General features: G+C 27.6%; 105 protein-coding genes, 2 riboswitches and 1 other annotated feature (1 of these 108 only partly in view). Of the genes, 91 read left to right on the forward strand and 14 right to left on the reverse strand.

Annotated features, from left to right (window positions below; genetic code table 11):
* The 15 genes from INR60_RS09530 to INR60_RS09600 form a co-directional block, all read left to right on the forward strand.
* Positions 1 to 142 carry the final stretch of a bifunctional adenosylcobinamide kinase/adenosylcobinamide-phosphate guanylyltransferase gene (locus INR60_RS09530; RefSeq protein ID WP_194191288.1) on the forward strand. The gene continues 245 nt to the left of window position 1, outside the view, so only the last 142 of its 387 coding nucleotides appear in the window; its start codon lies off the left edge, out of view; its stop codon occupies positions 140 to 142.
* Positions 139 to 732, forward strand: a complete 594-nt coding sequence (locus tag INR60_RS09535; RefSeq protein ID WP_194191289.1) for a histidine phosphatase family protein — start codon at positions 139 to 141, stop codon at positions 730 to 732. The genes INR60_RS09530 and INR60_RS09535 overlap by 4 nt, the downstream gene beginning before the upstream one ends.
* A 2-nt stretch (positions 733 to 734) precedes the next feature.
* On the forward strand, positions 735 to 1682 hold the full coding sequence (gene cbiB / locus INR60_RS09540) for an adenosylcobinamide-phosphate synthase CbiB (RefSeq protein WP_194191290.1): 948 nt from the start codon (positions 735 to 737) through the stop codon (positions 1680 to 1682).
* 12 nt (positions 1683 to 1694) lie between these two features.
* Positions 1695 to 2753 (forward strand): threonine-phosphate decarboxylase CobD, encoded by a 1059-nt coding sequence (gene cobD, locus INR60_RS09545; RefSeq protein WP_194191291.1) that lies wholly within the window; start codon positions 1695 to 1697, stop codon positions 2751 to 2753.
* A 53-nt stretch (positions 2754 to 2806) separates the two neighbouring features.
* A riboswitch (cobalamin riboswitch) is annotated at positions 2807 to 2983 on the forward strand.
* 125 nt (positions 2984 to 3108) lie between these two features.
* Positions 3109 to 4026 carry an ABC transporter substrate-binding protein gene (locus tag INR60_RS09550; RefSeq protein WP_194191292.1) on the forward strand — a complete coding sequence of 306 codons (918 nt, stop codon included), beginning with the start codon at positions 3109 to 3111 and terminating at the stop codon, positions 4024 to 4026.
* Positions 4013 to 5044: a FecCD family ABC transporter permease gene (locus INR60_RS09555; RefSeq protein ID WP_194191293.1), complete on the forward strand. Its 1032-nt coding sequence runs from the start codon at positions 4013 to 4015 to the stop codon at positions 5042 to 5044. The genes INR60_RS09550 and INR60_RS09555 overlap by 14 nt, the downstream gene beginning before the upstream one ends.
* A 2-nt stretch (positions 5045 to 5046) precedes the next feature.
* Positions 5047 to 5814 carry an ABC transporter ATP-binding protein gene (locus INR60_RS09560; RefSeq protein WP_194191294.1) on the forward strand — a complete coding sequence of 256 codons (768 nt, stop codon included), beginning with the start codon at positions 5047 to 5049 and terminating at the stop codon, positions 5812 to 5814.
* On the forward strand, positions 5811 to 6458 hold the full coding sequence (locus tag INR60_RS09565) for a Dph6-related ATP pyrophosphatase (RefSeq protein WP_194191295.1): 648 nt from the start codon (positions 5811 to 5813) through the stop codon (positions 6456 to 6458). Before INR60_RS09560 ends, INR60_RS09565 begins: the two co-directional genes overlap by 4 nt.
* A gap of 9 nt (positions 6459 to 6467) precedes the next feature.
* Positions 6468 to 7922: a cobyric acid synthase gene (locus tag INR60_RS09570; RefSeq protein ID WP_194191296.1), complete on the forward strand. Its 1455-nt coding sequence runs from the start codon at positions 6468 to 6470 to the stop codon at positions 7920 to 7922.
* A gap of 75 nt (positions 7923 to 7997) precedes the next feature.
* Positions 7998 to 8921 carry an exonuclease domain-containing protein gene (locus INR60_RS09575; RefSeq protein ID WP_194191297.1) on the forward strand — a complete coding sequence of 308 codons (924 nt, stop codon included), beginning with the start codon at positions 7998 to 8000 and terminating at the stop codon, positions 8919 to 8921.
* Positions 8922 to 8980: 59 nt separating this feature from the next.
* Positions 8981 to 11224: an EAL domain-containing protein gene (locus INR60_RS09580; protein WP_194191298.1), complete on the forward strand. Its 2244-nt coding sequence runs from the start codon at positions 8981 to 8983 to the stop codon at positions 11222 to 11224.
* A gap of 165 nt (positions 11225 to 11389) precedes the next feature.
* On the forward strand, positions 11390 to 13177 hold the full coding sequence (locus INR60_RS09585; protein WP_194191299.1) for a tetratricopeptide repeat-containing diguanylate cyclase: 1788 nt from the start codon (positions 11390 to 11392) through the stop codon (positions 13175 to 13177).
* Positions 13178 to 13220: 43 nt separating this feature from the next.
* Positions 13221 to 14030 carry a sirohydrochlorin cobaltochelatase gene (locus INR60_RS09590; RefSeq protein WP_194191300.1) on the forward strand — a complete coding sequence of 270 codons (810 nt, stop codon included), beginning with the start codon at positions 13221 to 13223 and terminating at the stop codon, positions 14028 to 14030.
* Between the two features lie 171 nt (positions 14031 to 14201).
* Positions 14202 to 14357: a zinc-ribbon domain-containing protein gene (locus INR60_RS09595; RefSeq protein ID WP_194191301.1), complete on the forward strand. Its 156-nt coding sequence runs from the start codon at positions 14202 to 14204 to the stop codon at positions 14355 to 14357.
* Between the two features lie 227 nt (positions 14358 to 14584).
* Positions 14585 to 14740 (forward strand): zinc-ribbon domain-containing protein, encoded by a 156-nt coding sequence (locus tag INR60_RS09600; protein ID WP_194191302.1) that lies wholly within the window; start codon positions 14585 to 14587, stop codon positions 14738 to 14740.
* A gap of 83 nt (positions 14741 to 14823) precedes the next feature.
* Here INR60_RS09600 and INR60_RS09605 read toward each other — a convergent pair whose 3' ends face one another.
* Both INR60_RS09605 and INR60_RS09610 read right to left on the reverse strand, forming a co-directional pair.
* Positions 14824 to 16281 (reverse strand): cation:proton antiporter, encoded by a 1458-nt coding sequence (locus INR60_RS09605; protein WP_194191303.1) that lies wholly within the window; start codon positions 16279 to 16281, stop codon positions 14824 to 14826.
* A gap of 114 nt (positions 16282 to 16395) precedes the next feature.
* A complete protein-coding gene (locus tag INR60_RS09610) occupies positions 16396 to 17007 on the reverse strand; it encodes a class I SAM-dependent methyltransferase (RefSeq protein ID WP_194191391.1) in 612 nt (203 codons plus the stop codon).
* 169 nt (positions 17008 to 17176) lie between these two features.
* Between INR60_RS09610 and INR60_RS09615 the strand changes: the two genes are divergently transcribed.
* The 12 genes from INR60_RS09615 to INR60_RS09670 all read left to right on the forward strand — a co-directional run bounded on the left by INR60_RS09615 (position 17177) and on the right by INR60_RS09670 (position 27940).
* Complete coding sequence (locus tag INR60_RS09615; protein WP_194191304.1) at positions 17177 to 17653, forward strand: PepSY domain-containing protein; 477 nt, start codon at positions 17177 to 17179, stop codon at positions 17651 to 17653.
* A 92-nt stretch (positions 17654 to 17745) separates the two neighbouring features.
* Positions 17746 to 18360, forward strand: coding sequence for a response regulator transcription factor (locus INR60_RS09620; protein WP_420797486.1), 615 nt, complete (start codon positions 17746 to 17748; stop codon positions 18358 to 18360).
* Between the two features lies 1 nt (position 18361).
* Complete coding sequence (locus INR60_RS09625) at positions 18362 to 19708, forward strand: sensor histidine kinase (RefSeq protein ID WP_194191306.1); 1347 nt, start codon at positions 18362 to 18364, stop codon at positions 19706 to 19708.
* A gap of 59 nt (positions 19709 to 19767) precedes the next feature.
* Positions 19768 to 20238, forward strand: coding sequence for a cupin domain-containing protein (locus INR60_RS09630; RefSeq protein WP_194191307.1), 471 nt, complete (start codon positions 19768 to 19770; stop codon positions 20236 to 20238).
* 173 nt (positions 20239 to 20411) lie between these two features.
* Positions 20412 to 21521 carry a sensor histidine kinase gene (locus tag INR60_RS09635; RefSeq protein WP_194191308.1) on the forward strand — a complete coding sequence of 370 codons (1110 nt, stop codon included), beginning with the start codon at positions 20412 to 20414 and terminating at the stop codon, positions 21519 to 21521.
* Between the two features lies 1 nt (position 21522).
* A complete protein-coding gene (locus INR60_RS09640; protein ID WP_194191309.1) occupies positions 21523 to 22152 on the forward strand; it encodes a response regulator transcription factor in 630 nt (209 codons plus the stop codon).
* Positions 22153 to 22240: 88 nt separating this feature from the next.
* The gene (locus INR60_RS09645) at positions 22241 to 23176 is read left to right on the forward strand and encodes an ABC transporter ATP-binding protein (protein ID WP_194191310.1); all 936 of its coding nucleotides are present in this window, start codon (positions 22241 to 22243) and stop codon (positions 23174 to 23176) included.
* A 4-nt stretch (positions 23177 to 23180) separates the two neighbouring features.
* Positions 23181 to 24302, forward strand: coding sequence for an ABC transporter permease (locus tag INR60_RS09650; RefSeq protein WP_194191311.1), 1122 nt, complete (start codon positions 23181 to 23183; stop codon positions 24300 to 24302).
* Positions 24299 to 25435 carry an ABC transporter permease gene (locus INR60_RS09655; RefSeq protein WP_194191312.1) on the forward strand — a complete coding sequence of 379 codons (1137 nt, stop codon included), beginning with the start codon at positions 24299 to 24301 and terminating at the stop codon, positions 25433 to 25435. Before INR60_RS09650 ends, INR60_RS09655 begins: the two co-directional genes overlap by 4 nt.
* 74 nt (positions 25436 to 25509) lie before the next feature.
* Complete coding sequence (locus INR60_RS09660; protein ID WP_194191313.1) at positions 25510 to 25710, forward strand: hypothetical protein; 201 nt, start codon at positions 25510 to 25512, stop codon at positions 25708 to 25710.
* Positions 25711 to 25845: 135 nt separating this feature from the next.
* The gene (locus tag INR60_RS09665) at positions 25846 to 27141 is read left to right on the forward strand and encodes a hypothetical protein (protein WP_194191314.1); all 1296 of its coding nucleotides are present in this window, start codon (positions 25846 to 25848) and stop codon (positions 27139 to 27141) included.
* 1 nt (position 27142) lies between these two features.
* Positions 27143 to 27940: an ABC transporter ATP-binding protein gene (locus INR60_RS09670; protein WP_194191315.1), complete on the forward strand. Its 798-nt coding sequence runs from the start codon at positions 27143 to 27145 to the stop codon at positions 27938 to 27940.
* A 43-nt stretch (positions 27941 to 27983) separates the two neighbouring features.
* Here the strand turns inward: INR60_RS09670 and fba are convergent, their stop codons facing one another.
* Positions 27984 to 28847, reverse strand: a complete 864-nt coding sequence (fba, locus tag INR60_RS09675) for a class II fructose-1,6-bisphosphate aldolase (RefSeq protein WP_194191316.1) — start codon at positions 28845 to 28847, stop codon at positions 27984 to 27986.
* Between the two features lie 595 nt (positions 28848 to 29442).
* On the opposite strand from fba, the gene INR60_RS09680 reads away from it, so the two are divergent.
* Positions 29443 to 30468 carry a polysaccharide deacetylase family protein gene (locus tag INR60_RS09680; protein ID WP_194191317.1) on the forward strand — a complete coding sequence of 342 codons (1026 nt, stop codon included), beginning with the start codon at positions 29443 to 29445 and terminating at the stop codon, positions 30466 to 30468.
* A gap of 166 nt (positions 30469 to 30634) precedes the next feature.
* Positions 30635 to 31825, forward strand: coding sequence for a zinc dependent phospholipase C family protein (locus INR60_RS09685; protein WP_194191318.1), 1191 nt, complete (start codon positions 30635 to 30637; stop codon positions 31823 to 31825).
* 45 nt (positions 31826 to 31870) lie between these two features.
* Here the strand turns inward: INR60_RS09685 and INR60_RS09690 are convergent, their stop codons facing one another.
* Positions 31871 to 32512: a PspA/IM30 family protein gene (locus INR60_RS09690; protein WP_194191319.1), complete on the reverse strand. Its 642-nt coding sequence runs from the start codon at positions 32510 to 32512 to the stop codon at positions 31871 to 31873.
* Positions 32513 to 32633: 121 nt separating this feature from the next.
* A complete protein-coding gene (locus INR60_RS09695; RefSeq protein WP_194191320.1) occupies positions 32634 to 33158 on the reverse strand; it encodes a hypothetical protein in 525 nt (174 codons plus the stop codon).
* Between the two features lie 158 nt (positions 33159 to 33316).
* Between INR60_RS09695 and INR60_RS09700 the strand changes: the two genes are divergently transcribed.
* Entirely contained in the window at positions 33317 to 34006 is a 690-nt protein-coding gene (locus tag INR60_RS09700; protein ID WP_194191321.1) for a ZZ-type zinc finger protein, read from the forward strand.
* Positions 34007 to 34055: 49 nt separating this feature from the next.
* Here INR60_RS09700 and INR60_RS09705 read toward each other — a convergent pair whose 3' ends face one another.
* The gene (locus INR60_RS09705) at positions 34056 to 35402 is read right to left on the reverse strand and encodes a tetratricopeptide repeat protein (RefSeq protein ID WP_194191322.1); all 1347 of its coding nucleotides are present in this window, start codon (positions 35400 to 35402) and stop codon (positions 34056 to 34058) included.
* Between the two features lie 459 nt (positions 35403 to 35861).
* Here INR60_RS09705 and INR60_RS09710 point away from each other — a divergent pair, with 459 nt between their 5' ends.
* The 12 genes from INR60_RS09710 to INR60_RS09765 all read left to right on the forward strand — a co-directional run bounded on the left by INR60_RS09710 (position 35862) and on the right by INR60_RS09765 (position 47660).
* Positions 35862 to 36272: a DUF2712 domain-containing protein gene (locus INR60_RS09710; protein WP_194191323.1), complete on the forward strand. Its 411-nt coding sequence runs from the start codon at positions 35862 to 35864 to the stop codon at positions 36270 to 36272.
* A 66-nt stretch (positions 36273 to 36338) separates the two neighbouring features.
* Positions 36339 to 37118 (forward strand): hypothetical protein, encoded by a 780-nt coding sequence (locus INR60_RS09715; RefSeq protein WP_194191324.1) that lies wholly within the window; start codon positions 36339 to 36341, stop codon positions 37116 to 37118.
* Positions 37111 to 37815 (forward strand): WxPxxD family membrane protein, encoded by a 705-nt coding sequence (locus INR60_RS09720; protein WP_194191325.1) that lies wholly within the window; start codon positions 37111 to 37113, stop codon positions 37813 to 37815. The genes INR60_RS09715 and INR60_RS09720 overlap by 8 nt, the downstream gene beginning before the upstream one ends.
* Positions 37812 to 38525, forward strand: coding sequence for a DUF2705 family protein (locus tag INR60_RS09725; RefSeq protein WP_194191326.1), 714 nt, complete (start codon positions 37812 to 37814; stop codon positions 38523 to 38525). Before INR60_RS09720 ends, INR60_RS09725 begins: the two co-directional genes overlap by 4 nt.
* The gene (locus INR60_RS09730) at positions 38522 to 39160 is read left to right on the forward strand and encodes an ATP-binding cassette domain-containing protein (protein ID WP_194191327.1); all 639 of its coding nucleotides are present in this window, start codon (positions 38522 to 38524) and stop codon (positions 39158 to 39160) included. Before INR60_RS09725 ends, INR60_RS09730 begins: the two co-directional genes overlap by 4 nt.
* Before the next feature lie 100 nt (positions 39161 to 39260).
* On the forward strand, positions 39261 to 39818 hold the full coding sequence (locus tag INR60_RS09735) for a hypothetical protein (RefSeq protein ID WP_194191328.1): 558 nt from the start codon (positions 39261 to 39263) through the stop codon (positions 39816 to 39818).
* 110 nt (positions 39819 to 39928) lie between these two features.
* Positions 39929 to 40819 carry a D-alanine--D-alanine ligase gene (locus INR60_RS09740; protein WP_194191329.1) on the forward strand — a complete coding sequence of 297 codons (891 nt, stop codon included), beginning with the start codon at positions 39929 to 39931 and terminating at the stop codon, positions 40817 to 40819.
* Positions 40820 to 40833: 14 nt separating this feature from the next.
* The gene (gene pdxR / locus INR60_RS09745) at positions 40834 to 42282 is read left to right on the forward strand and encodes a MocR-like pyridoxine biosynthesis transcription factor PdxR (protein ID WP_194191330.1); all 1449 of its coding nucleotides are present in this window, start codon (positions 40834 to 40836) and stop codon (positions 42280 to 42282) included.
* Positions 42283 to 42344: 62 nt separating this feature from the next.
* The gene (locus INR60_RS09750; RefSeq protein ID WP_194191331.1) at positions 42345 to 43340 is read left to right on the forward strand and encodes a LacI family DNA-binding transcriptional regulator; all 996 of its coding nucleotides are present in this window, start codon (positions 42345 to 42347) and stop codon (positions 43338 to 43340) included.
* 187 nt (positions 43341 to 43527) lie between these two features.
* Positions 43528 to 45189 (forward strand): glycoside hydrolase family 13 protein, encoded by a 1662-nt coding sequence (locus tag INR60_RS09755; protein ID WP_194191332.1) that lies wholly within the window; start codon positions 43528 to 43530, stop codon positions 45187 to 45189.
* 36 nt (positions 45190 to 45225) lie between these two features.
* Entirely contained in the window at positions 45226 to 46866 is a 1641-nt protein-coding gene (locus tag INR60_RS09760) for a PTS transporter subunit IIBC (RefSeq protein ID WP_194191333.1), read from the forward strand.
* A 2-nt stretch (positions 46867 to 46868) separates the two neighbouring features.
* Positions 46869 to 47660: an endonuclease/exonuclease/phosphatase family protein gene (locus tag INR60_RS09765; RefSeq protein ID WP_194191334.1), complete on the forward strand. Its 792-nt coding sequence runs from the start codon at positions 46869 to 46871 to the stop codon at positions 47658 to 47660.
* Positions 47661 to 47706: 46 nt separating this feature from the next.
* Here the strand turns inward: INR60_RS09765 and INR60_RS09770 are convergent, their stop codons facing one another.
* On the reverse strand, positions 47707 to 48150 hold the full coding sequence (locus INR60_RS09770) for a hypothetical protein (protein ID WP_194191335.1): 444 nt from the start codon (positions 48148 to 48150) through the stop codon (positions 47707 to 47709).
* A gap of 140 nt (positions 48151 to 48290) precedes the next feature.
* Here INR60_RS09770 and INR60_RS09775 point away from each other — a divergent pair, with 140 nt between their 5' ends.
* The 9 genes from INR60_RS09775 to hcp all read left to right on the forward strand — a co-directional run bounded on the left by INR60_RS09775 (position 48291) and on the right by hcp (position 57112).
* Positions 48291 to 48458 carry a hypothetical protein gene (locus INR60_RS09775; protein WP_194191336.1) on the forward strand — a complete coding sequence of 56 codons (168 nt, stop codon included), beginning with the start codon at positions 48291 to 48293 and terminating at the stop codon, positions 48456 to 48458.
* Positions 48459 to 48696: 238 nt separating this feature from the next.
* Entirely contained in the window at positions 48697 to 50031 is a 1335-nt protein-coding gene (locus INR60_RS09780; RefSeq protein ID WP_194191337.1) for an FAD-dependent oxidoreductase, read from the forward strand.
* A 119-nt stretch (positions 50032 to 50150) separates the two neighbouring features.
* Positions 50151 to 50429, forward strand: coding sequence for a hypothetical protein (locus INR60_RS09785; protein ID WP_194191338.1), 279 nt, complete (start codon positions 50151 to 50153; stop codon positions 50427 to 50429).
* A gap of 116 nt (positions 50430 to 50545) precedes the next feature.
* The gene (gene scfA, locus INR60_RS09790; RefSeq protein ID WP_035279055.1) at positions 50546 to 50683 is read left to right on the forward strand and encodes a six-cysteine ranthipeptide SCIFF; all 138 of its coding nucleotides are present in this window, start codon (positions 50546 to 50548) and stop codon (positions 50681 to 50683) included.
* Between the two features lie 111 nt (positions 50684 to 50794).
* Positions 50795 to 52150 carry a thioether cross-link-forming SCIFF peptide maturase gene (gene scfB / locus INR60_RS09795; RefSeq protein ID WP_194191339.1) on the forward strand — a complete coding sequence of 452 codons (1356 nt, stop codon included), beginning with the start codon at positions 50795 to 50797 and terminating at the stop codon, positions 52148 to 52150.
* 20 nt (positions 52151 to 52170) lie between these two features.
* Positions 52171 to 53385, forward strand: coding sequence for a M16 family metallopeptidase (locus tag INR60_RS09800; protein WP_194191340.1), 1215 nt, complete (start codon positions 52171 to 52173; stop codon positions 53383 to 53385).
* Between the two features lie 81 nt (positions 53386 to 53466).
* A complete protein-coding gene (locus INR60_RS09805; protein WP_194191341.1) occupies positions 53467 to 54882 on the forward strand; it encodes an aminotransferase class I/II-fold pyridoxal phosphate-dependent enzyme in 1416 nt (471 codons plus the stop codon).
* Between the two features lie 85 nt (positions 54883 to 54967).
* Entirely contained in the window at positions 54968 to 55348 is a 381-nt protein-coding gene (locus tag INR60_RS09810) for a hypothetical protein (RefSeq protein ID WP_194191342.1), read from the forward strand.
* A gap of 117 nt (positions 55349 to 55465) precedes the next feature.
* Positions 55466 to 57112: a hydroxylamine reductase gene (hcp, locus tag INR60_RS09815; protein WP_194191343.1), complete on the forward strand. Its 1647-nt coding sequence runs from the start codon at positions 55466 to 55468 to the stop codon at positions 57110 to 57112.
* Positions 57113 to 57138: 26 nt separating this feature from the next.
* On the opposite strand, the gene INR60_RS09820 is transcribed toward hcp, so the two are convergent.
* Positions 57139 to 57915, reverse strand: coding sequence for a histidinol-phosphatase (locus INR60_RS09820; protein WP_194191344.1), 777 nt, complete (start codon positions 57913 to 57915; stop codon positions 57139 to 57141).
* A gap of 129 nt (positions 57916 to 58044) precedes the next feature.
* Positions 58045 to 58293, forward strand: a binding site (T-box leader).
* A 47-nt stretch (positions 58294 to 58340) separates the two neighbouring features.
* Between INR60_RS09820 and INR60_RS09825 the strand changes: the two genes are divergently transcribed.
* The 17 genes from INR60_RS09825 (at position 58341) to INR60_RS09905 (ending at position 76591) form a co-directional block, all read left to right on the forward strand.
* The gene (locus INR60_RS09825) at positions 58341 to 58823 is read left to right on the forward strand and encodes an Lrp/AsnC family transcriptional regulator (RefSeq protein ID WP_194191345.1); all 483 of its coding nucleotides are present in this window, start codon (positions 58341 to 58343) and stop codon (positions 58821 to 58823) included.
* Positions 58820 to 59989, forward strand: coding sequence for an aminotransferase class I/II-fold pyridoxal phosphate-dependent enzyme (locus INR60_RS09830; protein WP_194191346.1), 1170 nt, complete (start codon positions 58820 to 58822; stop codon positions 59987 to 59989). Before INR60_RS09825 ends, INR60_RS09830 begins: the two co-directional genes overlap by 4 nt.
* An 87-nt stretch (positions 59990 to 60076) precedes the next feature.
* Entirely contained in the window at positions 60077 to 61462 is a 1386-nt protein-coding gene (locus INR60_RS09835; protein WP_194191347.1) for an MATE family efflux transporter, read from the forward strand.
* Positions 61463 to 61905: 443 nt separating this feature from the next.
* The gene (locus INR60_RS09840) at positions 61906 to 62616 is read left to right on the forward strand and encodes a phosphatase (protein WP_194191348.1); all 711 of its coding nucleotides are present in this window, start codon (positions 61906 to 61908) and stop codon (positions 62614 to 62616) included.
* A 23-nt stretch (positions 62617 to 62639) separates the two neighbouring features.
* Positions 62640 to 63356 (forward strand): hypothetical protein, encoded by a 717-nt coding sequence (locus INR60_RS09845; protein ID WP_194191349.1) that lies wholly within the window; start codon positions 62640 to 62642, stop codon positions 63354 to 63356.
* Between the two features lie 213 nt (positions 63357 to 63569).
* Positions 63570 to 64637 (forward strand): AEC family transporter, encoded by a 1068-nt coding sequence (locus INR60_RS09850; RefSeq protein WP_207729552.1) that lies wholly within the window; start codon positions 63570 to 63572, stop codon positions 64635 to 64637.
* A 74-nt stretch (positions 64638 to 64711) separates the two neighbouring features.
* Positions 64712 to 65710, forward strand: a complete 999-nt coding sequence (locus INR60_RS09855; RefSeq protein ID WP_194191350.1) for a 2-hydroxyacid dehydrogenase — start codon at positions 64712 to 64714, stop codon at positions 65708 to 65710.
* A gap of 322 nt (positions 65711 to 66032) precedes the next feature.
* Positions 66033 to 67568, forward strand: coding sequence for an ATP-binding protein (locus INR60_RS09860; RefSeq protein ID WP_194191351.1), 1536 nt, complete (start codon positions 66033 to 66035; stop codon positions 67566 to 67568).
* A gap of 13 nt (positions 67569 to 67581) precedes the next feature.
* Entirely contained in the window at positions 67582 to 68256 is a 675-nt protein-coding gene (locus INR60_RS09865) for a response regulator (protein ID WP_194191352.1), read from the forward strand.
* 102 nt (positions 68257 to 68358) lie between these two features.
* Complete coding sequence (locus tag INR60_RS09870) at positions 68359 to 69858, forward strand: DUF1846 domain-containing protein (protein WP_194191353.1); 1500 nt, start codon at positions 68359 to 68361, stop codon at positions 69856 to 69858.
* 200 nt (positions 69859 to 70058) lie between these two features.
* A complete protein-coding gene (locus tag INR60_RS09875) occupies positions 70059 to 71012 on the forward strand; it encodes an ABC transporter permease (RefSeq protein ID WP_194191354.1) in 954 nt (317 codons plus the stop codon).
* Positions 71002 to 71970, forward strand: a complete 969-nt coding sequence (locus INR60_RS09880) for an iron chelate uptake ABC transporter family permease subunit (protein WP_194191355.1) — start codon at positions 71002 to 71004, stop codon at positions 71968 to 71970. The genes INR60_RS09875 and INR60_RS09880 overlap by 11 nt, the downstream gene beginning before the upstream one ends.
* The gene (locus tag INR60_RS09885; protein WP_194191356.1) at positions 71970 to 72725 is read left to right on the forward strand and encodes an iron ABC transporter ATP-binding protein; all 756 of its coding nucleotides are present in this window, start codon (positions 71970 to 71972) and stop codon (positions 72723 to 72725) included. The genes INR60_RS09880 and INR60_RS09885 overlap by 1 nt, the downstream gene beginning before the upstream one ends.
* Positions 72726 to 72747: 22 nt before the next feature.
* Positions 72748 to 73686 (forward strand): siderophore ABC transporter substrate-binding protein, encoded by a 939-nt coding sequence (locus tag INR60_RS09890; RefSeq protein WP_194191357.1) that lies wholly within the window; start codon positions 72748 to 72750, stop codon positions 73684 to 73686.
* Between the two features lie 233 nt (positions 73687 to 73919).
* Entirely contained in the window at positions 73920 to 74546 is a 627-nt protein-coding gene (locus INR60_RS09895) for a DUF47 domain-containing protein (protein WP_194191358.1), read from the forward strand.
* Positions 74539 to 75537: an inorganic phosphate transporter gene (locus INR60_RS09900; protein ID WP_194191359.1), complete on the forward strand. Its 999-nt coding sequence runs from the start codon at positions 74539 to 74541 to the stop codon at positions 75535 to 75537. The genes INR60_RS09895 and INR60_RS09900 overlap by 8 nt, the downstream gene beginning before the upstream one ends.
* A gap of 163 nt (positions 75538 to 75700) precedes the next feature.
* Positions 75701 to 76591: a DUF368 domain-containing protein gene (locus INR60_RS09905; RefSeq protein WP_194191360.1), complete on the forward strand. Its 891-nt coding sequence runs from the start codon at positions 75701 to 75703 to the stop codon at positions 76589 to 76591.
* 44 nt (positions 76592 to 76635) lie between these two features.
* Here INR60_RS09905 and INR60_RS09910 read toward each other — a convergent pair whose 3' ends face one another.
* Complete coding sequence (locus INR60_RS09910) at positions 76636 to 78636, reverse strand: methyl-accepting chemotaxis protein (protein WP_194191361.1); 2001 nt, start codon at positions 78634 to 78636, stop codon at positions 76636 to 76638.
* Positions 78637 to 78951: 315 nt separating this feature from the next.
* Between INR60_RS09910 and fsa the strand changes: the two genes are divergently transcribed.
* The 6 genes from fsa (at position 78952) to INR60_RS09940 (ending at position 86494) form a co-directional block, all read left to right on the forward strand.
* Positions 78952 to 79587 (forward strand): fructose-6-phosphate aldolase, encoded by a 636-nt coding sequence (gene fsa, locus INR60_RS09915; RefSeq protein WP_194191362.1) that lies wholly within the window; start codon positions 78952 to 78954, stop codon positions 79585 to 79587.
* Between the two features lie 424 nt (positions 79588 to 80011).
* Positions 80012 to 81667, forward strand: coding sequence for a potassium-transporting ATPase subunit KdpA (gene kdpA, locus INR60_RS09920; RefSeq protein ID WP_194191363.1), 1656 nt, complete (start codon positions 80012 to 80014; stop codon positions 81665 to 81667).
* A gap of 13 nt (positions 81668 to 81680) precedes the next feature.
* Entirely contained in the window at positions 81681 to 83708 is a 2028-nt protein-coding gene (gene kdpB / locus INR60_RS09925; protein ID WP_207729553.1) for a potassium-transporting ATPase subunit KdpB, read from the forward strand.
* A gap of 14 nt (positions 83709 to 83722) precedes the next feature.
* Positions 83723 to 84316: a potassium-transporting ATPase subunit KdpC gene (gene kdpC / locus INR60_RS09930; protein WP_207729554.1), complete on the forward strand. Its 594-nt coding sequence runs from the start codon at positions 83723 to 83725 to the stop codon at positions 84314 to 84316.
* A 97-nt stretch (positions 84317 to 84413) separates the two neighbouring features.
* Entirely contained in the window at positions 84414 to 85685 is a 1272-nt protein-coding gene (locus INR60_RS09935; protein ID WP_194191364.1) for a hypothetical protein, read from the forward strand.
* Between the two features lie 2 nt (positions 85686 to 85687).
* Positions 85688 to 86494, forward strand: a complete 807-nt coding sequence (locus INR60_RS09940) for an ABC transporter ATP-binding protein (protein WP_194191365.1) — start codon at positions 85688 to 85690, stop codon at positions 86492 to 86494.
* 39 nt (positions 86495 to 86533) lie between these two features.
* On the opposite strand, the gene INR60_RS09945 is transcribed toward INR60_RS09940, so the two are convergent.
* From INR60_RS09945 to INR60_RS09955, 3 genes are all read right to left on the reverse strand, one after another.
* Complete coding sequence (locus INR60_RS09945; protein WP_194191397.1) at positions 86534 to 86695, reverse strand: hypothetical protein; 162 nt, start codon at positions 86693 to 86695, stop codon at positions 86534 to 86536.
* Between the two features lie 102 nt (positions 86696 to 86797).
* Complete coding sequence (locus INR60_RS09950) at positions 86798 to 87928, reverse strand: sensor protein KdpD (protein WP_194191366.1); 1131 nt, start codon at positions 87926 to 87928, stop codon at positions 86798 to 86800.
* A gap of 12 nt (positions 87929 to 87940) precedes the next feature.
* The gene (locus INR60_RS09955; protein ID WP_194191367.1) at positions 87941 to 88477 is read right to left on the reverse strand and encodes a response regulator; all 537 of its coding nucleotides are present in this window, start codon (positions 88475 to 88477) and stop codon (positions 87941 to 87943) included.
* Between the two features lie 230 nt (positions 88478 to 88707).
* On the opposite strand from INR60_RS09955, the gene INR60_RS09960 reads away from it, so the two are divergent.
* The 12 genes from INR60_RS09960 (at position 88708) to INR60_RS10015 (ending at position 103210) form a co-directional block, all read left to right on the forward strand.
* Positions 88708 to 90531, forward strand: a complete 1824-nt coding sequence (locus INR60_RS09960) for a HAMP domain-containing sensor histidine kinase (RefSeq protein ID WP_194191368.1) — start codon at positions 88708 to 88710, stop codon at positions 90529 to 90531.
* A 70-nt stretch (positions 90532 to 90601) separates the two neighbouring features.
* Positions 90602 to 91114 carry a hypothetical protein gene (locus INR60_RS09965; protein ID WP_194191369.1) on the forward strand — a complete coding sequence of 171 codons (513 nt, stop codon included), beginning with the start codon at positions 90602 to 90604 and terminating at the stop codon, positions 91112 to 91114.
* Positions 91115 to 91321: 207 nt separating this feature from the next.
* Positions 91322 to 91570 (forward strand): TM1266 family iron-only hydrogenase system putative regulator, encoded by a 249-nt coding sequence (locus INR60_RS09970; RefSeq protein ID WP_194191370.1) that lies wholly within the window; start codon positions 91322 to 91324, stop codon positions 91568 to 91570.
* A 13-nt stretch (positions 91571 to 91583) separates the two neighbouring features.
* Complete coding sequence (gene hydE / locus INR60_RS09975; RefSeq protein ID WP_194191371.1) at positions 91584 to 92708, forward strand: [FeFe] hydrogenase H-cluster radical SAM maturase HydE; 1125 nt, start codon at positions 91584 to 91586, stop codon at positions 92706 to 92708.
* Positions 92709 to 92721: 13 nt separating this feature from the next.
* Positions 92722 to 94101: a [FeFe] hydrogenase H-cluster radical SAM maturase HydG gene (hydG, locus tag INR60_RS09980; protein WP_194191372.1), complete on the forward strand. Its 1380-nt coding sequence runs from the start codon at positions 92722 to 92724 to the stop codon at positions 94099 to 94101.
* Positions 94102 to 94115: 14 nt separating this feature from the next.
* A complete protein-coding gene (gene hydF, locus INR60_RS09985) occupies positions 94116 to 95303 on the forward strand; it encodes a [FeFe] hydrogenase H-cluster maturation GTPase HydF (protein ID WP_194191373.1) in 1188 nt (395 codons plus the stop codon).
* A 46-nt stretch (positions 95304 to 95349) separates the two neighbouring features.
* A riboswitch (TPP riboswitch) is annotated at positions 95350 to 95457 on the forward strand.
* 115 nt (positions 95458 to 95572) lie between these two features.
* Positions 95573 to 96235, forward strand: coding sequence for a thiaminase II (gene tenA / locus INR60_RS09990; RefSeq protein WP_194191374.1), 663 nt, complete (start codon positions 95573 to 95575; stop codon positions 96233 to 96235).
* Positions 96236 to 96244: 9 nt separating this feature from the next.
* Positions 96245 to 96841 (forward strand): energy-coupled thiamine transporter ThiT, encoded by a 597-nt coding sequence (gene thiT, locus INR60_RS09995; RefSeq protein WP_194191375.1) that lies wholly within the window; start codon positions 96245 to 96247, stop codon positions 96839 to 96841.
* A gap of 64 nt (positions 96842 to 96905) precedes the next feature.
* Positions 96906 to 98339 carry a DEAD/DEAH box helicase gene (locus INR60_RS10000; RefSeq protein ID WP_194191376.1) on the forward strand — a complete coding sequence of 478 codons (1434 nt, stop codon included), beginning with the start codon at positions 96906 to 96908 and terminating at the stop codon, positions 98337 to 98339.
* 334 nt (positions 98340 to 98673) lie between these two features.
* A complete protein-coding gene (locus INR60_RS10005; protein WP_194191377.1) occupies positions 98674 to 99708 on the forward strand; it encodes a DMT family transporter in 1035 nt (344 codons plus the stop codon).
* Between the two features lie 82 nt (positions 99709 to 99790).
* Positions 99791 to 102379: an FAD-dependent oxidoreductase gene (locus INR60_RS10010; RefSeq protein WP_194191378.1), complete on the forward strand. Its 2589-nt coding sequence runs from the start codon at positions 99791 to 99793 to the stop codon at positions 102377 to 102379.
* A 102-nt stretch (positions 102380 to 102481) separates the two neighbouring features.
* Positions 102482 to 103210: a flavodoxin family protein gene (locus tag INR60_RS10015; RefSeq protein ID WP_194191379.1), complete on the forward strand. Its 729-nt coding sequence runs from the start codon at positions 102482 to 102484 to the stop codon at positions 103208 to 103210.
* Positions 103211 to 103224: 14 nt separating this feature from the next.
* On the opposite strand, the gene INR60_RS10020 is transcribed toward INR60_RS10015, so the two are convergent.
* The gene (locus INR60_RS10020) at positions 103225 to 104580 is read right to left on the reverse strand and encodes a sigma-54 interaction domain-containing protein (RefSeq protein ID WP_238480425.1); all 1356 of its coding nucleotides are present in this window, start codon (positions 104578 to 104580) and stop codon (positions 103225 to 103227) included.
* 131 nt (positions 104581 to 104711) lie between these two features.
* Here INR60_RS10020 and INR60_RS10025 point away from each other — a divergent pair, with 131 nt between their 5' ends.
* Both INR60_RS10025 and INR60_RS10030 read left to right on the forward strand, forming a co-directional pair.
* Positions 104712 to 105824: an iron-containing alcohol dehydrogenase family protein gene (locus tag INR60_RS10025; protein WP_194191380.1), complete on the forward strand. Its 1113-nt coding sequence runs from the start codon at positions 104712 to 104714 to the stop codon at positions 105822 to 105824.
* Positions 105825 to 105870: 46 nt separating this feature from the next.
* Complete coding sequence (locus tag INR60_RS10030; protein ID WP_194191381.1) at positions 105871 to 106287, forward strand: DUF3785 family protein; 417 nt, start codon at positions 105871 to 105873, stop codon at positions 106285 to 106287.
* Positions 106288 to 106322: 35 nt separating this feature from the next.
* Here the strand turns inward: INR60_RS10030 and INR60_RS10035 are convergent, their stop codons facing one another.
* Positions 106323 to 106940, reverse strand: coding sequence for a manganese efflux pump (locus tag INR60_RS10035; RefSeq protein ID WP_194191382.1), 618 nt, complete (start codon positions 106938 to 106940; stop codon positions 106323 to 106325).
* 199 nt (positions 106941 to 107139) lie between these two features.
* Between INR60_RS10035 and INR60_RS10040 the strand changes: the two genes are divergently transcribed.
* The 3 genes from INR60_RS10040 (at position 107140) to yidA (ending at position 111183) form a co-directional block, all read left to right on the forward strand.
* The gene (locus INR60_RS10040; RefSeq protein WP_194191383.1) at positions 107140 to 109761 is read left to right on the forward strand and encodes an EAL domain-containing protein; all 2622 of its coding nucleotides are present in this window, start codon (positions 107140 to 107142) and stop codon (positions 109759 to 109761) included.
* A gap of 80 nt (positions 109762 to 109841) precedes the next feature.
* Entirely contained in the window at positions 109842 to 110330 is a 489-nt protein-coding gene (locus tag INR60_RS10045; RefSeq protein WP_194191396.1) for a VTT domain-containing protein, read from the forward strand.
* Between the two features lie 43 nt (positions 110331 to 110373).
* A complete protein-coding gene (gene yidA, locus INR60_RS10050; protein ID WP_194191384.1) occupies positions 110374 to 111183 on the forward strand; it encodes a sugar-phosphatase in 810 nt (269 codons plus the stop codon).
* Positions 111184 to 111319 lie beyond the last annotated feature (136 nt).

Genomic DNA, 111319 nt, shown 5'->3' on the forward strand with positions numbered 1-111319 from the left:
TGGAATAGTTCCAATTGAAAATTTAGAGAGAAGATTAAGAGAAGATTTAGGAGAAATTTTAAATATTTTTTCAAAAGAAAGCAAAGAAGTTTATAGGGTGTTTTTTGGAATAGAAAGTAAATTAAAAGGTGATATAAAATGATACTTTATCTTATAAGGCACGGAAAAACTTTTTGCAATGAAAAAAAACTTTATTGCGGGAAATCTGATATAGAACTAAGCGATAAAGGAAGAGAAGAAATAAAAGAAAAGATTAAAGAATTTAACTTTCCAGATTGCAAAAACAACTACACAACTGGGCTTAAAAGAACTAATGAAACTTTTAAACTTATCTATAAAAATAAAGATTTTGAAGTTTTGGAAGGCTTTAGAGAATACGACTTTGGAGATTTTGAATTAAAATCCTATGAAGAATTAAAAGAAAATAAAGAATACTTAAATTGGATTTTAGATGAGAGCTTAGAATTTAGAGTTCCAAAGGGAGAATCGAGAAAAGAATTTAAAACTAGAATAGAAAAATCTTTAATTTCTTTAATAGATTCTTTAGAAAAAAATAATGAAAAAGAAGCCTTAGTTCTTTGTCATGGGGGAACTATAGCAAGTCTTTTAGAAAGTTTTAATGAAGAAAATAAAAGTTTTTATGATTATCATCCAAACTGTATAGAAGGCTACACTCTTAAAGTTTTAAGAGAAAAAGGAAAACTAAAATTAAATATATTAGAAAGGTTTTAAAAATGATAGAGATTATAATAGGATATATTTTAGATTTAATAATAGGAGATCCAAATAACCCTTATCATCCTATAAGATTTATTGGAAACCTCTCTAAATCTTTAGAAGGATTTTTTAGAAAGAGAATTTCTAAAAATCTTAAATTAAGTGGTATTTTAACTAATCTGTCTGTAATACTTATAACATTTTTTGTAGTACTATTTATAACTAAAGGTACAAGTTATATTAATATTTATCTAGGGATAATAGTATCTGGAATATTAATATATTTTACTATTTCAGCTAAATGTTTAAAGGTTGAAGGACTAAAGGTTATAAAGGAATTAGAAAAGGGAGATATAGTTGAAGCTAGAAAAAAATTATCATATATAGTTGGAAGAGACACAGATAAATTAAACGAAAGTGAAATTTATAGGGCAGTAATTGAGACGATTGCAGAAAATATGTCAGATGGAATAATAGCACCTTTATTTTATGCAGGAATCGGGGGAGCGCCATTAGCTTTTTTATATAAGGCTGTTAATACTTGCGATTCTATGTTTGGCTACAAGAATGAAAAATACATAGATTTTGGATTTTCTTCAGCTAAGGTTGATGACATATTTAATTATATTCCAGCTAGAATAACAAGTTATTTAATTATTATAGCTTCTTTTTTATTAAGATATAAATATAAAGAAAGTTATAAAATATATAAAAGAGATAGATATAATCACTCAAGTCCAAATAGTGCACACCCAGAAGCGGCAGTTAGTGGAGCGCTTTCTATAATGCTTGGTGGAAGTAACTATTACTTTGGTAAATTAGTTAAAAAAGATACTATAGGGGATAAATTAAAAGAAATAGAAAAAAATGATGTTATAAAGACAAATAAAATTTTAGATTTAGTTACTTTTTTAGGGGTAGTTTTAGCTATAATTATTTCCTTTGTAATACATAGTTTTTTATAGAGGTAAATTCATATGAAAAATAGTCATGGTGGAAATATTGATGAAATAAAGAGAAATTACAAAATTAAAGATTTAGTAGACTTTTCAGCAAATATAAACCCTTTAGGGCTTTCAAAAACTGTTAAGGAAGCTATGATAAATGCTATAGATGACGTTATTCATTACCCAGATATCACTTATTTAGATTTAATAAATAGCATAAGTGAATTCCTAAATATAGAAAAGAATAACATATTTTTAGGGAATGGTGCAGCGGAAGTTATATTTAATATAGTAAGAGGCTTAAAGCCTAAAAAGGCTCTACTTTACGGGCCAAGCTTTTCAGAATATAGCGAAGCTTTAAACTCAGTAGATTGCAAGATAGATTATTATGTTTTAAAAGATAAGTATAATTTGGATTTAGGGATTTTAGATATGATTAATAAAGATACAGATATAATATTTATTTGTAACCCTAATAATCCGACAGGTGCTTTATGCAAAAGACAAATGATAGAAGAAATATTAAAGGCTTCAAAGGAAGAGGATATTACAGTTGTAATAGATGAATCTTTTTTAGAGTTTGTTAGGAATTCTAAGGAAATTACTTTAATTAATAGTTTAAAAGATTATGACAACTTAATTATAGTTAAGTCTTTAACTAAGATTTTTGCCTTTCCTGGAATAAGGCTTGGGTACGGATTAACTAAAAATAAAGAATACTTAGAAAAGATAAATAAAAACACTATATCTTGGAGCGTAAACACTATAGCAAATAAAGCTGGAATTGCAGCTTTAAAAGAAAGTTTATATATTAAAAATACTATTGAATTTGTAGAAGAAGAAAATAAGTTTTTATTTAATAATTTAAGCTTATTTAAAGATTTAAAGGTATTTAAAGGATATGCAAACTTTATATTTTTTAAGACCTTTAAAAATATAGATTTAAAAGAAGAACTTTTAAAATATGGAATTTTAATAAGGAGCTGCGAAAACTATATAGGACTAGATAAGAGTTATTATAGAGTTGCAGTTAGAACTAGAGAAGAAAATATTAAATTAATAAAATCTCTTCAAGAAATTGTAAATTAATAATCTCAAATGATAAAAAATTGACAATTAGATAATTAAATAATATAATCATTCTGATAAAAATAATAATTGGTGTATATTACTTAAAAGGGAATAGAGTGTAAATCTCTAACTACCCCAGTAACCGTGATGTGGACGAGGCCTAAATTATAGTCACTATATTAATTTATGGGAAGGCTAGGCTAAGGGTGAAGCTAAGTCGGGATACCTGCCAAATTATTTATACGACTTACTATAACCTTCTGAGGGTGGGGTTATAGTGCTAATAGGATTTTTTTATATAAGCATACCTTCACACGGTGTGTTTTTTTAATCCCAAAAATTAACGCCTCAAAATTATAATGGAGGAAAAGTGATGAGAAATTTTAAAAAGTTATTGTCAGTAGTAGTTTTAACGATATTTTCGTTAGCTATCTTTACAGGCTGCGCAGGTAAAACTGTTACTATGAAAGATATGGAAGGTACAGAGTTTAAAGTACCTAAAAAGATTGAAAGAATAGTATCTACAGCACCGTCTAATACTGAAATTTTAGTAGGTCTTGGGTTAGGTGATAAAATTGTAGGAGTAGATAAATATTCAGCTGATATAAAAGGGTTAAAAAGTGATGTAACTAAAATAGACTTTAGAAACCCAGATGCTGAAGCTATAATTGCCCTTAAACCAGATGTTATTATTGCATCAGGTCATAATAGAGAAGGAAAAGAAGATCCATTTAAGGCTTTAAAAGATGCTGGTATACCAGTTGTATACTTGCCTACAGCAGAAAGCATAAATGGAATCTATGATGATATAAATTTCTTAGGGAAGCTTACTGGAACTGAAGAAAAAGGAAATGAAATGGTAAATAACTTAAAAGGCGAAGTTGATAAAATCAAAGCTATAGGTGAAAAGATTAAAGATAAGAAAACTGTATACTTTGAAATAGGTTCAGGTGAAAAACTTTATAGTTTCGGTAGTGATACATTCTTAAATGAATTATTAACTACAATAGGAGCCCAAAATATATTTAAAGATCAAAAAGGTTGGATCTCACCTAGTGAAGAATCAGTAATAAAGAAAAATCCAGATGTAATCTTAACAAACGAAGATTACATAAAAGATGCTACAAAACAAATAGAAAAACGCCCAGGATTTAATACTATAAACGCAGTTAAAAATAAAGAGGTATTCTTAGTAGATAAAAATGCAACTTCACGTCCAAGTCAAAACGTAATAAGTGCATTAAAACAAATTGCAAAGGATATTTATCCAAAAGAATATGCAAATATCTAAAAAAATAAAAATCAAGATAAGCTTAGGAGTAATCCTAAGCTTACTGATTATCTGTATTGGAACTTCTCTTGGAAGTTCCAATATTGATTTATTAGATACAGTTTCAATAATAGCGCATAAGCTATTTAATATACCTCTTAGGGCGGGGATTGAATCTAAAGATATTGCGATAATTTGGCTTTTAAGGCTGCCTAGGGTACTTTTAGCTTTCGGGGTAGGCGCATCACTTGCAGTATCTGGTGCGGTAATACAATCTATCTTAAAAAACCCTTTAGCATCACCTTATACTTTAGGAGTATCATCAGGTGCATCTTTAGGTGTTGGAATATATATAGTTTTAGGAATAACTATACCTTTTGTAGGGAATTTAGCGCTTCCTTTTATAGGATTTTTATTTGGAGTTTTAACCGTGTTTTTAGTTATAATATTTTCAAGTAAAGTAGATAGAGGATTATCTAATAATACGGTAATACTTTCAGGAATGGTTTTATCTCTTTTTGCAAGTGCAGTCTTAACTACAGTTACAGCACTTTGTAGTGAGGATATTAAAGCTATTACTATGTGGCAGATGGGATCATTTTCTATGAAGAGTTGGTCTTATGTTTTTGCAGGACTTCCATTTTTTATAATAGGAGTAATCCTTGTAATAAGATATACTAGAGAGATGGATATATTAAGCTTTGGTGAAAATCATGCTATGACAGTTGGAGTGGAAACTAAAAAGGTTAAAAAGACATTACTTGTAGCGGTAGCTATTTTAACTGGAAGTGCTGTAGCTTTAAGTGGAGTGATTGGATTTATAGATTTAATTACGCCTCATATAGTAAGAAAGATATTTGGTTCAAATCACAAAATAGTTATACCTATGTCAATAGTGTTTGGTGGTTCTCTTATGGTTTTAACAGATTTAGTTGCTAGAACTATAATAACACCATCAGAATTACCAGTAGGTGCTATAACTGCAATTGTTGGTGCACCATTTTTTGCATATTTATACTTTGGAAAAAAGAGGGGATAAACATGATAGAAGTAAAAAACTTATATACAGGATATGACGGAATAGAAGTTATCCATGATGTTTCCTTTAAGGCTTCTAAAGGTCAAAATATATCTATCATAGGGCCAAACGGTTGTGGTAAAAGCACTATTTTAAAAGCTATGGCAAACCTTATTGAATTTAAAGGTGATATAACTATAGACGGAGATTCAATTAAAAAGATGAAAAGAAAAAACCTTGCTAAAAAGGTTGCACTTATGAGTCAAAATACTGATATTTATTTTTCATATACAGTATATCAAACTGTTTCTCTTGGAAGATATGCACATATAGATGGGGCTTTTTCAAATCTTTCTAAGAGAGACGAAGAAATAGTTTTAAATTCATTAAAAATGGTAGGATTATTAGAATATAAAGATAAGCTTATAAGCGAATTATCAGGAGGTCAGCTTCAAAGAGTATATTTAGCTAGAGCATTTTCACAAGAACCTGATATATTACTTTTAGATGAGCCTACAAATCATTTAGATTTAAAATGCCAAATTGAAATATTAGAGTACATAAATAAATGGGTAAAAGAAAATAACAAAATAGTTATAGGTGTTTTACATGATTTGAATTTAGTTTTAAAATTTTCAGAGAAAGTTATTTTAATAAAGAATGGAAAAATAGTATCTACTGGAGATTCAAGTGCAGTATTAAATAGTGATAAATTAAAAGAAGTTTATGATATTGATATAAGAAAGTTTATGTTAGAAGCTTTAGAAAGGTGGAGAGGTGAAAACTTATGAAAAAGAAATTTATAATGTCTTATAGCTGCGGAAAAGATAGCACTTTAGCCTTATATAGAATGATAAAATCAGGGCATACCCCTTTAGCTCTATTAGTTACTGTGGATAGTAAAAGAAATAGAAGCTGGTTTCACGGGATTCCAGAAAATTTATTAAATGAAGTTTCAAAATCATTAGATATACCATTACTTATAGTAAAAAGTGAAGGGGATAATTACGAAGAAACTTTTGAAATAGCACTAAAAGAGGCAAAAGAACTTGGAGCTGATTCTTGTGTATTTGGTGATATTGATTTAGAGCCTCATAGAACTTGGTGCGAAGATAGATGTAAAAATACAAATTTACAATCTATTTTTCCTCTTTGGCAAGAAGGAAGAGAAGATTTAACTTATGAATTTATAGATTCAGGATTTAAAACTATAGTTAAAAATGTAAGATTAAATGTTTTAGGTGAAGAGTTTTTAGGAGAAATTTTAACAAGAGACTTAGTTAAAAGGATTAAAGATAAAGGTTCAGACCCTTGCGGAGAAAATGGAGAATACCATACATTTGTTTATGAAGGACCTATATTTAATAGTAAAATTGAATTTAAAGAAAATGGAAACTTATTAACAAAAGACTATGGATTTTTAGATATTAAGTAGGTGAATTAAATGAAATATAAAGGAATTATGCTGCTTGGAACTGCGTCTTCTGTAGGAAAGAGCACTTTAGCTCTAGGATTTTGTAGATATTTTAAAGAAAAAGGATATGATGTAGCACCATATAAGGCTTTAAATATATCATTAAACTCATTTGTTACAAAAGAGGGAGATGAGATAGGAAGAGCCCAAGTAGTACAAGCTGAAGCTTGTGAAATCAAGCCAAAGGAATATATGAACCCCATACTTATGAAACCAAGCAAGGGCTTTGGAACTCAAGTTATAGTAAGAGGAAAAGTTCATTGCACTATGGACGCTTATAAGTACAAAGAACTTAATAGTTTTTTAAAAGAAAAAGCTAAAGAAGCGTATCTAGATATTAAAAAAGATCATGATTTAATAGTTTTAGAAGGTTCAGGAAGCTGCGCTGAAATAAATTTAAGGGATACAGATATAGCAAACTTTCAAACAGCTAAAATGACAGATTCTGATTGTATTCTAGTTGCAGATATAGATAGAGGCGGAGTTTTTGCATCTATAGTAGGTACTTTAAGCCTTTTAACTGAAGATGAGAGAAGGCGAGTTAAGGGTGTTATAATAAATAAGTTTAGAGGGAAAAAAGAATTCTTTACTGAGGCTATGAGACAGTTAGAAGATATAATAGGCGTTAAAGTACTAGGGGCTATGCCTTACTTTAACTTAAATATAGAAGATGAAGATAGTACAGAAGTTAAAGATTTAGGAAAAGGACTTGGGATAGAAGTTAAAGTAATAAGAACGCCTCATATGTCAAACTTTACTGATTTTAATTCACTTGAAAGAATAGAGAATATAAATTTAAAATATGTAAAAAATCCTAGCGAATTAGATAATTCAGATTTAATTATAATACCTGGAAGTAAAAATACTATAGAAGATTTAAAATATTTAAAGCAAACTGGATTTAAAGAAAAGATATATAAATTAAAAGAAGAGGGAACCCCTATACTTGGTATATGTGGAGGATATCAGATTTTAGGAAAAGAAATTGAAGACCCCTTTAAAATTGAAGGTGATTCTTTAAAAGAAGAAGGATTAAATCTTTTAAGCTTAAAAACTGTATTTAACAAAAATAAATGTACTAGACAAACAGAAGCTTATACTTTATGCGGTGAAAAAGTAAAGGGATATGAAATTCATAATGGAAGTAGTGAAGTTTTAGATTTAAATGAAGAGTGGATAAAGGACTCTAAAGGTAATATATTAGGTTTAAAAAATGGAAATGTTTATGGAACTTATATACACGGACTGTTTGATGAAAATGAATTTTTAGAGAGTTTTATGAAGAGTATAGTTAAGGATTATGAAATAAAACTTAAAAATAACATAAACTATAATGAGTATAAAATTTCACAGTATAATGAACTTTTAAAAATTCTAAAAGAAAATATTGATATGGAATATGTTGAAAGTTTAATTAAAGGATAGTAAAACTATCCTTTTTTTTATTCGTTAAATTATGTATAATCTTAAGGTGATTTTAAAAATAAGGAGAATTAGAAATTGAATTTTGTAGCAATAGATTTTGAAACAGCAAATGAAAAAAGAAACAGCCCCTGTTCTATAGGTATGGTTGTTGTAGAAAATGGAGAAGTTAAAGAAAAAATTCACCGCTTGATTAAACCTAAAGAAATGAGATTTGAACCTATGAATATTTGGATTCATGGAATTAGACCTAGTATGGTAGAAGAAGAGCCGGAGTTTGATGAAGTTTTTAAAGAAATAAAACATTATTTTGACGGAAGTTTAATAATAGCACATAATGCAGCTTTTGATATATCGGTCCTTAGAAACACTTTAAGCTTATATAATATTGAAGAACCAGAGTTTGATTATATATGTACTATGAAGCTTTCAAAAAACTTTTATAAGGGTTTAGAAAACGCAAAGTTAAATACAGTAAACGAGCTACTAGGATTTAAGTTTAGGCACCATGATGCTTTAGATGACTCTTTAGCTTGTAGTAATATTTTACTAAATATTTCAAAAGAGTTAGAAACAAATAATATAAAAGATGTTTCAAAAAATGTAGGAGTTACCTTAGGTAAGGTATATAAAGGTGGATATAAACCTTCTTCAAGCAAAGGAAGTATTTTAAAAACTTCAAATAGAATTTTTGATTTAAAAAAAGAAGATTTACTAGATATTAAAAAGGATTCTTTAAAAGGAGAAACTGTAGTTTTTACAGGGGGACTTAAAAAGGTTTCTAGAGATGAAGCTATGAGGCTTGTTAGAAAGGCTTTTGGAACTACTGGAAGTTCAGTAACTAAAAAAACGACTATGTTAGTTACAGGGATTAAAGATATAAATAGTTTAAAAAGAAGTGAAATGAGCAATAAATTAAGAAGGGCAGTTGACCTTATTGATTTAGGAGGAGATATTAAGATTTTAAGTGAAGAAGAGTTTTTTAAAATAATCAAAAATTAATAATTTGCCCCAAAGACTTTAAAGAACAAAGGTAAAGTATCGATAAGTAAAGGTGAGAAATGGGGGCGAACACTATAAAAAACAAAAGAGTAAAGGTCTTGCTTATACTTTCTTTAGTTATATCTATTATTTTTTTCATATTTTTCAAAGAAGCAATAGATATAAGTAAAAGTAGATTATTAAGTGAGATTACAAGTGACTATATAGAAAGAAATTTAAGTGAAGAAGACTATTTAAGAATAGACAAAGAGGCTAAAAGTAAAGATTTAAATCTAGATGAAGAATATTTTTTAAACGCTTATATAACATATAGAAAAAGTAGTGATAAAAATATTTGTTTAAAATATTTTCTTTTAGCAGAAGAAAATTTTACTGATAAAACAAATGACAGAATAAAAATAGTGTCATACCTATACCTTATAGATATGCTTTTAGAAAAAGAAAAGATTGATGATGCATGTTTTTACATAGATAAATTATTCACGGTTTTAAATAATGATGACTTATATTATATATACCTAAATAAGATAGATCATAGACTATTAAAACTCGCAGATAAGAGCAGTAGAAGAATAGAGGCTTTAGAGTATTATAGAGAAATATTAAACCATTCTAGAAGTCTATCAAAATTTCAAAAGGTATTAGTTAATAGAAGAATATCTATTTTAGCGAGTTCTACTTCAAATTACCTAGAGTGTATTGAAAATAATATGGAAATACTTTCTCAAACTGAAAATGCTAAAACTGATGAAGATAAATATTATCTAATAAAGACCATAGTAGATATAGCAACCACAATTAGAAAGGCTTCTGGGAACTATGTTTCTGAGAGTATTATGGAATATGCTGATAATTTCACTTTAGAAGATAAAGCTTTAGATTCAGAAGTAAATATTTATAGATTAATAAATCTAGCAGAAGGAAAACTTTTAAGTAATGATTATGATGAAATGATTAAGTATTTGCAGGAGATAGATGTCTATAAAGAATTTATAAATAAAAATTTAAAAGATGATGTAGAGTGCATGCAAAATATATTTTATTCTGCATATTATCTAGATAATTCTTATATAGAAAGGGCAACTGAATGCATAAATAAAGCTAAATATTTGATAGATAACGATAAGATAAACAGATATGTAGATAAAGATATATATTATGATATAAGCCTTGGAAATATATTATTTTATAAAAAAGATTATAACGGTGCAATAGAAGAATATTCAAAAGCTATTAAAAAGTCAGATAAAGCTGGAAATATAGAGATGTTAAATACATCTTATTCAAAGGTTGCTAGGGTGTATAATGCAATAGGTGATTATAAGGGCGAAAAAGAAACCTATAAAAAACTCGTTAGTATGGAAAAGGATAAGGGTAAAGTTTTATCAGAAGATTATTATAAATATATAATTTATAGAGAAAAAAATTTAAAGAGTATTGAACATAAATTAAAAGATAAAATAATAACTTTAATTTTATGTGTACTTATAGGTTTTTTAATAATCATATTATTAAAATTAAGTATTAAGCCATTTATAATGAAAAAAATAAAAAGAGTAAGAATAAAAAAATATATTAAAAATAAAAAATATACACTATACTATCAGCCAATAATTAACCCTAAAAACAACTTAGTTGTAAGTGCTGAAGGGTTATTAAGATTTAAAGAAAAGAATAATGTTTTGTTACCAAAAGAACTACTAAAAGATATAGATGATTGTAATTTGATGGGTGATTTAACTTTATATATTTTAAAAATGGCTATAGATAATTATAGGGTTATAAGTAGGTTTGAAAAATTAGAAGAAGACTTTTATCTTTCAATAAATATAAGGATAAATGAACTTAAAAATGATTCTGTTTTTCAAAGGATGATAGATATAATTAGTGAGTCTAATCTTAGGAGAGGTGCTATTTGTTTAGAGATAACTAAGTGCAGCGAAATAAATAATATTGATAAAGTAAAGGCAAATATTAAAAAACTAAGGGAAGTTGGTTTTAAGATTGCTTTAGATAACTTTTGCATAGATGAAATCAACGGTATTTTAATTAAAAGTATAGAACACGATATAACTAAGATAAGTGTTAGTATTTTAGAGGCTATTTTTGATTCAAAGTATAACTGCGATATGAAAGAATTAATGCAAAGGATAATTTATAATAAAAACATTAATCTCATAGTTGAAGGCGTTGAAACTAAGGGGGAAAATGAATTTATTAAAAATTTAGATCTTAAAAATGTTTATATCCAAGGATACTATTATAGTGAACCATTAGATATAGAAACGCTAATTAAATTTTAGATACGAAAGCAAAAGCTTTGGTTATGAGGTGATTTTATAAAAAAGAAATACGTAGTTTTAATTACTCTTTTTATTATAGGATTAGTTTTTATTTTATATAAAATTAACTTTAGTTATTATAAGCAGATAAATGTTATCGAAAAAAGCTATTATAGCGGAGTTAAATTGAGTGAAGATTCTATAGAGAGATGCAAAGAGTACTTAAGTGATAATAATGATAGAAATTCAAATGATTACTTTATAATGGCGTATTTAGATATGATAGATGGAGATACAAAGAAAGCTTCAGAATACTTTAACTTAACTATAGCTAAAGAAACGGATGAGACATCTGTATTTGCAAAAATATATAGTAGGATGTTTTTAGCGGATGAAGCATATAAAAATGGAAATTTAAAATTAGCATCTACATATGTAAAAAGTGCATTTAAAATAGTTTCTAAAAAAGATTATAACAAGCATTATAAAATACTTGCAGATACGTTATTAATAGGAGTTGACTACAACGAGGAAAGTAGAAAAATAGCAACAAAATACCTAAAGAGTATGTTAGATGATAAGAAAAATCTAAATAGCGATGCTAAGTTTTATTTAGAATATAGGATAGCACCTCTTTATATTATAGAAGGGAAATATGCTGAGGGGATTGAAGCAACCCTTCAAACTATTATGCTATCAAGAGAGAGAAGAAATAAATTATATGAAGCTAAATCCTTAATAGATTTAGGTCTTACATTTAGGCTACTAGGAAGATATGATATAGCTAGAAATACAATAGAAAGCGCACTGTCTATTGACCTTAAAGATAAAAATGAAGAGGCTATAGTAAAACTTTATGCACTTACAAATTTAGCAGATATAGATAACATAAAGGGTGATTATAAAGGGGCTAAAATTAATTTAGATAAAATGGATAATTATATAAACCTTTTAAAAGATGAAGAAGAAAAAAAAGACTTTAATATAATGAAATACACTTTGGAGGCGGATATAAACATACATAATAAAGATTTAGAAAAAGCAAATTACAATATAGAAAAAGCTAAATATTTATTAAAGAATCTAAAGAATGTCTATATAGCTGACAAAGATATTTATTTAAAAGATGTAATTGGTGAGTATTATGAAGCCTATTCTAAAAATAAAGAAGCTATAAGAAGTTATAAAGAAGCTTACGACATGGCAAAGAATAGAAAAAATATAGAGTACCAAAGATTAGTTTTAAATAATTTATTTAATATTTATAAAAGGCTAGATTACAAGAATGAAGTTATAGATACTGAAGAAAAAATAATAAACCTTATGGATAGTGAAAAAGCTAGTATAGGAGAAGATTATGTTTATTATTCATCTACTTTAAGAGAAAAAGCACAAATGGTAAAAGAAGAGAATAAAAGAAAATATAGAGATTCATTATATATTATTTTATTTTTAATTGTATCTATTGTAGGATACAAATATATGAATAAGTTAGTTAAAAGCAACAGATATGACTCATTAACTAATGTTTATAATAGAGGTAGATTTAATAGAGATTATAATAAGCTTATGAAAAAGAGCTATAGTGATTTTGCACTAGTTATGCTTGATATTGATGATTTTAAATCTATAAACGATAATTTTGGACATAATGTTGGAGATGCAGTTTTAATAAATGTTTGTAATATTATAAAAAATGTAATAGGTCAAAAAAGAGAATTGTATAGATATGGTGGTGAAGAGTTTATTATAATATTTAATGAAGAGGAAAAAGAATCAGTATTGTTAGTAGCCGAAAGGATAAGAAGAAATATTGAAGCTATGGTCTTAAAAGAAAATATAAGTGTAACTATAAGTATTGGAGTAGCTTTTTCAAATGAAACTAGAACTAACAGAACAGATATATTAAAAAAAGCAGATCAAAATCTTTATAAATCTAAGACAAGTGGAAAAAATAGAGTTACTTTTCAGTAAGGGTTATAATAAACACAAAGATTAATTTTAAGAGGTATTAGATATGAGAAAAGCAATAATAATTGTAAGCTTTGGAAGTAGTGATGTTGAAGGATTAAAAAAATCTATATTCAAAGCAGAAGAAAATATAAGAAAACAGTTTGAGGATTTTGATGTTTTTAGAGCGTTTACTTCTAACATAATTATTAAAAAGTTACGAGAAAATACAAATATAAGTATTAGCAATTTAGATGAAAAATTAAAGTTTTTAAAAGAGTCTAATTACGATAAAGTAATAATTCAACCTTTAAATATTATATCTGGTAAAGAATATAATAAAATTAAAGAAGAATTTTATAAATATAAAAATAATTTTGATACTTTAATTTTAGGTGATCCTTTATTTTTAGTTAAAGAGGGAGAAGTTTCTACAAATGATTTAAATAGATTTAACATTTTTTTAGAAACTATATTAAAAAGTGATAAAAATATTTTACTCTTTGGTCACGGAAGTAGTAGTGAATCAGATATAGCCTATAAAAAGATGCAAGAATTTTTTGATATCAACAATAAAAATAATATTTTTGTTGGAACTTTAGAGGGGGATTTATCTATAGAAAAATTAATATTAAAATTTAAAGATAAAGATATTAAGAGAGTTAAAATATATCCCCTAATGCTAACTTGTGGGATGCACGTTAAAAAAGATTTAGCATCAGAAGATGAAAAATCTTGGAAAAGCAAGCTTGAGGGGGCGGGGATTGAGGTAGAAATTATCCAAAAAGGACTAACAGAATTAGATGACTTTAATAAGATATATATAGATAAAATAAATTTACTAATAGATGAATATAAAACAAAAAATAAGGAATAATATTAATAGTATTTATTTTAGATAAAAAGCTTTATATATTAAGAGAAATGTGGTATTATTAACTAAAGCAGTGAAATGCTATTAAAAAAAGTTTTAATATTGATTTATAATTATTCTCTTAAGTTGAAAGTTATTATCAAATTAAATCTTTTAAATTTAGGAGGAATAATTATGACAGATAAGACTATCGTATGCAAAGATTGCGGAAAAGATTTCATTTTCACAGTAGGAGAGCAAGAATTCTACAAAGAAAAAGGATTCGATAACGAGCCAGTTAGATGCCCAGATTGCAGAAGAGCAAGAAAGCAACAAAACAACAGAAGATAATTCGAATGTGCGAGCTATAGAAATATTCTATAGCTTTTTATTTTATATATTTAAAAAAACAAAAAAAATTTAAAAAAAGTGTTGCAATTTTATTTAAATTAAGTTACAATAAAAAAGTAGTGAAAATTACAAAATAAATAATAAAAAAAGTTTTTAGTTAATATTAGTTTCTTTTAAATGAGATTACTAAATATTATATTAGATCTTTAAATTTAGGAGGAATTATTATGACAGATAAGACATTAGTATGTAAAGATTGCGGAAACGAATTCGTATTCACAGTAGGAGAGCAAGAATTCTACAAAGAAAAAGGATTCGATAACGATCCAGTTAGATGCCCAGATTGCAGAAGAGCAAGAAAACAACAAAACAACAGAAGATAGTTTTGTGTATTATATCCGTAGCTTAGGCTACGGATTTTTTATTTATAAAAAATATCCTAGCAAAATTTTGCTAGGATATTTTTTTAATTATCTTCTGGAATTTCTAAGTTGCAAACTGCAAGCATATCTATAGTTTTTAAAACATCTAGTTTAACTCCAGCTAGTATTATAATATCTTGTGCCTTTAAAACTGTATCAGCCGTTGGCATAAACTCTTCTTCATCTCTTATGATTGAAAAGACTCTGCAACCTCTAGGCAGTTCACATTCTTTAAGAGATTTTCCTATAAACCATTCGCTTCCTATAACAAATTCACGGATTATAATCTTTTCATCTTCTGAATCTATTAAAACTGTATGTTCATCAGGTTTTATAAATTTCTCAAAAAGAATAGGGAAAAGAATACATGATATAACAGTAGTTACAACAAAGGCTGAATAGTCAGCTTCGTTTATATATTTTAAGTTTAATGCCATTTGGGCGCCTACTATTACTAAGCTCAGTTGTGCTGTTAGTAAAGTTGATGCAGCAAAAGCATTTCTCATCCCATATTTCTTCTTTAAAACTAGAGAAGGAATGAATTTTACTAAGAAAAATATTAGTAAAAATACTGGAATTTTTAAAATCGAACTAGGGTTATCAACTACTGTTCTAAGGTCGATTTTTACTCCTACCATAATAAAAAATATAGGAATTAAAAATCCGTATCCTACAACGTCTAACTGGTGAGTGATTTCGTCTTTAGCTTTTCCTACTATAAGTGAAAAGACCATACCAGCTAAAAAGGAGCCTAGTATTATCTCAGACCCTACTTTTTCAGCAATTGCTACAAGTACTAAAACTAAGACGAAAGCGCCTCTAACGCTTAAATGAAGGTTTTTAAAGGCCATAGCGGAAAAGTCGTTAGTCTTAAATACATGTTTACTAAAAATGTATAGTAAAATAGCTGCAGCAAAAAGTATTAAAAAAGTAAAACTTTTTAAAGATAAACCATACATAGCAACTGAAGATACAAAACTAACTCCAATTAAACTTACTAATTGAGTAATAATGCAAAATACTAATACGGTTTGCCCAAAGTCACTACTTATAATATTTTTACTTTTTAAAATAGGAACTAATAGTCCAGGGGCTGCTGCTGTAAATAATAGTGCAAAGAAGATTGCACCGTGTGGAATTCCTATAAACCTTAAAGTAAGTGATAAAATAAGTGCTGTTATTAGTGAAATTACAAACATTTTTATGCTTGTAAAAAGTTTAGAAGATGTAAAATTTTCTCCTTCAACTACTTTTAAATCATCAAAGTTTATAGCAAGTCCGCTTAAAAACATAAGATACGCTAAACCAAGGTTTGATAAAAATAATATCCAAACATCAGGCTTTATAATATTTAAAAAGCTTTTTCCAAGCAATATCCCAATAAATATTTCGCCTACTTGGTAGGGGACTTTTATCTTTTTTAATTTTGATACTAAAAATGGCGTAAAAAACGCAACTACAGACAAAATTAAAAGAGAATCGTAGTTTAAAGTTTGTTCCATAGAATAACCTCTTTTCTGTAGTGTATATTAAATTTTCTTATAAAACTTATGATAACTTATAATTTTAATATTAACAAATAATAAGTATCGATAAGTTTAAATTGTAATATAATTTTAATATGATAAAGTATATATAAGAAATTTTTCCCTCTCGTCGTAGTGTTTATACAGTTTAGATGCATCGATTTCCTTTTTTAAAGTAAATGCTGTGTTATTTTCTAAATAGTATATGTAATCGTCAGATGGATAATATAAAACAATATCGATTTTTCTATAATAATCATCAACTGAATCTAAAATATTATCTATAACTTTCATAAAGATTTGGATTGAAAAAGGATTAAAAAAATAAAATTTATTATCTTCTTTTGAAACTTCATAATCTTCAGCTAAGATATTTAAAAAAGTTATTTTATCTTCTTTCTTTTTATATTTTTTTAGATATCTTTCTTTATTTTCTAAAGACTCTCTTATGTAATTAAAATTCATCTCTATTCCAGTTACCTTAGAATTAAACTCATAATTTATATAAAATATAAGTCTTCCTTTTCCAGAACCAAAGTCGACTATAGAATCAGTTTCTAAAAGATCGTAATCACTAAATAAAAGATCTAAAGCCCTATAATCTGTAGGTTCGTATCTATTATAGTGGTAAAATTTATCATCTATTTGCTGTATTCCAGATGTTTTGATATTTAAAATGTTTTCGCAAAATTCTTCTGTTATCATAATTTTCAGGCCTTCCTTATATAATTTATGCAATGCTTATTATACTACTTTAATTTAAAAGATTAAAATATTTTAATCTTTTTTAATCTTACTTTCATCTTACTTTAAAAATAGTTTAATTTTGAGAAGATATAATCTAGTCATAAAGTTTAAGGAGGAAATTATTATGAAAGATAATAAAGAAATAATAGAAGTTACAGTTTTAGAGGAAAATGGTGAAAAAGATAATAAGAATGTTAAAAAAGATAACTTTTTCAAAAAGTACAAAAAAACTATAAAAAGAGGTATTATAATAGGAGGAGTTTTAATCATTGTGTTTGGAGGAATTACTTTTAGCGCAATATATAAAACAGTTAAAGGGAATGTAAATTATACTGAAGAAAAGGCTAAGGATATAGCTTTAGATAAGGTTAAAAGTGAAATAAAATATAATCTAGAGGATTCTAAAAAGATAGCTTTAGACAAAGTTAAAGGTGAAGTTATAAAGACTAAAGAAGACTTTGATGATGATAATATGTCTTTAGTTTATGAGTTTGAAATAAAGGGAAACGATAATATGCTATATGAAGTTGAAGTTGATTCAAAAACTGGCGCAATATTAGATTTTGATTCTCCAGTATCAGATAAAAGGGATAGAGATTAATTAACTTCTATAGAATAAAAGAATAAGAGGTGCTTTAATTGAAAAAGGTTTTAATAATAGAAGATGAAAAAAATATCGCATCATTTATAGAGATGGAATTAAAATACGAAGGCTATGAAGCCTTTATAGAACTTGATGGGAAGTCGGGCTTAGAAAAGGCTTTAAATGAGGAATTTGATATTATAATTTTAGATTTAATGCTTCCTTTCTTAAATGGACTTGAGGTTTGTAGAAGGCTTAGAAAGGTTAAAAATACTCCTGTTATAATGTTAACTGCAAGGGATAACGTTATGGATAGGGTTTCAGGTCTTCAAACAGGTGCTGACGATTATATTTCAAAGCCTTTTGCAATAGAAGAACTCTTAGCTAGAATAGATGCACTTTTAAGAAGAGTGAAGATGGAATCTAAAGAAAGTAATAAGTTAATTTTCAAAGATATTGAAATAGATATAGAAGGAAGAACAGTAAAAGTTTTAGGTGTTCCTATATCACTTACTACTAAAGAATATGAATTACTTTTAATGCTTATTAAAAACAAAAATAAAGTATTAACAAGAGATGCACTTTTAGAGAATATTTGGGGATATGATTATGACGGAGAAAATAATGTTGTGGATGTTTATATAAGACATCTAAGAAGTAAGCTAATAGATGGGAGGGATAAATATATCCAAACTGTAAGGGGAGTTGGATATGTTTTAAGGTAGTATGATAAAAAAATTCAAAAATATATCAACATTTAAAAAACTATCTATAATAACTTTTTTTGCTATAATTTTAGTATTTTTATTTTCATATATATCTCAATTTGTCCTTTTTAGAGTTTGGGCAACTGAATATGAAAAAGATAATATTTTAAAAGAATATAATTCTGTAAAAGAAATATTAAATAGCAATATTTCTAAAGATAGGTATGATGATATTTTTAAATCTATGGATTTAGAAATTATAATATATAAAGACGGTAAAATCTTATATAAAAATAAAGATCTAGATAAAGATATATCTTTAGAGAATATAGAAAAAAAGAAGATAGGATATGACTATGAAATAAACGAAGATGAAGATATATATTTAAATGCGCCTATAAATATAGAAGGCTCTAATAATTATATTTATATTTTTACAGAAAGTGATATATTTAAGAATTTTATAGAAAATACAACTCCCTCATTAATAGTAACTGTTGTTTTAGTTTTAATATTTAGTATATTACTTGGAACTTACGTATCTAAAGTATTTTTAGATAAGCTTAAAAAACTTAGAGAAACAATTAAAAATATTAAAGAAAAAGGCGTAAGTGAAAGAGTTTTAATTACTAATCCAAAAGATGAGTTTGATAAAGTAAATATTTTATTTAATAGTATGATGGATGAAGTAGAAGAATCTTTAAACAGTCAAAAAAGATTCGTGCAAGATGCATCTCACGAGTTAAAGACACCTCTTACTATTTTAAAAGGCCACCTAAAAATGTTAAATAGGTGGGGAAAAGAAGATAAAGAGGTTTTAGATAAATCTTTAAATATAAGTCTTGAAGAAGTAGAGAGATTAGAAAAGCTTGTAAATGATCTATTAGTTTTAGGAAGAGTTCAAAACGGAAAGATAGAATTAAATAATATAGAAGAAACAAATCTATTAGAGGTGGTTACAAGTGTTGTAGAGGATTTTAAAATAATAAATAAAGATGTTTCTTTTGAAGTTTCTATTTCAAAAGATTTAAACATTAAAATTTTAAAAGAGCATTTAAAGCAGCTTATGATTATCTTTATAGATAATGCTATAAAATACTCTGATAAGGATTTAAAGATTATTAAAATAAATGGATTTAAAGATGACAGAGTAAATATTATTATAGAGGATAATGGAATCGGAATTTTAAAAGAAGATTTAGATAAGATTACTGATAGATTCTATAGAGCAGATAAATCTAGAAAATATAATAATAGCTTTGGGATAGGTCTTTCTGTTTCAAAAGAATTAATTAAGCTATACGAAGGAGAACTTGAAATTTCAAGCGAAGTAGGGGTAGGTACTAAAATAAGCATTATATTTTAGTTTGACATAGTTAAAAAGATATATAATAATTATTATAATTTAACTAAGGAGGAAATAAAATGAATGCTAAATACTTTATAGAAAAATTAGGGCTTCAAAAACACGTTGAAGGTGGTTACTTTAAACAGACTTTCGTATCAAGTGAAGAAGTAGATGGAAATAGAAAACTGTATAGTTCTATATACTTTTTACTTAAAAAAGGAGAGGTATCAAACTTTCACGTTTTAACAGCAGATGAAATGTGGTATTTCCACGGAGGAAGCGCTCTTACTATTTATATGATAAATGAAGATGGGGCACTTATTGAAAAGAAATTAGGTTTAGATATAGAAAACGGAGAAGAGCCTCAAGTTTTAGTTCCTAAAGGCTACATCTTTGGTTCTTCTATGAATAATGATGGTTTTTCACTAGTAGGTTGTATGGTAGCACCACAATTTACTTTTGAAGATTTTAAATTATTTAAAAGAGAAGAATTATTAAGTGCATATCCAAAGCATAAAGAAATTATTTTAAAACTTACTAGAGATTAAGTAATAATTTAAAAATAATAAGAATAAGATAAAAAGAATAGAGTAAATATTCGACAATTTACTAAAAAGAAATGGATTCCCTCAATCCATTTCTTTTTTTAGTTTCTCATTTACAAATAAGTATTATTTAATGATAAAATATAAATAATAGATGAAATTTGTTAGGAGATTATATGAATAAATCAAATATAAATTTAATAGTTAGATTTTTAGTTTTAATTGGGATTGGAATCTTTAGTTTTGAAAATATTAAAAAAGGAGAAATCGGATTTTTATTAGGATATATTTTAATTTCTATTTCATTATCTCTTCTTCAAAATATATTTAAAAAGGATAGATTAATAATAGTAACCTTAATTATTATTAGTTTTATAGCTTGTTATTTAGGATTTAGACTTTCAGTTTTATTTATATTAGAGATAGCACTTGAAAATCTAAAAGGTTTTTATAAATATTTGATTACCTTTATTTTAATAATAGTAACTGTATTTGGAAACTTTTATAAAGAAGATACATACTTGGTATCTTATTTTGGGGTGATTTTAATAATTTTTAATTATTATATAAATAAACATTCTTTAAAGTTTAAAAAGCTTGAAGAAGATCTAGACTATTCTATAAAAGCAAATCACAGGATAAATAAAAAATTAAGAGATGAAGAAGAATTACATAGGCAAAAATTATATAACGCTAAACTAAAAGAAAGAAATAACCTTTCAAGAAAAGTGCACGATGAAGTGGGGCATGTTATTGCAGGATCTTTAATGAGACTTGAAGCTGCAAAAGTTATTTTAGATGTAGATTCTTTAAAAGGAAGGGAACTTTTAGATGAAGTTACTGAAAATTTAAGGCTAGGTATGGATGATATTAGAAATACAATTCATATGATTTCTCCAAATAAAGAAGAAATAGGAGTAAATCGAGTTAAGGATTTATTGAACGAAAAATTTAACGACACTAATATAGATGTAAGCTTTATTTATAATAGTAAACTTGAGAAAATATCACTAGCTAATTGGGAAATAATTTATGATTCTATAAAAGAATTAAGTACAAATGTTATAAAGTATTCTAAGTGCAATAAAGTAAATGTAAAGATTGAGGTATTAAATAAAATAGTTAAATTTATGTTTAAAGATGATGGGTTTGGAACTTCTATAATAAAAAAAGGGTATGGATTAAGTAAGATTGAAGAAAGAGTTTTAAATGAAGGTGGTAAATTAATTTTAGATGGTAGTTTTGGGTTTAGTGCAATAATAATTTTTAATATTAAGGAAGTGTAAGATGAGTATAAGGTTAGTTATAGGTGAAGATGATAGTTTAATTAGAGAAAGCCTTAAGATTATTTTATCAGTTGATAAAGATATAGAAGTCTTAGGAGCTTTTGAAAACGGAAGAGAAGTATTAAATTTTTTAGAGTGTAATGATTCTGATATAATTTTATTAGACGTTAGAATGCCAGTTTTAAATGGAGTTTTAACAACTAAAGAAATTAATAGATTAAATAAAGGAAAAGTAATTATACTAACAACATTTGATGAAGATGAATATATAAGAGATGCTATAAAGTTTGGTGCAAAAGGATACCTTTTAAAAAATACTAAACCAGATAAAATAATAGATGCTATAAAGATGGTTCATGAAGGAAATTCAGTTATTCAAGAAGATGTATTAAAAAAGATATCTTTAGGGATTATAGAAAATAATAGTGATTTAGAAGATTTAAGTATATTTACAGATAGGGAAAAAGATATAATTAAGGAGATTTGTAAGGGGCTTAGTAATAAAGAAATAAGTAAAGAACTATTTATTTCAGAAGGAACTATAAAAAATTATATAACTTCAATTTTGCAAAAGACAAACCTTACTCACAGAACTCAAATTGCTATAAAATATTTAAATATAATTAAATAGTGACAAAAGTCATATATAGATTATGACCTTCTCTAGGTTTTTAGAGAAGGTCTTTTTTGTATAATAAAATAAAGAGGAGGGATTTTTTATGTATGCTATAGAAATTAAAGATTTAGTTAAAAATTATAATGGGTTTTTAGCGGTAGATAATATATCACTTAAGATAAAACGTGGAGAAATATATGGGTTACTTGGACCTAATGGTGCAGGTAAAAGTACAACTATAAATATATTATCAGGCCTTTTAAAACAAACATCTGGAGAAATTAAAATAAATGGAGTAGATGTAAGTAAATCTATGAAAGGGCAAAATAAGGTTTTAGGACTAGTTCCTCAAGATATAGCTTTATATAAAAGTTTTACAGCAGAAGAAAATTTAAAGTTTTTTGGAGAGCTATATGGATTAAGAGGAAAAAAACTTAAAGAGAGAGTGGATAGCGCATTAGAGTTTACAGGACTTACTGATGTTAGAAAAAAGATTTCTAAAGAGTTTTCAGGGGGGATGTTAAGAAGGTTAAATATTGCTTGTGCACTAGTTCATAGACCAGAAATTTTAATTATGGATGAACCTACAGTTGGAATTGATCCCCAGTCTAGGAATCATATCTTAAATTCTGTTCGTGAGCTTAATAAAAAAGGAGTAACTATAATTTATACAACTCACTATATGGAAGAAGTTGAAGCTATATGTACTGAGATTGGAATTATAGACCACGGAAAACTTATAGTAAACGGAACTAAAGAGGAACTTAAAAATCTAGTTTGTGATAAGAAGAAATTAATAGTATCACTTCAAGATATTAAATCATTAGATATAAATACTATATTAAATATAAATGGTGTAGTAGATGTAGATTTTTGTGAAAATGAAATTATTATAAGTTCAAATAAAGAAGCAAATAATTTAGAAGATATAATAAAGACTTTAAATAGTTCAAATTCAGAGATAATTAATATTAAATATGAAGAGGTAAATTTAGAACAAGTATTCTTAACTTTAACTGGAAGAACTTTAAGGGAGTAATAGTATGATTGGAATAATAAAAAGTGTAGTTTTAAAATCTATAAGAGAACCAAAATATCTTATATTTACTGCAATATTTCCTATATTTTTAACTATACTCTTAGGAAATGTTCTTAAAAATGGTTTTAGTTCTAATATAGAGAAAGATGAAGAAAAATCTTTATATATTTTAGAGTCAGAGAAGGAAAACCAAACTATAGATATTTTAAGTGAAGTTATAAAAAATGAAAATTTAGATTATAAAATAAAATACGTAAAAAATATCGAAGAAGGAAAGGATTTAGCTAGAGAAAAAGATGGGGTGCTTTTAGACGTTAATGATAAAAAAGTAGATATCTATACTAAATCTTCTAATAATTTCTCTTATAAGGAGCTAAAGACTGTTTTAGAAAATATAAAAAATAGATCTACAGTAATAAATTTAGCATATAAAAGTGATATAAATTTAGGAGAGGAGATAGCAAGTAATAAAGAAAATATAAAATTAAATGTTTTAGAGATAGAAGGTGGAGTAAAGCAAACATCTTTTGACTATTATGGAATTGTAGAAATCACTATGATGTGTTTATATATAATGCTTTTCCCAGTTAATAAGTTAGATGAAGATAGAAAAAGAGGAATTTATAATAGGGGAAGGCTTAGCGGAATGAGTAATTTAAATTACTACGCTGGAAATATTATAGGGAATTTTATTATATCCTTTGTAGTTACAATGCCTGCGTTTTTATTTAATTTATTTATACTAAAAATTAATTTAGGTAATAATCCATTTTTAATATATTTAGGAATAGAAATCTTTGCTTTAGCAGTAATATCTATAGGTGTTGTAATTTCTTCTTTATTAAAGGAAAGAGAAAAGATTATGACTATTGTAGAGGGCGCAGTTTTTCCAGTGTTTTCTTTCCTTGGAGGAGCTTATATAGCACTTCCTGATAACTTAGGTGGTTTTTTTCAAATACTTACAAATATATCACCTTTAAGATGGTTAAATAGAGGTATTTTTAATTTTATTTACCTAGAAAAAACAGATATTTTATTAGTATCAATAATAAGTAATATTGCTATATTCTTAGTGTGTTTATCTATGATAGCAGTATTTTGTTTAAGAAGGGAGGATAGAATATGAGAAATATTATTTTAATGCTTAAACATAATTTAAAGATTATGATATTTAAAAAGCCGATATTCTTTATAGGGTCTATTCTTCTTCCAGTCGCATCAGTAATACTATTAAGTGGACTGATTCAAAGTAGTTCAGGGTATATAACTTATGGAGTTTTAGATAGCAGTAATTCAAAAGCTTCAAAAGCTATTTTAGATTCAATTAGTGATGGAGAAAATGTTAAAATTAAAGAGTACACAGAAGAAAAATTAAAAGATGAAGTGAAACTTGGCAATATAAATGGTGGATTAATTATAAATAAAGATTTTGAAGAGGAACTTTTAAAAGGTAAATTAGATTTAGAAGTAGTTAATTTAAAAGGTGAAGATAAGTCTTTACTTAATTCTTTAGTTAAAGAAAATGGTAAAAACCTTTTAGATTTAGCTAAAATATCAAAAGGAAACAAAGAAAAATTTAATTCATATTTAAAAGAATATTCTAAAGAAAAGCTAGATATAAAAAGTAAAGGTCTTAAGGATAATTCTACAGATAATTTTGGCTCTATTGCACTTATAGGGTTTATAATAATGTCTATATTTTTTAGAGGAAATATGGGTGCAGATAGAATTAATAATGATAAAGAGGATAAGGTCTATGAAAGGATGTTTGTATCAGGGCTTAAGCCTTACGAGTACTATGCTGGGAATATTTTAGGAAGTTTAACTGCTATTTTAGTTCAGATAATTATAATAGTTATTTTAGTTTCTAATATTTCTTCAATAAGTACAGGGTTAAGTAGTATTCAATTATTTATAGCATTATTCATTACTGCTATACTCGCTGTATCTATAGGGTCATTTAACGTTTCTATAACGAGGACTTCTCAAGAAAGTAGTATGCTCTCTAACATTATGATGATGGTACTACTAATGCTTGGAGGATGTTTTGTTCCTATAAGTCTTTTCCCAGAAATTGTTGAAAAGATATCATGGTTTTTACCTACAAGGTGGATAATGGAGATGATATATGGGCTTCAAAGTGGAGGAAATATTTTAGACTTTTCATTAAATATAGTTATAGTTTTATTATTCTCAATTGCATTTTTCTTATTTGTTGCGTACAAAGTTCACATAGAAGATAAAATTGTTAATAGATAATTACTATTGTTTAGCCTGTCTCTATGATATAATCAAAGTGTGATTTTAGACTTTGAGATGAGGTGGAGAGGTTTATGATTAAAAGGGTTATAAAAAGCCTTAAACCTAGTACAATGACAGATTGGATTATGTTTTTAGGTATGTTAGTTAGTATAGTATCTATAGTTATGTATTTGAAGGATATCGAATTTGGAGAATATGGTATGACTATTGCAATAGCATTAATAAGCTCTGGATTAGTCTTTGAATTTACAACAAAATTTCAAAATAATTAAAATAAGGTGCATTTTGCACCTTTTTTTAATATATAAAACTTATAATTGATTCTTCAAAAAAACTTTTATTATATAGGAATAGTATTCATAGATAATGCATTATATGTTATAATTTACCATATAAGGAGGGGTTGTATGGGGATTATTGGATTAACTTTAAAATTTATTAAATTAGATATGAAAAATAGCTTAATATATTTAGGCTCTTTAACTGTTGAGTTTTTTATAGTTTGTAGTATTTTTAATTTGTATTTTGTGCCTGGAATAATACCTAGTAATATGGATGATAAGATTATTTTAGGAAGCATTTTTTTAGTTGTCGCATTTGTTATATTATTACTTGGTTATAGTGTAAATGAGTATTACGTAAAAAGAAGAGGAAGAGAAATCGCAGTTGAAATGATGAGTGGTGCAAGTGTTATGGATATAAGCATTGGATTTACTTTGCAAAATTTTATATTCAATGGATTAGCATTACTTTTAGGTGGTGGTTTATCTTTTTTAACTATGCCATTTCTTTTAGATGAATTATACAAAAAAACGGGGGAATCCGGAACTGGTTTTTTAATAACAGCAGATGGAATTTTTAGTACAACATGTCTTTTATTTATCCAAATATTATTTATTTCACTTATAAATGCAGGTTTGAGTCATAGAACAGAGATTTGTGATTTAATAAAAATGTCAGGAAGTAAATACAAACCTAAGAAATTAGATAATAATAAATATTTAACATTATTTCTTTTAATTTTATCTATAGTTTTATATTTTATTCCTTTGTTTTATTCCTTGTTTGGAAAGTTAAGCAAAGAAAATCCTTATGGAGGGGCTAGTGTTATGGCACTTTTAGGAGGGATTTCTATAGGGATATTTGTATTATCTGTAGTTCCAAAGCTGATAGATTTATATGAAGAAAAATATAGATTTACAGGCATATATAAAGTGATTTCTTTAAGAAATTTAAAAAGATCTATTGAAAATAGCGGTAGTATAGTTTTAAGTTTTACACTTATAACAACGCTTATAACTTATTCTTTAGATAAATTTGAAAAGCTTAAAGGATTTGCTTTTATAACTACATTTGGCTTAGGTTCATTAAGTATAATGGTATTAATTACTTGGATCTATAAAATAATAGTAGAAGCCAATAATAGAAAAAGAAATTTTAATCAATTATTTCTTATAGGTTATACAAAAAAAGAAATAAGAACATCTATTAATATTGAAATGATAATTTATATAGTTTTAACTCTAATATTACCTTTTACACAAATGTTATTTTCATTTTTCCTTTATAAAAGAGCAGGACTTTTTGATAATTTTAGTCTAATTATATTATTTGGATACCTATTTGTATTATTATTTATGGGATTTTTAAGTGTTAAAGTATATAGAAAAATTATAATTAAGCATATAAAAAGGGATAGATAAAATGATAGAAGAGAAAGATATTATTATTGCAGAAAATTTAACTAAAGAATATATAACTAGCATTAAGTTTAATATAACTGGGCAAATCGTCGAAGGAACAACTATTAAAGCTTTAGATTCTGTTAATTTCAAAATAAAAGAAGGTGAATTTATAGCTATAATGGGGCCATCTGGTGCAGGTAAATCTACGTTTTTAAATCTTTTATCAACGGTAGATACCCAAACTAAAGGGCGAGTTTATATAGATGGTCAAAATATAAATAAATTAAGTGATAGGAAGGTATCAAATCTAAGATATAAGACTATAGGTTTTGTTTATCAAGAATTTAACCTTATAGATGGACTTACTATAAGAGAGAATATAGGTATACCCCTTACTTTAGCAAAAGAAAATAAAGATTATATAGAAGAAAGAATGTTAAATATTTCAAAGAGGCTTGGTATAGAGGATTTATTAGATAAATATCCTTTAGAGTGCTCTGGTGGTCAAATTCAAAGAGTAGCTATAGCAAGAGCGCTAATTGCAAAGCCTAAAATAATTATAGCAGATGAACCTACAGGTAATTTAGACAGCAAAAACTCAAGTGAAGTCATGAAGTTATTTAAGGAACTTAACGATGAGGGTATAACTATACTTATGGTAACGCACGATGCTGTAGTTGCGAGCTTTTCTAAAAAGGTTATAAATATTAAAGATGGAAAGATTGAAAAGACTTTAGAGAAAAATTCAATGGCTCAAAGTGAATTTTTCCATGAGATACTTAAAGTTGTTTCGGAAGAAGCTGTATTTATAGATTAAAAAAAACACCTAAACATTTAGGTGTTTTTTATATTTAATAGAATTAAGCTCTGTTAACTGATCCGAATAATTCCATTTTTTCTTTAACGATAGCTTTTATAGCTTCAAATCCAGGATTTAAAAGTTTTCTTGGGTCGAAACCTTTTCCTTCTAAATCTTTTTTGTCTTCGATGTATTTTCTAGTAGCATCTCTGAAAACTAATTGACATTCAGTGTTAACGTTGATTTTAGCAACACCGTTTGAGATAGCTTCTTTGATCATAGCATCAGGAATTCCTGTACCACCGTGTAATACTAATGGCATTGGAGCTACTGCTTCGTTGATTTTAGCTAAAGCTACGAAATCTAAGCCTTTCCAGTTTGCTGGGTATTGTCCGTGGATGTTTCCGATACCAGCAGCTAACATTGTAACTCCTAAATCAGCGATTTGTTTACATTCTTGTGGGTCTGCGATTTCTCCAGCTCCAACAACTCCGTCTTCTTCTCCACCGATTGATCCAACTTCTGCTTCTAAAGAAATTCCTTTAGCTGAAGTTAATCCAACTAATTCTTCAGTTTTCTCTATGTTTTCAGCTATTGGGTAGTGTGATCCATCAAACATGATTGATGAGAATCCAGCTGCCATAGCTTCTTTAGCTCCTTCATAGCTACCGTGGTCTAAGTGTAATGCTACAGGAACTGTTATGTTAAGTTCTTCTAACATTCCATTAACCATTCCTACGATAGTTTTGTAACCTGCCATATATTTTCCTGCACCTTCTGAAACCCCTAAGATTACAGGTGAATTGTTTTCTTGAGCAGTTAATAATATAGCTTTAGTCCACTCTAAGTTATTGATGTTGAATTGTCCAACTGCGTATTTGCCTTCTCTAGCTTTGTTTAGCATATCTTTTGCTGAAACTAACATGTGCAAAACCTCCATACTTAAATTAAATTTGAAGAGAGTAAAAATTATTATTCTTACTATTGTTCTCTCCATTCTTTAGTATACCCCAAAAAATAAATTATGAAAATAGAAAAAGGACAAAATACTATCTATTAGTTGAACAAAAGAGAAAAAAACAGAAAATAGCTGATTTAAACGTATTCATATAAGTAAAATAAAGGAAGAGTAAGTAGTAATATGGATTTATTAATAAAAAAGGATTTAATTTTTATTAAATTATGGATTAATTTAGAAGAAAATGATAAAAAAAATTTTTGGAATAAAAAACATATAAAAATATAGAAATCTATTGAATTAATAATAATATCTAGAGGCATAATAATATTAGAAAATATAAAAGTAAATAAAGGTTTTTTAAGAAAGTCAACTTCTAAATTCAAATTTAAACATTTACATATTTAATATTTAAAAAAAATTAAAATAAACAAATTTTTTTAACCGTTTTGTTTCCAAACTTTAATTATTTGTACTTCAAACATTAATTTTCTATACAGAAAAAGGAGGTAGAATATATACGAAGGAAAATTAGAATATAAGCAAAAGAGGGTAAGTATAAATGAAGCGTAAAGAATTTTACATTAAAAAACAAAAGAGAAGAAAAAAAATTACTTTGATAGTTTGTGCAATTTTAGTTCTAGGAATAGGAGCATTTGCAATTAGTAAAGCCTTTTCTTCATCGGATGACAAAATAGTAGCAAATGCAAAAAGTGATGATACAAAAAAAGAAAATAATACAGAGCAAAAACCAAAAGTTATCGGACCAAATGATATAATACCTGGAGATAATATTATAAAATCTGCAGAGAGCTATGCTGTTCCAGCAAATATAGTTTATAAAATGATTTTTTCAAAAGAAGTAGTTAAACAGCCAAAATCAGTTTTTTTAACTTTTGATGACGGACCTAGTGAAAATACTGATGAACTTTTAAATATATTAAAAAATGAAGGTGTACATGCCACTTTCTTTGTCTTAGGGTCACAACTTGAAAACAGTGATAAAAACAGAGAAAGACTAAAAAGAGAAATAGATGAAGGAAATGCAATAGCAAACCATTCTTATAGTCATAATTATAAGATTTTATATCCAGGAAATAGCGTAAATCCTTCAAAGTTTATGGAGGAATTTAATAAAACAAATAAGTTAATGCAAGATGTTTTAGGAACAGACTTTGATAGTAAGGTAGTTAGAATGCCTGGAGGATACATATCAAGAAAGTATTACAAAGATCCGCATCTTAAAGAACTTGATAAAGATTTTAAAGAAAACAATATAGTTTCTATTGATTGGGATGCTGAAACAGGGGATGCAACTGGAAGAAACTATACAGTACAGCAAATGGTTAACAACGTAAGTGCTTATGCAAAAAGCGAAAAACACATGGTATTATTAATGCATGATGCGGCAGCTAAGAAACAAACAGTAAAAGCATTACCAGCAATCATAAAATACTTAAAAGGGCAAGGCTATGAATTTAAAGTAATTTCAAACGCTAAACCAGAAGATAAAAATACTACAGCTTCAAATAACGAAAGCAATTCAAATGCTTCAAATCCAGAGCAAAAAGCAACTACTGCTGAATAAAAAACAAGGCGAACTTCGCCTTGTTTTTTTATTTTGCCTAAATGAATTTATTTTAAAAATATATGAATAATGTAATTAGTGTATTAAAATGTAAACAATTCCAGTTATGTATTTATAAAATATGCTATAATTATCCAGAATAATTACAAATTTAGGGGGAAATCAAATGAAGAAAAAATTTTTAAAAGTACTAATAGGTGCAGCTGTTATTAGCGTTATTTCTTTAAGTGGTAGCACGGCTTATGCTTGGGATGGAAAAGAGGATGGAACAGGAACTCATGCTATGATAGTAACTCAAGGAATGGATATATTAAAAAATGATCTATCTAATTCTGAATCAAATGATCTAATAAATAATCTTAATATCTTAAAAGACAACTTACATGATTTTAAACTTGGTTCAACTTTCCCAGACTACGATAAAACTGCTTACGATTTATATCAAGATCACTTTTGGGATCCAGATACTAATAACAACTTCTCAGAAGATAATAAGTGGTACTTAGCTTATTCAATTCCAGATAATGCAGAAACTCAGCTTAGAAAATTTACAGCCCTTGCAAAAAATGAATGGAAAAAGGGTAATTACAAAAAGGCATCATTTTATTTAGGGGAATCAATGCACTACTTTGGAGATATATGTACTCCATATCATGCAGCAAATGTAACTGCTGTCGATAGTCCAGGGCATGTGAAGTTTGAAACTTTTGCTGAGAAAAATAAGGACAAGTATGAAATAACTACAACAGGAAAAAATACAAGTGATGATTTTTATAATAGCATAAAAAATACAGATGATTTTGAAGTTTGGTCAAAAGATAATGCAAAAAAATATGCAAAAGAATCAAAACAATTATATAAAGATTATGCAAATATGAGTGCATCTTGGGATGATTGGGACCACGCTGCAAAGACTGCGTTAGCGAGCGCTCAAAAAGGTACAGCACTTTACTTATATAGATTTTTAAATGACGTAACATTTAATAAACCTATAGATAAAAATGTAAGTGAATTAGTTTTATACATCCACACAAGTGATGTAAAAGATGCAGGAACAGATGACTATATGTATTTTAATGTTAAAACTAAAGACGGAAAAGTTCAAAAATGGTCTTTAGATAATCCAGGAAATGATTTTGAAAGAGGAAGTAATGATACCTACAGACTAAAACTTGATAATAAAAATATTAAATTTAGTGATATAGACAGCATGTATATAACAAAGGAAAAGTTTACAGCAGTAGGAGATGCAGCAAAACTAGAAAATGTTAAAGTTATATGTAATGGGGAAGTTAAGGTAGATAAAGATTTAACTTCTTGGATAAGTGATAATAAAGATGTAACTATATTTAAGTAAAAATATAAGCTAAGTTAAACAATTTAAGTTTAACTTAGCTTTTTATTATCTATATTTATTTAATTCATCATCAAGTGAAACATCTTCAAGAGATTTAAACTCGTCATCTAATGTAGGAGTTTTTAAATCGTTTAAGCCTTCAGCATAACTTTCTTTTTTAGCTATGCTTCTTTCGATATCATCTAAATTAATAGAGTTATCTTTGCTTTGAACGTTTGCCATGATTTCGTTAATTTGCTTTGTTGCATTAGCGTTATTTAATCTTGCACTAGCTTCATCTCTATAACTTCTAGTTTTATCGATTTCTTCTTGTAATTTGATTAAGTTTTCTTTAAGTTCTGAAGCTTTAAGTTTTTGGCTTTCATAAGTTTGTTTTAAAGTTTCGTACTTTTTATCTGATTCTAACTTTAATTTTAAAGCTTTTTTAGCTAACTCTTCGTTATTTTTAGACATAGCAAGTCTAACTTTTTCTTCGTAGTCTTTTGATGCTTCTAAAGCAGCATTCATATTTTTTTCAGTTTCTTTTACGTTACCAAAAATTTGAGCTGATGAGATCTTAGCTTTGTTATAAGATTCTTCCATATCTCTAATTTTTTGGTCTAGTAATTGTACTGGATTTTCTATTGAATCTAAAGCCGAATTTGTTTTTGATTTAAATATGTTTGAAATTCTATTGAATATACCCATTGTATATACCTCCTTGAAAGTTAAATAGTATTTAATAACTCTTTATGTGATTATAATACACTTTTTAAATAATATTGTCTATAGTATAATTCTAAATTCATAAATTAGTAATAATTATTTTTTAGAAGAAAAAGTAATAAATTAAAGCACCGATTATAGCTATAACAGCGATAGCAATAACTATTTTTAAAATCCATGACATATGAAAGCCAGATCCGTTTGAATAGCTTCTACCGAAAAATGGTATTCCAAAGAAACTAAAGCCTCTGTTGTTATAAGAGCTACCCCCATTGTTTTTAGGCGTTTCAGTAGTTGTTTTATTATTTGAATTGTTATTACTGCTATTATTGTTATTTTGTTTATCTTTATTTTCTCCATTATTGTTATATTTATCAGATGTATTAAATTTTGAATTAGACTTATTAGAAGAACTTGAATTTGAATTATTATTGTATTTATTTGATGTATTAAACCTAGAATTTGAACTAGAACTAGGCTTACTTGATTTAGAGCTAGAAGAACTAGAATAGCTACTAGAACTTTTAAAGCCTATAGCGTATGCTGGTATTTGAAGTATAGTTGATGAAAATATAAATATTAAAGATATTATCAAAAACTTAAATATGGATTTCTTTTTGTTTTGCATTGATTTTCCCCTTTCAATCCTTAGCTTATCTTTATTATATCTAGTATATATATATTATCAAATAATAAATTTATAAAAATAAGTAAACTTAATAAAAACTTATGGAATTAAGGTAAACTCTAAAGTAAAATATAGATAACGTAAGAGGAGGTATTAAAATGAATAGAGAAGAGATTGATAGATGGATAGAAAAAGAAAAGAGTACGGTTTTAAGAGATTTTACTGATATTACTTTTGGAATAGATAATATTATAGACTTTAAAGATGGGACAGATATTTCAAATAGATATTTCATTAAAAACATAAAGGTTTTAGATAAGTATTCAGAAAAAATATCTGAGATTGAAGGAATGCTCGGAAAAAAGAAAAAGGTATTATTTTTTACAGTAGATGATTTAGACAAAGAAAAGGTTAATAAGTTAATAGATGATTGCAATGGATATAAAAATCAATATAAAGATGTTTTTGAAAAGATGAGTTTTTGTAGAGAGTGTAAATGCTTAAGTTGCATAAATGATTGTAAATTCTCTTCTTGTAATACTTGCTTTAAGAGAGGAAAGGTTACAGAGTGTGATAAAAAAGAACATGAAATAGTTATGTTTAATAATACAAAAGCAGAACTTTATAATAGCGAAACTATGGTTTATGATACTGTAAATGTATTAACGCAAGTTAATATATTAAGTAAGAATACTTTATATAGAGTTATAGAAGCAAATGGAGATTATTTAATTTTAACTTACAGTAAAGAAATAAACGGAAAAGAGACTTACGGGGAAGTAAAAGATACACAAGCTTTCGATTATGTTTCTGAGGCTTACGAAAGAAATATAGAAAATCTTATATAAAGAAAGAGAATTAGATAATGCATCTAATTCTCTTTTTTTTTAAGATATATTATTTATATAAAATATCTTTTGTTACGTCATTATAATAAATTGAAGACGGATATTTGTTTTCAATTTGTTTTGCATAATCTTTAGCTTGGTCTTTATCACCAGTTGAGTTATAGTATTCAGCTAATTTATATAATACTTCTGGAGTATACATATCTGAATGTGGGAACTCTTGTAATAACATTTTATAATACTCTACTTCTTTTGGAAGATCGTTTAAATTAGCATTAGTAGTTCCTGTAAAGTATAATAAGTGAGGTCTTAAATAATTATCCTTTGAATAAGGAAGTGCAGCATTAAAATCTGTTAACGCTCCAGTATAATCTTTAGCCTTAAACTTATCTAAACCAGCGTGGTATAACTTATCTACACCTTCAGTTGCCATAATTTCATAGGCTTTATTATAAGCATCCATATCTTCACTTGCTACCTTATCTTTTGGGGTAGATGAAAGTATGGCAGATAAATCACCAAAGTTTTTATTTGAAGATGCTAAATTTAAATCATCTACAAGTTTTTGGTTGTGAACTGGAACTGTAGCTTCTTGATTAGGTTTATTAGAGTCTGGTGCACTTTTAGAATTTCCTTTAAAATTAGAAAAAGCAACAGCACCAGCAATTAAAACGCAAACTCCACAAGCTGCAATTATTGGAACCTTTAAATTTTTCTTTGGTTTAGCTTCTGGAATATCACGAATCATTTCTTCAGCTCTAATTTCACCTAAAGTTTTATTTTCGTTATCTGAATTAGAAGGTTCTTCTTCTATTTTTTCTATTATTTCATCGTAGTCATTTTCTTCTGCAGTCTCAATAACAGGTTCATTTAAATTCGGACTTAAATCTTCTATTATAGTTTCTTTAACTTCTTCTATAACTTCAGGTTCTTCTTCTTCATTAGTAGAAGTTACAGAGATTTCTTCAAGAGATGGAGATTCTTCTTTTTCTTTTCTAAGTTTAGCTTTTTCTTCAAGCTCTTTTAAAAGATCATCTTCATCATTTATAGTAGATGCTGCTAATTCTCTTTGAATTTCAGCACGGATTTCAGCTACGTCGCATTTTGTACCTACTATAGTATCAAAATTAAGAGCCTTATGTTTTACTTCGTTATCTATATTACTAAGGAATTCTTTAGCCTCAGCATTGTTGTTAAATTCTGCGTTAGTTTTCCAGTTAATTATAGCTTCTTCAAGTCTACCTAGTTTGTATAAAGAGTTACCCTCGATAGTTAGTGCATCTTCATTGTGGTATTCCTTTTTTAAAACTTTTTCACATGCCTTTAAAGCATCTTCATATTTCCCAGCTTCATAAAGAGCGTGGGCTTTTTTTAATTTCTTATCTGAAATTTTCATTTGTATCCCCTCGAATCTAATTATTGATTACTTATCTATTTTAATACAATTATACTACTTAATTATTAAAATAATATTTCAATTTAAATTTTAACACTATAATAAAGAAATATAAACAAGAAATATTATGATATTTGTAGTATTTTGCTATTTTATTCTAAAAGAATAAAGAATAAATGTAAATATATTATGAATTAATATATAAATAAACAGAAAAAATATTATCAAAATTAAAATATAAAAATAATATTTCTTCTAACAATTGTTAATCATAAAGAATGTTAAAATTTAGAAAAACAAGGTAAAGCAAAGGAATATATTATAACTTTAACAGTATCCTATAAAACATTTATTATCACTTTGAAGTGAAAAAAATGTATAAAAAGTAAATAAAAGGTTGAAAAAGTATGAATTTTAATTTATAATTAAGTGGTAAATATATTAAAGGGAGGAAAAAATATGAAAAAAATAGCAATAACTTTAGCGCTGATTGGAATTATAATGATACCTGGGGTAGCTAATGCTAAGGATAATGATGTCAGTTTTAGTTTTATGATAGATTCTTATAAAGGGAATACAAATTCAGATTTCAGAAAAAGGGAGACTGTTCATTATGATAACCCATGGAAAGTAGATATGTATTCTTCAAATGAGACATCGAATGGAAATTCTTATACGAATTATTGGTTAGAAAAATATAACGGTTCAAATGTAAGTGCAACTCAAAAAGTACAAGTACACGGTGGGGCACGTTATTTTGATGCATATGAATCAGCTTGCAAAGTAGATGTAGCATTAACTGCAGAAAATAACAACTATAATAATTCAAGATATAAGGTAACTGGAATTTGGGACGAAGAAACTTGGTAGTAGAGTGATGTATAATAATCCAACTATAATTATTTTTAGTTGGATTATTTAATTCAAGGGGGAAAGATGAAAGAAGAAATAAAAAAATTTATATATAGTAAAAAGAGTATTGTAGTTTGGGCTCTGATAGTATTAATTATGATTTTTGAAAGTGTATCTTTATATCTAATTACATTAGGGGAAAAAAGTAATTATTATTATCTCGATGTGGCATTTTTATCTGGAAAATCAGAAGGGCATATACCACAGATGATAATTTTTTGGTTTTTACCAATTATTTTGTTATTACTATTTGGAGATAAGGTTTTATCTGAGATAGAAAATGGTACTAGCAATATATACATAGTTAAAAAAAGTAAAAAGAAGTATATAAATGATAAAGTTATGGTAGGCTTTTTAATAGGTTTTGGAGTTGTATTTTTATCTTTAATTATAAACCTTATAATATCATTTTTGTTATTTAAAGATAACAATATAGACATTGAATTCATTGAAAGTATAAAGGGGATAAAGGGGCTAGAGTATTCTTTGTGGCAATTTGAAAACCCTTTAACTTCATATTTGATTTATATTATAATTGCTTCTTGGTTTAGTGGTATTTTGAGTTCTTTTGTGATTTTATTAGGTACATTAATTAAAGACAAAAAAATAGTTATGGCAAGTTCATTTTTTATTTGGTTTTTACTTGTTTCTAGAGGAAGCAAATCAGTTATGAATATTTTTCAGCCATTTAATGAGTTCTCATTAAATGAGCAGATAAGTATTTTTATAGAGTCAAATATCTATGTATTCGTTATAATTTTGATAATTAAGATTATTTTAAAAAAGAGGAATGATTATGTTTAGAAAAATTATAAAGTTTACTTTATTTTGTATATTATTTTTAACTTTTATGTGTTATTTTCAACGAATTACAGACATAGCAGGAATTACTGATAAAACTATATTACAAACTGTAAATGGAGATTTGCAAGGGTTTTGTTCAAAAAGGAATGTGGGTGTTGTCTATGCTATATTAGTGCTGTTAGGTTTTAATTATTTTCATGAAGATAATGTTAACATGATTGTTAAATATAAAAATAGGAATAACTATTTTAATAAAATTATACTTAAACAAATTATTATGGTGAGCTTTATAGTGGCATTTATTCATGGGACTATAAATTTAATCTACAATTATATGTTTATTAAAAATAGTATTTTGGAAAGTTCTAATATAGTAATTAAAAATTACACAAATAGTTTATTATTAAGTTTATTTTATGTAAGTGTTTTATTGATATTTTTATCGTTAAGCAATTATATGAAAAATAATACCTCTATGTTCCTTATGATAATTGCTTTAGGGGTTACATATTATTTTCAAGAAGATAGCAATATTAAAGTATTACCACAAAATTATATTAGTAATATACCAAGATTCATTGAATCAGATAATTGGATTAGGGTAGCTATATTTAGTCTAATTCCATTATTATCATATTGCATTATTTTTTATTTTATCTCAAAGAGTATATATGATAAAAAGGAGTATATTAAATGATTAATAGAAAAAAAATTATATATGCAAGTATTGCAATAGTTATTATAAATAAACTGTTTTTTGTGGGAAATAATTCAAGTGTGAATCCGATTTTAGCTTTGAATCTAGGACCTTTTAGAAGCATTGATGTAATGAATTTAATACCATGGTTTTTAAATTATTCTATTATTGTATATTTATTTTTTGGATATTTTAAAAAGAATTTTACTATGTATGGATATTTAGAAGTTAGCAAGTATAAAAGTAAGATTAGGTGGTTAAATAAAAGAATCTTAAATATGATAGCATATATACTTTTTTTTGTTATCTTAACTCAAATTACAAATATTATTTTTAATATAAAGGGCATTTATGATTTAGATTTTAAGGTGTTCATAATTAGCAATATAAACTATATGTTAGTAATAATACTTCTTTTATTGATTCAAGGAATTTTGGAAGTGAAATTTACAGAAGAATATGCAAGTACAGGGATTATGATTTTTACATTGATTGGATCTCTTTTAGGTGGAGTTTTATATAAATATGAGAAATTTGAAGTGCTTATCTATTTTTTATTACCTAACAATAGTATGGGGTATAGGAATAATCTTATAGATAGAATTGATTTTGGGATTAACCCTAAAGTATCTATGATATTCCTTTTGATATGTATTAGTCTTGTATATATAATTTTTAGGAAAGTTTTTGAGAGAGAGGATATTATATGATAATAGAATTAGTAAATTACAGTAAAAAAATAAAAAATGATTGCGTACTTAATAATATAAATATGAAATTAGAATCAGGGAAAGTTTATGGATTATGCGGAGGAAACGGTTCAGGGAAAACTATGATATTAAGGGCTGTATCAGGTTTAATTAGACCAGATAATGGCGAAGTACAATTTGATGGAAAGATATTAGAACTCGGAGAATTTCCTAAAAGTATAGGGTTAATGATTGGGTTTACAAAGCTTATACCAGAGTATACAGCCATGCAAAATTTGAAAATATTAAATTCAATTGATAATAAGTGTAGTACAGAAGAACTAGAAGATACACTAAGACGTGTTAAACTAGATCCTAATAATAAAAAGAATATTAAAAAGTATTCAATGGGGATGAATCAAAAATTAGTAATAGCTCAAGCTATTATGGGTTCTCCAGATTTGATTTTATTAGACGAACCTACTAACTCGTTAGATGATGAAGCTATAGAATCTGTTAGAGAAATAGTTTTAGAAGAAAAGAAAAAAGGAAATATAATAATAATTGCAAGTCATAACAAAGAGGATATAGATTTATTGTGTGATGAAGTATTTACAATTAAATTAGGGAAAATAGTAAGCTATGAAAAAAAATAATATAATTTTTTTGATTTTATTATTTTTGATAGTTTGTTTTTTAGGATATAAGTATTTTTTTGATGACCCATATCTAAAAAGGAGTATCACAAAAAATAATGTGGAAGACTTTGAAATATCAGAATCTTCAGGGAAAAATACTAAAGATAACTTAGGTTACTTCGATGTATACAATAACAGTAAAGATAGTTTAACAGAAAAATATGGTGGAGGAGAGATGGAAGTAGTTTATCCACCGAATTATATTAGAAGAAATTATTACTATAATGGTGTTAATCAAGAGATGTCTGGCAAAGGGGTTTTAGAATTTAAAGCATCGAAATTTGAAAAGTATAAAGGTGAAAAATTTAGCTTAACAAATGGTACTTATATAGCAGGTAAAGAAATAGATGAAGGAAAATATAAAATTTGTTTAGAAAAAAATACTAGTAAAGATATCTTGAATTTAAATATAGAAAAAGAAAAAAATAAAACTGTGAGTTATACTATTGATAATAACAAAGAGAACTTTTTAGAAATTGTTCTTAATGAGGGAGATATATTAAATATTGAAACTTTTAAATATTTAGATAAATCAGATAGTAAGGGTAAAGAAAATAATTTGCATTTTGAAAAAAGATTAGCTACAATGAATAAAGTCAAATTTGAAAAAAGTTAATTAATAGAACTAGTCCACAGTGATTTAAAAATTTCTGTAGGGTGGTTCTTTTTTTTACAGTAGATTATTCATAAAATGAAGTAAAATAAATTATTTTGGAGGAAAATTTTATGAAGGTTTATGTTTTGATGGGCGGAGTGTCAGAGGAAAGGGAAGTTTCACTTGCTTCTGGAGAAGAAGTAGTTAAATATTTAGATAAAGAAAAGTATGATGTAAAAAAAATCATTATAAATAGTAAAGAAGAAGTGTTTGAAAAGGTAAAGGGTGCAGATTTTGTATTTTTAGCACTTCACGGAAAGTTTGGAGAAGATGGAACTATTCAAGCTATTTTAGATAGTTTAAATATTCCCTATAGCGGACCTAAAGTTTTTAGTAGCACTTTATGTATGAATAAAAATATTAGTAAAATTATAGCTTTAAATAAAAATGTATTAACAGCTCCATGGTGTGTAGTTAAAGATCCTTTAAATATAGATTATAAAAAGATAGAAAAGATAGGGTACCCTGTATTTATAAAACCAACTAGCGGAGGCTCTAGTATAAAAACTTTTAAGATTAATAAAAAGGAAGAAGTTTTAAATACAGTTTTAGAGGTCTTAAAAATAGATAATGAAGTTATGATTGAAAAATATATTAAAGGAAAGGAAGTTAGTTCTTTTGTATTAAATGGAGAAGTTTTTCCAACTATTACCATTAAAACTAAAACTTCTGAGTTTTTTGATTACGAATCTAAATATTTAGAAAACGGAGCAGAAGAAGTATATGAAGAAATAGAAGAATTACTTCAAGAAAAAATAAATGATTATTCTAAAATACTATGGGATGCACTTGGCTTGAAAGGGTATTGTAGAATTGATATGATAATTAGTAATAATAAGGTTTATTTTTTAGAAGTTAATACTCTTCCTGGGTTAACTAAAGAAAGTATAATTCCTAAAAGTGCAAAAACATTAGGGATAGGATTTAGTGAACTTTTAGACCTTATGATTAAATATTCTTAAAATAGGAGTAAGTTATGGATTTTTCAAGTTTTAAGCTTAAAGAAGACGAAGCTATTTATATTCAAATACAAAATTATATAAAAGATATGATAGATGAGGGGATAATTGTAAAAGATAGTAAAATGCCTTCAAGTAGAGACTTAAGTAAAATGCTTAATGTAAGCCGTAACTCAGTTATTTCAGCTTACGAAAACCTAGAACTTAAAGGTGTTTTATATACTATAAAAGGAAGAGGTACATTTGTTTTAGAAAGTAGTAAAAAAGTAAGTGAAAAATGGAGTATTTCCTGGGAAAAGGCAAAATCGAATTATGGTATTTTATCGGAAGATTTAGATATAGTAAAAGGGGAACTCCCTTATAAAAAAGGTGTTATCTCTTTTAAAAGCATTTCACCAGAAGGAGATTTATTTGATATAGATAGTTTTAAAAGATCTTTTTTAAATAGAATATCTACTGAAGGTGATAAGCTTCTTAATTATGGATATGCAAAAGGGTATAAACCTCTTATGGAATATATCTTAAAATATATGGAGAAAAAAGGAGTAAAAACAGAAGGAAAAGATATAATTATAACTAATGGTTTTACAGAAGGTTTAGATTTAATAATTTCAGCTTTTACAGAAAAGGGAGATAAAATCTTACTTGAAGATCCAAGCCACAATACAGCTATTAAACTTATGAAAGTAAACGGCTTAGATTTAATAGGTGTTCCTATGAAAGAAGATGGAATTGATTTAGATATATTAAAAGAAAAATTAAAATCTAAAAAAATAAAGTTTGGATACCTAATTCCCTCTTATCACAATCCAACTGGAATAATTTTAAGTGGAGAAAAGAGAAGGGAAGTTTATAATATTTTTAAAGAATATAACGTTCCTATAATAGAAGATGGATTTAGTGAAGAACTTTTACACAATAACTCTCACCTAGCACCAATTGCAGCTTTAGATAATTATAGTAATGGGGTTTTATATGTTTCTTCTTTTTCAAAAATATTATTTCCAGGACTTAGGATAGGTTGGATTATAGGAAGCAAGGAGGCTATAAATACCTTAGAAAGTGTAAAGAGGTGCAAAAATATCCATACTTCATTTTTAGATCAAGGTATTTTATATGAATACCTTAGAAGTGGAGAGTTTAATAAGCATATTAAAAGGGTAAGGAAGTTTTACAAAAGCAAATATGAATACGCCTTAAAATGCATAGAAAAGTATATAAAGCCTGATTTTATATGGGGAGAAGGTGGTCTTCATATTTATGTAGGATTTAAAGAGATAGATACAGATGAATTATTAAAAAGATGCTATAAAAAAGGTGTATTATTTATGAGAGGCGATGTGTTTAAAGTAGAAACTAAAAATAATAATACTTTTAGGCTTGGTATATCTAGAGTTTCAGAAGAAGAGATTTTAAAAGGAATTAAAATAATTGGAGATACTTTAAAAGAACTTAGAGAAGTTTAATAGTTTTTATCTATATGGTAGAATATACTTACATTTTTAATTTTTGAAAGGGGAGCCTAAAAATGAAGGTTACAATAAAAGATGTAGCAAGCCTTTCTGGCGTTTCTAAATCTACAGTTTCAAGAGTTTTATCTAATGACTCTAGAATAAGTGAAACAACAAAAGAAAAGGTAAATGCTGCAATAGAAAGACTTAATTATAAGCCAAACGTAATAGCTAGAAGTTTAGCTATTAATAAAACTAAGATTTTAGGCGTAATAATTCCAAGGGAAGCAGAAGATTCTTTTTCAAATCCTTTTTTTATTCAAGCTATGAAGGGAATGAGCATTTGTGCTGGAGAAAAGGGATATCATATAATGTATTCTTTTAGTGAGGAAGAAGAAGGACTTATTAAAAGCATAAACGACTTTTCATCAAATAATATGATAGATGGAATTTGCCTTTTAAGTACGACAGTTAACGATAAATGCATTAAAAGCTTAAATGATAAAAACTTTCCCTACGTAACTATAGGAAGACCTGAAAATCCTAAAGAAGGTTTGTGGGTAGATAACGATAACTTTAAAGCTATGGAAGATGTGGTTTTAAAATTAATAGAAAAAGGTCACAAGAAAATAGGGTTTGTCGGGGCTAAAAAAGATATGAATGTATCAAGAGATAGACTTGGAGGGTATCTTCAAGGGATTTTGGTAAAAGGGATAAATATAGATAGAAATATCATAAAAGAAGGAGAAAGCTTTACTATAGAAGAAGGATATAAATTATCTAAAGAAGTTTTAAAAGAAGGTGTAACAGCTATAATTGGAACTGATGATTTGTTAGCACTTGGAATACTTGAAGCTGTAAACGAAAGCGGCAGAGAAATTTCTGTTGTAGGATTTAATAATATTTCAATTGCAAAATTTCAAAAGCCAGCCCTTTCTTCAGTAGATATTAATGGAAGTGAACTTGGATACTCTGCAATTGAGCTTTTAATTAATAAATTAGAAGATAAAGAAATAAAAGAAAATTTTAAAATTGTAAAAACAGAACTTATAGAAAGGGAATCTTTAAGGTAGATTCTTTTTTTATCACTCTTTTGTGCAAACGGTTGCACAAAAGGTGAAATAATTAGTATTAAAGAGTATTATAGAGATAATTTTAAAATTTGAGGGTTTATAGATTTTGAGAATTTTAAATTTTTAAGTATAATACAATTATGATAGTGCAAACGGTTGCACGGAGCTTAGCTAGTGGAGGAATATTATGAAAAGAATATGGTGGAAGGAAGCCTGCGGATATCAGATTTATCCAAGGAGTTTTAAAGACTCAAATGGAGATGGAATCGGAGATATAAATGGAATTACTTCTAAATTAGATTATATAAAAGATTTAGGGATAGATGTTATTTGGATTTGTCCTATGTACAAATCTCCAAATGATGATAATGGGTATGATATAAGCGATTATAAAGATATCATGGAAGACTTCGGTACTATGGAAGACTTTGATAATTTCTTAAGAGAAGTTCATAAAAGAGATATGAAGTTAATTATTGATTTAGTTGTAAATCATACAAGCGATGAGCATCCTTGGTTTTTAGAATCTAGATCTTCTAAAGACAACGAAAAGAGAGACTGGTATATTTGGAAATCTGGAAGTGAAAATAAAGAACCAAACAACTGGGAAAGTATCTTTTCAGGAAGTGCTTGGGAATACGATGAAAAAACAGGCGAGTACTATATGCATTTATTTACTAAAAAGCAGCCAGATTTAAACTGGGAAAACAAAGATATGAGAAACGAAGTTTACAAAATGATAAACTGGTGGCTTGATAAAGGGATAGATGGGTTTAGAGTAGATGCTATAAGTCACATCAAAAAAGAAGAGGGGCTTAAGGATATGGATAATCCAAATGGTGATAGATACGTTTCATCATTTGATAAGCATATGAATCAAGAGGGTATACATGATTTCTTAGAAGAATTAAAAGAAGAAACATTTAAAAAATATGACATTATGACAGTTGGAGAAGCTAACGGAGTGAGTTCAGAAGATGCAAACCTTTGGGTTTCAGAAGAGTCTGGGAAATTCAATATGGTATTCCAATTTCAGCATTTAGACCTTTGGGGGGCTGAAGATGATTTTAAATTAAATGTTAAAGAGCTAAAAGAAATATTAAGTTCTTGGCAATATAATTTAGAAGGAGTCGGTTGGAACGCTTTATTTATAGAAAATCATGATATTCCAAGGGTAGTTTCAAAATGGGGAAATGATACTAAATATAGAAAAGAAAGTGCAAAATCATTAGCCCTTATGTATTTTATGCAGTGCGGAACGCCTTTTATATATCAAGGGCAAGAAATAGGAATGACTAACGTTAGGTTTGAATCTATAAAAGAATACGATGACGTTAAATCAATAAATATTTATAACGAAAGTTTAGCACTTGGAGAGTCTAAAGAAGAGGCTTTAAAATACGTTTGGGCAGTATCTAGGGATAATACTAGAACGCCTATGCAGTGGGATGATTCTTTAAATGCAGGATTTACAGAAGGAAAGCCTTGGATAAAAATTAATCCTTCATATAAAGAAATAAATGTTAAAAAAGAAGAAGAGGATGAAAATTCTATTTTAAATTTCTACAAAAGGATTATAAAAATAAGAAAAGAAAATGATGCACTTATATATGGTAAATACGATTTAATCTTAAAAGATGATGAAAAAATATATGCATACACTAGAAAATTAGAAGATGAGAAATTTATTATAATATGTAATTTAACAGAAGAAAAAGCATTATACGAGTATGAAGAGGTAGTATTAAAAGGGGAAAATCTTATAATTTCAAATTATGAAGTATCAGAAACAGAAGATACTAAAAAGATTTTATTAAAACCTTACGAGTGTAGACTTTACAGAATTTAATATAAAAGGATATTGAGAAAAAGAGGAGTGTTAATAATGAAGAAGTTCAAATTAGGTTCATTTGATTTCTGGCAAAAGTTTGGTAAGGCATTACTAGTAGTAGTTGCAGTAATGCCAGCTGCTGGAATAATGATTTCATTAGGTAAAGTTTTAGGAATGTATATCGATGTTTCTATAGTTAAGACTATTGCAAGAGTTATGGAAGATATCGGTTGGGGAATTATTGGGAATTTAAACATATTATTTGCAGTAGCTATAGGTGGTTCTTGGGCAAAAGAACGTGCAGGTGGTGCTTTTGCAGGGCTGTTAGCTTTCGTTTTAACTAATAGAATAACAGGGGTTATATTTGGTGTAACTAATGATATGCTATTAGAAAAAGGTTCGACAGTTCACTCTTTATTTGGAAGCGAGCTTATAGTAAAGGATTACTTTACATCGGTTTTAGGAGCTCCAGCTTTAAATATGGGAGTTTTCGTTGGAATTATAGCAGGATTTTTAGGGGCGTACCTTTATAATAAATATTATAACTTTAACAAATTACCAAACTCTTTAGCTTTCTTTAACGGTAAAAGATTTGTACCATTTATGGTTATTGTAGGTTCTACAATAGTTGCAATTATACTTTCAATAGTTTGGCCAATTTTACAATCAGGATTAAACGCCTTTGGTGCATGGCTTGCAGCTTCAAAAGATTCAGCACCGATTTTAGCTCCATTTGTATACGGTACATTAGAACGTTTATTATTACCATTTGGACTACATCACATGCTTACAGTTCCTATGAACTATACAGAACTTGGAGGAGTTTATCACATATTAACAGGACCAGCTGCTGGAACAACTGTTGCAGGACAAGACCCTCTATGGCTTGCTTGGATTACAGATTTAAATAACTTAAAAGATGCTGGAGATATGTCAGCTTATAATAATTTACTTCATTCAGTAACTCCTGCAAGATTTAAGGTAGGACAAGTTATAGGATCATTTGCTTCATTAATGGGTATAGCGCTTGCTATGTATAAAAATGTTGATAAAGAAAAGAAATCAAAATATAAACCAGTATTTTTATCAGCTGCCCTTGCAGTTATATTAACAGGTGTAACAGAACCTATTGAATTTATGTTTATGTTTATATCACCAATTCTTTATGTTGCTTATGCAGTATTAACAGGTATAGCTTTTGCCCTTGCAGATATTGTGAATTTAAGGATACATGCCTTTGGAGGAATAGAGTTTTTAACAAGGACGCCTCTTATGATAAATGCAGGATTAATTGGAGATTTAATTAACTTTGTTATAGCTTGTGTAATTTTCTTCTTTGCAAACTACTTTTTATTTAACTTCTTAATTAAAAAGTTTAAAATAGCTACTCCAGGAAGAAGGGGGAACTATATAGACGATGAAGAGGAAGAAGAGTCTAAAGGAAAAGAATCTAATGAGAAGAGAGTAAATGCTATAATAGAGTTATTAGGTGGCAAAGAAAATATAGAAGATGTTGATGCTTGCATGACAAGGCTTCGTGTAACTGTAAAAGATATAGATGAAGTAGGAGATGAAGCTTCTTGGAAAAAAGAAGGAGCTTTAGGATTAATTTTAAAAGATAAGGGAGTACAGGCTATATACGGACCTAAGGCAGATGTCTTAAAGTCTGATATACAGGATGTATTAGGATTATAAAAATGAGATTATTAACTTTAAATTGCCATAGCTTTATGGAAGAAAACTATGAAGAAAAGATTTTAGAGACAGTAAAAGTTATAGCTAAAAATGATTATGATGTTATAGCCTTTCAAGAGGCAAGTCAAAGCATAGATTATTTAATAGAATATGATAATCTTAGAAATGATAATTATGCTTTAAGAATACAAAAGGAACTTAAAAAGTTAAATAAAGATTATAACTTATTTTGGGATTACTCTCACATAGGATATGATAGATTTGAAGAAGGGCTTGCAATTTTAACTAAAAAAGAAATGATTTCTAAAGAAAGCTTCTTTGTATCAAAAATAAAAGATAAAAGCTACTGGAAAACAAGAAAAATATTAAAGGTAACTATAAAAGAAGAAAACGAGTTAATAGATATTTATTCTTGTCATCTAGGGTGGTTTAAAGATGAAGAAGAAAGTTCAAAATATCAAATAGATGAAATAATGAAAAAAATAGATAAAAATAGAATATCTATTCTTATGGGAGACTTTAATAGTGAAGCTTATGTAGAAAATGAAGGGTATGATTATTTAACAAAAGAATATTCACTTTTTGATACATTTAGCTTAGCAGAAAATAAAGATTCTGGGATTACAGTAATCGGTAAAATTGACGGCTGGGAATCTACAGTAGATAAGAGGATAGATTTAATACTATCTAATAAAAAGATTAAAGTAATAGAATCTAAAGTGATATTTAATGGAAAAAATGAAGCTGTAGTATCAGATCATTTTGGATTAGATGTAGTTTGTAACTTAAATTAATATAAATAAATAACGTAAAAAACGGTAGTATAAGTACTACCGTTTTTTATGTTCTCATCTTAAATTCTTTAGAGCATTTTTTGCAAGTTACGATTATATTTTTTTTACCTCTTGGTAATCTGAGTTTTTGTTTGCAGTTTGGGCATTTAACTATTTTAAACTTCTTTTTTTGGTCTATACTGTATTTCATTCTAGAAAACATCTGTGAAAAACCAAATCCTAAATGTTCAAAAGTTATTCTAGGCATATAAGGTATAGCTTTGCCACGCTTACTTAAAAAAGAATTTGCTTTAGATATAAATTTATAGTTTTCACCTTCACGTTTAACTATATTTTTAGAAAGTGCTCTAAGTATTACAATAAATATAAGAGCTAGTCCTAAAATACTTATAAACGGAATGAACATAGAAAGTATTCCACATAAAAGGTTTAATACAAGTAAAAATAAAGATAATAAGTCAAAACCGTATCTATTTTTAAAAAATTTCATTTTATCACCTCAAAAAAATCATTAAAAACATTCTATCATATAAATACTGTGAAAAAAATGTTAATTGTATATTATTAATAAGTTTTATAATATTTGCAAATGATATAATGAAATTAAATAAATCTAAGGAGGAGAATATAATGAATGAAATAAAAAAAATAATAAAAGCTGAAGAAGAAAAGATGGTAAAACATCATTCTGATAAAAAATATGAAACAGTTACTCAAGAAGAAAGAATAGAAATGAAAAAAGAAGAAATAGCAAAAGGCGACGAAGATAAAAATAAAGAATGGGAACTTATAAGATAGTTATAATATTGTAAGCATAGAAAGAAAAATTAAATCTTTCTATGCTTTTTTTTAAACATTATTTCATGCATTAAATATATAAAAAGGATACAAAATAAATAAGTGAAAATTATTTAAAAAATAATGTAGAAAAATTAACAAAATAATTATTTACAAATACTAAGAGAAAGAGTATTATTTAACTATAAGTAGAAGATAATTAATATTCAATAATAATAAATATCTTGGAGGGGTTAAGATGAAGGTAATAGTAGTTGGATGTACACATGCTGGAACAGCAACAGTTGTAAATTTAAAAAAGGAATATAAGGATGCTGAAATAACTATCTACGAAAGAAACGATAATATTTCATTTTTATCATGTGGGATTGCACTTCATGTAGGTGGAGTAGTTAAGGCACTTGAAGATATGTTTTATAGTTCACCAGATGCCTTAGGCACTTTAGGTGTTAAAACAAATATGAAACATGATGTTTTAGATATAGATTTTGATAATAAAAAAGTTAAAGTTAAAAACTTAGAAACTAATGAAGAGTTTTATGATAACTATGATAAATTAGTTTTAACTATAGGCTCTTGGCCAATAGTTCCAAAGTTTGAAGGCGGAGATTTAGATAATATACTTCTTTGTAAAAATTACAATCATGCAAAAGAAGTAGTAAGAAGAGGAAAAGATGCTAAAAGCGTAGTTATTATAGGTGCAGGTTATATTGGAGTAGAACTTGCTGAAGCTTTTGAAGTTTTAGGAAAAGAAGTTACTTTAATAGATGCAGAAGAAAGAATTATGCCAAAGTACTTAGACAAAGAATTTACAGATATAGCAGAAGCTGAATTTAAAAATCACGGAATTAATTTAGCGTTAGGTGAAAGAGTTAGCCGTTTTGAAGGAAAAGATGGAAGGGTAACTAAAGTAGTTACTGATAAAGGAACTCATAATGGAGATTTAGTTATATTATGTATTGGATTTGCACCTGCAACAGCTTTAGTTAAAGGTAAATTAGATACATTAAGTAATGGCGCTATAATAATAGATGAATATATGAGAACTAGCAAAGAAGATGTTTTTGCAGCTGGAGATTGTTGCGTTGTTAAATACAACCCAACAGGAGAAGATAGATATATTCCTCTAGCAACAAATGCAGTTAGAATGGGAACTTTAGTAGCTAAAAATATTAAAGAGCCTAAACTAAAATATATGGGAACTCAAGGAACATCAGGTATTAAAATATACGATCAGTGTATAGCTTCAACTGGTTTAACAGAAGAGGGAGCGGCATTAGTTCCTGGATTAAATATCGGAGTTTCAGTTTTAAAAGATGATTACAGAGCTGACTTTATGCCTACTACAGAAAAAGCTATGGTTAAAATAGTTTTTGATAAAGATACAAGAAGGGTTTTAGGAGGCCAAATAATCTCTAAAGAAGACTTAACTCAATTTATGAATACACTTTCAGTTGTAATTCAAAATAAAATGACAGTAGAAGAACTTGCAATGACTGATTTCTTCTTCCAACCGCACTTTAATAAACCTTGGAGTTTATTAAATGCAGTGGCACTTGAAGTTTTAAAATAAATTTTTAATAATTTATGATAATTAGCTGCATCTTTTAATAAGGTGCAGCTTTTAAGCGTATAAAATATATCTTCTAGATTTAAAATAATACTATTAATTTTAATATAGGAGTGGATTTTATGAATATAAAAATAGAAGAAAACGCTAAAAAAGTATTAGTTGAACTTTTAGGTAGTAGTAAAGATGAATATATAAGGATTAAAGCAATGCTTGCTTGTGGTTCAAGTTATTATGAATTATATACAGACTTTAAAAGGGAAGATGATATGGAGGAGAAATTTGATTCTATCCCATTTGTTTTTGATAAATACACATATAAAGCAGCAAAAAATATTGAGATAAAATATGATAAAGAAATCTATAACAATGGATTTTATATAAAAGATATTAAAAAGTAGTATGATTTACAGAAAAGTAATATTATATTTGTCCTGTCTAAATCAAAACTAACTGGTATAAAATGCTTAAATATGCTACAATTATGGAGTATTTTTTTATAATGGAGGAGTTTATTATGAAACACATCAAAACAATAAACAAAACTAACATCAAAAACAGCTTAAAAAAACCTGGATGTAAAGAGTGTGCTAACTCATGTCAATCAGCATGTAAAACTTCATGTACAGTTGCAAACTTAGAGTGCGAAAACTAGTATAAAGTTTTAAAAGTTAGTTGTTAAATACAATGAAAAGGCTAAATGATATGCTAAACAAAAAAGCATATCATTTAGCTTTTATACCATATACAAATGGAGGAGTTTTAAATGGCATTAATTCATAAATTTAAACAAGGAAACGATTGTTTTATCCTTGATGTAAATACAGGAGCAGTTCACGTTGTAGACGAATTAGTATACGATTTAGTAGACGATGAAAAGCTTAGAGAAAAAGAAGTTTTACTAAGTGAACTTAAAGATAAATATAAAGAAGAGGAACTAAGTGAAGCTTACGATGAAATAAAACAATTAGTAGACGAAGGTTTACTATACACTAAAGATATGTATGAAGATATCGCACATAGTTCTATGGATGATAGAGATTACATAAAAGCAGTATGTTTAAATATAATCCACGGCTGTAACTTAAGATGTAAATATTGCTTTGCAGATGAAGGTGAATACCACGGACACAAAGGTGTTATGACTTTAGATACTGCAAAAAAAGCAATAGATTACGTAGTTAAAAGAAGTGGTCCTAGAAGAAACATCGAAATAGATCTTTTCGGTGGAGAACCAACTATGATAATGGATACTATAAAAGATATAATAGCATACGCTAGAGAAAACGAAGAAAAGTGGAAGAAAAATATAAGATTCACTATGACTACAAATGCTACTCTTTTAAATGATGATATGATGGACTTTATGGATAAAGAAATGGGAAATATAATCCTTTCTTTAGACGGAAGAAAAGAAGTTAACGATAATGTTAGAATTAAAGTTGATGGAACTGGTTCATACGATGATATCCTTCCAAACATCAAAAAGATGGTTGAAAGAAGAGATAAGAGCAAACAATTCTACGTAAGAGGAACATTTACTGGAGCAAATACTGATTTTTATAATGATGTAATGGCTATGGTAAACGAAGGATTTAGAGAAATTTCAATAGAGCCTGTTGTTCTTGAAAAAGGTCACGCTTTAGAACTTAAAGAAGAGCATTTAGATGAAATCTTTAAAAACTACGATGAATTATTTGATGAAATGTCAAGAAGAAAGAGAGAAGGGGACGAGTTTAACTTCTATCACTTCAATATAGACTTACAAGGTGGACCTTGCGTTTATAAGAGAATTTCAGGATGTGGTTCAGGATTTGAATATGTTGCTATAACTCCTCAAGGAGACGTTTATCCATGTCACCAATTCGTAGGAAAAGAAGAGTTTAAATTAGGAACAATATATGATGATTCATTTGATAAAGAACTTTCAAAAGAATTCAAAAAAGCACATATTTACAACAAGCCAAAATGTAAAGAGTGTTGGGCTAGATTCTACTGTAGTGGTGGATGTCAAGCAAACAACTTCTCATTTAATGGGGATATGAAAATTCCATATGAACTTGGATGTAAAATGCAAAAGAAAAGAATTGAATGTGCTATAGCTTTAAAAGCAGTAGAATAAAATTTAGGGGGTAGTTAGTTATGAAAGAGTATATACTAGATAACGGAGCTAAACTTATTTATAAAAAAGGAGTTTCAAGCCTTACATCTATTAGTATTTCAATAGATGCAGGGGCAGCTACTGAAGAAGATTTATTTGGAGTAGCCCATGCAACTGAACATATGGTGTATAAAGGAACTTTTAAAAGAAGTGAAAGTGATATAAATAAGGAATTAAGTGAGATATTTGGTTTTCAAAATGCTATGACTAATTACCCTTATGTTATATATTATGGAACATTATTAAGCGAAGATTTAAAAAGAGGTTTAGAACTTTTTAGTGATATTATATTAAATCCATCATTTAAAGAAGAAGGATTTAAAGAAGAACTTTCTGTAATTAAAGAAGAATTAAAAGAGTGGGATGACGATTTAGAGCAGTATTCAGAAGATAAGTTATTTTTTAATACATTTAATAATAGAAGGATTAAATACCCTATTATAGGTAGAATAGAAGATTTAGATAGATTAACTTTACAAGATATAAAAAGATTTTATAAAAATAGATATACCTTAGATAATATAAGTATAGCTGTAGTTACAGATTTAGAATTTAACGAAGTTTTAGATGCAGTGCATAAATATTTTAACAAACAAACAAAAAATGAATCTTTTATAAAAGAAGCTTCTTATGATATAGAATTTAATGAATACAAAAATACTAGAGAATCATCAAACACTTCAAGGATTTTAAGAGTATATCCTATAGATAATTTAAATCTTAAAGAACTTAGCGCTTTAAGAGTAATAAATGAACTATACGCTGAAGGGGTAGACTCAATCCTTTATACTAAATTAAGAACAGAGAGAGGGTTAGTTTACGACGTTCTTCCTAAAATAGCTTTTGAAAAATATATAAAGCTCTATAAAATAGGTTTAAATATTTCAAAAGAAAATATAGATGAGGCACTTTATGTGTTAGATTTATCTAAGGAAGAATTACATTCTAAGCTTAAAAATATAACTAAAGAAAAAATAAATTCTTTAATTAAATCTATCAAGCTAAAAAGATTATTTAAAGAAGAACAAAGTATAGTTTCAGCTAAAGAATTATCAACATATAATACTATGTTTAATGACTTTACCTTATATGAAAGAGAAATGGATATTCTTAAAGATATAGAAGGAGAAGACCTTTTAAGTGCTTATAAAAAAGTATTTAAAAATTGTTCTACTGAGATAGTAATAAATAAATAATTGTTTTTAAAAGGAGTTTTTCTACTCCTTTTTTTATTTTAGGGTAATATATAAAAGAAGTATTTTTAAAAGGAGATTACAATGGAAAGAGAATTACCTTTATTAAGTGAATTAATAAAATACCACAAAGAAAACAACTTAATTTTATCTATGCCAGGAAATAAGTGTGGAAAGGCATTTTTAAGAGATGAAATAGGAAAAGATTTTGCAGAAAATATGGGTTTTTTAGATATAACGGAAGTAGATCCATTAGATAATCTTCAGCATCCTGAAGGGATAATAAAAAAATCACAAGAATTACTAGCAAAAGCTTACAAAGTAAAATCAGCGTATTTTATGGTTAATGGAAGTTCAGGTGGAAATCTTATTTCTATTTTTAGCGCCTTTAATGAAGGTGATGAGGTTTTAGTTGAAAGAAACTGCCACAAATCAGTTTATAACGCTCTTATAATGAAAAAACTTAAAGTTACTTATATAGAGCCTGTAATAGATGAAGAAAAAGATATATTTTTACCTCCAAGTAAAGAAAAAATTTATAATGCATTAGAAAAATCAAAAAATCCAAAAGGAATAATTTTAACTAACCCTAATTATTTTGGGATAACTTATGATTTAGAAGAAATATTAAAAGATTTAAAAACTAAAGGTCTTAAAATAATAATAGACGGTGCACACGGTGCACACTTTGGCTTTTCTAAAAGATTACCTAAAAATATTTGGCACTTAGGAGATTACGTTATATTAAGTGCACACAAAACTATACCATCATTAACTCAAGGCGGGTATCTTTTAGTTAATGATAAATCAGAAAATCTAAGATTTTATATGAATGCATTAATGACAACATCGCCATCATACTTAATAATGGCATCTTTAGATTATGGAAGATATTATTTAGAAAAGTATGGTGAAGAAGATTATGATAGATTAATAGATTTAGGAGAAGAATATAAAGAAAAGATAAATAAAATAAATGGGATAAATATTTTATCTAGTGAAATGCTAAAAGAAGATTATGACGTTGATAAAAGCAGGTATATAGTTCTTTTAGATAAAGGATATTGCGGTCATAAGCTTTTAGAATATTTAAGAGATAAAAAAATTCAATGCGAAATGAGTTTTAGTCGAGGTGTAGTTTTAATATTATCACCTATAAATAAAAGAGAAGATTTCAAGCTTATTTTAAAAAGCTTAGAAGAACTAGATTTAAATACTATAAAATCTATAGATGAGGCAGAGTTTTATAGTATCTCTCCAAAGAAGATGTTAGAACCTTTTGAAGTTTTTAATAGCGAAACTAAAGAAGTTACTTTTGAGGAAAGCATAGGTAAAATTTCAAAAGAAGCTTTAATTCCATATCCTCCTGGAATACCATTAATATGTCCTGGAGAAATAATAACAAAAGAAGCAATTAAAATAATAAAAGAATATGTAGATAATAAAAGAGATGTTTTAGGCATTGAAAACGAAAAAATTAAAATAATTATAGAAAAATAATTATTTATGTAACACAAAAAAGGTATCTCTCATAAATTATTATTGTAAGTACAAACTTTAATATAATAGTAGGAGATACAAAACAATGAGTTGTGGAAGAAATAATTGTAAAGATAACAAATGTGAAAGAATAGAACATGCAGCAAAAGAACTTGCTTGCAAAGCTCAAAAATTACAAGCATGCATTATAGAACTTTTAGAAAAAGCTGAATGTTTACAAAGAAAAGCTGATTGTTTAGAAAATAAAGCTAATTGTTTAAGAGAGCAAGCTTTAAGATTTGATAATGAAGCTGCTAAATTAGACTGTGAAGCTGAAGAATATATTAAGAGAGCAAGAATTTTAAGTGAAAACTTAGCTGAATTAATGAAGAGAACTGATTGCTGCTTTATTAAAGCTGTTGAATGCTTTAAAGAAGAATGTAAAGAAGACGAATGTGACTTCGATTGTGACGGTTGCTGGAGATAGTTCGATATATAAAGAAGGATGTGCACTTTGCACATTCTTCTTTTTGTTTTATAGAAAAGAATAAAAAGAAACCAGGTAAGAGAGACTAAGACTATATAAATTTTAGGAGGAAATATAATGGAAAATGAAATGTTTTGTTACCAATGTGAGCAAACTGTTGGTGGAAAAGGTTGTACAAGGGTTGGGGTCTGTGGAAAATCCCCAGTAATTGCAGCTTTTCAAGATATGATAATCTATGAAGTTAAGGGGATTGGCATAATCGGTAAAAGTATATTAGATAGAGGGGGATTTATAGAGGATATTTATATAAAAGCTATAGAAGATTCACTATTTATGACTTTAACTAACGTAAATTTTGATTTTAAAGAGCATATAAAATGCCTTAAAGGGTTAAATAAATTAAAACTTAAATTATTAGATGATACTTCAGACTTAGAAGATAATAGAGAAGAGGTAACATACGAATTAAGTGAATCAGTAGATGAGATTTTAAATTATAGCAAAAGGGCGTCTATTATGTTTAATGATTCTTTAGATCAAGATATAAGATCTTTAAGGCAAACTATATTATACGGATTAAAAGGAGTTGCAGCTTATAGTCATCAAGCAAGATTTTTAAATTATAGGGACGTAGAGGTAGATAAATTTTATTTTGAAGCCTTAGAGGGAATAACTGACCCTAAAAAAAGTGTAGATGATTTAATAGAACTAACTTTAAAAACTGGAGAAATAAGCGTTAAAGTTATGAGACTATTAGATAAGGCAAATACAGAAAGCTTTAATAACCCAAAACCTACAAAAGTGAATGTAAAGATAAAAAAAGGACATTTTATAATAGTTTCAGGACATGATTTAAAAGATTTAGAAATGCTTTTAAAGCAAACAGAAGGAACAGGAATAAATATATACACACACGGAGAAATGCTCCCTGCACACGGATATCCAGAACTTAAAAAATATAAACATCTAGTAGGAAATTTTGGTAGTGCTTGGCAAAATCAGCAAGAAGAGTTTGACGGCTTAGAAGGATGCATTTTAATGACTACAAACTGCTTAATGAAACCTAGAGAAAGTTATAAAGATAGAATATTTTCTACGAGCGTTGTAGGGTATGAAGGGATAGAACATATAAAGACAAGAGAAGATTCAACAAAAGATTTTAGTTGTATTATTGAAAAAGCATTAGAGTTACCTGGTTTTTTAGAAGATGAAGAGGTAAAAGAAATAACTGTAGGTTTTGCAAGAAATGCAACACTAGAAAATGCAGAAAAAATAATAGAATTAATAAATTCAGGAGATATAAGGCATTTCTTCTTAATAGGTGGCTGCGATGGTGCAAGACCTGGAAGAAATTATTACACAGAACTTGCAGAAAAAGTACCAAAAGACTGTGTTATTTTAACTTTAGCTTGCGGTAAATATAGATTTAATAAATTAAACTTTGGAGAAATAAAAGGAATTCCAAGGCTTTTAGACGTAGGGCAATGTAACGATGCATATTCAGCTTTAAGAATAGCTATGACTTTAGCAGATGCCTTTGAAGTTGATATAAACGACTTACCTTTATCTATAGTTTTATCTTGGTATGAGCAAAAGGCAGTATGCGATTTACTTGCACTTTTATATTTAGGGGTAAAAGATATATTACTAGGGCCTTCTCTTCCTGCATTTTTAAGTCCAAACGTTTTAGATTTTTTAATAAAAACATTCAATTTAAAACCTATAAGTACAGCAGATGAGGATTTAAAAATGATGTTAAAATAATAGGGTGCTTTAAAAGCACCCTAGATTTATTCTAAGCTATATACTAAGTTTAAATCCCACTCTTTAGCTAACTCATAAGCTTTAACTGTAGCTTCATCAAAAATTTGTTCTGGGCTATGTGCATCAGATGAAACTATAACTTTTAAACCTTGTTCTTTAGCTATATCCCAAAATCTCCTATAAGGATATCTATATCTATATCCGTCTGGGAAGTCAAATTTTCCGGCTCTTATTCCATTTGCATTAAATTCTAAAATAGTTTTGTTTCTTTTAGCAGCATCTATTATTATATTTATTGATTTTAAGGCGTTATCATCAAAATCTAATTTGTTTAAAAAAATTAAATCTGGATGTGCGAGCATCTTGAAAAGACCTGTATCTAAGCCATCACTTATAGATTTAGCGTAAGCTATATAATCTTTAGTAGAAGTGAGCTCAAAGTTATTTATAAAAGGATAATCCTTTGTGACAGTTATATGTTGTCCTAAGATTAGATAGTCAAAATCGTTTAAAAGATGCTTATAGTAATTTAAGTTTTTTTTGTTATATTCAATTTCTAAACCAAGTTTAATAGAAATTTTATTTTTATATTTCTTTTTTAAATTTAAAATTGAATTCATATAATCATCTAATTCGTTATATTGCATTCTAAGTCCATACCTGTTATCTGGATAAGGTGCATGATCACTGAATCCTAAAACATCTAGTCCTTTTTCTATTGCAGAAATTACATATTCTTCGTCAGTACCTTTAGCGTGAAGGCATCTTGAAGTATGAGTGTGAAAATTTACTTTATTAAGCATAAAACCCCTCCCTTTTTCAGTAAACCTTTACTATATTATAAACCATAAAAAGGAAAAAATCTAATTTGTAATAAAAAAAGTATTGAAATAATTGTAAGATATATTTATAATATATAAAAATGAATATTATTAAAAATATTGATAGAGAAGAGTAAATATAAGAAATCTTTAAAGAGAGTCAACGTTTGCTGAGAGTTTGATAAGATTTTTATATAGAAAGCAGCTCTTGAATTTCTTTTTGAGAACTAAGCTTAAAGCTTAATAAAATTAGACGTCTTTCTCACGTTATAGAGAAAATAGAAAGATTTTCTATAGCTAAGAGAGCAAAATTCTTTTGCTTATTAGGGTGGTACCGCGGAATTAACCTTCGTCCCTGCATTTTGTAGTGATGTAAGGTTTTTATTATTTTTAGGAGGTTTTATATTATGGAAGAAATTTTAGAAGTATTAGAACAAAATAGTAGATACACGGATAATGAAATAGCCGTTATGGTTGGAAAATCAGTTGAGGAAGTTAGGGATGCTATAAGAGATTACGAAGAGAAAAATATAATTGCAGGATATACGACTTTAATAAACTGGGAAAATACAGGAACAGAGACTGTGACAGCTTTAATTCAAGTTAAAATAACACCTCAAAGGGGACAAGGGTTTGATAAAGTTGCAGAAAGAATTTATAAATTTAGAGAAGTTAAAGCTTGTTATTTAATGAGTTCAGGTGGATTTGATTTAACTGTAATAGTTGAAGGAAAAACAATGAAGGAAGTAGCTATGTTTGTATCAGAAAAACTATCAGTTCAAGAATACGTTCAAGGAACAGCAACACACTTCGTACTTAAAAAATATAAAGATCACGGAAGAATATTTAAAGATAAAACAGTTAAAGAAAGAGAGGCTATATTTGTATGATGATGGAAAAAATGATATTAGACAACGTTAAAAATATGCCGCCATCTGGGATTAGGAAATATTTTGATATGATTAATGAAATGGATGATGTTATATCTTTAGGGGTTGGAGAACCAGATTTTGTAACGCCTTGGAACATAACAGAAGCTGGAATATACTCTCTTGAAAAAGGACATACTCATTATTCTTCAAATGCTGGGTTTGTAGAATTAAGAGAGGAAATTTCAAATTATTTATATAGGAAATATAATTTGAATTATGATAAAGATACTGAAATTTTAGTAACAGTTGGTGGAAGTGAGGCTATAGATTTAGCACTAAGGGCTCTTGTTGGACCGGGGGATGAAGTTATAATTCCAGAACCTAGCTTTGTAGCTTACAGAGGATGCACAGCTTTTACTGGCGCTACAGCTAGAATTATAAATTTAAGGGAAGAAGATGAATTTAAGTTAACTAAAGAGCTTTTATTAGATGCTATAAATGAAAGAACTAAGGTTTTAATTCTTCCATTTCCAAATAATCCAACAGGGGCAATAATGACTTATGACGAGCTTAAGGAAATAGTAGATGTAGTTAAAGATAGAGATATAGTTATTTTATCAGATGAAATATATTCAGAACTTTCGTATGACAAAAATCATGTATCCTTTGCATCTTTTGAAGAAGTTAGAGATAAAACTTTAGTAGTTAATGGATTTTCAAAAGCTTTTGCTATGACAGGTTGGCGACTTGGATATGCTTGTGGAAACGAAGTATTAATAGATGCTATGAAAAAAATTCATCAATATGGGATAATGTGTTCGCCAACTATAGCGCAATACGCAGCTATAGAGGGGCTTAAGCATGGTGATGAAAGCGTAAGAAAGATGGCAAACGAATATAATAGAAGAAGAAGAGTTATGTTAAATGGATTTAGAGAGATGGGGCTTGATTGCTTTGAGGCATTAGGTGCACTTTATTTATTTCCGTCTATTAAATCAACAGGTTTAACTTCAGATGAGTTTTGTGAAAAACTACTTTTAGAAGAAAAGGTATTAGCAGTACCTGGAAGTGCTTTTGGAGATTGTGGTGAAGGATTTATAAGAACTTGCTATGCAGCTTCAATGGATGATTTAGTAGAAGCATTAAAGAGAATTAAAAGGTTTGTTTTAAAACATCAAAAATAATCTTGAAATTAAAGAGGTAAAGTATTAGTATAAACTTACTGGAAAAAATTATACAAAATACTAAAGTTTTCATAAGGAGAATCGAATATGGAAAAAGAAAAAAGTACTGACTTAGGTAATGGCAAAATTAAAAAGCTTCTTTTTAGTCTGGCGGTTCCAGCTATTATAGCGCAGTTAGTAAATGTTTTATATAACATTGTAGATAGAATATTTATAGGGAGAATGGTTAGTGGCGAACTTGCTATGGCAGGAGTTGGAGTTGCATTTCCTATAATTATGATAGTCTCAGCATTTAGTGCCCTTATCGGCATGGGGGGTGCGCCACTTGCTGCAATAAAGATGGGTAAAAAGGATAATGGCGGCGCTGAAAAAATTATGACTAATAGTTTTACAAGTCTTATAGGTGTGGGAGTTTTATTGACTATAGTATTTTTAATTTTTAAAGAACCTATTTTAATAGCGTTTGGTGCAAGTAGTAATACATTAGGATATGCTATGGATTATTTAGCTATTTATTTAATTGGAACTGTTTTTGTTCAAATTGCACTTGGAATGAATCCATTTATAAATACCCAAGGATTTGCAAAAATCGGAATGGCAACTGTTATGATAGGAGCGGTTATAAATATTATTTTAGATCCTATATTAATTTTTGGATTTGATATGGGGGTTAAAGGTGCTGCTTTAGCCACTGTATGTGGACAACTTGTATCTGCAGTTTGGGTTTTAAAATTTTTGTTTGGAAAAGAAACAATATTAAAAATAAGAAAGAAGTTTTTAGTTCCAGAAGTTAAGGTTATGCTTTCAGTTTTAGCTTTAGGTATATCACCTTTTATAATGCAAGCTACAGAAAGTTTATTGATTATTGTAATGAATAATCAATTATCAAGGTTTGGTGGAGATATTGCAGTTGGTGCTATGACTATAATGGCAAGCATTATGCAAATTGTAATTCTACCACTTATGGGACTGACTCAAGGAGCGCAGCCTATAATGAGTTATAACTACGGTGCAGAAAAACTTTCAAGAGTTCGTGAAACCTTTAAGTTATTATTAAAAATAAGTTTATCTTATACAGTGGTTATGTGGTTACTACTTATGGCTTTCCCTGGAGTTTTTGTAAGTATATTTAATAAAAATCCAGAACTTTACACGCAAACTTCTTGGAGTATAAAGATATACTTTGCGGGGATTTTGGTTTTTGGTGCTCAAATAGCTTGTCAGCAAACATTTTTAGCATTAGGACAAGCAAAGAAGTCATTATTGTTAGCCCTTCTTAGAAAGGTTATTTTACTTATCCCGCTAGCTATAATATTACCAAACTTTTTTGAAAATAAAGTATTTGGGGTGTTAGTTTCTGAACCAGTAGCCGATATTTTAGCAACAGTAATTACAGTAGTAACATTTGTTTTATTTTATAAAAAGGTTTTATCAGTAGATAAAAATTTAAAAGAAAAAGAAATTAGTATTTAAATTTTTAATAAAAGCTAAGGTTTAAACCTTGGCTTTTATTTTATTTTTAAAATTACACTAAGATTTTAGGTAAAAATATAAAAGGCTTTGTCAAATATTGACTAAAAATAAAATAGGAGTATTATTATATATAGAAATAGCTAAGTAGTAAATGTGCCGGTTTATTATTTAGTCCATAAATTTCAAATTCTATTTTAAATTTATATTACAAGCGTGCCGGTTTGTGATATTTTTAATTGAATTATTATAAGAAACGGAAAGTGTTTACTTTCCGTTTCTTATTTTTTAAATAAATTTATGAGTTTATAATAGTTTAATATTATAAATTAAAAATAAGAGTGATATAATAAAAAGGTTAAAAAGTTTAAATTTTAAAGTATAGGAATAATTAAGTAATTAATACTATTTTAAATTTATAAAGTACAAAAGAAAGGATGAAAAAAATGAAGGAACTTATAGATTTACATTGTCATACTATATCAAGTGGTCATGCTTATAGTACTGTAAAAGAAAATATAGATTCAGCAAATGAAAAAGGACTTAAATATTTAGGTGTATCAGACCACGCACCAATGATGCCAGGAACAGCACATATTTATCATTTCAATAACCTTAAAGTAATACCAAAGGTAGTAGGTAATGTAAGAAACCTTTTAGGGGCAGAAGTAAATATATTAGATTATGAAGGAACTGTAGATATGACTGAGGATGAATTGAAATCTTTAGATTATGCAATAGTTAGTCTTCATCCACCTTGCATTCCTTTTGGAACAAAAGAAGAAAATACAAATGCTGTAATCAGTGCAATAAAACATCCAAACGTAAAAGTTATAGGTCATTTAGATGATTCAAGATATCCTGTTGATTACGAAAAAGTTGTAAAAGAAGCCAAGAAATTAGGAGTTTTACTTGAACTTAATAACTCATCTTTAAAGCCTAACGGATTTAGATTAGGTGCAAGAGAGAATGCAAAAATATTATTAAAAGAATGTGAAAAACAAGGTGCTATGATAATTTTTGGAAGTGATTCTCATATATGTTATGATATAGGTAGATTTGATTACTGCAAAGAAGTAGTAAAAGAATTTGGATTTAATGAAGAACTTATTTTAAATTATAATGAGGAAAAGATAAAAGAAATATTTAATTTATAAAGTAATAAATTTTGGGGGAGAGTATGTATAGTAGAAGGGGAGTTAAGGTTTTATATCTGGGAATTAAAGGAATGGGAATCTCTAGAAGTTTAAATAAAGATAAAGCTGTAAAAAGTGAAGTTAAATGCTTAAGGCATGGTAATGCAGTCAGTTTTTATAAAGTTTATACTGTTTTCTTAAATGAGATAAATATAAGTATTATAAGTATCGCAAGAACTAATTATAAATGCTTTGAAGAGATAATAGAAAAAGAGATAAATAAAAATGATAATGTTTTAATCCTAGGTGATGATGAAAGAAAAAGCAAAATCGATTTGTACATAAAATCTATTAAAGATAAACTTAATAATTATATAGACATAAAATTAGATAAAAATTTTATAGATAGATCTTTAAATATAGAAAAAGAAAAACTTACAAAAGAGATTTTTAATTTTTTTATAAGGAAGATTTTGATTGGAAATATAAAAAAAGAAGGAAATATTTATCTAACGCCTATAGGAAACGTTAATGTATTTGGAAAGACTGTATACAAAGTTTTAGAAGAAAATAAAAATTTACAGTATGCACTAGATCTAAGAATTGATATCTTTTCAGGAAAAGAATTTGATTTAAATGAGTTAACTCATATTATAGATCCAATACAAGAATACTTAGATTCTAAAAGTCTCATTGAAATAAACAACATTAATTTAGAAAATAAAGAAGAATTATATTTTTTAATGCTAGAAATTAATTGATTTCTAGCATTTTTTTATTTCAATTAGTCTAAAAATTAACAAAGAATGGTTAATTTCATATAAAAAATAAGTAAAAAACACTATTTAAATATTATTATTCACTTAAATAAGTTAAAAAACTCTTTAGAAACTTAAATATAATTGTTTGGTACTTGTTAATGTAATAACATAAGTGTGAAAGAAATAACAAACAAAAAGAGGAGGAAATCGAAAATGGATATATTATCGATTTTGCAAAAAACACTTACTGATAACGAAATTATGGGTGCAATATTTTCATCAGTAGCAATTATATTTTTAGGATTTTATTTAAGAAGAAAAAACATAATAAATGATGGAGCTTCAAAAGTTCTAACAAAAGTAGTTCTTTCAGTTGCAATTCCTGCATTAGCTTTAAAATCTTTCTTAGTTGATATAAATAAGAAAAGTTTACAAGAAGGTATGAGCTTATTAATCTGGGGATTTGTAATTTATATTCTTTTAATTTTCGTAACTAAAATACTTTATTCAAAGTATAAAGGCGAAAAACAAGAAGTACTTAGAGTATTAACAGTATTTGGATCAACTACATTCTTCGGAACTCCAATAGTACAAGCTGTTTATGGAGCAGTAGGAGTTATGTATTCATCAATATTTAACATAGCATACAGAGTTTTCTTATATTCATATGGATATATCAAAATGTCTGGTGTAAAAATGGACAAGTCAAACATGAAAAAGAACTTAAAAGAAATGTTCTTAAATCCAATAATAATCGCAACATTCTTAGGGTTATTTATATGGTTATTCCAAGATATGCTTCCACAAGTTGCAGTAACAACAAAAGAGGGAGTAAAAGAAGTTGCATTTTTAAGAATAGATCAAACTTTACCATGGCTTTATAAACCACTTACTTATTTAAGTGCTTTATGCTCACCACTAGCTTGGCTTGCAATAGGAGCTCAATTAGCAGCAATACCATTTAAAGAAGCTATGGGATCAAAAGATTCATGGTTCTACAGCATACAAAAGGTAATCATAGTACCAGCTATAAATATAGTTATACTTTATGTATTAAATGTTACAGGTATTTTACCTATGTCATATGTAGGATTAGCTACAGTTGTAATAATGATGGCAGCTCCAACTGCAACAGTTGCAGCAGCGTATGCAATAAGTTTTGATAAAGAATCACTTTTATCATCAAACTGCTCATTACTATCAACAATAGTAGCAGTAGTTGCTATGCCGTTTTGGATAGTGATTTTAGAAGTAATTAAAAATTTAGGATTATTTGTTTAAATAAAATTTTGAATTTAGATGAGATGCTTTTAAGCATTTCATTTAAATTCTTTTAGTCATAGGAGGAAATAAATATGGGAATCAAATTAGTATGTTATGGAGTAAGAGATACAGAGGTGGAATTTTTCCACAAATTAAATAAGTATGGATATGAATTAAAATTAGTAAACACTGGTTTAAATCATGAAAATGTAAAAGAAGCTATAGGCGCTGAAGCTATAATGGTTAGAGGAAACTGTATGGCTGATAGACAAAACTTAGAGCTTTTAGCTAAGAGTGGATTAAAATATGTTTTAACAAGAACAGTAGGTTTTGACCACGTTGACTTAGAAGCAGTTAAAGAACTAGGATTAAAATCAGCTAGAGTACCTGGATATTCACCAAATGCTATAGGAGAGCTTGCAGTTTCTCACGCAATGATGCTTTTAAGACATACAGCTTATGCAGTAGAGAGAACTAAAAATAAAAACTTTATAGTTGATGCTGAAATGTTTAGTAAAGAAATAAGAAATTGTACAGTAGGTATAATTGGAGCTGGTAAAATAGGATTAACTACAGCTAAACTTTTCAAAGGGTTAGGGGCTAGAGTTATTGCATTTGACGTATTCCAAAGTGATGCAGCTAAAGAGGTTGTTGAATTTGTAAGTCAAGAAGAGTTAATAAAAACATCAGATGTTATTTCAGTTCATATGCCATATATAAAAGATGTAAACTATCACTTCATAAATAAAGAGTTTATATCTAATATGAAAGAAGGAGCTATATTATTAAATACAGCTAGAGGAGAACTTCAAGATTTAGATGCTATTTTAGAAGGTCTTGAAAGTGGAAAAGTTGGAGGATTTGGAACTGACGTTTTAGAAGGAGAAAAGAGATTCTTCTTTAAAGACTTAAATGGACAAGAGTTAGAAGATCCTACTGTTGAAAAGTTAGTTAATATGTATCCTAAAGTTTTAATAACTCCTCATATAGGATCATATACAGATGAAGCTTTAACTAATATGATAAGTATTTCTTATGACAATATGAATGAGTATTTAACTGAAAATACTTGTAAAAATGCAATAGCTTAATTAGACACAGAAACTTACTTATATTTACAAAAAGTTTATCCAAACAATTGTAAATATATGATAACATTATAAAAAACTTATAATGTTTGGAGTGTGTTCTATGGGTAAAATGCATGAAGATAAAGAGCAAAAGGTAGTTCGAAAAGTAGCTATAATAGCTTGTATAATTTTAGTTTTAGGATTTGTAGCAATGGCATTTGCAGGAGTTCTATACTAGTATAAAAAGCGCAGATATTAATGTCTGCGTTTTTTATTTTTTATTAGATTAAAATTAGTAGAAAAAAAGTAAAAAGTATATTACTCTAATAGAAAAGGAGGAATTATGAAATTTAAAAATAAAGTAAGAATAATTTGTATTGCAATTGCAACTATACCTCTTATAATGTCTTATGTATTTTTTACTAACTTAATGCTTAAATCAATCGAAGATAATATTGAAAGTGATTTAAAAGAAACTGCATTTGTAGTAAGTAATACTCCCTTGGTTCAAGAAAAATTAAAAGATGAAGATAATGATAGATCTATCCAAGATTATGTAAATGAATATATAGAAAACTTTAGAAACGTAGATATTATTGTAGTTGGAGATATGAAAGGGATTAAATATTCCCACTTAGATAAGTCTCAAGTTGGAGAAAGATACAAAAATCCTGACAATCAAAAAGTAATTAATACGGGAGAAAGTTATTTTTCAACTATGGAAGGTTCTGTTGGAATTACATATAGATACTTTAAACCGATATATCTTGAAGGAAAACAAGTAGGGTTTGTTATGGTTGGTAAGTATCTATCAGATATGGAAAAAATGAATGCTAAAACTATATTTTCTTATGGAGGAGTACTTTTAATTGTAATACTTATAACTATAATACTCGCAGAGTATTTTGCAAGAAAGGTAAAAGAATCAATATTAGGGCTTGAACCTGAAGAGATATCAAGGCTCTACAGAGAAAAAAGAATAATTTTAGATACGATTAGTAATCCTGTAATAGCTATTGATAAAAATAATAAAGTGATAGAGAAAAATATTGAATGTATAAAAAAATATAGTGACTTAGAAGTAAATGATTTAGTATTAAAACTTAAAGAAAGTATAGAAGAGAAGAAATGTTTTAAAATGAAAGAATTTATAATTAAAGATGAAAAGGTATTTGTAAATTTAAGTTTTATTGAAGACTCTGGAAAGTATTTTGGTGCAGTTATTAGTATTATGAATAGGGATAATATAAGTAAAGTTGCAAGAGAAATAACAGGGGTAGATGAGATGCTTAAAAATATAAGAGCAAATATTCACGAGTTTAAAAATAAACTTCATGTGATACTTGGGCTTATAAACGTTGAGGAATACGATGAGGCTAAAAAGTATATAAATCAATGTCAAACAGAAGTAGATGCTAAAAAGCTTAACGTTTCAAATGTAAAAGACAATTTACTTAGTGCAATGATTCTTAGTAAAAAACTTATAGCAAAAGAAAAAGATATTAGGTTTGAAATAAATAAAAAAACTTCAGTTTTAAAAGATCACGGAAGAATAACTTCTACAGATATAGTTATAATATTAGGTAACCTTATAGAAAACGCTTATGATTCTTTTGATAACGCAAAAAGAAAGGATAAATACGTTTTAGTATATCTAAATGAAAATAGTGAAAAAATAGAAATGCAAGTAAAAGATAACGGAAAAAAAATAGACCCTTTAATTAGAGAGTATATTTTTGAATCTGGAGTAAGTTCTAAAGGAGAAGGTAGAGGAATTGGATTATCTACTTTAAAGGGAAGAGTAGAACTTTATGATGGTGATATTGATATTATAGAAGAAAAAGATTATAAAATCTTTAAAGTAACATTAAAAAAATAGATGAAGGTGAAATATGAGAAAAGTAATTATAGTTGAAGATGACCCTATGGTAGCTTTAATTAATAGAAAATACGTAGAGATGGTAGAAGGCTTTAGTGTATGTAGTGTAGTTACAACTAAAGATGAACTTATAGAAAATTTAAAAAAAGAAGATATAAGTTTAATACTTTTAGATGTATATCTTCCTAAAGAAAATGGTTTTGAAATTCTAAAAGATATTAGAGAAAAAGGATTTTTAACAGATGTAATAATGATGACTGCAGCTGATAATAATGAAGAGATAAAAAGAGCCTTTGCCTATGGTGCTATTGATTATTTAATAAAGCCCTTTGAGTTTGATAGATTTAAAATAGCGTTAGAAAAATACAACACTAAAAATGAACTATTAAAAAGCTCTAAAAAGTTAAATCAAGCTAAAGTAGATAGCCTTTATAATACTAAAAAGGAATTAGACAGAGATCTTCCTAAAGGTATAAATAAAAAAACTTTACTTAGAATATACGATTTAGTAAAAGAAGATAAGAGGGAGATTTGGACTATAAAGAATCTTTCAGAAGAACTTGGTATAAGTAATGTTACAATAAAAAAATATATTGATTACTTAGAATCTATAGGAGAAGTTAAGGTAGATATTGATTATGGAAATATAGGAAGACCTGAATATAAATTAATTTTTTCGAAAAATTAGATAATTTACTTATAGAAAAAAATGTGTGATAATAATAAATAGTTTAATAAAATTGTGTTTATATTGTATGAGTAATAAATAAATCTTAGTGAGGGAGTAAATATGAAGATAGGTTTTGATCACAAAAAATACTTAGAGGAACAATCAAAGTATATTCTAGAGAGAGTTAACAATTATGATAAGTTATATTTAGAGTTTGGAGGTAAATTATTATTTGATTTACACGCTAAAAGAGTATTACCAGGCTTTGATGAGAATGCTAAGATAAAATTATTACATAAGCTTAGAGAAAATGTAGAAATAATAATCTGTTTATATGCAGGAGATATTGAAAGAAATAAAATTAGAGGAGATTTTGGAATAACTTACGATGTTGACGTTTTAAGACTTATTGATGATTTAAGATCATATGACTTAGATGTAAATAGTGTAGTTATAACAAGATATAACGAGCAACCTGCAACTAATGTATTTATAAACAAACTTGAGAGAAGAGGAATAAAGGTTTATAAACATAGAGCTACTAAAGGATACCCTACAGATGTAGATACTATAGTAAGTGAAGAAGGATATGGAAAAAATCCATATATAGAGACTGAAAAACCTATAGTAGTAGTAACAGCTCCAGGACCTGGAAGTGGAAAACTTGCAACTTGTTTAAGTCAGCTTTATCACGAGTCAAGACTTGGAAGAGAAGCTGGTTATTCTAAATTTGAAACTTTCCCAGTTTGGAACGTTCCTTTAAAACATCCTTTAAATATAGCATACGAAGCTGCTACAGCAGATTTAAAAGATGTAAATATGATAGATTCATTCCACTTTGATGCATATAACAAAGTAGCTGTTAACTATAACAGAGATATTGAAAGTTTCCCAGTTTTAAAAAGGATTATAGAAAAGATTACAGGAAAAGAATCAGTCTATAAATCACCTACAGATATGGGAGTTAACAGAGTAGGTTTTGGAATAATTGATGACGAAGTAGTTAAAGAGGCATCAAAACAAGAAATAATAAGAAGATACTTTAAAACAGCTTGTGAGTACAAAAAAGGTTACGTAGATAAAGATACTTTTGAAAGAGTAGCTTTAATTATGGAAGAACTTAACTTAAAACCTCAAGATAGAAAAGTTGTAAATGTAGCTAGAGAAAAGTCAGAAGAATTAAAATCTACTACAAAAAGTGATATTTGTCCTGTAGTTTCTATGGAACTAGAAAATGGAACTATAGTAACTGGTAAAACTTCAGATTTAATGGAAGGAAGCGCAGCTGTTATAGTAAATGCAATAAAATACTTAGCAAATATTTCAGATGAAATTCATCTAATTTCACCTGCAATATTAGAGCCTATAATAAGTCTTAAAAAAGATACTTTAGCTTCTAAAAGACCAGCATTAAATGCTGAAGAGGTATTAATGGCTTTAAGTATTTCAAAAGCAACTAACCCTGTAGCTCAAGTAGCTTTAGATAAGTTAAATCTTTTAAAGGGAGCTCAAGCTCATTCAACTAATATTATTAGTAATAATGATGAGCAAACATTTAGAAAAATAGGTGTAGATATAACTTGCGATCCGGAATATCCAACGCAAAATTTATATTACTAACACTAAAAAGGTAGAGTTTTAAACTCTACCTTTTTTATTTTGCCTTAAATTATATTTTGTGAATTAAAAAATTAAAATATCTTATTTACTGTTTATTTTAAAAAAATTAAAAAAGTATTGACTTTGATAATAATTATCAATAGAATATAAATGAAAACAATAATCAAAAGAAAATAATTATCAAAAAAGGGGAGGGCGATTTGAAAAAAAGATATTTAATTCTTATATTAATATTTTTATCTTTTATATCTGTATTTATCGGAGTGTCTGATATAAAAATGTCTGATTTGTTTTTATTAGATAACGAAAAGGTAAATATATTACTAATAAGTAGAATACCTAGACTTATAAGTATAGTAACAGCTGGTATGGCTATGAGTGTTTCTGGGATTATAATGCAACAAATAAGTAACAATAAATTTATTTCTCCAACAACAGCTGCAACTATAGACTCTGCAAAATTTGGAGTGCTTATTTCAATGTTAATTTTTACAGGAGCAACATTACTTCAAAAAATGGTTGTATCTTTTATTTTTTCAATTTTAGGTACAGTTATATTTATGAAAATATTAAAATCAATTAAATTAAAAAACAGTATTTTCATTCCTTTAATTGGTATAATGCTCGGTAACGTTATTAGTTCAACTACAGATTTCTTTGCTTATAGGTATGACCTTATACAAAATATGAATTCTTTTTTACAAGGTGATTTTTCATCAGTTTTAAAAGGTAATTATGAACTTATACTACTTACTATACCTATCTTATCTTTTGGGTTTCTTTATGCAAATAAATTCACTATAGTCGGGATGGGGGAGGATATAGCAACAAACCTTGGAATTAAGTTTAATACTGTTATAAATATTGGAGTTTTAATAGTTGCAATAATGTCATCACTTGTTGTTATAACAGTAGGAAGTATTCCATATGTTGGACTTATTATACCTAATATAGTATCTATAAGGCTTGGAGATAACTTATCTAAAAATTTAGGTGTCACTGCTTTGTTTGGAGGAATATTTGTTTTAGCTTGTGATATTTTATCTAGAATAATAATTTATCCATATGAAATTCCAATAAGTCTAACTGTTGGTGTTATAGGAAGTTTTTCATTCTTGTACTTATTATTTAGGAGGCAAAGATATGGAAGTTAAAACAAGTTTTAATAAAGATAAAATTGTATTGCTTATTTTAAGTGTCATTGCAGTTATACTAGCATTTGTTTTTATCTTTGAAGGATTAAATGAAATTAATTTTAGCTACAATATATCAAAAAGAGTACCGAAGGTATTAGCTATTATAATTTCAGCTACAGCGATTGGGATATCATCTGTTATATTTCAAACAGTTACAGATAATAGAATTCTTACACCTAGTATATTAGGGTTAGATTCTTTATATGGATTATTTCAAACTTTTTCAGTCTTTGTTTTTGGAACAAGCAGCATAGTTATGACAAATAAGAATATAAACTTCTTTTTAGTTTTATTTCTTATGATTTTAAATTCTTTAATACTTCATAGAATGATGTTTAAAAAGAGAATAAATATATATTTAATGCTTTTAGTTGGAACTGTCTTTGGTACATTTTTTAAAAGTTTAAGTACATTTTTAAGTGTATTAATAGACCCTAATGATTTTCAAAGTTTACAGGGAAAACTTTTTGCAAGCTTTAATAATATAAATGTAAATATACTTTTTATTTCGTCTGTAATTATATTTATATTAGCTTTAAATATATTTGAAAAAACTAACTTATATGATGCATTACTACTTGGAAGAGATAATTCTATAAACATTGGAATTAATTACGAAAAGACTGCAAAGACAACTTTGATTTATGTATCTATATTAGTTTCTGTTTCAACTGCACTTGTAGGGCCTATAACCTTCCTTGGAATATTAGTATCTAATTTATCTTATAATTTAATGAAAAATTTTAGGCATAAGTACACTATATTTTGTGCAGTGCTTTTAGGGATAATATCTTTATTATTTGGACAACTTATCGTAGAGAGAATATTAAATTATACGAATACAGTAAGTACTATAATAAATTTTGTAGGCGGAATTTATTTTATTTACATAATAATTAAGGAGAATAAAAAATAATGATTGAGGTTAGAAATATTACTAAAAAATATGGGGATAAAAAAGTATTAGATGATGTTTCTTTAAAGATAGAAAAAGGAAAGATAACTTCTTTTATAGGACCAAATGGTGCAGGTAAAAGTACACTACTTTCTATAATTGCAAGAATCGATAAAGAATTCTTAGGGGAAGTAATAATTGATGATAAAGATATTAAAAATTATGATGAAAATGAGCTTTCAAAGAAACTTTCTATTTTAAGGCAGTCAAATAATATAAACGTAAGGATAACAGTAGAAGAATTAGTTAGCTTTGGAAGGTTTCCTTATTGCGCTGGAAGGCTTAAAAAGGAAGATTATAACTTAGTTAATAAGGCCATAAATTATATGGAACTTAATGAAATTAAAGATAAGTACTTAGATGAATTAAGTGGAGGGCAAAGACAACGGGCATTTATCGCAATGGTAATAGCACAAGATACTCAGTATATACTTTTAGATGAACCTTTAAATAATCTTGATATGAAGCATTCTGTTAAGATGATGAGGGTATTAAAAAATTTAGCTAAAGATTTAAATAAAACTGTAATAATCGTTATGCATGATATTAACTTTGCATCTTGTTATTCTGATAATATTGTTGTTTTAAAAGATGGAAAGCTTAAAGAATCAAATATAAGCCAAAAAATAATAAATAAAGATTTCTTAGAAGAGGTCTATGAAATAGAATTTGATATTCATAAAATAAATGAAAATAGTATATGTGTTTACTTTTAAGTAAAGATTAGGAGGAAAAATTTTGAAAAAGAAAATTATATTAATAAGCGGAATAATTATAATAGGATTAATTTTTGCATTTATAAAATTTAACGATAAAGGAATAGGTATGGCAAATTCCAATGATACTATAAGTATAACCCATAGATATGGAGTTACAGAGGTTAAGAAAAATCCAAAAAGGGTTGTAGTTTTAGATTACGGTGCATTAGATATAATAAAATCAATGGGTGAAGATGTAATAGCACTTCCAAAATCATCACTTCCAACTTACCTTGAAAACTTTAAAGATGAAAAGTATGTAGATTTAGGTTCTTTAAAAGAATTTAATATGGAAAAGATAAACGAATTAAAGCCAGATTTAATAATAATAGAAGGAAGACAGGGAGATTATTATGATGAGTTATCAAAGATAGCTCCAACTATAGGTCTTGGAACTATAAATAATGATCATTTTAAATCACTTAATGATAATATAGATATCTTATCTAAAATTTATGGAAAAGAAGATTTTTCGAAGAAAAAGGTTGAAGAAATCAATTCTAGAATTTCAAAGATAGGTGAAAAGGTTAAAAAGGAAAATCGTAATGCACTAGTAGCTATGGTTTATGATGGAAATATAAGTGTTTATGGACCTTCTTCAAGATTTGGGATGATTTATGATAAATTTTTATATAATCCTGTAGATAAAAATATAAAAGTAGAAGGTCATGGTCAAAATGTATCAAATGAATATATTTTAGATAAAAATCCAGAATATCTATTTGTTATTGATAAAGGTGTAGTAAGCAGCACAAACGGTGAAAAGGCAAAAAATATAATGGAAAACGAATTAATAAAAAGAACAGATGCTTATAAAAATGGTAAGATAATATACTTAGATACCAAAACTTGGTATCTAGGAGGTGCAGGTATTATAGCTACTGAAAATATGTTAGATGAAATGGAAAAAACATTATAAAATACTAAGAAATGCAAGAGGGTACTTTAAAAGTAATCTCTTGCATTTTATTTAATATTGTTAATAATTTACTACAAAAATGTGAACAAAATTGCAATTATATTAATTCTACGTTAAATACAAAAACAATACGTAAATTAACGTTGTAAATTATTTAAAAGGAATTTCTAAAATAATATACTAAAGAAGTAATTAAAAAGAGTAATTTAATTGTAAATTGAGGAGTTGACAGAATGTTTAATTTAAATCCTAAAGACGATAAATTTTTTGAAATGTTTATAGAACAAGCTAAAATAATAAATGAAGCTGCTGTCCTATTAAAAAAATCACTAGAAAATTTAGATGAAAAAGAAGTAATAGCTAAACAAATAGGAAAACTTGAACATAAAGGTGATGATTTAGAAAGACATAGTGTAATTGAACTTAACAATGCCTTTATAACACCGATAGACAGAGAGGATATACATAGACTTGTAAAGTGGATGGATGATATATTAGACTACATAGATTCAACAAGCAGTAAGTTCTTAATGTATGATATTAAAGAAAGCAGACCAGAAGCTATAGAGATGTGTAGCATGGTAATAAGAGCTACTGAAGAAACTTTAGATCTTATGGAAGAACTTAAGAAAATAGGTAAAAAGCATAATAAAATGCTTGATAAAATTAAAAAGATAAATGAAATTGAACATAATGGAGATCTACTTTACAGAAAAACAATTGCAATATTATTCAAAGATGAAAAAGATGTTTTAAATATAATTAAATGGAAAGACATATATAATTCACTTGAAAATACATTAGATATGTGTGAAAAGGTTGCAGCTATCGTAGAAGGAGTTGTAATGAAGCATGCATAGTACAGTTGTAATAACAGTCATAATAGTTGTACTAGCTGTAGCATTTGATTTTATTAATGGATTTCATGATACTGCAACAGCTGTAGCTACAACAATAACTACAAGAGCTTTATCGCCAGGGGTTGCAATAGCTCTTTGTGCTGTATTTAACTTTATAGGGGCATTTTTAGGAACTGCTGTTGCTAAAACAGTTGGTGATAATATTATTAATCATGAATTTATGCCTCAATGGGTAATAATAGGAGTGCTTATATCTTGCGTTGTCTGGAATCTTATAACTTGGTATTTTGGTATTCCAAGTAGTTCATCACACGCACTTATTGGTTCTTTAATAGGTGGTGGTGTTGTTTATAACGGTACTATAAAAGTTATTCAATGGAATAATGTATTTGATGAAGTAGTAGTATGGCTTATCCTTGGGCCTTTAATAGGTTTTATTTTAGGATATTTTATAATAGTTATTTTAAATTGGATTTTAAAGCCTTTTAAGTTAGCTGTAGTAAATAAGCTATTCTTAAAGTTACAAATAGTAGCTTCTGCTTTTATGGCTTTAAACCACGGTTCAAATGATGCTCAAAAATCAATGGGTATTATAACTATGGCCTTAATAAGTGGAGGGTTTATAAGTACTTTTGAAGTTCCAGATTGGGTAATATTTGCTTGTGCTTTAGCTATGGCACTTGGAACTTCAATTGGAGGAAAGAAAATAATTAGAACTATGGGAAGTGGAATGACAAAGTTAACACCAGTTAAAGGGTTCGCAGCTCAAATGGGAGCAGCAACATCAATTTTAGGGGCTACACTTTTCCACGCACCAGTAAGTACAACTCAAGTAATAACTACAACTATTATGGGAGTAGGGGCATCAGAGAACTTAAAATCAGTTAAGTGGGGAGTTGCTAAAGATATTATTTGGGCCTGGGTACTAACAATACCATTAAGTGCTGTTATATCAGGTGGAGTTGTTTTTGTAATGAAACTATTTATATAAAAAAATCTCATGAGAAATTTCTCATGAGATTTTTTTAGGGTAAAAATTACAATTTATAAATAATTAAGATATAAATTTTCCATTAAAGTAGATTTTTTTCTTTAAAAAGGATAAAATTAGATTTGCATATATAAAAAGATTAAGATGAAAAAGGAGAGGTAAGATGTACATTATTAACTTCATTAGAGGTTTCTGTATGGCATTAGCAGATAGTGTACCTGGAGTTTCAGGTGGGACTATAGCTTTTATTTTAGGTTTTTATGATAAGTTTATAAATTCTTTAAATAGCTTAATATCAGGAACTAAAGAAGAAAGAATTAATGCAATAAAATTTTTATTTAAACTTGGAATAGGTTGGGTTTGTGGATTCGTTTTATCAGCATTATTTATAACATCAATTTTTGAATCACATATCTACGAAATAAGTTCTTTATTTATAGGATTTATAATAGTAGCTATACCAATGATTTTTAAAGAAGAAAAAGAAAGCATAGTAGGACATTATAAAAACATAATATTCCTTATAATTGGAATAATTTTAGTTTTTTCAATAACATATTTTAATCCTATGACAGGAGGAAGTGGAATTTCTGTTTCTGTGGAAAGTTTAAATGTAGGGTTAATAATTTATATTTTTGTATCAGCTATGGTAGCTATATCAGCTATGGTTTTACCTGGTATATCAGGGTCAACTATACTTTTAATATTTGGTTTATACGCACCTATAATGGGAGCTGTAAAAGGTGTTATTAAATTTGACTTAAGGTTTTTACCTGTTGTTATAATTTTTGGACTTGGAGTTTTAGCTGGAATAGCTTTAACTATAAGAGGAGTTAAATTCTCTTTAGCAAATTATAGATCTCAAACAATATACTGCGTTTTAGGACTTATGATAGGTTCTTTATATGCTGTAGTTATGGGACCTTTAACTTTAAGCACTCCAAAGCCTGCAATGGATTTAAGCACATTTAGTCCATTATACTTTATTATAGGTGGTGCTTTAATAATAGGACTTGAAAGATTAAAGATAGCTTTAGAAAAAAAGAAGAATTAAAATAATTAAGACCTAATAGGAATTTTCCTATTAGGTCTTAAATTTTAGTCTATTTTGAATTCATCAACTAGTGTTTTAATATCAACTGAGTTTTCAGATAGCTCTTGAGCACTTATTGCAACTTCATTACTTGAGTTGTTTAATTCTTCAGAAGAAGCTGATATCTCTTCTGATGAAGCCGCTATCTCTTCTGAAACTGCAGATATTTCTTCTATATTTTTAATGATTCCATCTTTATCAGAATTTATAACGTTAAATCCATCAGTTATATTCTTAATTTTTGGAGTCATAGTAGTTACTGATTCTGTTATATCTTCAAATGATTTTAGTGTAGCATTTATAGTTACCTTTTGACCATCTAAATCACTATTCATAGTATCAGTATCTTTTATTATAGTTTTTGTTGTATGAAGCAATTCATTTACTATATCGTAAATTCCATTTGAAGACTCTTTACTTCTTTCAGCAAGGCTTCTAATTTCTTCAGCGACTACAGCAAATCCCTTACCAGCTTCGCCAGCTCTTGCAGCTTCAATAGCAGCATTTAATGCAAGTAAGTTAGTTTGTTCAGCTAAGCTGTTAATTAAATCTGTAATTGCATTAACTTTTTCTATATTTGATCCCATATCATTTATGTTTGATGAGAATGTTTTAAAGTTATTAGTAAAACTTTCAATTGAAGAAATTAAATCACCTAAATCATTATAGCTTGAACCTGTTTTTGATGAAATTTCTTCTGTCATTTCATTTATTGATTTTATGGCATTTAGCATTTCGTTTAACTTATTACCAAAACCATTTAAAGTACCAACTATATCAGTAAGGTTTGAAGCTTGTGATGTAGTACCGTCAGCAACATCTGCTATAGCCGTTGATATGCTTTGAGTAAGTGCTGAAAGTTCTTCTGAAATTGCAGCTAAGTTAGTTGCGTTACCTTCGATTGTATTAGTTGCATTTTTAACAGAAGATATCATATGAGACATAGATGATTTTGAAGCTTGAAGAGAAGTACACATATCACCAACTTCATCATTTAAAGTAAGGATTTTTTCATCTATTGTACCTGTGAAATCTCCTTGTGCTATCTTATCAACTTCATCTTTTGCAACTATTAAACCTTTAGTTAAGTATTTACCTACAAATATTATTATAACTGAAAGTACAGCAACGGAAACTACGCATACTAAAGCTAAAATATCTCTAAGCCAACTTAAATCTTTAAGTACATTATCACGATTTACATAAACTGCAGAAACTAAATCAGTACCAGGTATTTTTGAATATGAAGTATAATCAGTTTCACCTTCAAAAGTATATTCACCAAAGCCACTGTCAGCTTTTAGCATCTTACCTTGAATATCTGCTAAATCTTTAAATTTAGGATCTTTTTCAGCTTCTTTTATTATGTTTCCTATTTTCATTATGTTTGAATCAGTTGCAGCTACAACATCACCAGATGGAGTTAAGATATAAGCTGCTCCGTTATCTAAGAATTTGATGTTTTTAATAGTAGAATTTAAATCGTCACCACTTCTTACGCATATAAGTGCACCATTTATTTTCCCATCTTTTTTAATTGGAACTGAGTACATCATTACGACATTACCTGAATGAGGGCTTATAAAAGGTGGTTGAAGGTAGTTTTCTCCTGAAATGGCTTTTTCAAAGAAAGGCTTACCCTTTAAATTCTCTTTAGTACCATCAGTATAAACAGCATCACCATTTAAAGTTGCATATCCTATAGTAACGTCACCACGTTCTTTAGCGACACGTGCTAATTCTTTCATAGTATCTTTATCTAAGTTTGTGACTTCACCATCACCTGCAACCATATTTAATGTGTCAAAATTATTATTTATATTAGATTGGATTGAATTAGAAATATTCTTTGAAATTTCTATCATTAACTCTTCACTATTTCCCTCTAAGGCTTTTTCACCTATTTGATAAGCTATTACACCAAAAATAATATTAAAAATTATTATTACAGGAATAAAAATAGCTAAGAGTTTAGATTTAATGCTTGAAAATTTAATTTTCTTCATGACAACTCTCCTTTGATTTTGTGTAAAATATAATTATATTCAATTTTTAATTATATTTTTATTAATTCCATAAACATTATAGCAACTTACATACTTTAATTACAGAGATTTACATTTTATTTACAGTTTGTTATCTATATGGAAATAATTTAGTAAAATTCATATAATTTATAAGTATTTCAAGTCTTACTATATTATCGTTAACTTAATTAAAAAATGAATAAAAAGTCGAAAGATTGAGGATGATAATTATAGAAGAAATTAGCATTTTGCATATTTTATAATAGAATAATAAATTAGATTGAGGTGAAGTTTATGAAATTATTTATTGATACTGCAAATATAGAAGAAATTAAAAAAATTAATGAACTTGGAATTATTTCAGGTGTAACAACTAACCCTAGTCTAATATCAAAAGAAAAAGCTATTTTAATTGATTCTATAAGAGAAATATCAAAATTAATAGAAGGACCTGTTAGCGCAGAAGTAACTAGCGATACTGCAGAAGGTATGGTTAAAGAAGGAAAAGAACTTTCTAAAATTAATAAAAACGTAGTTATAAAAATCCCTATGTCAGAAGAAGGCTTAAAGGCTGTAAAAATCTTAAATAGTGAATCTGTAAAAACAAACGTAACATTAGTTTTTTCAGCTATGCAAGCTTTACTTGCAGCAAGGGCTGGAGCTACATTTGTAAGTCCTTTTATAGGAAGAATAGATGATACTGGTAATGATTCTATAAATGTAATATCAGATATAGTAGAGATTTTTAAAAAACATAATATTTCTACAGAAATAATTTCAGCAAGTATTAGAAGTCCTAAAAATGTATTAGATGCAGCAAGAGTCGGTAGTAACATAGCAACAGTTCCTTATAAAACTTTAATTCAAATGATAAGTCATCCTTTAACACATATAGGAATAGAAAAATTTAATAAAGATAATAAAAAGTAATTTAAAAGATATCGCAAAAGCGGTATCTTTTTTTCTTTTAGAAAACTAAAAAGAAAAAATTATATAAAAAATTTAAATGAAAAAGGTTCATATAAAAATATTTAAAATAGTTTCTAAAATAAAAAAACAAAATAAATATTAAATTAGAGATTCTTAAAGAAATAAAGAGAAAGTAGAAGAAGGATTCTTTAAATTACTAAAAATAGAATATAGGAAACCTTAAATATATAGATTAAAGAATGAAAAAATTGTATTTATAGGAAATAGAAGTTACTTAAAGTAATTTAAAGATTAGTATGGTGAAAGTCCTATAAAAACATTAAATACTTTGGAAAATGGTTTTATAAGGCTGAAAATGACATTGTTTAAATTTGTAAACTTAGTATAATTCTCTTCATAAGATAGTTAATTGAGGTGAAGAATTATGGAATGGATAGGACTTGTAGTCTTAATTTTAGCTTTTATTATTGCAACTATTATAATAGGAAAATATCTTTATAATATCATCTTTAATAAAAAATCATTTATAGATCCTGTTATGGATAAGGTGGACAGCTTTATTTATAAATTAGCAGGAATAAAAAATGATGAGATGAATTGGAAAGGCTATATAAAAGCGTTACTAATTACTAATGGAGTAATGATTGCTATAGGGTTTTTATTACTTGTAGGTCAACAATTAATAGCAGGAACTAATGAAGGAAGGCTTGATATGAATTTTCATACAGCCCTTAACACAGCTGTAAGTTTTATGACAAACACAAACCTTCAAGATTATACAGGAGAATTAAATTTAACTAACATATCACAAATGATAGTTATCACAGTATTTATGTTTACGTCAGCTGCAACTGGGTTTGCTATTTCTGGTGCATTTATAAGAGGAATAACAGGAAGAGGCATAGGAAATTACTATAGAGACTTAATTAGAATAATAACAAGATTATTAATACCGGTCTCAATTATAGCATCTGTTATTCTTATATCACAAGGAGTTCCACAAACTCTTAGTAGCACTAAAATAGTACAAACTCTTGAGGGAAATACTCAAACTATAGCTTACGGACCTGTAGCGTCTTTAGAGAGTATTAAACATCTAGGTACAAATGGTGGAGGATTCTTTGGTGCAAATTCTGCTCACCCTTTTGAAAATCCAACACCCCTTACAAATGTTTTAGAAATGTTTTTAATGATGCTAACTCCTGGTGCTTATATTTATGTGTTTGGAAAAGCTATAAAAAATAAGAAAGCAGCAAGGATGATATTTTTAGTAGCATTATTTTTATTTGTTATAGTAATTCCAGTAATATATTTTGCAGAACTTAAAGGAAATCCTATTTTTAATAGTTTAGGTATAACTAATTCTATTGGAAATATGGAAGGAAAAGAAGTTAGAAATGGGATATTTGGATCATCTTTATTTAGTACTGTAACAACAGCCTTTACAACAGGGTCAGTAAATAATATGCATGATTCACTAACTCCTATAGGAGGCGCAGTTACATTGTGGAATATGATGCTAAACTGTGTATTTGGAGGGAAGGGTGTAGGATTTATTAACTTAATTCTTTATGTTATCGTAGGTGTATTTATATGTGGACTTATGATAGGTAGAACTCCAGAGTTTTTAAGAAAGAAAATAGAACCTAAAGAAATGAAGCTTATTGCATGTATTATTTTAATACATCCTATCTCAATACTTGTACCGACAGCTATTTCTGCATTATTTAATCAAGGAAGCTTAGATGGATTTCACGGATTTACGCAAATGTTATATCAATTTACAACATCTGCTGCAAATAATGGTTCAGGATTTGAAGGGCTTAAAGACACTACGGCTTTTTGGAATATATCAACTAGCGTTGTTATGATAATTGGAAGATATGTATCTATGATTCTTATGCTAGCTTTAGCAAGCTCACTTGGATCTAAAAAGCCAATATCAGAATCAGCTGTATCTTTTAAGATTGATAGTGTTTTATTTTCTGGTATTTTACTTGGAACTATTTTAATAATAGGGGCACTGACATTTATGCCAGTTTTAGTATTAGGACCACTTTCAGAATTTTTAACTATGTAGAGAGGGGATTATAATGAAGAGCAATGGTTTTGTAACAAAGGAAATAATAAATACATCAATAAAAAATTCCTTTAAAAAATTAAATCCTAAAGATATGATAAAAAATCCTGTAATGTTTGTAGCCTATATTGGGATGATTATTACAGGGCTTATGACAATATTTATAAATAATCTTAGAATATATAATTTTGTTGTAACTTTTATTATATTTTTAACAATACTTTTTGCAAACTTTGCTGAAAGTATTGCAGAAGGAAGAGGAAAAGCACAAGCTGATTCTTTAAGAAACACAAAAAAAGATGCAAAAGCAAAGCTTTTAAAAAATGGCTTTGACTATGAAATAATAGATGCAAAACTTCTAAAAAAAGGTGATTTAGTATTAGTTTGTGCAAATGATATAATCCCAAATGATGGAGATGTTATAGAAGGATTAGCATCTGTTAATGAATCTGCTATAACTGGTGAATCTGCACCTGTTATAAAAGAACCAGGAGGAGACTTTTCATCAGTTACAGGAGGTACTACAGTAGTATCAGATTGGATTAAGGTTAGAATTTCAAAAGACCCTGGAGAGTCATTTTTAGATAAAATGATATCTTTAGTTGAAGGAGCATCAAGAAAGAAAACTCCAAACGAAATTGCATTAAATACATTACTTATGGCATTAACTTTGATATTTATAGTTGTAATAATTACATTAAAGCCTATGGCAGACTACGTAGGAATAGATATAAGTGTAACAACTTTAATTGCACTTTTAGTTTGCTTAATACCAACTACAATCGGAGGGCTTTTATCATCAATTGGTATAGCTGGTATGGATAGGGTAACAAGGTTTAATGTTATAGCTATGAGCGGAAAGGCAGTTGAAGCTTGCGGTGATGTAGATGTAATGATGCTAGATAAGACTGGGACTATAACATTTGGTAACAGACTAGCTGCAGATTTTATAGAAGTTTTAGGAGTAGATAAAGATACATTAATAAAAAAGGCTGTATTAACATCAATAAAAGATACTACACCAGAAGGAAAATCTACAGTAGATTTAGGAAGAAAACTTGGAATAGTAATAGATGAAAGTTCTATTATAGATGCAGATTTTATTGAATTTTCTGCAAGTACAAAAAGTAGCGGTATAAAATTAAATGATGGAAGAGAAATAAAAAAAGGTGCAGCATCAGAAATGAAAAAATATGCAAAAGAAAATGGGTGCGATATTCCAAAGGATTTAGATAAAATTGTAGATGATATTTCAAATCTTGGAGGAACTCCTTTAGTTGTTTCTGAAAATGGCAAGATATTTGGAGTTATCTATTTAAAAGATACCGTAAAACCAGGTCTTAAAGAAAGATTTCAAAAACTTCGTGAGATGGGAATAAAAACTGTGATGTGTACAGGGGATAACCCTCTTACAGCAAAAACTATAGCTAAAGAAGCTGGTGTTGATGATTTTATAGCAGAATGCAAACCAGAAGATAAAATAGAAGCTATAAAAAAAGAGCAAAGTTTAGGAAAAATAGTTGCTATGACTGGAGACGGAACAAATGATGCTCCAGCTCTCGCGCAAGCTGACGTAGGTTTAGCTATGAATTCAGGAACTATAGCTGCAAAAGAAGCTGCAAATATGGTAGATCTAGATTCAGATCCAACTAAAATAATAGATGTAGTTGGAATTGGAAAACAGCTTTTAATAACTAGAGGAGCTCTTACAACTTTCTCTATTGCAAATGATTTAGCTAAATATTTTGCTATAATTCCAGCTATGTTTACTATTGCTATTCCTAATATGGAAATCTTTAATATTATGAAATTAAATAGTCCAACTTCAGCTATAATAAGTGCTTTAATTTTTAATGCTATAATCATACCGCTTTTAATACCAATAGCTTTAAAAGGAGTTAAATATGTACCGATGAGTCCAGAAAAAATACTTAGAAAAAATTTATTTATATACGGGCTTGGAGGGGTTATTGCACCATTTATAGGGATCAAAATTATAGATGTTATAACAACATCACTATTAAGAGCTATTGGATTATAGAGGAGAGGATAATTATGATAAGAAATTTGATTAAAGGTATTATGTTAACTGTAATAATGATTGTCTTATGCGGAATACTATATCCATTAATAGTTACAGGTATAGGTCAAGTATTATTTAAAGATAAAGCAAATGGTAGTATAGTAGTCATTAATGGAAAAGAAGTTGGTTCAAGTTTAATTTCGCAAAAATTTACGAAAGATAAGTATTTTATAAGCAGACCATCTTTTGTAAATTATAATGAAAGTTATAATAATGAACCTGTTAATGCAACGTCAGGTTCACAAAATTTAGGACCAACTAGTAGTGAGTTAAAGGAAAATACTAAAAATAATATAAATGAATTTTTAAGTAAAAATAAAGAAGTTAAAAAAGAAGATATATCAGAAGAACTTATTTCTCAGTCAGGTTCAGGACTAGACCCTGATATAACTATAAATGGAGCATTAATTCAAATACCTAGAATATCTAAAAGTACTGGAATAAGTGAAGAAAAATTAAAAGAATTAGTTTTAGATAATAAAAAAGGTAAGTTTTTAGGAATGTATGGGGAAGAAAGAGTTAACGTTTTAGGATTAAATATAGAAATAGATAAATTAATAGGATAATAAAAAGCATCAAGACTTAAATCTTGATGCTTTTTCTGCCACTAAATGAAATAAAGATACAAATATGTTAAAATTATACATGAGGGGGAGGCGGGATATGAATAGGAAAAAGATGCTTATAAGATTATTAGATCAAACAAAAGAAGAGGGTAAATTATATATTTTAACTATAGCACTTTCTGTTACTTTTATATTTAATCTTATGAATATATTTCATATAGATGGAAGTGGCTATTCAAACACTTTTGAAAAAGTTAGTGCAGGTTATTTAATACTTATCACTATAATATTTGTTTTAGGATTAACTTTTTATTCTAATAATTATTTGCTTCAAGTTAAGTCAAAAGAAATTGGAATAGAGATGCTTGGGGGATTAGAACCAGCTAGCTTAGCAAAGGGGCTTACATACCAAACTTTTATATTAAATTCAAAAGGAGTTTTAATCGGAAGTTTACTTGGAGCAGGATTTGTGCCTTTATTTAATTTTTTTGGGAATGCAAATAGTATATTTGAAATATCGATTGAAGGAATTTTATACACTTTAGCTATATTGCTTCTTCAAACTATTATGGTTTTGATAGTTAATTATGGATTTGGTTACACAAAAGATATTAATGAACTTATAGAAAGAGAGGAAAGTTTAAGTTATTTAAAACAAAACAAAAATTTAAAAGGTTTTAAAAATTGGATGTATATATATTTTGTATTATTAATTAGTCCCCTTTTAATATTTTTTATAGGAGATGATTTAAAAGAAATCAAGGATGGGCTAATTATAGTTTTTACATTTGTGTCATCTATTAGTTTATTTATGATTATAGAAAAATTTATTCCTCTTTATATAGACAAAGAAATAAATAATAATTTAAATAGAAAAATAAAACTTATAGTATTAAAAAATATTAAGTTTAGGCTATATAATACTAAGTTTATATTTTATGGGTTAACGTTTATCGTTATGAATTTTATTTATAGTTTTAAAACTTTAGATAATAATAAAATAGTAATTTATAATTTGATAGTTCTTGCTATTAGTTTATTTTTAATATCATTTACATTGATATATAGAATTCTAAGTGATACATTAGCGCAAGCTAAACATTTAAGTAAATTATATTTTTTAGGATATTTAAAGTCTGAAATATTATTTATAGTTAAAAGTGATATTAAAGCATTAATGATTATAGGGGCGGGATTAAATATTATAAGTATAATTTCCTTTTTAACACCACTTTTATCTAGAGATAAATATGGAATTTACGTTTTAATTGAGTTTTTGTTTATCTATATCGGAATTCTAACAATTTGCTATTTCTTAGCAAGCAGTATTTCTTTAAGGATTATAAAAAGAAATTTAAAGGGGGATTAGGTATGAAACCTATAATTAAAGTTAGGGAATTAAATAAAACGTATTCAAGGGAAAAATATAATATAAGTATAGAAAGATTTAAAAATAATAAAGAGGAAAGTAAAACCCATGCTTTAAAAGGGATAAATATGGATGTCTTAGATGGAGAATTTTTAGTTATAATGGGTCCGTCAGGTGCTGGGAAATCTACTTTACTAAATATGATATCAACAATTGATAAAGATACTAAAGGCAGCGTTAAAATTTTAGGGGAAGATATATCAAGGTTAAATGAAATAGATATAAGCAAATTTAGATATGAGAAATTAGGTTTTATTTTTCAAAAATTTAATGTGTTAAATAACTTAACAGTTAAAGAAAATATAATATTACCTTTAGCTTTAAAAAACGATTCAATAGAAAATATTTTAGAAAGAATAAATTCTATATCAGAAAGGCTTGAAATTAAGGAACTTTTGGAAAAATATCCAAATGAGTGCTCTGGGGGACAAATTCAAAAAATAGCAGTTGCAAGGGCGCTTATAAATAATCCTAAGATCATAGTAGCGGATGAGCCTACAGGAAATTTAGATTCAAGAAACTCTCATAATCTTTTAGAATTTTTAAAAATATTAAATGAAGTTGAAAAGAAGACTGTAATTATGGTAACGCATGATCCTATGATTGCAAGTTATGGAAGGCGAGTTTTATATTTAAAAGATGGGATTATTGAAAAAGAGGTTTTAAGAAAGGATTTAAGTCAAAAAGAATATTTTTATAATATTTTAGATACAGTATCAAAAGAATCTTTAGATCTTTTTAATAAATAAAATAAGAGTTTCCAAAGGGTTTTTGGAAACTCTTATTTTTTATTTATCTTTGTTATTTAATCCACAAGGTTCCCAAGGATAGTTAGGGCTTGATGGGTCACATGGGTTTTCAGGATTAACTTTTTTATCCTCTTCTAATATTTGATCAAAAAAATCTTTGTTTGATAGTTCTTCTTTTTTTATATTGTTTTCGTTTTTCATAAAATCATCTCCATATCTTTTATACTCTATAATTATATTATATATTATTTAATAATAATTATCAACAAATAATAAGGAAAATAATATTAAAAATTTGTAAATTTAAGGATAAGGTAAAATTATTAATTCTATGTTCTTAGCCTTGTTTAAAAGTCTATTAACGGGAGAACCATATAAAACTTTTTCAATGGTAGTTCTCCTAGAATGCCCTAGTATTATTTTTGTTATATTTTTCTTTTTTGCAAATTTTATTATTTCGTTTGAAATGGATTTGCCACTTAACTCTATTATTGATGCATCGAACTTTTTTGCAAGGTCTATATTTTCCTTAAGAGACAGTAATTCTTCTTTTGACTTTTTATTATAGAAGAATCTAGTACTATTTACGTATACTACGTAAAATTCACATTTATAACGTTTTGCCATTCTAGCTCCAGTTCGAATAAGCCTTTTAGCAGTAGGGTTTGAAGAGATATTAACCATTATTCTTTCAGCAGTTCGCCAGTTCTCATCTATTTTGTGGTTTGCTTTGTAAGCTACAAGGCTTTCATCAACGTCGTCTGCGAGCTGCCTTAAAGTTAGTTCTCTAAGTGCATTTAAATTCCCTTCTCTAAAAAAATTTTTAAGTGCATTTTTAATTAAGTTGTTATTATATATATTTCCCCTAATTAATCTATTTATTAAAGTTTTTGGAGTGATATCTATAACTACTACTTCTGCTTTATAAAAAACTTTATCTGGAATAGTTTCTTTAACTTGTATTCCAGTAATTCCAGCCACCACATCGTTTAAGCTTTCTATATGCTGAAGGTTCACTGTAGTGTGGACGTTAATTCCTGCATTTAAAATTTCAAATACATCTTCATATCTTTTGTTATTTTTTGAACCTTTAACGTTAGTGTGTGCAAGTTCATCTATAAGAACTAAATGAGGTTTTCTTAATATTATTTCATCTACATCCATTTCCTCTAATATTAATGATTTATAGTTTATTTTTTTTCTAGGGATAGTAGGAAGGTTCTTAACTTGTTCTAATGTTGCTTTTCTTCCGTGAGTTTCTAAATATCCAATAACAACATCTTCACCCCTACTTAAACGCCTGTTAGCTTCATTTAACATAGTGAATGTTTTTCCTACGCCAGGTGCGTAACCTAGGAAGATTTTAAGCTTACCACATCTTTGCTCTTTACATAAATTTAAAGCCTCTAAGGGAGTTAATCTATCTTCACCCATATATTTTTACCTCTAATTAAGATTCTTTAAATGAAAAGAGAAGTCTTTAAAAAGTTTAGCTTTTTCTATGTCGCCTTTTATTTTAAGTTTTTCTGAGATTTCTAAATAGAAATTAGGAGCTAAAAAATCGTCTATATCTTTATCTTTGAATAGGTTAAAAGTATCATCTTTTTTATTTATTTCATCAATATCAACTTCAAATACTTCAGATAAAGTTTTTCTTATAGTATTAGATGTAAAAGGTTTTTGCAAATATGCTTTTGCACCAAGTTGAGTAGTAGTAACTGCATTTTTTATAGTCCCAAAGGCAGTCATAATTACTACAGGAAAGTCATAACCTTCATCTCTTAGCATTTGAAGAAGGGCTGTACCACTTACATTTGGCATTTTTATATCTATAAATGCTATATCAAAATTGAATTCTTTTACAAGGTTTAAAGCTTCAGTTGCATTATTTGCTGAGTGGACAATAAATCCATCACTTTCTAGAGATTTTGAAAGCAGTAAACGTATATTTTTAGTATCATCGACAACTAGCGCTGTTTTCATAAAATAATCCTCCAACATTTTATTATTAATAGGATACTTTAAATGGATATATAAGTAAATGGTCAATACTTATCGTAAAGGAGAATAATCGTAAATAAGTTAAAGAAATCAAAGGATAAATTCGATAAATAAACCCTAAAAGCATTGATTAAAAATTTTATTCTATAGAAAATTTATTAGATTAAATTTTTACTATATAATATAATTTTTATTGTAGGAGGTGGAATTTGATGTTAAAAAGTATAAAGTTTAAAATTTATATGGTTTTAGTAGTATTTTTACTATTGATGGTTGGAAGTAGTTTTGTTTCTATTAGAAATTTTAAAAGATTAGATAAATCAATAGACTTAATTATGAATAATAACTTTGATAGTATAGTAATAGCACAGCAAATGAGAGAGGTTATAGAAAGGCAAGATAGTTTAGAACTTACCTTTTTATTTGAAGATGATAAAAAATCTCTATCTCCTGATTATGATAAAAGTAATATTAAATTCTTAGAACTAATATATGAGGCAAGGCAACATATAAGTGAAAATAACGAAAAAGACATGATTGATGATATAGAAAAGAATTATACTATTTATTCTTCAAAGGTACGAGAACTTGAAAAACTAAAAAATGAAAAAAATAGTGATGCAGCAAAAGTCTTTTATTATAATGATATACTTCCTATATTTGAAGATATAAAAGATGACACATACGAAATTTTAGATATGAATCAAAAATCTATGGTAGTAAAAAAAGAAGAATCAACGAGCCTTGCAAATAATGCAACTTATTATACACTTTTTATTTTAGGTGCTGCTTTAATTACTGGAATTATAATAATTGGTGCATTATTAAAAAAAATAATTAAACCTATAGAAGATTTAACAGTTGGGATTAAAGAAGTATCTTTAGGTAATTATGATTATAAAATTCCATTAAGGCGAGATAAAGAAATAAATTCAATCTTAGAGAGTTTTAATAATATGGGTGACAGATTAAAAGAGTATGAAGTTTTAAATATAAATGAACTACTAAACGAAAAACAAAAGGCAGAAGCTATAATAGAGAGCATTGAGTCACCTATAATTGTAACTGATGATAAAAGCATAATAATAATGATAAATAAAGCGGCAGAGAGAATATTTGATGTAAAAGAAAAGAGTATAGTAAATAGACTAGAACTTAAAGATATAAGTGAATTAAATGAACTAAAAGAGACAACTAATAATGAGCTAGAAGTATTAGATGGTAAAAATAAAATTTATTATAGAGTTATATCAAATGGGATTATATCTAAAGAAAATAAAAAGATAGGTACAGTATTATTACTTCAAAATATAACAAAATTTAAAGATGTGGAAAGGCTAAAAACAGAGTTTGTATCTACTGTTTCACATGAATTTAGAACACCACTTACTTCAATTTCTATGGCGGTTGATCTTTTATTACAAAACAGCTTTTCATCTAAGGAAGAAATGGATGAAATGCTAAATATAATCAAAGATGATGGAGAAAGACTTAATATATTAGTTCAAGAGTTATTAGATTTAACTAAAATGGAGTCTGGAAAAATTGAGATGGATATTAAAGATATAGATATAAGAGATCTTATCTTATCCATAAAAAATACATTTAAAATACAATTTGATGAAAAAAATATAAATTTTATATTTGATACAGTTGGAATTCATAGGTATGTTAAGGCGGATTTTAACAAGATATCTTGGGTTATGGTTAACTTAGTTGGTAATGCTATAAGATATGTAAAAAGGGATGGAACAGGTGAAATAAAACTTAAGGTAAATGAAGTAAATAACGAAATGCTTATTTCTATTTCTGATAATGGAGAGGGAATATCAGAGGAGAGTCAGAAAATAATATTTGAAAAGTTTGTTCAAATTAAAAATAGTGAAGGCGAAACAACCGGAAGTTCTGGGCTTGGGCTTGCTATTTGCAAAGAGATAGTAAAAGCACATAGAGGAGAAATATGGGTAGATAGTAATGTAGGGGTTGGAAGTACTTTTTATTTTACTTTGAAATTAGGGCCATTTATAGAAGATTAGAATTTATAATTAACAAATCATGAGGATAATAGTATAATAACTAGGTAAAAGATAGAAAAAGGAGACACTAATGATTATAGAATTAAAAGATAAGAGAATTGAAGAGCGAATTAAGCATTTAAATAAAGCAATAGAAATTGTTGGAGGAAATGAAATCTTAAGCTTAGATAATACCTCAAGCAAAATAGTAGAAGAGATAGTAAAAAGTGTCCTTGAAGGTAAGGGCGCAAACATATTAATTAAAGATAGGGAATATACTATAGAAGAATTATATAGAATAAAAATAGGTTTTGAAAAATATTTTCTAAAAAATAAATTCAAGATAATAGCTAGGATAGTAGAAAAAATAAAAAAGTATAATACTGAACTTGAAAGTAAAATAAGAGACTTTAAAAAGACTAATTCTTTAGAAGATTTTAGAGAAATAAGTAAAGAAGTAGAAGAAAAATACAAGTGGGAATTTGATAGATTCCTATTAGTTAATGTAGAAAATTTAGACCAAAATACAAACTACTATGGAGAATATCTAAGTGAAAAGAAAAAACAACTTATAGATAGTATTTTTGTAAAACTAGGTATATAATTATTAATAATTCATTTTTATATAGAGAATTCTTAATAAAAGTGAAAATTTATAAAATCTAATAGAAAAGAGAAATCTAATCTAGAAGGGAAGTAATACTTAAGGGGAAATTAAATTTGAACCCTTTACTTAGTATAGAATTTTTTAGCCAAAATTCCTTAAAGCTTAGAAGGGATTTTGGCTTTTTTTATTTAGGAGGATTTTTTTATGAAGAAAATAGCTGTAATAAGCGCAATTTTAGAAAACCCTAAAGAATGTCAAGAGGATTTTAATAAGATAGTTTCTGATTTTAGAGGAAGCATAAGGGGGAGGATGGGTATCCCTTTTGAAGAAGGAATATCAGTAGTTTCTTTAACTGTAATAGGTGAATTAAATGATATAAACAGTTTAACTGGGAAGCTTGGAAACATAAGAGGGGTAACTGTAAAAACTGCTATTGCAAAAAAAGAGTTCTAGAAAGGATTATATTATGATAGTAAGAGAAATAATAGACAAATTATATAAAACTGAAAATGCTACAGATGAGGAGCTTTTATTTATTTTAGATAATTTATCTAAAGAAGACGAAGAATATTTATTTAGTAAAGCAAATGATATAAGACTTAAAAATTACGATAATAAAGTATATATGAGAGGCTTAATAGAATTTACAAACTTTTGCAAAAAAGATTGTATGTATTGCGGAATAAGAAGAAGTAACAAAGAAGCCGACAGGTATAGACTTACATTTGATCAAATAATGGAATGCGTAGAACTTGGAGATAAACTAGGATATAAGACTTATGTTCTTCAAGGTGGAGAAGATGATTATTTTACAGACGAAAGAATGATAGAAATAATTAAAGAGATAAAGAAAAAATTTCCATCTAATGCAATTACGCTTTCTTTAGGAGAGAGAAGCTATGAATCTTATAAAAAGATGTATGAAGCTGGTGCAGATAGATATCTTTTAAGACACGAAACTGCAACTAAAGATTTATATGATGGTTTGCATCCTGGAGAAATTATGGAAAATAGAAGAAGATGCTTAAATGATTTAAAAGAGATAGGGTATCAAGTTGGAGCTGGATTTATGATAGGGCTTCCAAATCAAACTAATAAAGATTTAGTTAACGATTTAAGGTTTGTAAAGGAATTTAAACCTCATATGTGTGGAATAGGTCCGTTTATTCCACAAAATCAAACCCCTTTAAAAGATGAAGAGGGTGGAAGCTTAGAAAAGACTGTAATAATACTATCTCTAGTTAGATTACTTTTACCAGATGTTTTACTACCAGCTACTACTGCCCTTGGTAGTATTGATCCTTTAGGTAGAGAAAAAGGGATTAAAGCAGGTGCAAATGTAGTTATGCCAAATCTGTCTCCAACAGACGTTAGGGATAAATATGCTCTTTATGACGGGAAAATCTGTACAGGAGATGAAGCTGCTGAGTGTAGAGGATGTATAGAAAGAAGAATGAATAGCATAGGTTTTGAAATAGAAGAAAACAGAGGGGATAATGTTAAGTGGTTAACTACAGAAGATGGTAAACAATATGAAAATTTAAATGAACACAAGAAGAATATTAAGACAAATTTAGTTTTTAAAAAATAGAAGGAGTTATAATATGTTTATAGACCATAAATTAATTAATAGTATTATAGATGAAACAAAAAATCCAGAGGTAGATGAAGCAAGAAAAGTAATAGAAAAAGCAAAAAGAAAAGAAAAATTAAGCTATAAAGATATAGCAATTCTTCTATCAACAGAAGACGAAAGTGTAGTTAAAGATATCTACACTTTAGCAGGTGAAATAAAAGAAAGTATATACGGAAAAAGAATAGTTATGTTTGCTCCTCTTTATGTAAGTGATTATTGCGTAAACAATTGTGTTTACTGCGGTTATCAAAGATGTAATGAATTTAAAAGAAGAAAACTAACTATGGAAGAAGTAAAAGAAGAAGTTAAGATTTTAGAAAAAATGGGACATAAAAGATTAGCTTTAGAACTTGGAGAAGACCCAGTTAATGCGCCGATAGAGTACGTTTTAGATTGCTTAGATACAATTTATAAAACTCAAAACGAAAATGGTGAAATAAGAAGAGTGAATGTGAATATTGCAGCAACAACTGTAGAAGAATATAAAATGCTAAAAGAAAAAGGAATAGGAACTTATATACTTTTCCAAGAAACTTACAACAAAGATGTTTACGAGTATATGCATCCTAAATCACTTAAAAGTAACTATGAATATCATTTAACTGCATTTGATAGAGCTATGGAAGCTGGAATTGACGATGTTGGTGGAGGAGCTTTATTTGGTCTAGCTAATTACAAATTCGAGGTTTTAGGCTTAATGATGCATAACGCTCATTTAGAAGAAAAGTTTGGAGTAGGTTTTCACACTATATCAGTTCCAAGACTTAAAAAAGCAAATGGAGTTACAATGGAAAACTTCCCAAATCTTTTAACAGACGAAGAGTTTAAAAGAGTAGTTGCAGTACTTAGAATAGCAGTTCCCTTTACTGGGTTAATACTTTCAACTAGAGAAACTAAAGAGATGAGAAAGGAAGTATTAAGATACGGAGTTTCACAAGTATCTGCAGGTTCAAGCACAGGTGTAGGTGGTTATAAAGATAGAGAAGAAAATGGAAAAGACGATAAGCAATTCCAAACATCTGATGAAAGAAGTCCGCTTGAAGTTATTAATTGGCTTTTAGACGATGGATATATCCCAAGTTACTGCACAGCTTGTTATAGAACTGGAAGAACTGGAGATAGATTTATGACTTTAGCAAAATCAGGTGAGATTCAAAAGGTTTGTGAACCTAACGCTATAACAACTTTAGTAGAATATGCTTTAGACTACGGTGATGAAGCGTTTAAGGAAAAAGCTATAACAACTGCAAAAAAAGTAGCGTCAGAACTTAAAGACCCTAAAACTAAAAAAATAGTAGAAAACAATATAGAAAGATTACAAAAGGGTGAAAGAGATCTTTTCTTATAATAGGAGATGATATTATGAACAGTACACCAAATGCAAATAGAAAACATGTTGCTATTTTTGGTAACACAAATAGCGGAAAGTCTTCACTTATGAATTGTATATTAAATCAAGACGTATCATTAGTTTCAGAGGTTATGGGAACTACAACAGACCCAGTTAAAAAAGCTATGGAACTTATAGGTGTCGGACCTATACTTTTAATAGATACAGCAGGACTTGAAGATACATCAAAGCTTGGGGATTTAAGAAAGAAAAAAACTATGGAAGTTTTAAGAAATACAGACGTTGCAGTTTTTGTTTTAGACGGAAATAGCCCAGATTTAGATAGTTTTTATAGATGGAGAAGTGAAGCTAAAAAGTTTAACATTCCATTTATAGTAGCCTTAAATAAATCTGAAATAGCAAATACTGAAATAGTTAGAAGTTTAAAAGGTAAAAATAAAAACTCAATCTGTACATCTACTGTAACAGGTGAAGGTATAGAAGACCTTAGAAAGCTTATAGGTAACTTAATAGAAGAAGAAGAGGAAGATAAAAGCTTAATTGGAGATTTAGTTCCTTATGGTGGAAAAGTTATCTTAGTAGTACCAATAGATTCAGAAGCTCCTAAAGGAAGGCTTATTCTTCCACAAGTTCAACTTATAAGAGATTGCTTAGATAACGGTATAAAAAGCTATGTGGTTCGCGATACTGAACTTGAATCTGCGCTAAGAGATATTAAAGATGTAGACTTAGTAGTAACTGACTCACAAGCTTTTAAAGAAGTAAGTAAAATAGTTAAAGAAGATATAAGACTAACTTCTTTTTCAATTCTTTTTGCTAGACAAAAAGGTGATTTAAATGTGTTTATAGATGGAGTAAATGCTATAAGAAATTTAAAAGAAAATTCTAAGGTTTTAATTTCTGAGAGCTGTACTCATAACGTATCTCACGAAGATATAGGTATGGTTAAAATTCCAAACCTTTTAAGAAAATATGTGGGAGGCAATTTAGAGATAGTTCACAGAATGGGAAATGATTTTGGAGAGGATATAGAAAATTATGATTTAGTAATTCACTGTGGCGCTTGCATGATTAATAGAAAAACTGTAATAAACAGAATAAACTATTGCAAAGAAAAAAATGTTCCTATAACTAATTACGGAGTAGTTTTAGCATTTTTAACTGGAATTTTAGAAAGATCAACTGACCACATTAAATAGACAATCATATTTGTTTAGTGTATACTGTTTTTAGAAATAAATAAAATAAATACGCTAGGGGAGCTAATAATATTGGCTGAGAGGTAATTTAAAATTACTGACCCTTTTACCTGATATGGATAATGCCAACGGAGGGAAGCTTTTAATTAATTTAATTATGATTTTTTAGGCTTTCTTTATTTAAAGAAAGCCTTTGTTTTTTCATATATCATAAATTTAGCTAGTCCTATTAGGTTTTAGGGCTAGCTTTTTTTAGGAGGAGAAAATTTATGAAAAAATTTACTGATGAATTATTTGAAGAAGCAAAAGGGATATTTGATAAATATGTAGAGCATCCCTTTGTAGATGAAATGGGAAAGGGAACTTTAGATAAAGAAAAATTTAGAGATTATCTGATTCAAGATTATTTATATCTTAAAGATTATGCAAAGGTTTTTTGCATAGGAGTAACTAAAGCAAATACTATGGATGAAATGAGATTTTATTATAAATCAGTTGAAGGTACTATGGAAGACGAAACTGCAACACATATAAAATATTTAAAAGACTTTGGGTTTACTCCAAAAGAAGTAGAAAATATGGAGATAGATATTATTAATTCAAGCTATACAAATTTTATGCTAGGAACTGCACTTACAGGTGACCTTTTAGATATAGCTTTAGCTGTGCTTCCTTGCACTTGGAGCTATAACTATATAGGAATAGCTTTAAGAGATAAATATAAAGATACATTAGAGAATAACTTTTATAAGCCTTGGATAGATGTATACTGTGATGAATCTTATGATGAATTTACAAGAGAATGGTTAGATTATGTAGATGAAAAATGCAAAGATTTAAGTGACCATAAAAAAGAAAAACTAAAGAAAATATTTATAATGTCATGTATGCACGAAATGAATTTTTGGGATATGGCATATAAAATTAAGTAGGGGATATAAATGATTATAAATAGTTTAATAGTAGCTTTTACAATAATAGTATTTATCTTTTATATAAGAGAACTTCAAAATAAGCGGTTAAAGACTAGAGAACTTGTAATAATTGGAGTTATGAGCGCTGCATCATTTATACTGCATACTATACAATTTATAAAGTATCCTCAAGGAGGGGGAATCACTCTTCTTTCAATGCTTCCGATTTTATTATTATCTATAATTTATGGAGCTCGAGTAGGTATGACATCAGGGCTTATCGTTGGAATATTAGAACTTTTAATTGGAGGGTTTGTAGTGCATCCTGTTCAAATTTTATTAGATTATATTTTATCAAATATGGTTTTAGGACTTTCGGGTATCTTTGGAAGTGATAAAAAGTATAAGTATATTTTAGGAAGTGGACTAGCTATGTTTTTAAGTTTAGTTACTTGCATTATTTCAGGTGTAGTATTTTTTGGAAACTTTGCACCAAAGGGAATGAATGTACTTTTATATTCTATTATATATAATGGTTCAAGTATGGGAGTTGAAAGTGTAATAACTCTTATAGTTTTATTTTTATTACCAATAAATAAGATAAAAAGAATTGCAAATAAATAATATTATCTAAATCTTTATGTTATACTAGCAAAAGAAAGTATAACGTAAAGATGGAGATATATATATGAAAAACGAATTTACAAAATTTAAAATAAATGAAAAAATAATAAAATCGTTAGATGAGTTAGGTTTTTTTAAGCCTACAGAAGTTCAAGATAAGGTTATAGGTGAAGCTCTATTAAATAAAGATTTAATAGTTAAAGCAAAAACAGGAAGCGGAAAAACTTTAGCTTTTGGAATTCCTTTAATAGAAAGGTCAGAGTTTTTAGAAGAAACTCCTAAAACTTTAATCCTTGCCCCTACTCGTGAACTTGCAATTCAAATAAAAGAAGAGCTATCTAATATAGGTAGACATAAAAAAATTAAGGTTGTAACTTTAATTGGAAAAGAATCTTTTAAAGATCAAGAAAAAAGTTTAAAAGATAAATGTCAAATAGTAGTCGGAACTCCAGGAAGGGTTTTAGACCACTTAGATAGAGGGACTTTAAATGGTAGCAACATAAAATATTTAGTTATAGATGAAGCTGATGAAATGTTTAATATGGGCTTTATAAGTCAAATTTCAGGTGTCTTTAGAAGAATTTCTAAAAGAAAAGTAACTATGATTTTTTCAGCAACATTTAAAGAGGAAATCAAAAAGCTTAGTGAAGAATATATGGATAGACCTATACTTATAGATATTAAAGGTGCATCAGTATCAAATGAAGATATAAGCCATAGCTTAGTTAAGGTAGAAGGTAATTTAAAACTTCAAACTTTAAATAATATATTACTTAATGAGGGACCTAAAAGAGCTGTAGTTTTTTGTAGGACTAAAGATAATGTAGCTAAAGTTTATGAGTATTTAAAATCTTTTGGATACTCTGTAGATTTTATTCACGGAGATAATTTGCAAAAAGATAGAAATAGAAAAATGAATAGTTTTAAAGACGGAGATTATAGAATTTTAGTAGCTACTGATATAGTTTCAAGAGGAATTGATGTTGAGGATATATCACACGTTATAAATGTTGATATCCCAGTAGAAAAAGAAGCTTATGTTCATAGAATCGGTAGAACAGGGAGAAATGGTAATAAAGGAAAGTCTATTACTTTTGTAACTCCTTTTGAAGATAAGTATTTAGATAGAATTGAAGAATATATAGGTTTTAATATAGAGGATTACTCAAAGGATTTAGATAATTTACCTATAAATAAAGCTAATATAGAAGTTTTAAAATCAATACCATTAAAAACTATTAAAAGAGAAAAAGCTAAATCTAAAGTTATGAAGATTTATCTAAATGGTGGAAAAAAGAAAAAGATAAGAAAGATAGATATAGTTGGTACTATTTTAAGTATTGAAAGCATAACAGCTGATGATGTTGGAGTTATAGAAATAAATGATTCAGGGTCTTATGTTGATATATTAAATGGTAAAGGACAAATAGTCTTAAACGAGTTAAAAAAGAAAAAGATTAAAGGAAAAACTTTAAAGATAGAAAAAGCAAAAGGATAGCCAAAATTTTGGCTATCCTTTTTTGTTTTAAAATAAATGTTAAATATATAACTAGTTAAATATAATTTATTTAGTATATCTAAATGTAAATATATTAATTATTTAAATGGAAGTATATTGAAAACTTTAAACTGTCATTTAGAATTACAGTGTAATTAAAAATGACAGTTATTCAAAGTGTAAGTGTAATTTTTAATTACACTTATCAAAAGAGGATAGATAGAAAATTAACAAAGTGGATTAAAACAATGTTGGCATAAAAATTGCTAGATATATAAACGGAAAAAATTATAACCATATTTAAAAAGAATAATACAAAAGAAGGGAAATTATTATGGATAACAAAAAGTTTAAAAAAGGTCTGATGTTTGGTATTTTAGTAGGTTTAGCTTGGGGGCTTGACGGAGTCTTAATGGGAAGAGTTGGTTTAGATAAGATTTTTAATGATTTTAGTTTTGCGGCCTCACAAGGAGTTCAAAATGCAGCATTTGAATTCTCACCATTAGTTACAGCATTTTTTCACGAAGGATTTTGCTTTGTTTGGGTTGCTTTAGTTTTATTATTTAGTAAACAGTTAAAGCATGTATTTTATCTTTTATTTAAGACTAAAAAAGGAAGAGCTGCAGCTATAGCTGCTTTAGTTGGTTCACCAATTGGTATGAGCGCTTATCTTTTAAGTATTAAATATGCAACAGCGCCATACGCTTCAAGTATTTCAGTAATATATCCAGGTGTTGGAGCTATACTTTCTTATTTTATATTAAAAGAAAAATTATCTATTAGAGCTATGATTGGAATTTGTATAAGTTTATTAGGGTCATTTATGCTTGGATTTAATCCATCAGGTGATGTTCCTGAAACATTTTTCATGGGAATAATGTTTGCAATTGTTGCTGTATTTGGTTGGGCTCTTGAAGGAGTTATTATAGGATTTGCTATGAAACATATAAAAGGAGAAGATGATGTTGAAGCTTCTCCACAGCAATTCTTATGTTTAAGATACTTAGTTTCTACATTAGCTTATGCAATTATAGTATTACCAGTAATTGGAGGATATCCATTAGCAGGATATATAGTAAAATCAGGAATGGTATTTAACTATGCAGGAATAGCTATACTTGGTGCGATTACTTATCTTTCATGGTATAAAGCAGTAGATTTAATCGGTGCTGCTATGGGTACAGCTTTAAATAGTACAGCGGCATTATGGGTAATAATATTTAGTGCAGTTTTATTTGGAAGTAAGATAACAGTAAGCCTAGCTTTATGGGGAGTTGTAATAGTATTTGGAGTATTTATTTTCGCAATAGACCCAAAAAGCTTTGGAAAAAAGAAAACTGAAACTTTAGATAGTGAAAATATAATGTAATTTTAAAAAGGCAAGACAATTATCAAAAAATTGATAATTGTTTGCTTTTATATATTGTTAAGTTAATTTTAGGAGTTTAATTATGTTGAAAAAAGAAATAATAGATAATATGAAAAATATAGTTGATAACTGTATGGGGGATTCAGAGGCTGCGTGCGTTGCAACTTGCCCTATGCATACTGACGTTAAAAGTTATGTAAGATTAATTAAAGAAGATAAAGGTTTTGAAGCTATAAAGGTAATAAGAGAAAATCTTTTTATTCCAGGAAGCTTAGGTAGAATTTGTGCTCACCCTTGCGAAAAAGAGTGTAAATGGAATGAAGGAAAGAGTCCTATGGCTATAGCGTCTTTAAAAAGATACGCAGCAGATAATTTTGATAAAGAAGAAAATTGGGATTTAAATATAAAACCTTTAAATGGTAAAAGAGTCGCTATAATAGGGGCTGGTCCTTCAGGACTACAAGCATCATTAGAACTTAGAAGAGAAGGGTTTAGTGTAACTGTATTTGAAAAGCTTCCTTTAAGAGGCGGAATGATGGCAGTAGGTATTCCAGAATATAGACTTCCAAGAAATATATTAGAAAAAGAAATAAGTTATTTAGATAAATTAGGTGTAGAATTTAAACTTAACTGTGAAATAGGAAAAGATATTAAATTCGAAGAATTAGAAAAAGAATTCAATAGTATAATTGTAGCAGTTGGTAAGCATGATGGAAGAGTAGATAGAAGCTTAAATAACTTTGATGCTGAGGGAGTATTTAGTGCAGCAGAGTATTTAAAAGAAGCCTCATTAACTAGGAACGTAGAAAAAGCAGGTAAAAAAGTTTTAGTAGTTGGCGGCGGAGATGTTGCTATGGACTGCTGTAGAGTTTCAAAGAGAATAGAAAATGTAGAAGAAGTTTATTCAATATGCTTAGAAGAGAGTTTTGATAAAATGGCTTCATCTAATCATGAAATTAAAGGTGCTATAGCTGAAGGGGTTATATTTAACCATGCTAAGGCTATAAAAGAAATAAAAGTAGATGAAAATAATAGAGTTATAGGGGTTATTTTAAAGAAATGTTTACGTATGTTTAATGAAGATGGAATGTTTGCACCAACATTTGATGATAATAAAACTACTGATTTAGAAGTAGATACGATAGTATTTGCTATAGGACAAGGTGTTGATTCAAGCTTTGCAGAAGGTAAATTAGAACAAGCTAGAAATACTGCTTTTGTTTGTGATCCTCAAACATTACAATCAAAAGAAAACAATAAAGTTTTCTTTGCAGGAGATGCTTCAGGACAATCAGTTATAGTTATTCAAGCTATGGCAACAGGAAGAAGAGCTGCCGAATCAGTTATTAGATTCTTAAATGATGAGTCATTAACAGAAAACAGAAAAATTGAAGATACTTCTAGCTTCCAAACAAAGTTAAATATACCAACAGATTGGAGTGGAATTGCTGGTTTAAGAGAAGATATGGCAGAACTTGATCCAAAAATTCGAGTAAAATCATTTGATGAAGTTTCCTTAGGATACACTAAAGAAGAAGCCTTAAGAGAGTCAAACAGATGTAGACAATGTGAATGTAAACTTTGCATGAAAGAATGTTTAATGCTTAGAGAATATACAGAGTGTCCAAAGAAATTATTTAGTGAGTACCTAAAAAAAGGTTATGAAAATATGGATAAAATGATAGCATATTCTTGCAATCAATGTAGTCAGTGCACTATAGTTTGTCCTAATAGCTTTAATATAAAAGATAATTTCATAGCTATGAAAGAAGACTTTGCAGAAAAAAATAATGGACAAGCTATTATAAAAGAATTAGAGTTTTGTGCAAATCAGCAAGAAAAAGAATCAAGTGAAGAGTACTCAACGACGGTTAAGGCAAATCACGGAGAAGCAAAGAAAACTAAATATGTTTATGTTCCAGGGTGTACAGTTCCAGCATATACGCCTGAAGGAAGTGATGCAGTATTAAATCACTTAAAAGAAACATTAGGTGAAGAAAACGTAGGGGCAGTACTTCAGTGCTGCGGTAAAGTTTCACTTTTAGTTGGTGAAAAGAGAAGATATTTAGATATAAATAAAAAAGTTATTGATGTATTTGATGAAATGGGAGCTGAGGTCATAGTAACTGTTTGTCCTTCATGTTATCAAGTATATAAAGATACAGCTAAAAATCAGAAAGTTATATCATACTGGGATTTAATAAGAAATAAAATAGGAATGCCAAAACAAGCAAAAGATAAGGGCAATGATTCTGATGTAGTATTTAATATTCATGATTCATGTGTAACTAGAGATGTTATATCACATCACGAGAGTGTAAGGTGGATGTTAGATAAAATGGGATATAAGTGGTCAGAAATAGAACATAACGGTAAAAATACAAGATGCTGCGGAGTTGGTGGAATGGCATGTAGCGCAAACCCACCATTATATGAAAAATTATACAACAGAAGAAAAAATGATTTTAATTCGGACTCTGTTGTAACTTATTGTGGTTCATGTAGAGGAACTATGGAAGCTTCAGGTATGGATGCTATCCATATTTTAGACCTAATGTATGGACCTACTCATATGAAAAAAGATAAGAAAAAAAGAGGGTATAAAAACGAAGAAGAAATGTGGAAAAATAGATTAGCTACAAAAGCTAAATTTGATAAGCATAATAAATAGTTTTATTAATAACCTATCTATAAAAGGATAGGTTATTTTTTGTTTTTAAAATAATAATTAATGATATATAATTAAACTATTAATATCTTTGGGGGTTATACTATGAAATGTTTAGTTATACATGGGAGTCCAAGAAGAGGAAATACTTATGATGTTTTAGAAAAAGTTATTTATAAACTAAAGGATATAGAAAATCTTGATATTGAAATAATTGAACTTATAAAAGAAGATATACCGCTTTGTATAGGGTGTTTTAATTGTATTTTAAAAGGTGAAGACAAATGTCCACATAAAAAAAGTATGGGAAGCATCATAAGTAAAATAAATGAGTCAGAAATTTTGATATTTACATCTCCTGTTTACTCTATGCAGATATCTGGTCTTATGAAGAATTTTATAGATCATCTGTCTTTTAATTTTCATAGACCAAAATTTATAGGAAAAAAAGCTTTAGTGATTACAACTACAGCAGGTGCTGGTCATAAAAATTCCGCAAATTATTTAAGAGATGTTTTAAATTACCACGGGGTAACAGAAGTTATAACTTTACCTATAGCATATAGAGCATCTAGTTTAAATGATAAAAATTTAAAATTAATAGATAATCAAAGCGAAAAGTTTAAATCCATTATAAAAAATAAGAATATTAAAAATGCATCATTTAAACAAGTTATGATGTATAACTTTTGGAGGGGAATGGATAAATCAGAAGGTATGGAAGCTGATGAAAAATTTTATTTAGAAAACGATAGAGTATATTACGATGAGAGTAAGGTAAATTTTATCTATAAGATATTTGGAAACATTGCTTATAAGATAATAAAGAAGTGATATGGAAATCCATATCACTTCTTTATATTATAGCGCTTAATTTTATTATAAAGTGCATTCCTACTAATACCTAAACTCTCAGAAGTTTTCGTCATATTACCATCAAAATAGCGTAAAGCTTTTTTGATTTCTAATTTTTCAACTTCTAGTAGAGACCTTAAAGGTTCTATGCATTCTTTTGTTTCTTTAGGGTTACAAATAACGCAAGAAATGTCATCACAATTATGTTCAATAGGATTCCCTAAATTATCAAAAGCCAAGCAAGTACACTCATCAAAGTTCATTTCGTAACTCGTTTGACCGTTTAAGTTAACTATATTTTCAACGCAGTTTTCAAGTTCTCTTATATTACCGGGCCAGCAATAAGAGATCATCTTTTTAAATAACTTCTGAGAAATAGGTGGTATAGGTTTATTTAATTTTCTGCTTTTATCTTCTAAGAAGTAATCTATTAAAATCGGCACATCACCTAATCTATCTTTAAGAGGAGGGACTTTTAAAGGGATAACGTTTAACCTATAAAATAAATCTTCTCGAAATCTACCATTTTTAATTTCTTCTTTTAGGTTTTTGTTAGTTGCAGCTATTACTCGTACGTTTACATTTATATTAGACTTGCCACCTATTCTAGTTATAGTTCCTTCTTGAAGGACTCTAAGTAAGTGAACTTGCATCTCTAAAGGCATTTCTCCTATTTCATCTAAAAAAATTGTTCCACCGTTTGCAAGTTCAAACTTCCCAGGTTTTCCGCCACGCTTAGCACCTGTAAAGGTTCCTTCTTCGTAGCCAAAAAGTTCTGATTCTATTAAGGATTTTGGAATAGCACCACAGTTTATAGCTATAAAAGGTTCATTTTTTCTAAGGCTTTCATTATGTATAGATTGTGCTAAGAGTTCCTTCCCAGAACCACTCTCACCAGAAATAAGTATAGTAGAGGGACTTATACTGACTTCTTTTGCAAGGTTTATTACAGATTTTAAAGATTCACTTTCTCCGATTATATGATCGAATTTATATATAGCATCATTTGATATGAATCTATTAACTGTTTTTAGTTCCCTAAAAACTAAAATAAAACCTAGGTCTTCATTTGAAGAACTGTAAATCTTACGGATATCACAATTAAAGTTTATATCTTTAGAAGAAAGAAGAAGACTTTGTATACTTGTACCTTTAAAGTTCATTAAAGTGCTTTTTAGTTTTGGAAAAAAATCAAAAATATTTTTATAAAGTATACAACTTTTTGCACCTAAAAAATATAGAGCTTTGTTATTATAGAAATTTATATTTAGATTTTTAGAAATAGTTATTATACCATCATCTAAAGATTCAATTATGTCAATTAGATATTGAGACTTAATTTGATTCAAAATTTTCACTCCCCATGAAATAAAGTGGATAAATATATTGTAATTTTATCATAATGTGAATTTTTATCAAATACTATTATATAAAGGCTAAATGCTTTAAACAAAAGTTATGTAGAGATTGGGGGAATTATATGAAATATACATTAAATGTACCGACAGAAATTTATAGAGGGGAAAATGTTATAGATAGCAATTATAATATATTTAAGGAATTAGGTAAGGTTTCTTTAATAGTTACTGGAAATAAATCGACTAAGTTAAATGGATCATTAGGAGATTTATTAACGGCTCTAGATTTATGTGAAATTGAATATTATATTTTTGATAAAGTTATAGAAAATCCTAGCTTAGATATAGTAGAGGCTGGGGCTAAATTCGGTAAAAAATATAATGTTGACTTTGTAATAGGTATAGGGGGAGGGTCTGCTATTGATGCCTCTAAAGCCATATCTGTTATGTTAACTCAAAAGACAGAAGATTCTAGAATTCTTTTTAGTGATGGGAACTTAAGTAATCTTTCATTAGTTGCAATTCCAACGACTTCTGGAACTGGAAGTGAAGTTACGGGATATTCTATTTTAACTGATCACAAAAGGGAAAATAAAAGAAAAATAAAAAGAGAGATATTTCCAGACTTTGCATTTATAGATTGGAGATACTCTAAAAGTTTAGATGAAAACTTACGTAAAAATACTGCACTTGATGCCTTTACTCATTTAGTAGAAGGATATTTAAATTCAAATTCAACAAAGGAGACAGATGCTTTAGCAATCAAAGGATTAGAAATGTTTAGTGAATGTTTAGAAGGAGTAAGTAAAGGCAAACTTACAGATTTAGAAATTGAAAAGCTTTCAGAAGTTTCTACTATAGGAGGAGTTTTAATTTCTATTAATGGAACAACTATGCCACATTGTATGGGTTACCCATTAACTTATTATAAGGGACTTCCTCATGGAGTTGCAACAGCTTGCCTTTATCCAGGATACTTAGAAGGGTTTAAAGAGGCTAAGAAGGTTAGGAATATAATAAATATTTTAGGGTTTACAAGTTTAAAAGATCTTCAAAAGGTAATAATAAGATTAACTTTAAATAATATTATAGTTTCAGAAGATGAACTTACAGAGTACTCTAAGAAAGTATTAGAAGATAAGAGAAGATTAAAAAATCACCCTGAAAGTGTAGAGTATGAGGATATTTATAAAATATACTATAATAGTTTAATTGGGAAGCATAGAAAATTTTAAGCACTATGATATAATAAGTATAAATCTATAGAAAAGAGGAATAATGATGAACTATAAGTTTAATTATAATGGAAAAGAATTTATATTAGATGAAGAAAATCTACTTGATGTAATAAATGACGAAGAAAATTCACTAAAGGGGCTAGAAATAGAAGATATTATAAATCTTTTAAATGAATCTCCTGATGTTGATTTTGATAAAGCATATTATAGTACACCTTGTGAAGAGTGTAACTCTAACTTTAAAGATAGCAAAAAAGAAAGTGAATACTTAGAGTATTATTTTTATGTTTATTCAAAAGATTCAAACTACGTTATAAGTACAATATCAAAAGAATATGAAAACAAAACATATAATAGAATGGAAATAATGGGTGAAGTTGATAATAGTTATATAGTTACTATTATAGTTTGCGCAAATTGTTCTAAATATCTAGTTCAAATAGAACAGCTTGAAGTATAAAAAAACGTATAAGAGATTTCTCTTATACGCTTTTTTTATAATTTCATAAAAGCTACAAGTAATAAGCAAATACCAGCAAGCCATGAAAGGTCGATATTAGACTTATTTATAAATTTCTTACCGATAAAGCTTCCTAAAACAAAAGAAACAACTCCAAATACAAAGCAAAGCATAATAAATAAATAACTATTAATCTTTAAAAAACTAATTCCTAAGCCTACGGCAAAGCTATCAAGAGAAAGAGCTAAGGCTAAGTATATAGATTCTTTTAATGATATCTGTTTTGATTTATCAAAGTCAGCTTTGATTTCATCTATATAAACTTGAAATGCAAATTTAAAATCAAAAATTTTAATAGTTAAAGGTTTTTCTCTATTTAAAAATTTAGAAAAGAACTTTTTAAATATTCCTTCAAATAACTTATAAATTCCTATTATAAAGAATATTAAAAAACTAAAGGTTTTTGTTATATAACTAGGTAAAAAGGACTCTATATAATTACCTGAAAAAATTGAAGTAGATAATATAAGGATAGAGATTATATTTATTATAAAAATATATTTAAGTGGTATTTTTATATTCATAGCACTATATCCTATGCAAGTAACAAAAGAATCTACGACAAGTGATAGTATTATTATTAATGTTTCCATATATTACTCCATGCACATAAAGTCTTCAATATATATTATGAAAAATTATACATCCTGTTACAGGCTTCGACAGTAAATCTAAATAATTAGTATACATAATGTTTAAATAGAGAAAAACCTATCAAAATTAGGGTTACATAATGTATAATAATTTTGTTAGATATTAATAGATATACAAAATTAGGGGGACAAAAACTGAATGAAAATTGCCAAAAAGCTTTCGCTTGTATTTATAGGATCAACCTTATTAATACTATCGATATGTTTATTATGCGGAGTATGGATTTTAAATGGGCTAAAAAATGGAGATTTAGAAAGAGCAGTTTCGAAGAGTTCTTCAATTTATAGTCTTTATAACAAAAGAATTGCAGATATCACTGATGTCGCAAATGAGTTAAGTGAGGCTGTAGTTATAGAATATTTCGTAAAAGAGGAAAGCAAAGAAGAGGTATATAAAAACATCTCACAAAACTTAAATGAGATGTTTAGTAAGCATGATATTCTTTATGCAGGCTTTTTCTTAAATGATAATGAGAAATTTTACAATGTACGAGATAGTGGTGTAAGTGATAAGCTTTTACAAAGTTTATATGAACTAAGTGAGGGGAAAGAACATTTAAGCGGAAGTATAAAATTTAATGACAAATTATACATAGTATCAGTTGATAAAATTGATAAAGATTATAAAAAAAAGGTAGGTAAGGTAATTGTAATAAAGGAAGTAGATAGTAAATTTTTAAATTTATTAAAACACTTTTCAGAAAAAGATGCAGGCATAGAATTAAATTATGAACCTTTAGAGAAACCAACAGCTTATATAGGAAGAGAAAAAGTTCCTGTATATAATGAAGTTTTAAGAGATAGAATTATTAGTTATATTGGAATAAATACTATAGAAGAAGGAAAAAACATATATTTAACTATAGAAGAGGGAAGGACTGTAGTAGATAAAAGCAACTTAATAGTAAGCAAACTTATAGGAATACTTCTAATATTAATTTTATTTATAAATGTTATAACATTTTTAATAGTTAAAAATAATTTAATAAAAAGAATTATTACTATGAACAGAGATGTTAATGATCTTATAAGTTCAAAAGATATAAGTATACATTTGAAAATTGATAAACAAGATGATGAAATAACTGGACTTACTGTAGATATAAATAAAATGATAGATAACATAAGGGAAGTTACATTGAATTTAGATTCAAGTAAGATGCAATATAAAGCTCTTTTAAAGACTATGACAAATGGCTTTATTTATTTAAAAAGAGAAGATTATAAAATTTATAAAGTACTTCAAATCAATGATTCTGCAAAGAAAATGATTAATTTAAGTGATAGAAAGTTAGAATACTTTAAGGGTAGTAGTGAAGTTGAAAAACTACTAGGAGTTATTGAAAAAAATATAGATTTATCAAAAAAAGAAACCTTCGAAGAAGTTTTTTTAGGGGAGGCAAATTTTGCTAAAGTTAGCTTTCAATATAAAGAAGATGATTCTATAGTACTAGTTTTAAATGATATTACAGATTTAAAAAAATATTCTGACGAGATGAAGTATTTAGCAAATTATGATACTTTAACAGGTGTTTTAAATAGGCATAATATTATGAAGTATATAGAAGATTTAACTTTAAATAAAGAGCCTTATACGATTTACTTTATAGACTTAGATAATTTTAAAGGATTAAATGATACTTTAGGTCATAATAAGGGAGATGAAGTACTTTGTGCTGTTTCAAGGTCTTTAAATATTATATGTAGTGATTCTGTAAGGGTTGGAAGACTTGGTGGAGATGAGTTTGTTGTAGTTAAAAGAGGGGAAAATGATATTTTAGAATCGGAGGAGCTAGCTCAAACCATTTTAGAAGTACTAAGTTCTATTATTAGAGTAAATAAACTAACATTTGAATTAAGTGGAAGTATTGGAATAAGCTATTATCCACAGCACAGTAAAGATATGAATGAAGTTATACAGTATGCAGATATTGCAATGTATGAAGCGAAATCATCTGGAGGAAATAATTATAAAATATTCTCAAACGATATGCTAGAAAGTGTGGAACTTGAAAATAGATTAAAAGAAGCTATTTTAAAAGATGAATTTTCACTTTATTACCAACCTATTTACGACATAAAAGAAAATAAAATAACGGGTGCAGAAGCCTTAATTAGATGGAATGCAGATGAGGGTGTAATATCTCCAAATAGATTTATCCCAATAGCAAAAAGAACTGGAGATATTATTGAGATAGATAAAATAGTATTTGACAAAGCAATAAAATACTGCAAACATATAACTACACATTCGAAAGATTTTATTATGTCTGTAAACTTATCTTATAAATATTTAAAACAATATAATTTCATAGATGATTTAAAATCAATAATTAAAAAATATGATTTAGACCCTAAAAATTTAAGGGTAGAAGTTACAGAAGATGAATTTATAGAAGATATAGTAGAAACTACTAGAATTTTAAATAATATAAGAGCTTTAGGAATTAGTGTATCTTTAGATGATTTTGGTACAGGGTACTCTTCTTTTAATTATTTAAAGCAATTACCTATAGATATAATAAAGATTGATAGAAGCTTATTATATAAAGTTTGCACAGATGAAAAGAGCTTAAATATATTATCTACAATTATAAACTTATCACACGAATTAGGATTCATAGTAGTTTGTGAAGGGGTCGAAGAAGTAGAAGAATTTGAACTTTTAAAAACTTTAGGTTGTGATAAGATTCAAGGATATTATATTTCAAGGCCAATTTGTGAAGAGGAGTTTAAAGAAAAGATAATTAAATTTTTATAAATAGAGGAAACTAGATGTTTAGTATAAATGATGCCTTAGAAATTTTAAATAAATATAGTGAATTTGCAGTAGTTATAAGCATCTGTATAAGCATAGTTATAGCTCTTTTAGGGGTTATACCTTCTGTGTTTATAACAGGAGCGAATATATTGTTTTTTGGCCCAGTAACAGGATTTTTAATATCTTTAGCTGGAGAAGTTATAGGAGGATATATAACTTTTAAAGTATATAAAAAAGGTTTTAAAAAGGGATTTGATAGCATAAAAGGCAAAAGTAAAATCTTAGAAGACATATCAAATAGTCATGGTAATAGGGCTGCATTTTTGATATTTCAGGCAAGGGTTATACCTTTTATTCCATCAGGATTTGTAACTCTTGCTGCATCTTTAAGTAGTATTGATGATATGCGTTATATAATTTCAACACTACTTGGAAAAATTCCATCTGTAATGCTTGAAGCTTTAGTTAGTTATGGGGTTTTAAGTAATGGTGCTGAAGGAATAAAGATATTTTTAACTTTAATAGCTGTATACTTAATTTACAAAACAATAAAGAAGAAAAAGGTGTGATATAATATTGCATGGGAAATACTAAGTTAATGGAGGCGACAAAATGTACAAGTTAATAGCGTTAGATATGGATGGAACACTTTTAAATAGTGACAAGACTATATCTGAAAGAAATAAAAATGCGATAAAAGAGGCTAGAAAAAAAGGTGTTTATGTAGTACTAGCTTCAGGAAGACCAATAGATGGATTATTAAATTTCTTAGAGGACTTAGATTTAATAAGTGATGATGATTACGTACTAAGTTATAACGGATGCTTAGTTCAAAAATCAAAAAGTAGAGATGTTATATCAAGTGTTTCAATAAAAGGAAGCGATTTAGATTATTTATATAAATTAAGTAAAGAAGTTGGAGTTAATATTCATGCATTTTCTAAAGATAGAGGGTTAATAACTCCAAAAAACAGTAAGTATACGCAATACGAAGCGGATCAAAACTTTATAACAGTAAAAGAAGTTAGCCATGATAATCTTGATTTAAATGAAGAGATTATAAAAATCATGATGATAGATGAACCAGATATATTAGATAATGGAATAAAGAAGTTACCAAAGGAATTAGAAGAAAAGTATAGTATTGCTAAAAGTGCACCATTTTTCTTAGAATTTTTTAACAAAGAAGCTAATAAGGGTCTAGGATTAGAACTTTTAGCAAAGCATTTAGGTATAAGAAAAGAAGAGATAATAACTATGGGAGATGCTATGAATGATTATCCTATGATTAGTTATGCAGGTCTTGGAATTGCTATGGGAAATGCTTGTGATGAGATAAAAGAAATAGCAAATTACGTTACTGATTCAAATGATAATGACGGAGTAGCAAAAGCTATAGAAAAATTTGTATTAAATGATTAATAAATTTATGGGGCTGTCGCACTAAATAATTAGTGCGAAGCTCTTTTTTTATTAAAAAAAATAAATCCACGACCAATTAGTCGTGGATTTATGATAAAATATTTTTCATGCTAATCGAAAAACTTTTACAAAAAGA

The organism is Clostridium chrysemydis (assembly GCF_015234215.1).
In the GTDB taxonomy this organism is placed as follows: Bacteria; Bacillota; Clostridia; order Clostridiales; family Clostridiaceae; genus Clostridium; species Clostridium chrysemydis.

Excerpts from the sequence above, each read along its gene's own strand:
- INR60_RS09535 (WP_194191289.1), top strand. The coding sequence starts at position 139 with ATGATACTTTATCTTATAAGGCACGGAAAAACTTTTTGCAATGAAAAA.
- cbiB (WP_194191290.1), top strand. The coding sequence starts at position 735 with ATGATAGAGATTATAATAGGATATATTTTAGATTTAATAATAGGAGAT.
- cobD (WP_194191291.1), top strand. The coding sequence starts at position 1,695 with ATGAAAAATAGTCATGGTGGAAATATTGATGAAATAAAGAGAAATTAC.
- INR60_RS09550 (WP_194191292.1), top strand. The coding sequence starts at position 3,109 with ATGAGAAATTTTAAAAAGTTATTGTCAGTAGTAGTTTTAACGATATTT.
- INR60_RS09555 (WP_194191293.1), top strand. The coding sequence starts at position 4,013 with ATGCAAATATCTAAAAAAATAAAAATCAAGATAAGCTTAGGAGTAATC.
- INR60_RS09560 (WP_194191294.1), top strand. The coding sequence starts at position 5,047 with ATGATAGAAGTAAAAAACTTATATACAGGATATGACGGAATAGAAGTT.
- INR60_RS09565 (WP_194191295.1), top strand. The coding sequence starts at position 5,811 with ATGAAAAAGAAATTTATAATGTCTTATAGCTGCGGAAAAGATAGCACT.
- INR60_RS09570 (WP_194191296.1), top strand. The coding sequence starts at position 6,468 with ATGAAATATAAAGGAATTATGCTGCTTGGAACTGCGTCTTCTGTAGGA.
- INR60_RS09580 (WP_194191298.1), top strand. The coding sequence starts at position 8,981 with ATGGGGGCGAACACTATAAAAAACAAAAGAGTAAAGGTCTTGCTTATA.
- INR60_RS09590 (WP_194191300.1), top strand. The coding sequence starts at position 13,221 with ATGAGAAAAGCAATAATAATTGTAAGCTTTGGAAGTAGTGATGTTGAA.
- INR60_RS09595 (WP_194191301.1), top strand. The coding sequence starts at position 14,202 with ATGACAGATAAGACTATCGTATGCAAAGATTGCGGAAAAGATTTCATT.
- INR60_RS09600 (WP_194191302.1), top strand. The coding sequence starts at position 14,585 with ATGACAGATAAGACATTAGTATGTAAAGATTGCGGAAACGAATTCGTA.
- INR60_RS09605 (WP_194191303.1), bottom strand. The coding sequence starts at position 16,281 with ATGGAACAAACTTTAAACTACGATTCTCTTTTAATTTTGTCTGTAGTT.
- INR60_RS09615 (WP_194191304.1), top strand. The coding sequence starts at position 17,177 with ATGAAAGATAATAAAGAAATAATAGAAGTTACAGTTTTAGAGGAAAAT.
- INR60_RS09620 (WP_420797486.1), top strand. The coding sequence starts at position 17,746 with ATGGAATTAAAATACGAAGGCTATGAAGCCTTTATAGAACTTGATGGG.
- INR60_RS09625 (WP_194191306.1), top strand. The coding sequence starts at position 18,362 with ATGATAAAAAAATTCAAAAATATATCAACATTTAAAAAACTATCTATA.
- INR60_RS09630 (WP_194191307.1), top strand. The coding sequence starts at position 19,768 with ATGAATGCTAAATACTTTATAGAAAAATTAGGGCTTCAAAAACACGTT.
- INR60_RS09635 (WP_194191308.1), top strand. The coding sequence starts at position 20,412 with ATGAATAAATCAAATATAAATTTAATAGTTAGATTTTTAGTTTTAATT.
- INR60_RS09640 (WP_194191309.1), top strand. The coding sequence starts at position 21,523 with ATGAGTATAAGGTTAGTTATAGGTGAAGATGATAGTTTAATTAGAGAA.
- INR60_RS09645 (WP_194191310.1), top strand. The coding sequence starts at position 22,241 with ATGTATGCTATAGAAATTAAAGATTTAGTTAAAAATTATAATGGGTTT.
- INR60_RS09650 (WP_194191311.1), top strand. The coding sequence starts at position 23,181 with ATGATTGGAATAATAAAAAGTGTAGTTTTAAAATCTATAAGAGAACCA.
- INR60_RS09655 (WP_194191312.1), top strand. The coding sequence starts at position 24,299 with ATGAGAAATATTATTTTAATGCTTAAACATAATTTAAAGATTATGATA.
- INR60_RS09660 (WP_194191313.1), top strand. The coding sequence starts at position 25,510 with ATGATTAAAAGGGTTATAAAAAGCCTTAAACCTAGTACAATGACAGAT.
- INR60_RS09665 (WP_194191314.1), top strand. The coding sequence starts at position 25,846 with ATGGGGATTATTGGATTAACTTTAAAATTTATTAAATTAGATATGAAA.
- INR60_RS09670 (WP_194191315.1), top strand. The coding sequence starts at position 27,143 with ATGATAGAAGAGAAAGATATTATTATTGCAGAAAATTTAACTAAAGAA.
- fba (WP_194191316.1), bottom strand. The coding sequence starts at position 28,847 with ATGTTAGTTTCAGCAAAAGATATGCTAAACAAAGCTAGAGAAGGCAAA.
- INR60_RS09680 (WP_194191317.1), top strand. The coding sequence starts at position 29,443 with ATGAAGCGTAAAGAATTTTACATTAAAAAACAAAAGAGAAGAAAAAAA.
- INR60_RS09685 (WP_194191318.1), top strand. The coding sequence starts at position 30,635 with ATGAAGAAAAAATTTTTAAAAGTACTAATAGGTGCAGCTGTTATTAGC.
- INR60_RS09690 (WP_194191319.1), bottom strand. The coding sequence starts at position 32,512 with ATGGGTATATTCAATAGAATTTCAAACATATTTAAATCAAAAACAAAT.
- INR60_RS09695 (WP_194191320.1), bottom strand. The coding sequence starts at position 33,158 with ATGCAAAACAAAAAGAAATCCATATTTAAGTTTTTGATAATATCTTTA.
- INR60_RS09700 (WP_194191321.1), top strand. The coding sequence starts at position 33,317 with ATGAATAGAGAAGAGATTGATAGATGGATAGAAAAAGAAAAGAGTACG.
- INR60_RS09705 (WP_194191322.1), bottom strand. The coding sequence starts at position 35,402 with ATGAAAATTTCAGATAAGAAATTAAAAAAAGCCCACGCTCTTTATGAA.
- INR60_RS09710 (WP_194191323.1), top strand. The coding sequence starts at position 35,862 with ATGAAAAAAATAGCAATAACTTTAGCGCTGATTGGAATTATAATGATA.
- INR60_RS09715 (WP_194191324.1), top strand. The coding sequence starts at position 36,339 with ATGAAAGAAGAAATAAAAAAATTTATATATAGTAAAAAGAGTATTGTA.
- INR60_RS09720 (WP_194191325.1), top strand. The coding sequence starts at position 37,111 with ATGTTTAGAAAAATTATAAAGTTTACTTTATTTTGTATATTATTTTTA.
- INR60_RS09725 (WP_194191326.1), top strand. The coding sequence starts at position 37,812 with ATGATTAATAGAAAAAAAATTATATATGCAAGTATTGCAATAGTTATT.
- INR60_RS09730 (WP_194191327.1), top strand. The coding sequence starts at position 38,522 with ATGATAATAGAATTAGTAAATTACAGTAAAAAAATAAAAAATGATTGC.
- INR60_RS09740 (WP_194191329.1), top strand. The coding sequence starts at position 39,929 with ATGAAGGTTTATGTTTTGATGGGCGGAGTGTCAGAGGAAAGGGAAGTT.
- pdxR (WP_194191330.1), top strand. The coding sequence starts at position 40,834 with ATGGATTTTTCAAGTTTTAAGCTTAAAGAAGACGAAGCTATTTATATT.
- INR60_RS09750 (WP_194191331.1), top strand. The coding sequence starts at position 42,345 with ATGAAGGTTACAATAAAAGATGTAGCAAGCCTTTCTGGCGTTTCTAAA.
- INR60_RS09755 (WP_194191332.1), top strand. The coding sequence starts at position 43,528 with ATGAAAAGAATATGGTGGAAGGAAGCCTGCGGATATCAGATTTATCCA.
- INR60_RS09760 (WP_194191333.1), top strand. The coding sequence starts at position 45,226 with ATGAAGAAGTTCAAATTAGGTTCATTTGATTTCTGGCAAAAGTTTGGT.
- INR60_RS09765 (WP_194191334.1), top strand. The coding sequence starts at position 46,869 with ATGAGATTATTAACTTTAAATTGCCATAGCTTTATGGAAGAAAACTAT.
- INR60_RS09770 (WP_194191335.1), bottom strand. The coding sequence starts at position 48,150 with ATGAAATTTTTTAAAAATAGATACGGTTTTGACTTATTATCTTTATTT.
- INR60_RS09775 (WP_194191336.1), top strand. The coding sequence starts at position 48,291 with ATGAATGAAATAAAAAAAATAATAAAAGCTGAAGAAGAAAAGATGGTA.
- INR60_RS09780 (WP_194191337.1), top strand. The coding sequence starts at position 48,697 with ATGAAGGTAATAGTAGTTGGATGTACACATGCTGGAACAGCAACAGTT.
- INR60_RS09785 (WP_194191338.1), top strand. The coding sequence starts at position 50,151 with ATGAATATAAAAATAGAAGAAAACGCTAAAAAAGTATTAGTTGAACTT.
- scfA (WP_035279055.1), top strand. The coding sequence starts at position 50,546 with ATGAAACACATCAAAACAATAAACAAAACTAACATCAAAAACAGCTTA.
- scfB (WP_194191339.1), top strand. The coding sequence starts at position 50,795 with ATGGCATTAATTCATAAATTTAAACAAGGAAACGATTGTTTTATCCTT.
- INR60_RS09800 (WP_194191340.1), top strand. The coding sequence starts at position 52,171 with ATGAAAGAGTATATACTAGATAACGGAGCTAAACTTATTTATAAAAAA.
- INR60_RS09805 (WP_194191341.1), top strand. The coding sequence starts at position 53,467 with ATGGAAAGAGAATTACCTTTATTAAGTGAATTAATAAAATACCACAAA.
- INR60_RS09810 (WP_194191342.1), top strand. The coding sequence starts at position 54,968 with ATGAGTTGTGGAAGAAATAATTGTAAAGATAACAAATGTGAAAGAATA.
- hcp (WP_194191343.1), top strand. The coding sequence starts at position 55,466 with ATGGAAAATGAAATGTTTTGTTACCAATGTGAGCAAACTGTTGGTGGA.
- INR60_RS09820 (WP_194191344.1), bottom strand. The coding sequence starts at position 57,915 with ATGCTTAATAAAGTAAATTTTCACACTCATACTTCAAGATGCCTTCAC.
- INR60_RS09825 (WP_194191345.1), top strand. The coding sequence starts at position 58,341 with ATGGAAGAAATTTTAGAAGTATTAGAACAAAATAGTAGATACACGGAT.
- INR60_RS09830 (WP_194191346.1), top strand. The coding sequence starts at position 58,820 with ATGATGATGGAAAAAATGATATTAGACAACGTTAAAAATATGCCGCCA.
- INR60_RS09835 (WP_194191347.1), top strand. The coding sequence starts at position 60,077 with ATGGAAAAAGAAAAAAGTACTGACTTAGGTAATGGCAAAATTAAAAAG.
- INR60_RS09840 (WP_194191348.1), top strand. The coding sequence starts at position 61,906 with ATGAAGGAACTTATAGATTTACATTGTCATACTATATCAAGTGGTCAT.
- INR60_RS09845 (WP_194191349.1), top strand. The coding sequence starts at position 62,640 with ATGTATAGTAGAAGGGGAGTTAAGGTTTTATATCTGGGAATTAAAGGA.
- INR60_RS09850 (WP_207729552.1), top strand. The coding sequence starts at position 63,570 with ATGGATATATTATCGATTTTGCAAAAAACACTTACTGATAACGAAATT.
- INR60_RS09855 (WP_194191350.1), top strand. The coding sequence starts at position 64,712 with ATGGGAATCAAATTAGTATGTTATGGAGTAAGAGATACAGAGGTGGAA.
- INR60_RS09860 (WP_194191351.1), top strand. The coding sequence starts at position 66,033 with ATGAAATTTAAAAATAAAGTAAGAATAATTTGTATTGCAATTGCAACT.
- INR60_RS09865 (WP_194191352.1), top strand. The coding sequence starts at position 67,582 with ATGAGAAAAGTAATTATAGTTGAAGATGACCCTATGGTAGCTTTAATT.
- INR60_RS09870 (WP_194191353.1), top strand. The coding sequence starts at position 68,359 with ATGAAGATAGGTTTTGATCACAAAAAATACTTAGAGGAACAATCAAAG.
- INR60_RS09880 (WP_194191355.1), top strand. The coding sequence starts at position 71,002 with ATGGAAGTTAAAACAAGTTTTAATAAAGATAAAATTGTATTGCTTATT.
- INR60_RS09885 (WP_194191356.1), top strand. The coding sequence starts at position 71,970 with ATGATTGAGGTTAGAAATATTACTAAAAAATATGGGGATAAAAAAGTA.
- INR60_RS09895 (WP_194191358.1), top strand. The coding sequence starts at position 73,920 with ATGTTTAATTTAAATCCTAAAGACGATAAATTTTTTGAAATGTTTATA.
- INR60_RS09900 (WP_194191359.1), top strand. The coding sequence starts at position 74,539 with ATGCATAGTACAGTTGTAATAACAGTCATAATAGTTGTACTAGCTGTA.
- INR60_RS09905 (WP_194191360.1), top strand. The coding sequence starts at position 75,701 with ATGTACATTATTAACTTCATTAGAGGTTTCTGTATGGCATTAGCAGAT.
- INR60_RS09910 (WP_194191361.1), bottom strand. The coding sequence starts at position 78,636 with ATGAAGAAAATTAAATTTTCAAGCATTAAATCTAAACTCTTAGCTATT.
- fsa (WP_194191362.1), top strand. The coding sequence starts at position 78,952 with ATGAAATTATTTATTGATACTGCAAATATAGAAGAAATTAAAAAAATT.
- kdpA (WP_194191363.1), top strand. The coding sequence starts at position 80,012 with ATGGAATGGATAGGACTTGTAGTCTTAATTTTAGCTTTTATTATTGCA.
- kdpB (WP_207729553.1), top strand. The coding sequence starts at position 81,681 with ATGAAGAGCAATGGTTTTGTAACAAAGGAAATAATAAATACATCAATA.
- kdpC (WP_207729554.1), top strand. The coding sequence starts at position 83,723 with ATGATAAGAAATTTGATTAAAGGTATTATGTTAACTGTAATAATGATT.
- INR60_RS09935 (WP_194191364.1), top strand. The coding sequence starts at position 84,414 with ATGAATAGGAAAAAGATGCTTATAAGATTATTAGATCAAACAAAAGAA.
- INR60_RS09940 (WP_194191365.1), top strand. The coding sequence starts at position 85,688 with ATGAAACCTATAATTAAAGTTAGGGAATTAAATAAAACGTATTCAAGG.
- INR60_RS09945 (WP_194191397.1), bottom strand. The coding sequence starts at position 86,695 with ATGAAAAACGAAAACAATATAAAAAAAGAAGAACTATCAAACAAAGAT.
- INR60_RS09950 (WP_194191366.1), bottom strand. The coding sequence starts at position 87,928 with ATGGGTGAAGATAGATTAACTCCCTTAGAGGCTTTAAATTTATGTAAA.
- INR60_RS09955 (WP_194191367.1), bottom strand. The coding sequence starts at position 88,477 with ATGAAAACAGCGCTAGTTGTCGATGATACTAAAAATATACGTTTACTG.
- INR60_RS09960 (WP_194191368.1), top strand. The coding sequence starts at position 88,708 with ATGTTAAAAAGTATAAAGTTTAAAATTTATATGGTTTTAGTAGTATTT.
- INR60_RS09965 (WP_194191369.1), top strand. The coding sequence starts at position 90,602 with ATGATTATAGAATTAAAAGATAAGAGAATTGAAGAGCGAATTAAGCAT.
- INR60_RS09970 (WP_194191370.1), top strand. The coding sequence starts at position 91,322 with ATGAAGAAAATAGCTGTAATAAGCGCAATTTTAGAAAACCCTAAAGAA.
- hydE (WP_194191371.1), top strand. The coding sequence starts at position 91,584 with ATGATAGTAAGAGAAATAATAGACAAATTATATAAAACTGAAAATGCT.
- hydG (WP_194191372.1), top strand. The coding sequence starts at position 92,722 with ATGTTTATAGACCATAAATTAATTAATAGTATTATAGATGAAACAAAA.
- hydF (WP_194191373.1), top strand. The coding sequence starts at position 94,116 with ATGAACAGTACACCAAATGCAAATAGAAAACATGTTGCTATTTTTGGT.
- tenA (WP_194191374.1), top strand. The coding sequence starts at position 95,573 with ATGAAAAAATTTACTGATGAATTATTTGAAGAAGCAAAAGGGATATTT.
- thiT (WP_194191375.1), top strand. The coding sequence starts at position 96,245 with ATGATTATAAATAGTTTAATAGTAGCTTTTACAATAATAGTATTTATC.
- INR60_RS10000 (WP_194191376.1), top strand. The coding sequence starts at position 96,906 with ATGAAAAACGAATTTACAAAATTTAAAATAAATGAAAAAATAATAAAA.
- INR60_RS10005 (WP_194191377.1), top strand. The coding sequence starts at position 98,674 with ATGGATAACAAAAAGTTTAAAAAAGGTCTGATGTTTGGTATTTTAGTA.
- INR60_RS10010 (WP_194191378.1), top strand. The coding sequence starts at position 99,791 with ATGTTGAAAAAAGAAATAATAGATAATATGAAAAATATAGTTGATAAC.
- INR60_RS10015 (WP_194191379.1), top strand. The coding sequence starts at position 102,482 with ATGAAATGTTTAGTTATACATGGGAGTCCAAGAAGAGGAAATACTTAT.
- INR60_RS10025 (WP_194191380.1), top strand. The coding sequence starts at position 104,712 with ATGAAATATACATTAAATGTACCGACAGAAATTTATAGAGGGGAAAAT.
- INR60_RS10030 (WP_194191381.1), top strand. The coding sequence starts at position 105,871 with ATGAACTATAAGTTTAATTATAATGGAAAAGAATTTATATTAGATGAA.
- INR60_RS10035 (WP_194191382.1), bottom strand. The coding sequence starts at position 106,940 with ATGGAAACATTAATAATAATACTATCACTTGTCGTAGATTCTTTTGTT.
- INR60_RS10040 (WP_194191383.1), top strand. The coding sequence starts at position 107,140 with ATGAAAATTGCCAAAAAGCTTTCGCTTGTATTTATAGGATCAACCTTA.
- yidA (WP_194191384.1), top strand. The coding sequence starts at position 110,374 with ATGTACAAGTTAATAGCGTTAGATATGGATGGAACACTTTTAAATAGT.